Source organism: Paenibacillus sp. MT86 (genome assembly GCF_058792535.1).
Genome location: NZ_CM179499.1, coordinates 5673139 through 5788481, shown reverse-complemented (window position 1 = coordinate 5788481; position 115343 = coordinate 5673139). Strand labels below are relative to the sequence as shown.

The window sequence follows — 115343 nt, the reverse complement described above, 5'->3', positions numbered from 1 at the left end:
ATCACGAACCAACACCTCCTAACAATTGTTGGTTCGTTTTCGTTGTATTCATGCAAGGTTTCCTCCTTGCTTTTTTCTTTTTATATAGTATTCACAAAAATGAAAAGACCACTCTAACAAACTACAAACTGTTAGGGTGTTTTTTTATATCCTTTTGAAAGGAGTGATAGCATGGCAGAAATTAATGCTAATGGTTATCAGTCGATTCGTGACTTCATCCAAGCAAACTGGAAGCACATTGAATTGCGTGACGATACAGGGACAGCAGTTCTTCGTATTAGCACATCTGATAGTCGAGTGACTTGGACACATTCCGAAGGGTCACAAATGCTTGAATTAACGATTGTTGTTAAAGGAGCAGATGCAGGAATCACATTACCGCAGACATTCGCTTCATCGGCAATTTACGATGTTGCAAGTGGTGGAAGTCCTTATTCAGTAGAACCTTTTTCATCTTTCACAATGGAAGGAACAGGTGACGAACTGACAGTGAAGCACCAGATTCAAGTTCCGAAAGTTATTTAAGGGGATGATGTAAATGTTGGGAACTGGAACACCATTAGACCCTTTTCAAATAACAAATAGAGCAGAGTTGGAGAGCATCGTTGATAACTACTCTGCACATTACAAGTTAATGAATGATATTGACTTAGCAGGAACGAACTGGACACCATTGCCGTATTCCAGTACAGCAAACTTTGTTGGCTTGCTAGATGGCAACTTCAAGAAGATTAGCAATATGAAGATTGTCGGTGCATTGAACGATGCTTACATTGGACTGTTCAAGCGACTTGGCAAGGGTGGAAGCGTCAAAAATCTTGGCTTAGTTAATGTGGACATTAGTTCGCAAGGTCATTACACAGGAGCATTGTCTGGTAATGACTATCAAGGGAACTTTGAGAACTGCTATGTCACAGGGACAGTTAAAGTAACTGGCTCTTACAATTACATTGGTGCATTCGTGGGTCAAGGTAATGAATCCAATTACAAAAACTGTTACACAACTGCGACTGTAATAGGTGGCAAGGGTGGTAACTATGGTGGATTCGTTGGTTACATGCAGAAGGGTAGTTTCATTCGGTGTCTTGCGCTCGGATACTACAATGGAACTGCAAACAACTGGACTTCCAGTGGTGCTTTTTGTGCAAATATCCAATGGGGAAACGCTACTTACCAAGCATATGTTGAAGATGCTCATTACGATTCAACAGTTAATCCAAAAGGGAATCCTGTTGGTGGCATCACAGCAAAGACAACAGCACAGTTGAAGGTGGCAACGCCATACAACGCTAACTGGTCAACGAGTGAATGGTCATTCGTTGCAGGACAATATCCTACATTGGTTGTTCCAGTTCAGTTTGTGACAAAGACAATGACAGTTACTTCTCATGCAGAAGAATTTCTTTCTTCACAAGTGCTAAAGAAAGTTGCGACAAAGATAAGAGTTTCAACAGTCGAAAAACTGGATGCTGATTTGCAAAGGCAGATTAGAGGTTCAAGACAAACTTCAACATTCATGCGTGACATTGTTTCTGGTTCAAGCAGAGCAATACAGGTTGTTAAGGTTGCTAATGAAGTGGTTACTTCTTACATCTTACCAATCACATCTGATGTTGAAACGCTAGTGAAGAAATTCAAAATCGGAAGTGCAACAGTCACTTCTCATATTGAAGGCATTGACAGCAGGACAGAAAGAGAAATTAGAACACTTAGACAAGCAGTATCCTTCATTGATGTGTTGTTTGGAAAGTCGCTCACTCCTTACATTAAACCACAAGTAATTGAAGCGATATTGGTTCACATAGAGAATGGAACATTGTCGCAGTACCTAATGAATCCTTCGACTATTGCAATGCTGAATGATGTGACAGCACAAGATGATTTGCAAAGTAGTTCAAGTACGAATGTTCTTGAAAACCAAACTCTTGGGGAGGTGAGATAGATGGCTCTGATAGGTGACACAGTTCGATTAAGGGTACGATTCAGAACCTTTAATGGCAACGCAGTAGAGCCAACAGATATTAAGTTGCGAATCCTAGATGGCAATGACTTAACAGTAGTTGAGAGTGTTGATGTTCTTGGTGATGCAAAGGTTGATGTTGGTGTTTATGAGTACGATTATGTTGTGCCACAAGGCGATTCAGAAACATTAGTGTATGAGTTTTCTGGTGTCTACAATAACAAACCAATCCTCTCTAGGGGTAGTTTTGACAGAACATTCATCTAAGGGGTGGGGTGATAGCATGTTCGAGATTCCTTTGGAGATGATTGTTTCACAAGGCATCTTTGCTGTTCTATTCGTTTGGTTGTTACTGACCACTAGGAAAGAAGGCAAGGAAAGAGAAGATAGATTGATGGCTCATGTTGAGAAAACAACCGAAACGCTTGATGTTCTAAGCACTCGGATGGAAAAGGTCAGTGTTAAGGTTGACCACATTGACACTCGACTTAATGTGTTTGAATCCAAAGATAAATAAAGGGAGTTGTTAAATCAATGGAAGATATTAAAGATGAAGTAATCGTTGATGAAGTGGTAGAGGATGTTGTCGATGACAAGCCAGTTGATGAAGTAGTTGAGGAAAAAACATCTTATACAGATGCCCAACTAAATGAGTTAATGAAGCCACTAAAAGATGAAGTTGATAGGTTGAACAAACTTATCGCTGATTCAACTGTTCCGAAAGAAGAAATCGAATATCAGAATCGCATGAAGGAACTCTGGAATAAGGAAGTCGCCGTCGAATTGAAGATGGAAGGACTTTCGGACTTCGCAGAGTTTTTTGTTGTCGAAGAAAATAATCGTGAAGTTCTGGAACAGAAGATTAAGAAGTTCAAAGAAGTGCTTGGTAAGCGTGAATTGAATGATGGCTTTGTTCCAGACAATCACAGAAGCACAGACAAGTATTCACTTGCAGAAAAGAGCAAGGACACTAAAGCCATGATTGGTTCTAAGTTGTCCAAACTTTTCAAATAAAAAATTAAATTATAAGGGGATTGATTGAATATGAATACAACTAATCTGACTACCCAAGAGAACATTTCTCTTGCGAAAGAAATTGCAGTAATTGCTCCTATTGACACACCTTTTGCTACACTGTTGCTTGCTAATGGTAAACAGAAGCCATCTACTGCTAAGATTCACACATGGAGAGAGAAGTCGCTGAACCTTACTGATGACATTTCTGTTGCAGAGGGTTCGGATGCAACAAACTTCGCTAAAGGTGTTCGTGCAGAACTGAACAACGTAATGGAAATCTTCATGAAATCTGCAAAGGTTTCTGGTACTGCACAAGCGTCTGGTGCTGTCGGAGATTTGTTCTCTAGTGAAATCAACGACCGCCTTGCAGAACTGAAAGTGAACATCGAGAAGCGTCTTATCGGTGGTACTAAGGACGATGGTTCTGTAAGCGGAATCCGCAAAATGGATGGTATCTTCTCCTTCGTTGATGCTTCCAACAAAATTGTTGGTACGACAGCAGGAGTTGTTACAGAAGCAGAAGTCAAAGGTCTTGCTCGTAAACTGTGGGAGCAAGGCGTAAGTTCTAGCGATGTTTATGTTCTTGTGAACGCAGACATTAAAGAGCAAATTGACGAAATCTACAAAGACCGCTACAACTACCAAGCAACGACTAACGAGTTTGGTCTGGTTGTTCAAACCATTATCACTAACTATGGCACTTTGCACTTCGTGCTTGACCGCCACATGCCAGTTGATAAGATGGTAGCGTTCGACTTGAATGCTGTATCCGTTGCCTTCCTTCGCCAACCTGCTTTCGAGTTGCTTGGTAAAACAGGCGATGCTGTTGCAGGACAAGTTGTTGCAGAAGCAACTCTCGAAGTTCTTTCCAAGAAAGCAATCGCAGAGTACACGCTGAAAGCATAATAAACAACAGAGAGTGGGTCACAAGCCCACTCTTTTTGTTTTAGATACAAATTCAAAATTGTGAATTTCTGGTCTGATAAACACTATTAACAATGAGAGGGTAAAATGCCCACTCATTTTTTTGTTGTATCTAAATTCACTTTTTGTAATGGGGAGCGAGGGATAAATAAAATGAACGACAAGGATTTGTACATCATCAAACGCAGAAACAGGAAGATACGATTGGTTCAAATTGCGAAGGTAATCAATTGTTCACCTTCATTACTGTCAAAGTATGAGAATGGGTCAGCAGAAATGTCCCAAGATAAATTAAGCAGATACAAGGAATATATAGATTCCACAGATTAAATTAAAACGAGGTGAAAGAAGTGAAAGAAAAGACATAGCAAAACTCCTTTACTACCAATGTGAGTAAAAGGAGAAACGACTAAATAAAACTTGTGTTCTATTTAGTTATTACGAGATGGAAAGTGTAGTAAATTATTGGTACTAGATGAGTGAAGTGACTTTCGCTTTCACGAATCTTATGAGAAAAGATATTAAATTGAAGTTTCCAAAATGGGTTGATGAAGATAATGGAAACGAGTACCAATTGTGCGCCAGTGACGACATTGATTCATGGTTGAGTGTTAAGGTTCTGGAACGTCAGAAAGGGTACAGGGTGAATTACTTCTACTCGTTCGATAAGTTCTATGTGATGGACACAGAGAGCCAGAAACAAGCCATAGGGGTCGATATAGCGTTGATGAAGGGTAAGTGTTGGGACAACCATATCACCATGCTATCAAGCAGAGATAGCATGAATGAACAGTCGGCTAATCTTAATGCAATATTCAAGATTAACAGAGCCAACTACACAGAGAAGTATGCAGGGTCAACCTTGTTACAAATCTGGTCTTATTATGGGATACCGTTACCAGATACAGATGAAGGTAAGATGATTCTGTTGGCGATTGATAGCACATACAAGGGACATTATATCAGCAAGTTCAGAGAAACACAGAATGCCTATCTAAAAATGTTGGGCATGGAAGCACTTATAGAAGTGCAGGAGAAGTACAGCCAGATGGATTTTCAGAAGATAACCAGTAAGTACAGGTTAAATCAAAAGATTCAAGTAAATGAAACAGGGCAACTGGAAACAGACATTGACTTAGATGCAATAGGAGAGATACTTGGCTACGATTTACGGTTGCCAAAGAAAGTATTGTACTTGAAAAAAACCTTCAAGAGTGGTAGAGTTAATATGATAGGCAAAAACTACCCTACGAGCAGAAGGATTCACAAGAACATATTCTCGCTTGCTGTAACTAGCCAGAACAATGTTAGTTATTCAACGCTCTAAGGGGAGAGATTAAGATATGTTTAATGAGAAGGATTACTTCTATTGTTACTCTACAAATCTGTTTAAGTTTCTGAAAGCAGAGAAGGGGATTGCATACATTTGTTGTGGTCTACATGAAAAGACCATGAGAAAATTCTGGCAGTTCGAGAGGAATGAAGCGTTAAGTAAAGCATTGGTTGAGTATAGGCAAGTTGGGGATAAATTGAAAATGGCTTAATAAGATTGCCCTCTTACTAAGCCACCACCCCTGTTAAATTAAACTAGATAAATTAAAGGAGTGTATTATATTGAATACCTACAATGATAATACCACAGAAGTGGTAGATGATGCAATTGGAGAAGTTGAAGTAATTAAAGGGAAAAGAGAAAAGTTTGTAAGAATGCCAATGAAGATGTTTGCTTATGGCACACCTTCATATGTTACTGATGATGAATACGCAGTATATTATGAAGTTGTTTTCCATTGTTGGGGCAGAGATGTTTTTGTTGCTCGATTGAATGTGGAACTGATTCACGCTCGTTTACAGTGGAACAATGGTAAGAATAGAATCATTCAGGCGTTGGCAGGATTACAATCCAAAGGATACATTAACATTGACAGTAATAGCGAGGAAATCAAGGCGACAACATACTTGACTATCCATACGCCAAGAGATAAATCGAAAGTGTTTGAAGAAGTGATTACAGTAGATGGAACACCTTACTCTGGATGGCAGGAAGCAACGGAATCTGTTATGAATATCTGTAAACTGGATGCCATCAAGACAGGTCAAAGGTTGAAAGTTCTTACTTATATCGCATGGAGATACAACATTGACTACAACATTTCTTTTAAGGAATGGGAGAATGTGTTGCAAGTATCTGAACGAACAGCGAAGCGAATCATACCATCACTGAAAGAAGAAGGTTTGATTGATGTTATAAGTGGTAGATACTACACAACCTTAGATGGTCAGGTGCGCCAAGAGATTAACAAATATGGCGTAGCCAAAGAGGTTAAGGAAGATGAGAATGCTTACAAGCCAACAGTAACAGGCAGACAACGTAAATTTATGAAGGTGCTTGAACTGTTGACGATGACAACTGATAAGAGGGTTGTTGAACGCAACAACCTATTGGACTATGGCTCTAAATTAGGCGTTGAAGATATGGTTATCTATCTTACTTCTGATTGCCCAATCGTTAAAGAGTATGGTAAGAAGCGATTTGATTCAATCAGCAGGACAGCAAAAGGTAAATCAATGATTGAAGCATGGGAAACGAAGGCAAGAAAAGAGATTGCCAATGAATCAGAATCTTCTGAACCTAAACCTTCCAAGCCAGTACAACCTAGTTATGAACCAGTTACAGAAGTTGAAGTGAAGGTAAATAAATCTATGGTAGAGATGGATACTTCTTTGTTTGATAGCGATGATGATGACCACACTAAGAGATTCAGACAAGCACAACAGTACAGAGAAGCAGAGGAAGCGAAACGCAAAGCAGATGAAGATGAGCGATTCCGTAGAGAGATGATGGAATTTGATGAATATGAAAGAGAATTTGAAGAAGCAATCTAAAACCAAATAAAGCAGTCATACAGAGGACAGCCATTCGTGGTTGTCCTTTTTGTGTGCCGTAAATTAAAGGAGATGGGATAAATGAATATACACGATGCACTCAAAAGCGTTGCATGGGACAGAGCAGAATACTTTAAGTACAAGTTCCCTGCTGTTCGCTTTGACCAGACCAAAGATGAAAAGACAGTAGAGGATTTCTTGAAAGTGGTTGGTAAAAAGACCATGAATCCTTATTTGCGTTGGGAAAAGACAGAGGAATATAAAGCGTTGGTTGCTCTGATGTTACAAGCCAGAACAGCAGATGACTTGCAGGAGATTTACAGCATTGTCACAGAGAATGCGAAGGCAGGAGATGACAAGGCAGTTAAGTTGTTCATGCAATTGACCAGAGAAATTGATACTTATGCGAAAGTTGCAATCAAGAGCATGACAGCAGAGGAAGAAGATGATGATGACGATGATAATTTGATTTTGAATTGAGGTGATGTTGAATGGCTAAGGTTAGCACAAAGGAAAAACTAAAGATGATTAACGACAGTCCTAAGTTGTGGTTACAGAACTTTGTAAAAATTATGGATAACAATGGGGAAGCAGTACCTTTCAAGGTGAATGAGCAACAGGAGATGTTCGTTAATGAAATGACCAAGTTCAACATCATCTCAAAGGCAAGACAGATTGGATTCTCAACCTTATCACTAGGTTTGTGTCTGTATTACGCTTCCACTAACAGTAATACAAATTACTTGTTGGTTTCATATAAAGCAGAATCTTCTAGTTCCCTGTTTGAGAAGTTGAAGATGATGTATGAATCACTACCACATGATAAGTATTCGTTCCCTAAGATTAAGCGTAGCAATCGTGATGAGTTTCTTCTGGACAATGGTTCAAGGATTCAATGCGCTGTTGCAGGATTGAAGGATATTGGTCGAGGTACAACATACCAATACATTCTCCTGTCAGAATTTGCATTCTACCAGAACCAAGAGAAGGTACTGTTATCAGCAGAGCAAGCACTAGCAAAGAATCAGACAAGCAGAGTAGTAATTGAAACAACTTCCAATGGCTTCAACCATTATCAAGAGGTGTTCATGAATGCTTATAAGAAGAAGTCAAAGTACAAATCATTCTTCTTTCCATTCTATTCAAGTGCATATGAGAAGCAGTTCAAACATGACTACGACCAAGCAGAGCAATGGTATAAGGAAATGAACAGTGGCAGAAGGTTAAGTCCTGCTGACCTAGAGCCAGATGAAAAGATTCTCCATGAGAAAGGTGCAAGTTTGAAGCAGTTGATGTGGCGTAGATGGAAGTTACTTGATATGAGTTTGAATGAGTTCTATCAAGAGTTTCCAAGCAATCCAATGGAGTCATTTATCAGTAGTGGATTCAGCGTCTTTGACCAGTCAAAGGTGTTGGAGCGAATCAATGCTGTTGGTGAGCCATTACCTAAAACTGAATTGAATCACCTTCCAGAACTCCTATTGAAATATGTCAATAGGGGTCTTTTTATATACAAATTACCTGTTAGGGGCGAACGCTATTTTGGTGGTGCGGATACTGCATCTGGTAGTGGTGGTGACAGTTCCACAATAACAATCCTTGATGCTGATGGGGAACAGGTATTGAGTTTCTATCACAACAAAGTGCCTGTATATCTGTTCGCTGAAATCATTGATGCAATTGGCAAGTTCTACAACTATGCCTTCTTTGTATGTGAGCGTAACAGTTATGGCTTGCCTTTGCTTGAACGATTGAGAAAGGAATATGACTATCTGAATCTGTACAAGCACAAGGTATTCAATCAGCAGACAGGCAGGAAGCAAGTGAAAATAGGATGGCAGACAACAGAAGTGACAAAGAACATTCTAATCTCTGACTTCAAAGAGCATTTTGAGGTTGGTAGAGTGCTTATTCACTGTAAAGAAACACTTGCACAGATGCAGATATTCGTTGAGAGCAATGGCAAGACAGGCAATAAGGGTGGCAATGGAAACCATGATGACTTGGTTTTATCGTTCGCCTTCGCAGTACAAGCAATCAAGGCAAATAAATGGTATGTATAAGGAGATGTTGACGAATGGATATTCAAGAATATATTACTCGCACTCATAATGGTGAGAAGTTCTGGTTCAAGGAAGAAGTAGGAATGCCCTTCCATCAAGAGCGAGTGAATGAAGTATTAAGCAAGAAAGATTATTTGTCTGGACAGCATAAGATTCTGACAAGAGGAATGGAGCAATACAATGGTAAGGACTTCGAGCCAAGAAAGATTGTGTTGCAGTATTCCAAGACCATTGTAAACTTCCAGACCAGTTACCTCATGAAGAATCCAGTGTCATTGACTGGTGATGAAGGAACTGTTGCAGAGTTCAAGAAGGTATATCGCAAAGGTAAGTTCAACAAAACTGACTTTGACATTCTTGATTCTTTGGTTAAGTATGGCAATGCCTATGAATATATCTATGTTCAAGATGGCGTGATTAAGAGCAATCTGATTAGACCAGAAGATGCCTATCCAGTATATAACTACAAAGATGAATTGATTGCATTCATTGAGTATTATATCGCTGATTTCTCGGACTACTACACTGTTTACTATACAGATAGAGTAGAAACATGGACTAATGCAGGTTCTGGTGGAGATGACTTCTATTTGCTTGAAGCAAAGAAGAATGTTAGTGGTCTACCAATCTGCTATAAGAATCACAATGAACTGGATACTCGCTTTGGTCGAAGTGACTTGGATGACTTTATTGGCATCCTAGACAGTATGGAAGATATTCTGTCTAAGTTCGCTGATTCGTTCTATAAGCATCACAATCCAATTCCTGTTGCTATTGGTCAACAGTTGAAGGGTGATGGCTTGCCTAATCATGTTGTTGGTGGTGGTCTGGTTCTGGATGATGGTGCTGACTTCAAGATGATTAGTAACTCTTTGGACTATCAGTCCTTTGAAGCCATCTATAAGACGTTGAAGCAAGCATTGCTTGATGTATCTTTTACTCCTGCTGTATCCCTGAATAACACTGACGTTAGTAATCTATCAGAAGTGTCTATGAAGTTACTGTTCCAGTTGGCAGATATTAAAGCAGGGATGAATGAGAAGTTCATTCGTGAAGGTATGGAACAACGGTTCGTTGTCATTGCTGAATTGCTCAGTCGTATGGGTGTTGGCGTTGATGAGGAAGCATTGGATACATTGGATGTAGTGTTCCAGTATAGCCGACCTACTAACGAGAAGGACATTATCGAGAACCTTAAAGCATTGCATGAGATGGGTGCTATCAGCATTGAGAGTATCTTGGAGAACAGTCCATATACCCAAGATGTTGGACAAGAGTTGGAGCGATTGAGAGCCAATGGAGAAAATCCAGTAAAACAAACGAATAACAATGGTGATGTGATTGAAACAAAAGTTGAAGAAACCGTTGTTGATGCTTAATGAGATGCTAATAATTTATAGGTGTTAGTGTATGAAAGGTACGAGTTACCAACGCACATATAAATTATATAGACGCATTTTTAGACCTGTTCTCGGCTCACCAGAGCGCAATACAGCCACTTTATAAACGGCTCTAAGCAGTATAGAGCGCCATGAGAGAATTGCCACAAACCAGTATAAACGGGTATGAATGAGCGCATTTTGTGCCTATGAATTACTGAATGCGCCTATAAATTGAGCGTAATGGGTGCATGTAAAAGGTTGTATAGCCATTATAGTGGGGATAATAGCAGTTTTGGCTCTTGTTCGTGCTTGTGGGCTGGTCTGTATGCAGGATTCCTTATAGAGCGAGGGTATAAAGGATTTTTTATGTTCAAAATGGGTTAAATCCGTTCCCATAATTTCGATTATGTGAAGAATGGACAGAAGGCAAGATAGAATGTCAATGCTATAGACGGTTTACTAGAGTATCCTAATTACTAGGAGGGGTTCAATGATTTAAAACAATAACAGTTTAACGCTTTAATGATAAATACATATGCACAAAATATAGATTTTGCACATATGTATTTATGGCAAGAATCCAGTAATATCAAGGGTTTTTGCTTAACGGCTATAGATGATTGAATATTATACACGCTTTTCATGTATAAACATTAATAGATTCGTAGTTTTGCGAATAATTATACACTGCTATGATATTGTATTTTATTTATATTATTTACAAATGGTTACATTAGATACCCCGAAAGCATTTTGAAGTGCGCTAACATATCTCTTTACACACATGTGAAAAATTTTGCGAAATCTGACCCTTACAATTTTCTCAGTCACCATCACTATTATAAATGAAGGAGTGTTGCCCAATGAACAACTTACAGCGACTAGAATTGGAGATTCAAGGCATTGAACTGTCACACACAGAAATAGAAGTATATCTTGCAGAAAATGGCTTAAAGCACTATGACGAATATAATCCTGAATCCAACAAGTCCAAACGTGCTATCTATTCCACAGCACTAGCCATTTTGGATTCTGTTGCAAATCAGCCAGAATTAATGAAGGACTATAAACAAGATGATATGACCATCACAGCGTTCCATGAGCATCTAATGGCTCGTATTGACCAGTTAGAGAAGAAAGTTCGTCAGATGCCTTCTGACGACACGAACAAGAACAGTAACTTCTTCATGCTGTTCCAATAATTATAACAGGGAACTCGGCTTAGAGCCAAGTTCCCTGTTAATTATATACGCAAATTAGAAAGGGATGTTTATATGAAGGTTAATTTGTTTCAGACAGAAGATAGAGATTTTAAGGTGTTGCTTCAACGCTTCGGCAAAGATGTACTTCTGAACAATGTCAAAACTAAGGTTATTATCACAAACACATCAATCAATGAATTGGATGATAAGTATATTTCTGCTATCACAGAATTGAAGCGTGGCGACCACATTCAATTTGAAGACAAGGACTACTATGTAATCAACCAAGTTAAGACAAGTCGTTATGAATCGTACAAAGCCATCATTCGATGTGCGGAGCATTACATTCGATTCAATCTCTCTGTAAAGAATGGTAGCACTTATTCTTTCTATGACGTTAAAGAAGTTCCTTGCATCATTTCAACATCAACTGATTTTGGTTTGGATGATGGTAGACAATTAATGCTTGCAGAGGGTGAACTGGCAATCTTCATTCAAGATAATCCAACTACTAGAGCAATCTATTCTTCGTTCACAGATAGCACTCGCAAGCATGACGTTGTGATTGACGATAGACAGTATGCCTATCAAGGGTTTGATTTCATCTCAAAAGGTCTGGTTCGTATCAACGTCAAAGTTACTTCCAAAGGTAATAATGAGGATGGTATCAATTGGGGTATCTCAACAACTCATGCTAATTGGAATGGAGTGATTGACAGTTCATTCTATAATTAACGGTTACAAATTGCGAATTGGCTTCAACCATAGATGTTCTACTTTTCAATGATGTTTTTTCACTTTACTTGTATTATGTGATGTTCTTAAAAAACCATTGCAAAAAGACGATAGTATATTTATAGTACATTAGATATAAACATCATAGGAAGGAAGAACTAAAATGAGATTTGTAAAATCATTATTGGTATTCTCACTCTTGGCTATCTTGATTGTTTTTCCAACAAACGTATTTGCGGAAGGTCAGATTACAGTATCGATTGATGACAGAAATCTGACCTTTAATAAGCCGCCAGTGATTGAAAATGGAACTACACTTGTCCCTTTTAGAGCAATATTTGAAGGTTTGGGTTTGAGCGTTGGTTGGAATCCTAAGACGAACACTGTTACAGGACAAAAAGATGGACTAAATATTCAGTTAAAGATTGGTGATAAAAAGTCAACTGTAAATGGAAAAACCATCACATTATCTGTTGCGCCTAAAATAGTTGAGGGAACTGTGTTTGTACCTCTACGATTTGTTACAGAAGCAGGTGGAGCGAAATTAAATGGAATTGACCCAAATATGCATATTGATATTCTTTCGAGTTTATCAGTTCAACTTTATGATGCTATAGGCAACGGGGATTTAGTGAAGTTGAGAGAAGTTCTTGATAAAGGTGCTAATCCAAATGTGAAATGGTTCTCAGGTGTAGTTCCTTTAAGTAGTGCAATTTTTGGTGAAAATATTGGGGCTGTAGAACTTCTGATTTCAAAAGGCGCAGATGTTAAGAATCATCAGGGACTGCTCTCTAGTGCAGTTTATGTGGGGAATCTTGACATAGTAAAGTTATTAGTTGATGCTGGTGCTAATCCTCATTGTAGTGTTGGTGGCTCAACTGCATTAAGTTATGCAAAATATGAAAATCAAACTGATATTGTAACTTACTTTGAATCAATTCCGATAGTTCAAACATGCAATAGTTCTAACTTTGTTCCGACCCAAGATAAAAATTTCAATCTATCATGGGGGATGAGTGAATCACAACTCAAAGCAACTAGGAGCGATAAACCTGCTTTAACAAATAAATTAGATAACGGTAATAATCAACTCATTTACACTCATAAATTTGATTTAGGTGAAAAAGGAAAAGTTCGTTATACTTTTGATTCAAATGGATTGAGTGAGGTTTTGTTTTTAACAGATAGTACTTCTGACTTCGATATACCATATGGCGTGTTTGCAGGTCAAATTATAGATTTAAGTGATGTATACAACAATGGTGAAATGCCGAGCAGTACTACTTGGAAGGTAGATAGCATCACAATTAACGCCTACAAACAGGTCTATGGTAATGATAAAAAGGGAATGAACGAAATGGCTATTAGGTCAAAGGAGTTGACTCTAAATGCCACATTTGAAAGTGCTGACAGCAACATCTTATTGTCCATGTATAACAGTGGTACGTTCGATAAACCAAGTTATGTTACAAGTGTAAGATATGTAAAGAAGTGATAAGTCAGTCCCTTTAATGTTAAGAACTATCCTAACTCATTAATTATGACTTAGGGTGGTTCTTTTTATGTATATAGTTCAGTAACACACTATCTTCATAATTTTCCGTGACCACTTTACATAGTATGAGAGCCACTATATAATTTAGACAAGTGTTCTGAAAAGTAAGTGGTCAACCTTAAATAAAACCTTATAAATCAATGCGGTAGTGGTGGAATGGCAGACACGCTATCTTGAGGGGGTAGTGGGTGTATACCCGTGGAGGTTCGAGTCCTCTCTACCGCATACTTCATAAAGAAGCTGTTTATCAAGTGGAATTCCCTTTGATAAGCGGCTTTTTTTGTTATGTTCTTCGCGTGCCGGGATCATGCTGCAGCTATGGTGAAATGCCTTATTTATCGTTTCAAATTGCCCTGAAAGTTTAAAGAGTACATGTAGAGACATAATAGGGCATGAAGGAGATGAACGAGCATGAAACCATTATACACAGCAGATGTTAAAGTCGTCGGAGGGCGGGAAGGCTCCGTTGAATCTACCGATGGCGTTCTCAACCACAAATTAAGCATGCCGAAAGAGCTCGGAGGTCCGGGCGGAGCCGGAACCAATCCGGAGCAGCTGTTCGCGGCCGGTTATGGCGCCTGCTATGAAAGCGCCCTGGCCAACATCGCCCGCAAGGAGGGCGTCGAGCTGAAGGATGTCGTGATCCACTCCCAGGTGTCGATCGGAAAAGACGAAGGCGCTGACGGCTTTAAGCTGGCCGTGAAGCTGAAGATCGAAATGCCCGGCATCGAACGAAGCCAGGCGGAGGATCTCGCGAAGAAAGCGCACGCGTTTTGCCCGTATTCCAAAGCAACCCGGGGCAACATCGACGTGGAGTTAAGCGTAAGCTGACGATGGAGGATTCGGATGGCTCTCTAAAATGGGGGTCATCCTTTTTTGTCGGCTAAAGTCGCTCGATATGAAACTTTTTACATGATACGCCGTACTTCAGTTAAAGCTATGCATTGAAAGGGGCGCTTGGAATGCGAATAGAACAAATGATAGAGGAACGGTTTGTATGCAGCAAATGCGGAGGGAACCACTGCCAGACGAAAGAGGTCTCGATGTCCGGGGCAGGCTTGAGCAAAATGTTTGATATTCAGCACAATCATTTCCTATTTGTTTCCTGCACGAACTGCGGATATGTGGAAGTCTTCAACCCGGATATATTGGAAGGTAAAAAGAGGGGGCAGCTGGGCTCGATCCTGGATGTGTTCTTCGGTTGACATCACCCCTAAAATTCTTTAATATGACTAAGTACCAGAAAGTACAAACCAGTCATAAGGAATTTAAATAAAATAAACGGGTGATGAACATGCCATACAGACCGCAGATTGCAAATGTGACCACAGCTGGAAGCAATGAAAAGGAAGGGCTTTACGAATTCATTATCCACACGGCTGACGGAACGGATATTCGCGTATTCTATAACCGCTTCCCGGAATGGAAACTGACTGCGCTTAGCCGACTTGGGAAAGTACCTTGCCCGGTTTGTCGTAAGGATTTCATATGCAAATGCATGGAGAAATTCTCGAACGAATTCGACCAGCAGATGAGAGACGGCGAGTGGCTGAACAAAGCTGCTGAGTAATAAACCAATAAGCGTACTTGATCAAGCGTAGGAGAGGGCTCCTGCGTTTTTTCTTTTTTTATGGCGTGAAGGGAGCGAAGAAAATATGAAGGATCGTGCAACCGAAAATCATGAGGAATATGCAATTGTGCTGATTGATGGCGTGTGCCATATGTGCCAGGGGCTGACCCAATTCATTATCAAGCGAGATCCCGCGGGTGCTTTCCGGTTCGCTTCGCTGCAATCCGAGATCGGTCAGGAGCTGTTGAGGCAGGTAGGGCTCGATGGAGATTCGCCGGAGACGATGGTGCTGATTGAACAGGGGAGATATTACACCAGATCGACGGGAGCTCTTCGGATTGCGCGGCGTCTTCGTTTTCCTTGGCCGCTGTCGTATGTCCTGATCCTGATACCCCCTTTCTTACGGAACCTGGTGTACCGCTGGGTGGCGAAGAACCGTTACCGGTGGTTCGGGCAATCCAGTGAGTGCATGGTGCCGACGCCGGACATTCGGCGCCGGTTTTTATCCTGATTCCGCTTGTTTTAATGATGATGCTCTGCCGTGCCTTCTTGGAATGTCGGAGTTCCCGCCTCCAGGTAGGCAAGCTCGGCCTCGGACAGTTTGCCGACGGCGAACGGTTTCTGGGGAATGATGATGGAGCCGTTGTTGCCGCTGTGCAGCTTGATGAAATACAGCCCCTCTTTATCGAAGGTTTTGGTCACCGTATACACGCCATCTCCCACCTCGACCGCATCCGTCATGGGATCCCGAAGGGAACCGTCATGACTCCACAGCTCGTAGTGGACAAAATCCGCACCGGGCACTCTTTTGCCGTCTTGGGTAAGGATAATCTCGATGGTCTCCGGCTGTTGGACGGATAATACATCCGGAATGTTCACCTCGGCCATCAGCGGAATTTCTTTTACATACCGGTCGGCTGCCTCGGGACTGGCCGAACAAGCGCTCAGCAGCAGAACCGATAGCAGTACGGTTATAATAATACGGCCTTTCACGATCATGAAACCGCCACCCCTTATTTTTGATTAAGTCCTAAGCGAATCAGGCGTTCAGGAAAGCCTTGATCGCCGGTATCTTCCGCACGATGACAGAATCGATGATCCACACGATGATGAGAGACAAGCCCACAAGCGGGAACAGAATCCCCAAAGAGATAAGCACCAGCAGGAACAGCCTCATGTTCTTGGCGCCCGTCTCGGGCGCTTTCGGAGCCCCCAGTCCGTGATCCGGTTTTCGTTTCCACCACAAGTACAAACCGCTTACCGCAATAAGAATGATGCCTAGGCATATCAGCAAACTGAAAATCTGGTTGACGATGCCGAATTGGGTTCCTTTATGCAGCGTAATGCCCAGGGCAACGGCTTTGCCGACGAATCCGTAATGATCATAGCGATAATCCGCCAACACCGCGCCGCTGTACTGGTCGATATGCAGGGTGGCTTCGTCCTGCGCTTTCGGCGGATAGGCCGACAACGTATACACGCCGTCCGCTTGCTGCGGGATGCTGATGGTGTAACTCGGATGCATCCCCTCGCTTCGGGCCACATACATGACATCTTCAATCGGAAGCGGCATAAAGTCGGAGATGGTGGAGTTGGGAACCTCCAGATTTTCGGCCGCCCAAGGGACCTCTGCGACTTCCTTCGTCCGTACCACATGGGAGGACGGCGCACTGCCCGACCAGATGGAAGGAGGATAGCCGGCACCGGTATTGGTTGCCATGGTTTGGAAATTGCTGCCCCACAGGCCTGACCAGGGTAATCCGGTCATGACGAGAAACAGCATGCCAGCCGCGATCCAGAATGCGGGAACGGCGTGCAGGTCCCGGCGAAGAATCTGCTTGCCCTTGCCAAGCCTCGGATACAGGATCCCTGCGAGGCTTCTTTTCCTTTTGCTTTTGTTTTTATTTTTCGGGAACCATAAAAACAAACCGGTGATGATGAGCACGATCGCCCAGCAGGCGGCAAGCTCCACGATCCGGTCCCCGATCGTCCCGACCATCAGCTCGCCGTGGAACTCCTCGATTTTGTCCATGATCCGGTCTTTGTCTTTCAGCTCGCCCATCTTTTCTCCCGTATAGGGGTCCATGAAGACGGTCATGGATTCGCTGCCCGAGGTCAGACTGATTTCCGTGGAGCGGGAGTCCGACTCGCCGGGGCGGTATTTCGTGATGGTAGCGTCAGGGTAGAGTTCCTTCACTTGTCCGACCAGCTTGCTGGGCGTTACCCGTTCGGCTTGTGGGGTTACCGTGTAGAAGTCCCGATATAACGCTTGTTCAATCTGGGGCTTAAATAAGTAAACGGAGCCGGTTACAGCCAGGATGATCAGAAAAGGAGCGAACATGATGCCGGCATAGAAATGCCATCTCCAGACGGTTTTGTATAATGCGGCAGAGCTTGGATTTGCTGATTGATTTTCATTGGGTTTGGCTGCCGGCGTTTTCTTTTTCCCCATGGCTTCGTGGCTCCTTTTCAAATACGGCTAAAATTTATATAAGATGAACAATGCGATCATTTCATATATGCAAACAGGTTTATAGCTACTTCAGCGGGGCCCGGAAACCGGCTTGCTCGGCTTCTTCCTCGCTGCAGAACCACTGCTCCTGCTTCGTGCGCTCATAGTACGGGGATTCGGGCGTATGATAGATTTTCTCGCCTTTGGAGTTGATGTTGCCTTTAATGTCGCAGGCTTGCTTGGACGGTTGGGGTTTCTCGGTAGGCGCTTGGGTTGCTGTGGTGTCATGGTTGTTGCTCTTATTCGTATCGTCCTGTTCCTCGGGATGGAATCCGTCTTCCTGGGCGTAGTTCTCTACGCTCCATATGCCGAGCCCCTTGTCCCGGCTGATCCGCTGCAAATCATCGAATTTGTCCACATAGCGCGTGTTGGGCGGATAGATGTAGGCGACGCGGGCCAGACCTTCTTCAAGCAGCGATTCCTGGACCATTTTCCCGTCGGCATACACGTAAGCGAGCAGCCTGGAATATTTATCCCGGTTCGGACCGATATCGAACTCCAATTCAAGCCGATCGGCTTGTTCCACGAGCTCCTTCGTAAAAGCCTTGGCCTCGGGCCCGAACGGCTGGACGCCCAGTTTCGGATGGCTTGTCTCGGGCGTGTCGACCAGCAGCATGCGAACATTCTCTTTTTTGCCCTCGAACATGACGCTGATGGTGTCGCCGTCAACGGCTTTGACCAATTCCACGGCAACCCGCGGCAGGTTCAGATCATCGGTGGGATAGGTCGTCTGCTTGGCATTCGTTTTGCCGGCGTCTGTCTTGGCTTCGGATGTACGGGTCGCTGGGGTTTCTTCGTTCGACGTCGCAGGGGACATCAGCGGCTGGCTGCAGCCGGATAATAACAGCAGGGCGGTTAGAAAAGCGGCTAGTATACGTTTGTTCATGGGTGTCACTCTCCAAGCTTGGAAGTATTGGTTTAGATGGTTTAGGAGTTTATATATGTTAATTCTATATAAGAAGTTTCTATATAGAGAACACTCGTTCTAAGCCTATATAGTAGGACATTTATCCTTGTTTTGACAATAGTGATTAAGGGCTATCTCTACATAAAAAATAAAATCTTGCCGTTATCCTGCAACTGTGATATTCTAATGTCAAATTATAACAGACAACGGAAGCACCGTTCATTGTCCGCGATTTTCGCGGCTTTGACGGTGCTTTTTTTGCGTTGTTACAGAAGAGAGGGATTGGCATGATGATACCGGCCCGACTAGTGCTGGCAGTGCAGGATTCCCGGTATGTCGAACCGCTGCTGAATTATGTGCATGGAAGCTCCTACGGATCGGCCCTGCAGGTGACCGCATTCACCCGCGTAGAATCATTCCTTCATTATATGGACTCGGGGGAGAAGCCGAATTTGGTCGTGGGGGATGCGGATATGCTGGAGAACTGGCTCAGCCAGAGGGAGGCATCGGTTCCATGGCTGCTCCTAAGCGAAGGCCATTCAGCGCTTTCTCTTATGGAGGGCTGCGACAGCACCCCCAAATACCAGCCGCTGCCTCAGCTGCTGGACATCATGGTAACCCGTTGCAGGCGAAGCGGGGGAACGCTGGAGAAATTGAATTCGGGATCAACACCGGTGATCGGCATCGTCTCTTCCCTGGGCGGGAGCGGGAAATCAACGATCGCCATGAACATGGCGAAGCAGCTTGGCGTGCTCGGTTTGAGAGTTTTCTATCTCAATTTGGAGAGCGTGAACAGCAGTGCGTTGTTTCCGTCCGGATCCGTCGGCATGGAGGGGAGCTTTTCGCGATTACTGTATGACGTTAAGGCCTCCCAAGAATCGGCTTCCGAGACGGAGCTGTCGATAGCTCCCTATATCATCAGGCATCATGGCTTGAAGTGCGATTCCTTTGAGCCCAGCTTCAACGTTAAGGAAATATCGGAAATGACCGTGGACGATACATCCCTGCTGTTGACCTCCCTGATATCTTGCCATCATTACGATGCCATTGTGGTGGATACCGAGGGGGACTCGGGGGAACGATTGCAGGCGGTTCTCGAACAGGCCGGACTGCTGATCTGGGTGCTGTTGGATGATTTGATCAGCATGCATAAGAGCGGCGTATGGCTGGATCAATTGGAGCTTAAGAGCCCCGCCCTGTTCGGAAGCGTGAGGAAACGGAGCCGCTTCATCGTCAACCGGTACACGGGTCAGCTTGTTAACGGGCTTCCCCGCAAGGATATGAGCATAGACGGCGTGCTGCCTTATATACCTTCATGGAAGCAGCTCCATCGGGAAGATCTGCTGTTGTCCTCGCCGATCTATCAAAGGGAGGTATTGAAGCTCTGCCAGCAGCTGCTGGAGGGCTCGGGTATCATGCCGGTTCATGCGGGCGGTGGGAAGTGATGATGGAGGATCCGTTTAAATCGGTTCGGGATCAGGTTCGGTCCGAGCTTGATATGAGTGCGAGCGTTAACAATTCGGAATTGATGGCCCGCATCGAGGAAATGGTGTGGAGAAGACGCGAGCTCATGGAGTTGACCGCAGCCGAGAAGCGGAGGCTGGTGCGGAGGGTATTCGATTCTTTTCGCGGGCTGGATGTGCTTCAGCCTCTGGTGGACGACCCCCGTATTACGGAAATTATGATAAACAGCCACCAGGATATATTCATCGAGCAGGACGGCGAGGTCAAGAAGCTGCCGCTCCAATTCGAGTCCCAGAGCCGGCTGGAGGATATCATTCAGAGCATTGTGGGTACGGTAAACCGGGTGGTGAATGAATCGACGCCCATCGTTGACGCGAGATTGAAGGACGGCTCCCGGGTGAATATCGTGCTCCCGCCCATCGCGCTGAAAGGGCCGACCATGACGATCCGCAAGTTTCCGGAATCGCCGATGACGATGGATGATTTGGTTGGAAGGGGAGCGCTGACGGAGGAGGCGGCAGAGCAGCTTCGGATATTGGTCAAGGGCAAGTATAACATTTTTATAGGCGGCGGGACGGGGTCGGGGAAGACGACTTTCCTGAATGCGCTGTCGCAATATATTCCGCCTGATGAACGTGTCATTACGATCGAGGACTCGGCGGAGCTGAAGATCGTGACGGTCCCGAACCTCGTGTCGCTGGAGACCCGGAATGCCAACACGGAAGGCCGGGGGGAGATCGCGATGCGTGATCTGATCCGTTCCTCGCTGCGGATGCGTCCCAATCGGATCGTGGTGGGCGAGGTGCGGGGCAGCGAGGCGCTGGATATGCTGCAGGCCATGAATACAGGGCATGACGGAAGTTTGTCGACGGGGCACGCCAACAGCACGCAGGACATGATCAGCCGTTTGGAGACGATGGTACTGAGCGGTGCGGATCTTCCGATCAGCGTAGTCCGCCAGCAGATTAGCTCGGCGATTGATATATTTGTGCATTTATCCCGGTTAAGGGATCGATCGCGACGCGTAACGGAGATTAGCGAAGTGATTGGAATGAGCGACGGCGAGGTGGGGCTGAACCCGCTGTACCGGTTCCGTGAAACGGGCGAATCGGGCGGCCGGGTGATTGGGCGCCTGGAGCCTTGCGGCAATCCGCTTCAATCGGCGGACAAGCTTCATATGGCCGGGATTACGGCTTGGCCGCTGCAGAAGATGATGGAGGTGACATAAATGAAACGCTCCGGCAGTTCTGCCTGGATGCCCAAAGAGGGCCAAGGCGGCCGAATGATCAAGAGGAGCAAAATCGCCGCTAAACCCGAGCATGCAGCCGCGGCTCGAACCCACGCCCTTCCGGATTACAGTGTCTATCATCTCTCGATGAGTCACAGAACGGCATGTGTGATCCTTGGCGGCCTTTTGTTTTGCTTCATCGGTTATCTGTTTTATCACAATCTGATATTGTCGCTGCTGCTGGGAGCGGGAGGGCTGATGATCCCTAAATTATGGCGGCGGTTTATGCTGGAACGCAGACGCAGGACGCTGAATCTTCACTTCAAGCAAGCTCTCTATTCCTTGTCCTCGTCCCTGTCGGCCGGCCGCTCCGTGGAGAACGGGTTCAGGGATGCCGTTCAGGACTTGCTGCTGCTGGATCCCGGAGGCAGCAGCGATCTGATCTTCGAACTCAAGGTCATTGTGTCCCGTTTGGAGTACGGCGAGCCTATCGAAGTGGCACTGCAGGATTTTGCAAGAAGGGCGGGGATGGAGGATCTAACGAATTTTGCCGATGTCTTCTCGACTTGCAAACGCACAGGCGGCGATTTGGTCGAAGTCGTGCGCAGAACCTCCTCCGTCATCGGGGAGAAGCTGGATATCCAGCAGGAGATATCCGTGATGATTGCACAGAAGCGGTTCGAATCCAAGGCGCTTCTTGCCGCCCCGTTCCTCCTGCTGCTGTTCATGAATATGACATCCCCCGATTATATGGAGCCCATGTACAGCGGATCGGGGATCATGATCTCTACTCTTGCACTTGCGGCTTTAGGAGGCTGTTTCTTATGGATCACCAAAATGATGGATATCAAGGTGTAAGGAGGTGAGGCGGGGATGCTGACATGGATGTCCGGCGCGCTGACGGTTCTGCTTGTGGGTGGTTGGGTGGTGCTGAATCGAACGTGCGGCGAACGATACCATCGTCTTGGCAGATTGTCCATGGATGGGCTCAGGCTGCAGCGGTTAGCGCCGCCTGTGTTGTTCCTGCTGGAGCGGGGGAAGGTTCCGATGCGCTTCCCGATTGTATTCTACCGGATGCAGGGCTCCGTTCAGAAGATCCATGGTCTGCGGCACAGCGCGGAAATGACGTTGTTATTTATGGCCGAGGCCCTTGCGTATACATGGCTTATTTTGATCGGCGGCTGCTTGTGGTCGTTGCTGTCTGGGGAAGTAACCGGACTTCTGGCTGGATTCGGATTGGGGGCATTGCTGCCCGTCGCTTTGGTGAAGGATCTCCATAAAAAGGTCACGCTGCGTGAGCAGGATATCGTGATGGAGCTGCCGGAGCTTCTGAACAAGATTGTGCTGCTTGTCGGCGCCGGCGAGACGGTGCAGCGGGCGATCATTCATTGCGTGGAACGGAACAAGGACGAGAGCCATCCCCTGTATGCTGAGCTGAAGAGAATGGTGCTTGAATGGGAGGGAGGCCATCCGTTCCAGCAAGCCTTCGAGCAGTTCAATAAACGGTGCGGCGTTCAGGAAGTATCGATATTTACAACAACCGTCCTGCTTAATTTTCGGCGCGGCGGGAACGACTTTATCCTGGCACTTCGGGATTTGTCCCGCGTGCTGTGGGAGAAGCGCAAGGCCATTGCAAGAACAAGGGGCGAGCAGGCCTCCTCGAAGCTGGTGCTGCCAATGGTGGTCATCTTCATGATCGTGATTGTTTTGCTCGGAGCGCCTGCATTTATGATGATGAACATGTAGAAGGGACCGGTGTACGAAATATGATGTTAAACATGGCGAAGAATGGTATGAAAGCTTTTTGGAAGGATGAGAAAGGGATCGGAACGCTTGAGATGATCCTGATCCTCGTCGTTATTTTGATTATCGCGCTTATATTTAAAGATCAGATTACGGCCTTGGTGAACAACTTGTTTAAAAACGTGAACAACAAGAGCAAAGAGTTCCTTGAATAATAGGCTCCAGAAAAGATGGAAGGACGATACGGGGAGCTTCACGGTTGAAGCCTCCCTGGTTCTTCCCATCTTGCTGATGGTGACGGTTTTGCTTCTGTTCCTATGCTTGTATATCTATCAGCAGTCCATGCTGGTTCAGGCATCGGCCGCGGCTTCCGAAAGGACCGCGTATATCTGGGATAACAGCCATAAGATCGCTGCCTCGGGATCCGTGGAACAGGGACGCCATGATGCGTTATATTGGCGGTTAACCGACGATAACGTTGTCGGGACCTTATTCGGTTTGGCGGGGGGAGACAGTACGAGGTCGATTACACTGCCGCAAGGGGAGGCTGAGAGCGCAGGGAAATTGCCCGAGCTTAAGATGTCCAAGGGCGGCACGGCCGTGCCTTCCAGCATCGCTGGAGAGATTCGTTATACGAATCAGCTGCTCATACGAAAAGTAACGACGTCGTTAAACGAGCAGGTCTCTCTGACGCCAATCAGCCGAATGCTGGACGATGGCGGCCAGATCGAGGTCAACTCACAATCGATTGTGGTTGATCCCGTTGAATTTATCCGCACGGTGGATTTGATGCGATATTACGGATCGAAGTTTCAAGGCGGGAGAAACGGAACGGATAAGGCAGCCGCAGGGGAAGTTCTACAAAAGTTCGGAGGTTCGCGATAGTCATGACGAAGCATGGGAAAGCGCGGTCTAGTTGGAGAAGGAGAGAGGTGGGCCGATCGTCCGATGGATCTGTATCTGTTTTTTTGATTATCGCCCTGGCAGCCGTATTTATGTTTGTAGCCATATTCATTGATTTCTCGCGTATCGCGGCCATGAAGGTGCAAAGCGAGAGGCTGACAAGAGCAGCCGTACGCTCCGTGATGTCATCCTACGATCCGCAGCTGCAGAAGGAATACGGACTGTATGCCCATGGGGGCACCAGCGGGGATCTCATTATGGGCAACGTGCTGAATGACAGCTTGAACCCGGGAGACCGCAGCGATGCGTTCCGGTTAATGGCGATGGAACTCGATAGCTCGGGGCTTGAATTGCAGCGTCCATTGGGCACTTATGAGATCTTCAACCGGCAGATCATCGAGGACATGAAGTATAAAGCGCCGATCGATTTCACTTTGGAATTAGTGGGCAAGTTCAAGCCTTTATCGCAGTCCATGAAGGAAGCTTCCAATACGGTCGATGTGCTTAAGAAGCTGCGCAGGCTGTATGACAAGCGGGAAGCTGCGCTGGATGAGATGCTGGCAAAGCAGCGCAAGGCAGGAGAGCATGCGATCCGGCTATCGAAGCTGGTCATGGATCCGCCTGGACAACCGATCAACGATACTTCGCTCGGGGGCAGCATCCAAACCGCCGCCGACGGGGCATCGCAGTATGAGGATTATAAAGATAAACAACAGGAGGACGCGGACAGGCCCCCCAAAGAGAAACAGTATACGCTTCTGCTCATGGCTTACCGGAGCGGAATGTCTTCCATCGGCTCGCAGATATCGAGAGAGGCCGGACGGTTTCAGCGCGAGAATGACAAGCTCCTAGCGGACGCGCAGCAATTATGGGAGGAAGCCAGGAGTTTGAACGAGGAGATGAAGCAGGTCATCAAGGAATCCGAGAACCGTTCATCTAATGCGGGGTATGACCAAGTGACGAATGACATAACGCCGGGGTCAGCCGATTCCTCCGGGTCGGAAGCGGAGATGATCCAATCCATTCGGAAGCAAGCGGACAAATTAATTCATGGCGATGACTTCTTAAACGGCTTTCGGCAAGAAATTGACAACCAGGAGCGTCGTTATCAACAGGTTGTCCGAGCTGTGGCCGCGCTACAGTCTTCATTGGGCGGGGAAGGGATGAAGGGAGCCGTGATCGGAGCTAGCCGCGAATTGCAGAATTACATTTCTAATTATGGGGTAGCAGGCAGCGGAAATATCATGGATCGGCAGCAGGCGGCTTTGGAGCAGTTTCGCACATCGGATAAGGAACGGAAGGCGATGGAGAAGCTGGCCAATCAGAAGCTGAAGCAGGCATCCAAAGCCATCGAGGCGATCAACGGGCTGAATGGGCAGAATCAAGCCATTATGGATGAGTTTCGTGAACTCCAGCAGTACTATGACGAAAGCCTTCAATTTAATGCGGAAGCGGACAGCATGAGTAAGGGAAAGCCGCTGGACGACGATCCGTATGATGCCGGCAAACAAGCAATGGATAATATGGACGGTATGTTTGGATTTATGGGGAACGTGCTTGGCGGTGTTAGGGATGAATTGTTTCAGAATGAGTACGCCGTTCATTATTATCAGCATTTCGATGTCGGGAACTTATCCGGAATCGTTGACGGGTCCAGCACGGGAGAGGAGATAGTGCAGGAGTTCGCTATCGGGAATCAGGAAGTGGAATATATTCTGTACGGATTCCACAACCCCGCCGGGAATATTTCGGCGGCTTATGCAGAAATCTTCGCTTCCAGGCTCGCGATTCGGACGATGGAAGGATTCGTCGTCAACAGCAAATTAGGAAATCCGTTGGCGGTTTTGGCGGCAGCCATCCTGTATGGGATCGAGAAGGCTATCGAGGATATGATCCAGCTGTGTCAGAAGGGAAGCGTTCAGCTTTCCAAGTATGTACCCGTTGAGCTTACCTACAGGGATCATTTACGAATATTTTTGTTTATTCACAGCAATAACGAGAAGAAGTTATCACGCATGCTGGCGCTGATACGATTAAACACCGGCATCAATCCTGCGGAGCGATTTACTTACGCTTCAGGGGAAGTTAGGACGGCCATGCGTTTATGGTTTCTTCCGGGAGTGACGAAGTCGATCGGCGTTGCATTCGGAAGCGACGGGGATGAAGTTCAAGGAAGTCGGTACTTGGTCAAGCGCAAGGCGGATTTTTCCTATTAGGATTAGGGGTTACTTGAATGAAATGTTTATCGGTATTACGAAAGCCTTTGCGTAAGAGCAAAGCGTCGGCGGAGCAAGGAAGCATGGTCGTGGAAGCTGCGCTTGTGCTGCCGATGTTTATGTTTTTTGTCATTTTTCTCATATATATTGTGCAGATGACGTTGATATCGACGGCGCTCCAAAGCACCGTTTCCGATACCGTCAAAACCGTAGCGGCCCATATGTATCCTGTTTCTCTAGCCGTGCAGGCGAATGCAGGGGGTAACGGAACAAGCGAAGGCACGCCCAGCACGTCCCATTGGGAAATACCCAAATTGTCGCTGTCCGATTGGGTATCGAATTATAGCGACTCGCTTCCTTCTCCTGCTAAGGAGTGGATCACGGAAGCCGTCGCTTCAGGTGAGGAGCCTCTGCAGCAGCTTAAGAACCAAACCGTGGAAGCCGTACTCGACCCCGTGGTTAAGCCGATGATGAAGCCGTTCATGCCTGACCGCCTTCTGGATTATGACCGAATCCATGTGTCGAATGTTCACATACCCAATTTGAAGAGCGGCACGAGTCCTTATTTTGGCATTGAGGTGAATTATGCCCTTCCAATCCGGGTTCCTTTCTTGAACAAACGCATCGTGCTGCAAGCGAAGGCCAAGGAGAGGCTGTGGATTGGAGACACCGGAGAAGGCGGGGGCGATTCGGGGAACGGGGACGGCTCAGAGAACGGAGCCATTGAGCTGTTGGAGAAGCCGAATCCGGCCGTCGCAAGCAAGCAGGCTAAAGTAAAGGTGAAAGTAGAGCCAGGGGCCAGCGCTCAATTATCAGTCTATTACAAGAGCGGTCAGAGCACGGCTAAATATTTGGGTTGGAAGACCGCGGATGATAACGGCTATATCGAATGGGAATGGAACGTGGGGTTTAATACAACGCCGGGGACTTGGCTGTTCGTGGTTGAGACGGCCGACGGGCAGCGGATCGAGGTGCCGTTTACGGTGGTAGCGCGGTCGGGCTCATGAGAGGTTCAAGAGCAAGGTTATGAAATATAGGGTTCTAAAGTAATATCCAATAAAAGTCTTTCCAATAAAAGCAATTCGTTGTGCGTCAATAGTTAAAGTTCTATTCAGACTATTCCTTTGAATAGTCGCGCAGGGGAGGTTGATGGGTGTGGCCGTTGCCTTTGGTATTTGTGCCGTTTATCTGATTGCGGCCTTTATTACAGACCTTCGTTCCATGAAGATACCGAATGCCCTAACCGTATCGGCTATGCTGTCCGGTCCGATCTTTCATGGCGCTCTGGACGGATGGGAAGGCCTGCTCTTTTCTTTGAAGGGTCTTGGAGCAGGGTTTCTCATCTTGTTGATCATGTATTTTATAGGGGCTGTAGGAGCGGGCGACGTTAAGCTGTTCGGTGGGATCGGCGCCTGGACCGGCTTGTGGTTTACCTTGCAGGGCATTATGTATTCTGTCCTTTTTGCCGGTGCCATCGGTTTGCTCATTCTGCTCTGGCGGCGGGAGACGATGAAGAGAGTTCGCCATGTCGTTGGCAGCATCGCCGGAGTTTTTGTCATGAAGAGCTGGTTGCCGTGGCGCAACAGCCAGGAGGAGCACTTGCGATTTCCCTTTATGATGGCTGTCCTTCCTGGCATGATCAGCACGTATCTAGTACTGCACATGTAGGAGGCGGCGCTTATGTTCGGATTAAAGGCGGATTTTATGCAGAACGGCGGAACGATCATGGTGCTGGACCGGAATGAAGGGATCCAGTCAGCAGAACTGAATCATGTGCAGCTGGGCATGATCCGTTCTTCGAGAATCCCGCACTTTTTGAAGCTGCATATGAAAGAAGTCGATTACAAAGTAACCTTGGAATATGATATCACCGGCAAAAAGATGCTGTCTCAGGCATTGAAGAGCGAGCGCATGACGTTGACCGAGTACTATGGGCTGCTGCTGCAGATCGCTACCGCATTGGAGGACAGCAGGCTGTATATGCTTCAACCCGAGAATTACATACTTCATGAGGATTTTCTGTTTGTTGAAGGCTCCCTGCATCTTGGCACATTATATTTAACCTATGTTCCCCTTGCCGTTAATGAGACAAGCAGTAACCGTCTCCCTGTAACGCTTAAGGAACTTATGACAAGGCTTCTCTTATCGGTCTCGGAGCTGAAAGGAGGAGGGATACAAGCATTGATGACCTTCTGCAGTGAACAGAGCTTCAGTTTGCCGGGACTTAAGCGGCTTGTCATTGAACTGCTTGCAGGAGAAGATGGTGAAAGCGATCAAGCAGGAACGCAAGCGAAGATGGCAGTGCCTGCACATGTGAATGAAAGATTGCCCTATACCGATAATCCCTCAAACAGCAGCGTCTCCAGGCCTGCCTTCTCATTTGCAGAGCCGGCTCACAGCCGGAGTGCGGCATTGCAGACGGAGAATGACGGCAACACGGATAAACAGAGTTTAATTCGAAGCCTGACGGAACGTACCAACGAGATGTTTGGGAAAAGCGGCCGAAACGAAGAAGGTAATTCTCACGCCGGTCGCACCCCATCAGGTCTTCCTGCGTGGTCATCTGGCACAGACGATTCAAGTCTTGATGAAGCGGAGCATGGCAGGTCTTCGCCGGTTCGGACTTATATTTTGCTAGGATGTTTGCTCGCCGCAGCGGGAGCTTGGAGAATGTTGTACATGAATCAACCGGGTCCGCTGATGTTGGGGCTATCGGTAGGGATTACGATTCTGCTTGCCGTGATCGCTTGGCTCGGCTACACGGGCAAACTCCGGCTGCTCTCACGGAGAGCGGAGGATTGGTCCGGTTCATTGCCCGTGTTTGAATCCACAGAGCTGAGTCCGCAAGAGCATGCCAAGTGGAAGTCCGTCCCGCGTTTTGAGGCAGATCCCTTATCAGGTCTTCTTACGGGAAGACAGGCAGCGGACTCAGGGAAAGCGGCAGAAGCAGAGCTTGGTGAGGGGAATGAGCATTGGAGATGGCAGGTTCCTAAATCTCCATTTAACCTTGAGCGGGATCAGCCTTCAGCGGGCTCTTCCGTACAGTCTTTGCGGGACCAGGCTCTTTCACGTTCGCCTAACGCAGGGGCAGGAGATTCTTATAGGGAAGAAGGGGATTATTATGCCCAGCTGTCCCAACGGACGGAGGTGCTTTCGTCCTCTGGTGGTGGGGGAGCTACCGTGCTGTTAAGTCCAGAGACCGCCGTTCGTCCGCCCGGACACCATTCGGCCAGGGACTATCTGGAGCTTACCGAACCGAATGCAGCCGTCCCGAAGCGAATCGAATTGCATCAGCCCCATTTCATCATCGGCCGCTCTCCCGACGTCGCCCAATTCGTAGCTGAAGGTGTGGGGACTTCACGGGCACATGTCGAGCTCTCTCGCGAAAGCGGTGGATACGTCCTGAAGGATCTGGGTTCCAGAAACGGAACGATGTTGAAGGGAGAATCCATGGTGCCTTATAAAGAATACCCTTTGACGGAAGGGGATGCCTTTATTATTGCCGGATGGACGTTTACCCTGCGCAGGGAGGTATATTAATACGGGATTATTATAGTAGAAGTAAGATTTGCGAAGCCATTATTCTATGAAGTTTAGAGGGAATTCGGATTATTGCAGAAAACCAAAGGTGTACCCTAATTTTTAGAGGGGCCTTTGGTTTTTTATTTTTACTAGATCTATAAAAAACATCTGGTATGATGATTATGGTAAAATGTACCGATTAACTATACATGACTAGCTTTGTATATGTTAACGATTAAATGAAAAACATCTTGTGTTTTTTGATTCATGTGTATAAGGAGGACTTTGAGGTGTCTGAAGATCTAAATAGAGAAATATTGAGAGAGCTAAAAGAAATCAATAATAAACTAGACATCTTGAACTCGTCAAAAGGAATATCAGGGACTCTGAAAGTTATTGCCCTGATATTCGGGTTTTTAGTGATAGGACCTTTGCTTGTAGGGATAATGGTGTATCTATTTAATTTAACTGGCTAGGATCTCCTCTATATTCAGGGCGTAGGGATTTCAGCGAGATAATAATACTTTAATGAGAGGACAAGAGGATTTTGCATAGGAAAATTAAAAGCAACTTTTTTTACCTGGCTGCAGGAATATATCTAGGTATTGCAATAGTAGCATTTATTCCATGGATTCAGATTGACGCAAAAATTACAGCATATACAAGTATCATCGCATTATTTATAACAATCTATGACTCTTCTAAGGTTGGCCTAAAAATAGCTGCTACAGAAGGGGATTCACGCAAGCAAAGAACCCAGTATGTTTTTATGTTAGTTATGAAAGCATTCATGATAATTTCGCCATTTGCCCTCTTGTACTGGATTAATTATGAGGACGATGAAGCAGTCATAACGAGAATAAGCAATTACGTGACTTTTGCTGCGATTGGGGTTGTATTTTTTACTAGAGGCATGGAATTAAAAAATCAAGTGAACGATAACTCAAATTAAATCCAGTATTGCAATTCTTTTATTAATCATTAAAAGGAGCAAACATGAAAAAGGACGACTTTGGAAACCGAATGAAGGGTTACGAAAACATTTTTAGACAAACGCTTCCTCAGAGACTTCCAGTGATTATTCGTATAGATGGTTCACATTTCCATACATTTACTCGTGGAATGATAAAACCGTTTGATGAGGTATTAATTCAGGCTTTTTGGGAGACGTGTAAATACTTAGCGCAAAATATTATGGGTTGTAAGTTGATCTACCATCAAAGTGATGAAATATCTATTCTGCTGACCAATTATGATAAGTTAACAACGCAGTCCTGGTTTGAAAATAATCTACAAAAAATGGTTTCAGTGTCTGCTTCAATGGCTACTGCAAAGTTCAATGAGGTTATACAAAAAGCCTTTCCCGACAAGCCGCTCGCCACATTTGATAGCAGAGCTTGGGTACTGCCTCATGATGAGGTAGCGAACTATTTTCTTTGGAGACAGCAGGACGCAACCAAAAACAGCATTTCGATGGTTGCTCAGGCAAGCTTTCCACATAAGGAGTTACAGGGATTAGATGGAAAGAAACTTCAGGACAAGTTATTTCTCGAAAAAGGTGTAAATTGGAATGATCTGCCTATTTGGCAAAAACGCGGAGCGTGCATTACAAAGCAGTACTATAAAAAAGGAGAGGCGCTTCGGAGCAAGTGGGATGTTGATTTTAATACACCGATTTTTAGTCAGAATAGAGAGTACATAAATCAGTACGTTTATTTATCAAAGGATGAAAAATAATGGAGTGTGTCATTTTCATTGGGATTCAAGCTTCTGGAAAATCAACATTTTATAAAGAAAAGTTTTTCAAAACTCATATGAGAATAAACCTTGATATGTTGCGGACAAGGCATCGTGAGAATGTTTTTCTTGAAGCATCAATCAGTACTAGTCTGCCGTTTGTAATTGATAATACGAATCCAACAATGGATGAACGAAAAAAATATATCGAATTAGGTAAAAAACATAGGTATAAGATCGTGGGTTATTACTTTGAACCGAATTATGATTTATCTTATGCACGTAACGAACAGAGACAAGGAAAAGATAAGATTCCTGAGGTTGGAATCAAAAGTACACTTAAGATGTTGCAAACTCCTTACCATGATGAGGGTTTTGATGAATTGTATTTGGTGCGGTCACTTAATGAAGGATTTGAAGAAATGAAAATGAAATGAGTCTTTCAACTTTTTGAATATATCCCCGATAGATAAAGGTTTATTACATAGGATTTAATTTCTGGAGATGAAGGAGAATGATCAATGTGATAAAAAAAGCCTTATTATGGTCACCCTTGTTTGTGGTGTTATGGTTACTGCTTCCGAGCCCATCCCATGCCGCCACTTCATTTGTAAAAGCAAACGTGGAATATGGGCCATTCAAATCGCCCTTCTCTTTGAAAGACCCGATAATGATGAAGGAGGGGAGAGTGTTGTTTCCTCTGCGGGAGGTCGGCGATATATTGGGTTTGAAGGTACATTGGAATCAAGGACAGCAAAGGGCGAGTCTGTATGGCGTAAAGCTTGAAATGACCCTGCAGCCAGGATCCGATGCTGCTTACGTGAACAATGAAAAGAAAAAACTCCAGACTTCTGCGGAAATCATCAACGGAAAGCTGTACATTCCTCTTCGGTTTGTTGCCGAGACCGCGAGTGAGGAAGTGAGGTGGAAATCCGATACGAAGACGTTGTCTGTTGGCAGCAGTTACGCTATGGGGACAGATAAGGGCATTACATTTTGGCTTAACCGGAAGAATGGTGAATTCTATCAAGCCATCGGAAACAGGACGCCGTCGCTCATTGGAAAATTGGACATCCTGGTAGAGGAGCTGAGACATCTCCAAGTGGAAAGACTGTCCGACAACAGTTCGTACGTGCGACTATATGAAGCAGTAGGGATGTCCGCATTAGGTAAGAGATCCGGCCAGGTTTTTGTGAAGGACGGACATATCATAAAGGAATCGCACTTTGGATTCATGGGATATTATCCGGATACCAACACGTATAGCCTGTACGATCTGCAAGGAAAAGTATTGTTCACGGATGGCAAGCATGCAGAGTTTCTGAATCATGAAGGAGAAGTGGTGGCTTCATTCGATCTAAGGGAGCTTACTGGAAAAAAAGACGAGGTCTATATGATCGAATACGTTACGGATTCGTACATGATCTTGCGGGAATATGGTACGCAGCATCTGATACTCTATCATCGAATGCGTGAAATCACCGCCTATGTTCATGAGATGCTATCGCTACCTCTATCAGAGAAAAAATTCCTCGAGGAAGTTGCCTTGGACAGAAATAATGAACCGGACCGTGAGCTTATCATTCGCTTCAATAAACAAGAGGAGAATACGCTTTTGTTCCTATATAAGAGCAAAACAACAGGCCAAGTTGATTTGTATTCCTTCAATTTAGCAGACTTAAAAAACGAATCCCCCTAATCCTCTATAAGAGGACTTGGGGGAAATGACCAAACGGCTTGGCCGTTCATTTATGACGAGTACCGTCATTCCGTATTAGGGTGTTCATTACTTATTGATCAAATGCTGATAAGGCTTGTAGTCGATTTCCTTCTTCTGGAGGAAGTTCATCAGGAATTTGTAATCCCGCTTCGGCGTAGCCACGATGTAACCTTTGATGCAGTGATCCCGGGTGACTTCGGTTGCGCCGGATTCGACGGCGATTTTGCCGATTTCGGCTGCAATGGAGTGTTTGGCGATATCCCGGAACGGTCCTGGAACAGGCTGCACCAGCTCGTCCAGAAATGCTTTGGATTCATCCGTCCAGAGCGGGCGGCTTCGCTCTACCCAGTAATTTTGCCAATCGAGCTTCGATTTGCCGTCGGCCTTGGGAAGCACTTTCAGAAACTTGCGGAACATGAAAAATCCGCCGATGCCCATCAGCCCGAGCATGACCCATCCCCAGAAGGCAATGGAGTTCATGAACCATGACGGCGGCGCACTGGACGACAAATAGCCCATGACGGCCCCTGTGCTCTTCATCTGTATATCACCTCAATGATTATTGTCACATGACACTTTCATGAGAATTATAACGCATTTCTAGATTTATTTCGATATACAAGCTAAAATAGGTGTAATTGTGTGTTAAAAAAGGGGGATGCAGCATGTTGAAAATTGGTTCCCACGTGTCGTTTTCGGACAAGGGATTGCTGACTGCGACGGCTGAAGCCACGTCTTACGGCTCAAGCTCGTTCATGATATATACCGGCGCGCCGCAAAATACGCGCCGCAAGCCGATCGACTCCATGTTTATCGAAGAAGGCAAAGCCGCCATGAAGGAAAGCGGGATTGAAGAAATCGTGGTCCACGCGCCGTACATTATCAACCTCGGATCGTACAAGCCGAATACGTTTGAGCTGGCGGTGAGCTTTCTGCAGGAGGAGATTCGCCGCACGCATGCGGTCGGCGTGAAGAACATCGTTCTCCATCCCGGCGCATATACCGACAAGGATGCGGAATACGGCATCGACCGAATTGCGGAAGGTCTTAATGAAGTGCTAGGCGGTACGGATGAGACCGAAGTGAAGATTGCGCTTGAGACGATGGCCGGCAAAGGTACTGAAATGGGACGCAGCTTTGAAGAAATTGCTTCCATTATTGATAAGGTGAAGTACAACGACCGATTAGCCATTTGCCTGGACACCTGCCATATTCATGACGCGGGATATGACATCGTGAATGATCTGGACGGCGTGCTGGAGCAGTTCGACAAGCTGATCGGGCTCGACCGTTTAACGGTCGTCCACGTGAACGACAGCAAGAACCCGCGCGGAGCGGGCAAAGACCGTCATACGCCGATTGGAACCGGATGGATCGGGTATGAAGCCATTCAGAGAGTGGTTCATCACGAGAAGCTCCAGGGCAGACCGTTCATTCTCGAAACGCCGTGGATCGGTAAAGATCCAAAAACCCAGCGTCCGATGTACGAGATCGAGATTGCGCTTCTGCGCGGGGATGTAGAAGGCCGTTTCGGTCCAGCCTTCACGCAGCAAGTGGAAGAGCTGGGTGCTTTCTTTGCCAAGGAAGGCATCGAGTCCCGTTCATTTGTACTGGATATCTGGACGCTGCTGAAGAATGATGCCAAAGCCAAAAAGGCCGATCCGCGCGAACCGATGGAGCGCCTGTACGATATGGTCATGGCGGCCGGCCTGCTGTCCGACCTGTCGGAGGAGCAGATCAATCAGCGCCTGATCGCTTGGTTGTCTGGTGTTTCCCTGACATCCTAAGCTTCATTAGAAATGGCACATTAGTAAGAAACTGAGGCATTCTCAAGAAAACGTCCGCATGCTGCGGATTGTTTTTCTTGAGAGGTGCCGTTCATGTTCATTGCAGATTTAAAAGGAGGATCACCGAGTCTCATGGAAATTCACATCAAGAAGGATCTGCCGTCTGCGGCAGGTCAGTACCCTAATCGTGCCCGCATGCTGATCTCCTGTCCGGATGGACCGGGAATCGTGGCAGCAGTATCCCAGTTCCTGTATCAGCATGGCGCGAATATCGTTCAGTCTGACCAATATACGATGGACCCGGTCGGCGGCATGTTTTTTATGCGGGTTGAGTTCGATCTGGAGGACTTGAACACGAAGCTTCCCCAGCTGGAGGAATCCTTCCGGGAAGTAGCCGATCAATTCCGCATGGAGTGGAATATCTACCATGCCGCCCGCAAGAAACGCCTGGCGATTTTTGTTTCGAAAGAGGATCACTGCCTTGTAGAGTTGTTGTGGCAATGGCAGGCTGGCGACCTGGATGCGGATATCGCATTGGTGGTCAGCAACCATCTGGATATGAAGGAATACGTGGAATCCTTCGGTATCCCGTATCACCACATTCCGGTTACGGCGGATACGAAGCCTCAAGCGGAGCAGCGTCAGTTGGACGTGATCGGCGATGATATCGACGTGATCATCCTTGCGCGTTACATGCAGATTATTTCGCCAACCTTTATCGATCATTACCGGAACCGGATTATCAATATCCACCATTCCTTCCTCCCGGCCTTCGTCGGCGGCAAGCCTTATGCGCAAGCATATAACCGCGGCGTCAAGATTATCGGGGCAACCGCCCACTACGTAACGGAAGAGCTGGATGGCGGACCGATTATCGAGCAGGACGTGCAGCGCGTAAGCCACCGTGACGACGTCAATGAGCTGAAGCGCATCGGACGTACCATTGAACGCGTGGTACTGGCAAGAGCCGTCAAATGGCATGTCGAGGATCGGATTCTGGTCCATAACAATAAAACGGTTGTATTCAGCTAGTCCCGGACATTCCGACGATTCATCATAGAGAGTATAATGGAGCAGCCTGACACTTTAACGCTGCAATGGATTACCCCTTGATCCCGCTCCTCTTCTTGGAGCGGGATTTTATTTTATATTTGACTTAAGCAATAACACGAATTTCTTGCCAAAAGCTGAAAAAATGGTTCCTTGGAGCTTTTTATGGAAGTAAACGTCAAACTTTTTATAAATTCGACTCGTCAATATAGTTGAGCTTGTGAAGAGAGTCTTTACATACATCTTCTAAAACCTATGCATCGTTTGTCTTTGAACAGCAATTTATATTTGGAGAGGGGAATCATCAGTTGTCGTTTTATACAAAGAAAACGTGGATGCTGCTGCCGATGGTGGCGCTGCTGATTGTGGCAACGTTATCTCTGTCGATTCCGGCAGGAAACGTCTACGCCGACGGAGCGAAGATTGGCATTCAATCCGAAATGGGCTACCAAGGCAAAATCAAACATGAGAAATGGAACCCGCTCAAACTCACCCTAACGAGCGACCGGGATATATCCGGCGATGTGGTCGTGCAGATTCAGAACTACAACGGCTTCGGGTATCAGACTTCTTATGTTCAGCAGGTGGACCTGCCGAAGGATACGCCGAAGGAAGTCGTGATCGGCATTCCGGGAGCCGTACTGAATAAAGACAATAACCAAATCCTTTTCTATGAAGGTTCTTATACGAAGGGGAAGCAGGTACCGTTTGCCACAGGCAAAAATTACGTGCAGGCTTCTCCGTATCAAGGCGCGCTCATGGCCGTCTTGTCCGATGATCCGGACACGATGAATTTCATGAACGTCCTGAACGGCAAAGGCAGCAGCGTGAACGTGTTCCCGCTTAAAGACGCTAACGTTCCTACGGATGCGATGCTGCTGAACGGGCTGGACGTCATCGTAATGAACAATTATGCATCCGATACGCTGTCTGAGCCTCAACAAAAGGCGATTACGGATTGGGTCAATGGCGGCGGCACCCTGGTTCTGGCCGGGGGCGCGGGGTATGCCAAAACGGCGGCGCCGTTTGCCGACATATCGCCGGTCGCTGCGAATGGCACCGCGACCGTGAACTCGCTGGATGAACTGGAGAAGCTTGGCGGGAAACCGCTGAAACTGGATGGGCCATTTACCATTTCTACGGCGAAAGCCGTGGAAGGCGCCCAAATCGGGATTGCCGCGGACGGACAACCTTTGTTTGCCTCGAAGGCTTACGGCCAGGGGAGCGTTCAATATGCCGCTTACGATCTGGCGATGGAGCCGGTGAGCTCTTGGGCAGGCCATCCGGACGCGTGGGCATCGGTACTGCGAAATAACCTGCCGATGATGAATTCGCAGAATGGCATGTATTACAATTCGCTCATGGACAATTTGAATTATGTTCTGGAGTATTTCCCGTCGCTGAAGATGCCTTCCTTCACGCTGCTGCTGTGGATGCTCATTATTTATGCGGTCGTCGTCGCACCGCTGCTCTACTATATATTGAAGAAGGCGGACAAGCGGGAATGGGCGTGGTTCTTGATTCCGATCATTGCCGTCATCGCGAGCGCTTCCGTCTATGCGGTCGGCTCGTCGGACAAGACGCGCGAGCTCGCGCATACCATCAATCTGATTGAACTAAATGGCCAGGGAGATGCGGTGAAATCGACCGCTTCCGCATTCTTCACGCCTCGAAGCGGGAACTATGCCTTGGAATTTGGGGAGAATACGTATTTGAAAACGGGGCAGTCCCGGAACTCGTTTGGAGGAACCGCCGAGAACAAAAGTTTTGTCCGGGTAGGGCAGGAGTCCACGACGCTGGAGCTTCGGGACATGTCCCAATGGTCGTTGGCCAAGGTATGGGTGGACCATCAGGGTACGGAGGAGATGGGACGTCTTGCCATGGATTTAAAGCTGGATGCCAAAGGGGGATTAAACGGCAAGATCACCAATGACACCATTAACGATTTAACCGAGGTGGTGCTGGTTGTCGGAGGCAGTGCCTATAAGCTGGGAGATATCAAGAAGGGCGAGGCGGCTGCCATTCCTCAGGATCCGAAACAAATCATCAAATTTACGGGCGGTGACTTGTCCGGGATGCTGTACCCATACTCGCAGAATGATCCGAAACAGCGGGAGCGCGACATTTTGTCCAACTACGGATACTCGAAGGGAATGGTCAACAAGGATGCTTACATTCTGGGATGGAGCAAAGACCATTTGACGAATTATACGCTGAAAGGCGCCGAGGTGGACAGTGATCAGCTCAATTTCTGGATACAGCCGGTGGAAATGGATTGGGGACTGAACGGGGAAATCAACATTCCTTACGGCTTCCTGTCTCCGGAGATATCGCAGGTGAATTCGCCGATGTTCGGGGTTTATCCGCACGGGGTTGAAATGGGACAAGGCAATCTGATCGCCGAATTCCCGCTCATATCCGAAGGCCAAGTGAAGTATTCCGAATTGTCCATCAAAGGCACCAAATTCAACAACAACGTCACGATGGAGATCTGGAACTCGAAGAAGAGCGAATGGGAGCCTGTTACAGACGCGAACAATGTGCATACCATTAACCAGAATCCGGAGCAGTATATCGTGGGGAATCGCATCCGATTCATGATCACCGCCAAGGATCAGACCAACTTTATGATGCCGGAGCTGTCTGTGAAAGGGGAGGCCACTCAATGATCGAGATTAGAAATCTGAGCAAAAGATACGGAGCGTTCCATGCGCTGAAAGATATCAGTCTTCATATCGAAAAAGGGACGGTATTCGGATTTGTCGGTCCGAACGGAGCAGGCAAATCCACGACGATGTCCATATTGGCTACCCTGATGCTTCCTACCTCGGGCGTTGCCAAAGTCGGCGGCTATGACGTGACCCAGCATCCCAAGGAGGTCCGCAAGCGGATCGGTTATATGCCCGATTTCTTCGGCGTGTACGATCAGCTGAAGTCTACAGAATATCTGCATTTCTACGGGGCAAGTTACGGCATCCCGCGCGCCGAGCGGGAGCAGCTTATTCCGCAGCTGCTGGAGCTTGTCAACCTGAGCGACAAGGCGGATACGTACGTTGACAGTCTCTCGCGGGGGATGAAGCAGCGTTTATGCCTGGCCCGGTGCCTGGTGCATGATCCGGAGGTATTGATCCTGGATGAGCCGGCCTCGGGGCTGGATCCGCGGGCGCGGATCGAGATGCGCGAAATATTGAAGGAACTGAAGCTCATGGGCAAGACCATCATCATTTCATCGCATATTTTGCCTGAGCTGGCCGAGATGGTGGATGAGATTGGGGTAATTGAGCACGGCGAGATGGTTGCCCAAGGCAAGGTGGCCGATATTCAGAGCCGTCTTCGCGTGAAAAAAGTCATTCATATCCGCACGCTGGAGCGTGAAGAGGAGCTGGCCGAGAAACTGCGTGACGAACCGTTCGTCACGTCGGTATTAACGGATAACACCGGCGTCCATGTTCATTACGGCGGGGATGACGCGCAGCAAAGCGCCCTGCTTCGGCAGGTGGTTTCCTGGGAAATTCCGATTGTCTCGTTTCAGGAAGCGCAGAGCAATCTGGAGGATGTATTCCTCGAAATTACCAAAGGAGGGCCCCGCGAATGAATTGGAGCAGAAAGCTGATCAATCCGGTCATCGACAAGGAATTCCGGCTGCGGATGCGTTCTACGCGTTCCATGCTGTCGGTGTTGTTTTATGTATTGGCGCTAGGCGCCATAGCCATGGGCTTCATTTATCTCTTCTTATATTTGGGACAGCAGGGGCCTCAGCGATTCGATCCGCAGATGAGCCAGATGATGTTCTATGTCCTGAGTTTTGCCCAGCTTGTCCTGATCGCGTTCATGGCCCCCGCGCTTACGGCGGGCGTCATCAGCAGCGAGCGGGAGAAGCAAACGCTGAGCATGCTGCTGACGACGCAGCAGAGCTCGGCTACGATCGTGCTGAGCAAACTGGTATCGGCACTCAGCTTCATGACGCTGATCGTGCTGGCTACGCTGCCGATCTACAGCATTGTGTTCCTGTACGGCGGGATTTCGCCGAAGCAGCTCGTTTCCGTGTTTGCCTTTTATTTATTCGTGATGCTGCTGCTCGGTTCGCTCGGCGTGATGTTCTCCACGTTATTCAAAAGAACCATCGTTGCAATAATCGTCACTTACGGGGCCGGACTGATCATATTCCTTGTTACCGGCCTGCTGTACCTGTTCTTCATGGGAATCGAACAGCGGAATATGTATCAAAGCGGGCAGCCGATCGTACCGGGCAGCTATTCTTGGGTCGGTTATGTGCTGGGCCTGAACCCGGCCGGGGCGATGATGAGTTTGTTCAACCCGTCTTTTTCGGAGGACGCGTTCTTGCTGCGCGGAGGAAGCCTGAACAGCAAAGCCCCGATCGAATTGTGGCTGGAATTTTTCATCGTCTATTCGGTGGTGATCGTTCTTGCCCTGTGGGTTGCCGTACGGAATATCCGTCCTGTCGCAAGGCGCAAACGCAAGGATAAGAACGAAACCCAGCTGCCGAAGGAGGCGGAAACGGCGGGGAACGAAGCGTAACATCATGCAAGGAGTACGGTAAGGAGGGAGAGCAATGGACAACATCATGCGTTTTATCGAAGCCGCAAGACGGCGGCTGCAGCGGTTCCGCGTCATCACGTATGCATTATACGGGCTTATGGCAGGATTGGCCGTGCTGCTGCTGCTCCTGGTCCTTGGGAGATTCGTGCCTATAGCCTGGCTTCCAGTCGCATCCGTGGCCGTTCCCGTGGGGGCGGGGTTCATAGGCTTGTTATGGGGATGGCTGCACCGGGTGCCGATCGAAGAAGCGGCTTCAGCGATGGACCATGTTCCGGACGGAGCGGAGCGAAGCGATATGATGGTGACGGCGCTGTCGTTCAAGGAGGAAGAATCGTTGGCCGCCAAGTGGCAGCGCGAGCAGGCGGAGCGTTACGGTGCGCGTTTTGCGGAACGGTTGCCGGAGCGCCTGCCTTCCCCTAACCGAAAAAAACAGCTTCTAATCTGCGGTGCCTCGCTTGCTGCCGTACTCATCCTGGTGTTCGTTCCGAACCCGATGGATAAGAAGGTGGAAGCTGCCAAAGAGGCGCAGAGCTGGATGAAGGAGCAGGCAGCCAAAACCGAACAGCTGGCGGAGGAGCTCCAGAAGGAAACGCTGGATCATGCCGATCGAAAAAAGCTCCAGGAAAAGCTGGATGCCCTGAAAAAAGCGCTGGAGCAGGAGAAGCATCCTGAGCAAGCGCTGGAGAAGCTGGAAGAAGCCATGAAAGAGCTGGAGAAACTGGCGAAACAGCAGGAGGAAAAAGCGAAGGCGCTGTCGGAGCTGGCTAAGCAAATGCAGCAGGAGAAGGCGCTGTCCCAGGTGGGGAAAAAGCTTGCCGAGGGCATGGCCGATGAGCTGAAGCAGGAAATGAAGAAACTCACCGAGCAGGTGAAGAAGATGTCCCAGGAAGAGAAGAACGAGCTGTCCGATGCTTTGAAAAAGCTGGCTGAGGAAGCTGCCAAGCAGATGGAAGACGGGAAGCTGGAGCAGGAACTCAAAAAAGCGGCCGATGCGCTGAAGGAGGGCAAGCTGCCGAAGGAGCTGGAAGAAGCGCTCCAGCAGCTGGCCGAGGAGCTGGCGAAAGCAGCGCAAGCCAAAGCCGCGTCGGACAGCCAGTCGCAGTCCGCGTCCTCGCTGGCGTCCTCCCTTGCTTCGCAAGGATTGAGCTTGGCCGATCAGATGGCGGCTGCAGGGATGTCGGTATCCGATGCCTGGAGTAACGGCGGCAGTGCCGAGGCCTTGGCTCAGGCCGGCTCCGGTGCAGGCTCGGGCGAACAAGGAGAGGGCTCGGAGGGAGCCCCAGGTGAAGGCGGCTCCGGTACAGGCCAAGGTCAAGGCTCCGGCACAGGCAGCGGTTCCGGATCGGGAAGCGGCTCGGGCTCAGGAGCAGGCTCCGGCTCGGGCGGCAGCGGCGGATCGGGAAGCGGCACAGGCAGCGGAGCCGGTCTTGGCTCAGGCGGCCGTGAGCTCGTGACCATCCCTAGGGACTATAAGGGCAGCGGCAATGTGCAGAACGATTCCGGCGAGATCAAGGGCAGCGGCGGAGATATACAGAAGGGCGGCGTATCGCCGACGGTTCCGGGCATGTCCAGGCCTTATGAGGAAGTGTACCGCGATTATGAGACCGAAGCGCGCAAAACGTTAGACCGCAATCAGCTGCCGGACCAGATGCAAGGGTTGGTTGAGGAATATTTCATACAGATCAATCCGAACCCGTAAGGGATCGAAGAGCCGAGCGCCGAAGCTAGAATGAGAACTTGAACTTTACCAAGAAGATGGAGGTTTCGTCCATGTCGGATATTGCAGTGAGACCACAGGAATGGATGGAGAAAATATCAGGCCTGCGCGAACATATCGGCAAGGTGATTGTCGGACAGCAGGATGTTGTGGAGCAGATGCTTTGGTGTATCTTTGCGGGGGGCCATGCCCTCCTGGAAGGGATTCCGGGTCTCGGCAAAACGATGCTCGTCCGCACCGTGTCGGAGGCGTTGGACCTGTCCTTTTCCCGCATACAGTTTACGCCGGATTTGATGCCGAGCGATATAACGGGCACCAATATCCTGTCGTTCGGGCAGCATGGGGACACCGGGATGACCTTTCAAAAGGGTCCGCTGTTCAGCAGCATCGTGCTGGCCGATGAGATTAACCGCGCCACGCCCAAAACCCAGAGCGCCTTGCTCGAGGCGATGCAGGAGAAGACCGTCACCGTGGGGGGCGTAACCCATCAGCTGCCAAAACCTTTTTTCGTTCTGGCCACGCAAAATCCCTTGGAGAACGAGGGGACGTATCCATTGCCGGAGGCCCAGCTTGACCGCTTTCTGCTGAAGATCGAAGTATCGTATCCCAGCGCGGACGAATTGAAGGAAATCGTAAAGCGGACGACGTCCTCACACGAATTCCAGGTGGAACGGCAAATGACCGGGGACGAGCTGCTGGAAATCCAGCGCGGGGCGAAGGAAGTGTTGGTTGCCGAAGAGATTCTGGATTATGCGGTTCGTCTGCTGATGATGACGCATCCGGAGGAGGCGGCCGCACCGGAGGCTGTACGTAAATACGTCCAGTTCGGTTCCGGACCGCGCGGCATTCAGTCCATCATTTCGGTAAGCAAAGTCCGGGCCTTGTGCAGCGGGCGGATGCATGTATCCACGGGCGATATTCGCGCCGTGGCTTTATCAGCGCTGCGACACCGCTTGTTCCTGAATTTCGAGGGGCAGGCGCTCGGCATTACCACGGACCATGTCATTCGGGAGGTTCTGCAAGCGCTGGAGGCATCCGCGTGAGCGGGGGTGCGCACCTGCTTCCTCCGGAATGGCTTCCCCGTCTGGAGCGCTTGAGCCTGGATGCCAAACGCCGGGTCGCCGGAACGCTGCAGGGAAAGAGGCGATCCCGCCGGCTCGGCTCGTCCCTCGAATTCGCCGATTACCGCGTGTATTCGCCCGGGGATGATGTCCGCAGGTTTGACTGGGGCGTCTATTCCCGTACGGGAAAAGCTTTCGTTCGTCAATTCATGGACGAGCAGGAGCTGACCGTGAGCCTATTCGTGGATTGCTCCGCATCGATGGGGGCCGTCATGTCACCGCCTACGGAACCAAGCACCGCCGATCCGGCGGGAACGAAGGGCAGCCCTAAATGGCTGCTAGCGCGTCAACTCGCCGCAAGCATCGGCTACATGGCGTTGTCGTCTTACGACAGGCTGCAGGTTGCCTGTTACAGCCGTTCGATTAACGCCCATCTTCCGATAATGAGAGGAAAGGGCTCGGCTCATCGCCTGTTTTCGTTCCTGCAAGGGGCAGAAACGGGAGGCGAGGGCAGCTTGGGCGCAGCGCTTGCGGTTCCTGGCGCACTACCCCGGCAGCCGGGAATGACCTGGGTGTTCTCCGATTTTTGGCTGGAGGGCGGCGAGGAGGAATTGTTCAGATCGCTTTCCCTGTTGTCCGGTACCGGACAGGAAGTGGTGCTGGTGCATGTATTGTCGCGGGAGGAGCTGGAGCCTAAATTATCCGGCGATCTGCGGCTGGTGGACAGCGAAACGATGAGCGGCAAGGAAGTGGCGCTGACGGGCAAAGTGCTGGATGCTTACAAAGAGGAGCTGGAGCGATACCGGACGATGCTGTCCCGCGTTTGCGCGGAACGGGGCATGTCTTACGTGCTCATTCCGGCGGATATGCCGCTCACGGACGCGATGTTCGGGGTGCTTGCGGGAGCTGGTCTGGTTACTGGATAGAGCGGGACCTCATATAGAGGTGCTGTCCATGCATCTGCAGCATTCCTCATGCTTTCGGAGGTTTGGCGACAGGAAACAGAGATGATACACAAGCGATTGCTTAACCGGCTTCACCAGGACCTGTCTGCGATCTCAAGAAACGAACAAGTTGAAATCTTGCTCGAAAAATAGGAAGAGATGGATAGGCCTTCATCCGATGCTCGGGGAAAGTACAGGCATGTCTCGTTAGTCAGGGTCCATGGGAGTAAGGAGGGGACACGTTGGGGATTCAATCTTGGCTGAGTCTATGGTTCGGTTTAACGCTGCCGGCCATCGTGCTCATGTATATGTTCAAGCGGAAATATGTGGATACAACCGTTCCCAGCCACTTGCTGTGGGAGCGGGTGCTCCGGAACCTGGAGGCCAACAGGCCGTGGCAGAAGCTGCAGAATCGGCTTCTGCTGTGGCTCCAGCTGCTTGCTGCGGCATTGATGGTCTTCGCACTGATGCAGCCCTTTATGCAGGTGTCCGGCGGAGGCAGCGCCCATGTGGTCATCGTTGCCGATACCTCGGGCAGCATGAGCGCGCAGATGCAGCCGTCCGCTGAAGGCGGAGCCGCAACCAGGCTGGAATGGATGCAGCAACGAATTAAGGAATATGTGAAGGACCGGGGGCGACGGAGCGAGATCACCCTGCTGTCCGTAGGAGCAAGTCCCATGACGCTTGTATCCCATGAAAGCGACCGCGCCGCCATCGATAAGGCCGTGGATGGTTTACATCCCTATTACGGACAGGCGTCCTACAGGGAAACCTTATCGCTCGCTTCGGCGCTGACGCGGGAAGAGCATGATGCAGAGGTCGTTATTTTTACGGACAGCTACTGGAAGCCGGACACTTCCCCCATAGCGTTTCAGGTTCCGGTTTCCGTTGAGAAGGTGCAGGGCGAGCTCCCGCATAACGTGTCCATTGATCAATTCGGCATTTCACCTAGAGATAATGCGGATTCATCTTATGCGGCAGTCGCCGTCCTCAGCACGAATGCCGAGGCATCTGTATCGGCCGAAGTGAATCTTTACGGAGATGAAGAGCTGCTGACCAGCAGAATGCTTGTATTGGAGCCGGGGAAGAGATTAACCGAATCCTTTACAAATCTGCCTTTTGCTGAAGTGTACCGACTTGAGTTATCTCAGGATGACGGGTATACGGCAGACAATCATTCCTTTGCGTTCGGTTTGGGGCACGGATCTTCGCGCGTCCTGCTGCTGACTTCAGGCAATCTGTTCTTGGAGAAGGCGCTTCAGCTGAGCGGTGCCGAAGTCACCCGGGTAGCTTTGGACGAGTCCAAAGCTAAGACCGCCGAGGACAACGGCAGTGCGGATAAGGAGGCGGGTAAGGGCAGCGCAGCTGCGGATGTGCCGCCCGCGCCCGAAGGCGAATTTGATCTGCTTGTCATCGACGGGAACGTGCCGGAAGGGTTCCGGCAAGGGAAGTGGGCGGATCTGATGGCCAAGACTCCGTTATGGACGATTGGCGGAGAAGGTGCCAAAGTCGGCAACCAAGGAGGACGCTCCGTACTTGCCAAGCATCCGGTGACTGCCTATGTCACCTTGTCCGGGGTCTATTTCGGTACGCTGGTGGATCAGGCCCCTGCTTGGGGGGAGCCCGTCATCAAGCTGGGGGATCAACCGATCGTCTATGCGGGGAGCGAAAACGGACGGCCTCGATTATCCTTCAATTTCCTGCTTCAGGATAGCGACCTTCCGTTATCGCCGGAATTTCCGGTCATGGTCAGCAATGCGCTGGAGTGGATGACCTCAAGCAAGGGAAGCGGGCTTGGCCGATATATGGCCGGCGCGCAAGCGGATATCCCGATTGCAGCGGATACGGTAGCGGCCAAATGGATCCCCAAGATCGGTCTTGCTCTGGCTGACGGCCTCCCTGCTGCGGATGTCCTGAGGAATGAGCAAGGGATATCGCCGGTACAGCTAGTGCCGGATTATCCGGGGCTGTACGCTTTTGAACAGCAGAATGAAGCGGGCGAGAAGCTTAATTATTGGCTTGCTGTAACTGCAGACCCGTACGAGGCGGATTGGAGCAGCGATCAAGGCCCGGCGGTAAGTCAAGCGGCAACGAACGCGGGTGAGTCTGAAGCGGGAGCTGATTCCGGCACATCCGGGAGTAACGAAACGACGAACCGTGCCGGCTCGTTAATGCCATGGCTGGCCGCTTTGGCACTGGCTGTGATCGCAGCGGAATGGGGGGTGTACCAGCGTGGGCGTTCAATTTAGCCAACCATGGCTGTTGCTGCTGCTGATTCCGGCAGGTTTATTTCTCTACTATGCCTACAAATCGGATTTCCGATTAAGCGGTTTTCGCAAAAAACTGGCGTTATTCTTTAGAACCTGCGTCATTCTGTTATTAATCCTTATGATTTCGGGTTTGCATGGCTTTACCGTTCTCAGGGATAAACAGGTCGTGTATCTGGCTGACCGTTCCGACAGCATGGGGGATTCGGCCCGGATTACGAGCTGGATCAACGATTCCCTTGCGGCAAAAGGCGAAAAGGATGGCACCGCCGTTGTTTCTACGGGTCTTGAAGGCGCCGTGGAACGGCGTCTATCCCCTGCGGAGCATGCGGGCGCTTCCTTGAACGCGCTCCTGGAACAGCGGTTTACCGGGCTGGAATCCGGTCTTCAGCTGGCCGGCAGCCTGTTCGAGGGCAGGAGCGATTCCCGAATCGTGTTGATCTCCGACGGGGAGGAGAATGTGGGCAGCATGGCGGCGGCGGGAAGGCTTCTGAAGGATCGGGGGATAGCCGTTGACGTGCTTCCGACTCCGAAGCAGGCCGTCCAGGATGCTGCCGTGGAGGAGCTGAAGGTTCCGGACAAGCTGTATCAGGCGGAGTCGTTCTATGTGGAGGTCATGGTTCGCAGCACGTTCAAGACCTCCGGCGAACTGCGCATTTACGAGGATAACCGCGAGATCGGCCGGGAACGCGTGGATGTAACACCAGGCGAGAACCGGTACGCCGTGAAGGGCCTGGCCAAGAACCCGGGACTCCACCGTTACCGTGCCGAAATCTTCATGGACGGGGATGAAGCCTCGGCCAATAATGCGGCATTCGATTTTACCCGGGTGGAAGGTCCGCCGAACGTGCTGATCGTGGAGGGAACTCCGGGCACGTCGGGCAATATCACGGCAGCGCTCGAGTCCGGCATGATCGGCACCGAAGTGATTCCGCCGGAGCTGCTCCCGCTGGAAGCGGCCAAGTATGCCGTGTACGACAGCATCATCTTTAATAACGTTTCCGGCAGCGACGTCGGCGGCAAACAGATGGAGCTGATCGAGCAGGCTGTCCGTAGCTTCGGCATCGGGTTCATGATGGCGGGCGGCGAGGACAGCTTCGGGATGGGCGGATATTTTAAAACCCCGATCGAAAAGGCGCTGCCGGTCTCGATGGAGCTGGAAGGCAAGCGGGAGATTCCATCGCTTGGCCTCATACTGGTCATCGACCGTTCGGGCAGCATGGACGGCAACAAGATCGAATTGGCCAAAGAATCGGCCATGCGCACGGTGGAGTTGATGAGAGCCAAGGACACGGTCGGCGTCGTCGCCTTTGACGATCAGCCGTGGTGGGTCGTACCGCCGCAGAAGCTCGGCGATAAGGAAGAGGTGCTCAGCAGCATCCAGTCGATTCCGAGTGCCGGAGGGACCAACATCTATCCTGCCGTTTCCTCGGCGCTGGAGGAAATGCTGAAGATTGACGCCCAGCGCAGGCATATCATTCTCATGACCGACGGTCAGTCCGCGATGAATTCCGGATATCAGGATCTGACCGATACGATGGTGGAGAACAAAATCACGATGTCTTCCGTGGCGGTCGGGATGGATGCGGACACCAACCTGCTTCAATCCTTGGCGGATGCGGCCAAGGGCCGTTATTATTTCGTTGAGGATGAAACCACGCTGCCGGCGGTATTCAGCCGGGAGGCCGTGATGCTGGCCAAATCCTATATCGTGGATAAACCCTTTGTCCCGGCCGTTCAGAACCCGGGCGATTGGGCGAGTTTGTTCCAGCAGGGCGTTCCGGGGCTGTATGGTTATGTCGCGGCAACGCCGAAGTCTTCCGCCCAGACGGTTCTGTCCAGTCCGGAGCCGGACCCGATCCTGTCGCGATGGCAGTACGGATCCGGCCGGACGGTGGCATGGACGAGCGATTTAAGCGGGAAGTGGTCCAAGGAGTGGGTGTCATGGTCCGGGTTCGCCGATACGTTGACCGAAATCGTGAAGTGGACGTTCCCGCAGTTTACGTCGTCGCCCTATGAAGTCACTACCGAGACGGCCGGCAACCAGGTAAAGCTGCAGGTCATCGCCAATGGGGAGAATCCGCCGGAGAAACTGAATGCGGTGATCGGGGATGACGAGGCCGGCGAGCAGACGGTGGAGCTCATTCAGGAGGCGCCCGGCCGTTATACCGGGCTCGTCAACGTCTCCAAGCCGGGAGCCTTCCTCATGTCCCTTGAGGACGCGAGCGGGGAAGAGCCGCTGCAAGCTGCGCCGGGCACCGGCTTCGTTGTGCCGTATTCGCCGGAATACCGGCTATCTTTCGGCAGCGGCGAGGAAGCGATGAAACGGCTGGCCGAAGCGACCGGGGGCCGCGTGTTATCCTGGGATGACCCGGCCGAAGTGTTCGACCGGGAGGCGACCTCGCGGATGCAGCTCCATGATTGGAGCTACCCGCTGCTGGTGGCGGCCCTGCTGCTGTGGGTCGCCGACATCGCCGTACGGCGCCTGGCTCTGCCATGGGGCGCCATCGGCGCTAGGCTGGTCGCCCTGCTCCGCAGGCGGCCGGTACCTGCCGGCGAGGCCGGGCGTGACGCCGGCCTCGAGCGGCTGGCGGCGCGCAAAGCCCGCGCCGCCCAGTTCTACGGCGGCAGCTCCGCGAAGCCGCCGCCGCAGGCCCCGCCCGCGCGCGAACGCAGCGGCGCGGGCCAGGGCGCCGGGGGCGGGAACCCCGCCCCGGCACCTAGCGCAGCTCCGGCAGGGGGCCGAAAGGCCCCGCCGGAGGCGCGCGATTCGCAGCGGGTGAATGCCCCGCTGCGGGAAGAGCGGCCGGCGCAGGCGAAGCCGGCCGCAAGCCAGGGCGCGCGCAAGGGAAGCGCGCCCACGCCACCCCCGCCCCCGCCGCCGAAGGCGCAGGGGGACGGCAGCGGCCGGCCCGGGGAGACCGGGCCGGCTCCGGAAGGAGGCTCCTCCATGGATCGCCTCCTCAAAGCCAAAAAACGCGGCACGCGCTGATGTGCCGCCTCACGCTTCGGCCTAAGCTGTATAATGTGCAGCTTCGGCCGAAGCTTTTTTAATTGTCGAATGAAGTAACTTTTTCCATGCCGCCGATGTCCGTAAAATCGTTTAACGGATGTCGAATCCGGTTATAACCGGACTATTAAGGGAAATAATGCAAGGGGGATGTCGTTCGCCCTGGCGGCTTTTACACAACTTTGACAATTACGTTATGGAAATGAAAGACGTGTGGTGATACAATAAGAGTCAAAATGATATTCTCAACATTCCTAACTGCTCTAATACCATGTGGATTGGGGCTGGAGGGACGTAAGAAGCCTTCATTTTCGAAGCTTACTATGGAAAAGATTTGAGGAGGACGAATCATGACAACTGAACATAACCAAACGATCGACAACCTGTCCATCGCAACGATCCGGACACTGGCGATCGACGCGATCGAAAAAGCCAACTCCGGTCATCCGGGCATGCCGATGGGGTCTGCACCTATGGGCTACCAACTGTTCGCGAAGACGATGAATCATAACCCGGACCAGCCGGCGTGGATTAACCGCGACCGTTTTGTCTTGTCTGCAGGCCATGGCTCCATGCTGCTCTACAGCCTGCTTCACCTGAGCGGGTATGACTTGTCCATTGAGGATCTCAAGCAGTTCCGTCAATGGGGAAGCAAAACCCCGGGTCACCCGGAATTCGGCCACACGGCCGGCGTAGATGCAACGACAGGTCCGCTTGGACAAGGCGTGGCTATGGCTGTAGGTATGGCAATGGCTGAAGCTCATTTGGGCGCGACTTACAATAAAGACGGCTTCAACGTAGTGGATCACTATACGTATGCGATTTGCGGCGACGGTGACATGATGGAGGGCGTGGCTTCCGAGGCAGCTTCCCTGGCAGGTCATTTGAAGCTTGGCAAATTGATCATGTTGTACGATTCCAACGATATCTCCCTTGACGGCGAGCTCAGCCTGGCATTCTCCGAGAACGTAGCGAAGCGCTTTGATGCTTATGGCTGGCAAGTGCTGCGCGTAGAAGACGGTAACGATTTGCCTGCGATCGAGAAAGCGATCGAGGAAGCGAAAGCCGATACGAACCGTCCGACGCTGATCGAAGTGAAGACCGTCATTGGTTACGGCAGCCCGAACAAACAAGGTAAAGGCGGCCATGGCGGTACGCACGGTTCTCCGCTTGGAGCTGATGAAGCGAAGCTGACCAAGGATTTCTATAATTGGGTATATGAAGAGGATTTCTATGTGCCTGAGGAAGTGCGCGAGCATTTCGGCAAAGTGAAAGAGCGCGGAATTGCAGCTTATCAAGCTTGGGTTGATCAATTTGCGAAATACAAAGAAGCTTATCCTGAGCTGGCGGCGCAATTCGAGCGCGGTGAATCCGGCGAATTGGCTGAAGGATGGGACAAAGACCTTCCGAAATACAGCACGGATGACAAAGCGGTTTCCACTCGCGTGGCTTCCGGTAAAGCGCTGAACGGGTTGACTGCAGGCGTACCGCAGCTGCTCGGCGGATCGGCTGACCTGGAAAGCTCCACTATGACACACTTGAACGACCTGGCCTCTTTCACAGCGAACAGCTACGAAGGCCGTAACGTGTATTATGGTGTTCGTGAATTCGCAATGGCCGGTGCCATGAACGGTATCGCTCTCCATGGCGGACTGAAGATTTTCGGCGGTACGTTCTTCGTATTTACGGATTATCTGCGTCCGGCTGTACGTCTGGCTGCGATCATGAAGCTGCCGGTTACGTATGTACTGACTCATGACAGCATCGCTGTCGGTGAAGACGGTCCTACGCATGAACCGATTGAACAATTGGCTTCCCTGCGCATCATTCCAGGCTTGACGGTGATCCGTCCTGCGGATGCCAACGAAACTTCCGCGGCATGGGCTTATGCGGTTGAGAACACAGACCGTCCGGTAGCGTTGGTGCTGACTCGTCAGAATCTTCCGATCCTTGCAGGCACGGCGGATCATGCACGTGAAGGCATCAAACGCGGCGCTTATGTTGTAGCCGACGCGAAGGATGGCAACGTGCAAGCTCAAATCATTGCAACGGGTTCCGAGGTTCAGCTTGCCGTTAAAGCGCAAGCAGCGTTGGCTGAAGAAGGAATCGCCGTACGCGTCATCAGCATGCCGAGCTGGGATCTGTTCGACAGCCAGGATCAGGCATACAAAGATTCCGTGCTGCTTCCTGACGTAAAAGCCCGTCTGGCTATTGAAATGGCACATCCGTTCGGATGGGAGCGTTATGTCGGAGACAAAGGCGACATTCTGGGCATCAACACATTTGGCGCTTCGGCTCCTGGCGACCGCGTCATTGCCGAGTACGGATTTACCGTTGAGAACGTGGTTAGCCGCGTAAAAGGCTTGCTGTAATGCAAGCGGATCTAACTCCATATTGATTTTCCGGCACCCGCATTATGCGGGTGCCGTCCATATATCAAGCCATAACTATGTTGGAGGAGGAGAGTTTGTCCATGTCACAATTTAAGAATGCTACCGTTACAAAGGCAGCCAACGTGTACTATGAGGGAAAGGTAACCAGCCGTACGGTGCTGCTGGAGAATGGCGAGAAGGTAACGCTCGGCATCATGCTTCCGGGAAGCTATGAATTCGGAACGGATGGCCCTGAGATTATGGAAATTTTGTCGGGCGATTTGCGTGTCCTGCTGCCTGGAGAGCAGGAGTGGTTAGAGATTCAAGGGGCTGCAACCTTTAACGTTCCGGGCAATTCAAGCTTTAAGCTGGAAATCCGCACCGTGACGGATTATTGCTGCTCTTATCCAACCATGTAATAGATGAAATGCCGCATGTGATGTCGTGTCCGTAAATACACAACAAAAAGGCTCAAAGCCGTTGGCTTTGAACCCTTATTGTCAATGTCGGATATCAACGCATGCCGTTAACGTTGGTTGCTATAATGGACTTATTCCTCCGGGATCGTCACGATCTCGCCTTTATATCCGGGAGCCCGGTTATCAAGCTCTACGTATCCTTCGCTCCATTCCTGATTACGGTCGAGCAGCCGGTAGCTGGTGACGCCGGAAGGATAACGGAATACGAATCGGGCTACAGTCCAGTTTCTGGCATCCGGCTGCTTACCGATCTCGGCTTGAATCGGGGGCAGGAAGAACAGGTTCTGATTCGCAGCCGCTTTGGCGGAGTAATCCAGCTTGCCCTGCCATTTCAAATATTTGACGCCGCCCTGGATTTCGTAATATTCGGCGATGTCGTTATCGACCAGGAAGAAGCGATTGGATTCGCCTTTTGGAAAATAATAATCCACGCCCTGCATTTCCACAGGGAGCATTTCCAGCTCAGGTTTCTGCAGTTGGGATGAATAAGGCAGCTTGGCAGCAGCATTCCTGGCGGTGGCCAGATCGGAGCTCTTTAAGTCAGCGAGCATAGCGGCATCTGCTTTATTGATATAAGCCGTCTTGAGAGAACCGTTCCAGTTGATGTCGGCATCAAAAGCTTGGGCTACGGCCCTCAGGGGAATCATGGTCTTGCCTTTATGGAGCAGCGGGGCTGCAGGCAGCGTCTTCTGAACTCCGTTCACTTCCATGCGGTTGCTTCCCGCCGTGAGAATCACCGTTCGGTGGTCACCCTGAATCGTCACCTGTTTCTTGCTGTTGTCGTACTTCATGACGTAGTTACCCAGAGGTTTGAGATCGGTTAGGGTAACAAAGGTGGAGCCCTGCTTGACCAGCACTTCGCCGCTCGCGGTAACATTGTTAATCGAAGCGGTAGGTTTGGCTGCGGCAGAAGCCGGTGATGCAGCTGTTACTGAAGATAGTACAGTGGTTAATAGCGCAGTGGCTGTCACTGCTTTTAAACCTGTGGTCCATTTCATGTTGTATATTCCTCCCTTTGCATAGTAGACGAAATGAAATGCAAAAAGTTTCTTCTGGAGGGGGAAATCATGAATTTGACCAAAAAAATGGCTCCTTCCTCCTGGTCCGGATGATCCGAAAACCAGTATGAAAGGAGCCAGTATAAGGCAAAGCATGGCTTAGCTGGTATTACTGCTGCTGTTCGCCGATTTTCTGGCCGATCCAGGCTTCATAACATTTCACGACAGCGGAAAGATCCTCTTCGCCATAACCTTCGCTGGCACCGGCTTGGAACAGGCTCTTGGCCAGATTCAGCATAGGGGAAGGCATTCCGATGCCATCGGTGAGTGAGGAGGCCAGCTTAAGGTCCTTGAGCATGAGCGCAAGCGAGAACTGGTTGCTGAAGTCGCCCTCGATAATTTTGCGTCCCTTCAGCTCTGCCGCTTTGCTGCCGGCTGATCCCAGCTGCACGAGCTCCAGGAAATTGTCAGCGGGAATGCCTGATTTCGCGGCGATGGCAAAGCCTTCGGCAAGCGCCAGATTGTTAATGCCCACGATGGTATTATGCGCAAGCTTCGCGACAGCGCCGCTTCCGTTAGGCCCCATGTGAATGACCTTTTTGCCCAAGGTGTCAAAAACGTCGGCTTGCGCTTCGATGACGGCGGCATCACCGCCAACCATGAAGACCAAGGTGCCATCAATCGCTGCAGGCTTGCTGCCGGTTACCGGGGCATCCAGGAAGGAAGCGCCGAGGCCGGAAACGGCGGAGGCAATTTCCTTAACCAGGCTTTCGGAGATCGTGCTGCAGTCAATGACGGTCATCCCGCTCGTCAGGGAGCCAAGCAGGCCGTTCTCTCCGTAGAATACATCCCGGATGGATTGGTCGTTGCTTACCATCGTAATGACAAGATCTTGCCCTTCGGCCGCTTCCCGAGGCGTCTCCGCGATGGAGGCTCCCTGTTCGGCGAGCGGACGGCATTTCTCGTGGGTGCGGTTATATACCGTCACATCGTAATCCTGCTTCAGCAGATTGGAGGCCATGGGAGCTCCCATGGTGCCCAGTCCGATAAACCCGATTTTTTTCATAGTCTATATCACCTTCGATTATGGATTCCTGATCCACTCTATCTTAGCACGGGTTCCCGAAACGAAGCCAGTCTTTGCAGGGAATGGAAGCGGGAAGGAGTCCCGCGCATGAAGAATAGATGACAGTTGGCCCGTGAAACTTGCGGTCTTTATTAAATTAAAGTATCCTATTTCTAAATTCACAGGAGGTTTAAGGCATGTCTAAAAAAATCAAGTTTGATTACAGTAAAGCACTGACCTTTGTCAATCAGCACGAAGTTGATTATTTCGCTGAGCCGATCCGCACAGCTCATGAACAGTTACATAACGGTACGGGAGCCGGCTCCGATTATTTGGGCTGGATCGACCTGCCGACTCAGTACGATAAAGAGGAATTCTCCCGCATCCAGAAAGCGGCCGCCAAAATCCAAAGCGACTCGGACGTTCTGATCGTAATCGGAATCGGAGGCTCCTACCTGGGAGCGCGCGCGGCCATCGAAATGCTGTCGCATTCGTTCTATAACGAGCTGTCGAAGGACCAGCGCAAGACGCCGGAAATTTACTTTGCGGGCAACAACATCAGCTCCACGTATGTCTCGCATCTGCTTCAATTGATCGAAGGCAAAGACTTCTCCGTCAACGTCATCTCCAAATCGGGCACAACGACGGAGCCGGCTATCGCTTTCCGTATTTTCCGTGCGGAGCTGGAGAAGAAATACGGCAAGGAAGAAGCGCGCAAACGCATTTACGCTACGACGGATCAAGCGAAGGGCGCCCTCAAGAAGCTGGCAACCGAGGAAGGCTACGAGTCCTTTATCATTCCTGACGACGTGGGCGGACGTTATTCCGTGCTGACCGCAGTAGGTCTGCTTCCGATCGCGACGGCAGGCATCAACATCGAAGAGATGATGCAGGGCGCGGCTGACGCCTCCAAAGAGTACAGCAGCCCGAACGTTGCCGAGAACGAAGCTTACCAATACGCAGCGGTTCGCAACGCGCTTTACCGTAAAGGCAAAGGCATCGAGATCCTGGTGAACTACGAGCCTTCCCTGCATTTTGTATCGGAGTGGTGGAAGCAGCTGTACGGAGAGAGCGAAGGGAAGGATTACAAGGGGATCTACCCGGCATCCGTCGATTTCTCTACCGATCTGCACTCCATGGGTCAGTTCATCCAGGAAGGCAGCCGAAACATCTTCGAAACCGTCATTCAGGTGGAGAACGTATCCGAGCATATTACGATCGAATCGGATCCGGACGATCTGGACGGATTGAACTTCCTGACCGGGAAAACATTGGATTTTGTCAACAAAAAGGCGTTCCAAGGCACGATGCTGGCCCATACAGACGGACAAGTTCCGAATTTGATTGTGACAATTCCAGATTTCACTCCCTATTCGTTCGGATATCTGGTATACTTTTTCGAAAAGGCCTGCGGTATCAGCGGCTATCTGTTGGGTGTCAACCCGTTTGACCAACCGGGCGTAGAGGCGTACAAGAAAAATATGTTCGCGCTGCTCGGCAAACCTGGGTACGAGAAAGAGAAGGCCGAATTGGAAGCTAGACTTTCCGAATAACCCGACACTTTCATTGGATTAGACGTAAGACGCTGAAGGAAGCAGTCCGCTGGCATATCATTGCCGTGGACTGCTTTCTTGGCAATATAGAGGTGGTTGTTGTTTCATGCTGGATCGTTACAAAACGGTACGTCAGGCGGGCTCCAAGGAGATCGTCATCAAGAAATCGCGTTTCATCGGGCATGTGATGCCGGTAGAGACCGAAGAGGAAGCCGTCGCTTTTATTGAAGAGATCAAGAAAAAACATTGGAATGCTACGCACAATTGTTCCGCTTACATGATTGGCGAGCGGGATGAGATTCAGAAGCAATCGGATGACGGGGAACCGAGCGGAACGGCCGGCAAGCCGATTCTCGAGGTGATCCGCAATCAGGGGCGGAAGAATGTAGCTATCGTGGTCACGCGTTATTTTGGCGGCATTATGCTGGGTGCGGGCGGATTAATCCGGGCGTACACCGACGGAGCCGTGGCTGCGATCGAGTCAGGCGAACCGATTACAAGGGTTCTTCACCGGGAGATTTTCGTGGAGCTGGATTATACCTGGCTGGGTAAGGTGGAGAACGAGCTTCGTAACCGGAACGTACGCATGGGAGAGACAAACTTTGCCGACACGGTGACTTTGACCTGCTTGCCGCTCGATGGTGATGCGGAGAGCTTTATGACTTGGATGGTGGATTTGACACAGGGGCAGTCCTTGATCACGGAGGGAGAGCGGCTTTATTTTATTGAAGGGGAATAAAATAATATGGCAAGAAGAGCAGTCGAACGCGAGTTGTCGAGAGAGCGGATACTGGAAGCAGCCAGGCATTTGTTCATAACCAAAGGATACAGGGCCATTTCGATGCGAAGCATCGGGCAGCATTTGGGTTATAGCCACGGCTCCTTGTATTATCACTTTAAGGAAAAGGCGGAGCTATTCTACGCCATTGTCATGAAGGACTTTAATGATCTAAATGATTTGCTGTTGGAGGTCTCGGTAAAGCCTCCCTGTGACGGGGTATCGAAGCTGGAGCAGCTGATGCTGGAATTCGTTCGTTTCGGTCTGGATAATCCTTACCAGTACGAAATCATGTTCATGATTCGGGACGAAGAGCTGCTATCCTACTGTCGCTCTGAGCAGGGACGCTGTTTTGAAATGTTTGCTATGCTGGTCCGTCAGTATTTGCTGGAGGAGAATTACAGCGAGGAAGAACGGCGAACCGTTCCGCTGACTTTGTTTTTGTCGCTGCATGGATTTATATCGTATTATATTCAGGACAGAATCGGTTTTGATGAGATTAAACCAGCCGCTCTTACCCATATCAAAGTGTTATGCCGGAGTCTGTACAGCAGGGTCTGATGTTTACATGCTGCCAAGACGCGCAGCTTGGCACTTCAATCCGTTACAACGGCCTAGCGTTGAAACGTCAATCACCTAATGAACCATAAAACAGACAGGTCCGCGCTCCCTTGCATGCACCTGTCTGCTTTTTGTGCTTTCATTTCATTCGCTTGACTGTCGGCATCCGTTGCCGGTTTTATCCTTCCATGATCTTCACATGATATTGTCGCTGCCTCGGTCCGTCGAATTCGCAGAAGTAAATCCCCTGCCAACGTCCAAGAAGCAGGTGCCCGTTCTGAATGATCACGGTCTGCGAAGGGCCGCAGGTGATCGATTTAAGGTGGGAGGCCGTGTTGCCCTCCGCATGGCGATACTTGGGATGATTCCATGGATAGACCTCATCCAAAGACATCAGCACGTCCCGTTTCACATCGGGATCGGCGTTTTCGTTGATGGCGATTCCCGCCGTCGTATGCGGACAATAAATCAGGACCGTTCCTTGCTGGACTCCGCTTTGTTTCACGAAAGAGTGGATCTCCCTTGTAATATCCCTCATCTCATCGCGTCCTTGCGTAGCCAATTCACCGGTATACAGCATCTCAATAACCTCCTCAACTTTTTCCATTTCTTTTATTTTACCCGATAAAGTGCAAAAGATGGATTGACGATCGGATTCAGCTTTTGGTAAAGTATGTGTAAAGTAAAACCAAGTATACAAATAGGAAATATAAAGATGGTTTGTGGAGGAGTCGACCGGAATGCCATCCGGAGGCGGGAGGGATACGAGATGACAACATGGATTCGTCATAAAGGTTGGACTTGGGGTTTTAGAAGCACCGTACTGCTTTATTTTCTTGCCTTGATCGTACTGCCGATCTTTGGGGTGTATGTGCAATCATTCTCTGCGGGATGGGGCCATTTTGCGGAAAGCGTAATGGATCCGATCGCCTGGAAGGCCGTGCTGCTTACCATTAAACTGGGCCTAATCTCTACTTTCATCAACGTGCTTATCGGAACGATGATTGCTTGGGTGTTCATACGGTATCGATTTCCGGGAAGGACGCTGCTGAACAGTCTGGTGGATCTGCCTTTTGCGCTGCCGACGGCCGTTGGCGGCTTGATGATTTTGCTGCTGCTTGGGCCGGGGAGCTTGCTTGGAGGCCTGGCGGAGAAGCTCGGCTTTGAAATCGTGTTCCATCAGCCGGCGATCGTGGTCGCCATGCTGTTTGTCACGTTCCCGTTTGTAATCCGGGCGGTTCAGCCGCTGCTGGAAGAGCTGGATCCGCTGGAGGAAGAGGCGGCATATACGATGGGCGCTTCCAGAACGAGAACCTTTTTTAAAGTCATCCTGCCGTCGATGCTGCCGGGAATCATCAGCGGAGGGATGCTGGCCTTCTCTAGGGCATTGGCTGAATTCGGCGCCGTCGTCCTGGTTGCCGGCAACATTCCGGGCAGGACGCTGATCGCATCGGTATTTATTTTTGGCGAGGTGGAGAGCGATAATCCGGCCGGAGCGGCTGCCGTATCGATTCTGCTTCTTACGCTCTCCTTCATGATCCTCTGGGTGATCAATGCCGTGCAGCAGAGGGGGAGACGAGCTTGAAACGATTATGGATCGGACTTACGTATGCCGTATTTATCATCCTGCTGATCATTCCCCTGTCCCGAATTGCGATCGGTGCGTTCGATAAGGGGCTGGACGGGTTTGCGGAGGGGCTGCTCAGGCCGGAAGCCCTGCATGCCCTGATGATGACGGGTCTGATTGTGGTATTCGTTACTTTTTTGAATGCGTTGTTTGGCATCATGATGGCGCTGTATCTGGTGCGGGCAAATTGGCTCAGCCGAAAGCTCAAGGGCATTCTGAACAGCATTGTCGACCTGCCTTACGCTGTTTCGCCGGTCATCGGCGGTTTGATGATTGTGCTGCTGCTGGGACCCGACAGCATCATCGGCGGTTTTTTTGAAGGGATCGGGTTTAAGGTGGTGTATGCGTTCCCCGGCATGGTGATTGCGACGCTCTTCGTCACGTTCCCGCTGATGGTTCGCGAGGTCATGCCCGTCCTGCAGGAGATCGGAAACGATCAGGAGCAGGCGGCCGCGACGCTTGGGGCTTACGGGTGGACCACGTTCGTGAAAGTAACGTGGCCTTCCATCCGGTGGGCCGTCGTATACGGCCTGGTGCTCACGGTAGCCCGTTCATTGGGCGAGTTCGGCGCCGTGCTGGTGGTCTCCGGCAACATCATGAACAAAACCCAGACGGCCACGACGCTTGTGTATCAGGACGTGGAGAATTTCAACGTGGCTGCGGCGAATGGAGTGGCGCTGGTACTGGCCGCCTTCTCCGTAGGTCTCTTGCTGCTGATGGAATGGGCCAAAAAAAGAAAGGATGTGCATTGATATGCATGTGGAAGTTCGCGATCTGAACAAGCATTTCGGTACGTTTCACGCCGTCAAGAATGTCAGCTTCGAGATTGAAAAGGGACATCTGATCGGGCTTCTGGGGCCCAGCGGAGGCGGTAAAACCTCCATCCTGCGCATGCTGGCCGGGCTTGAGAATCCGGATTCCGGACAAATCTCCTTTCATGGCCAAGTGGTCAATGACCTGCCGCCGCAGGAGCGCGGCATCGGCTTTGTGTTCCAGAACTATGCCTTGTTTAAGCATATGACCGTGTTTGACAACATCGCTTTCGGCTTGAAGGTGAAGAAGGCCGCCAAGGCCAAAATCAAAGACCGGGTGATGGAGCTGGTGGAACTGACGGGCTTGAAAGGCTTCGAGAGCCGTTATCCGCACCAGTTATCGGGCGGACAGCGCCAGCGCGTAGCCTTTGCCAGAGCGCTTGCGCCCGAGCCGCAGCTGCTCTTATTGGATGAACCGTTCGCCGCCATCGATGCGAAGATCCGCCAAGAGCTGCGCTCCTGGCTTCGCGAGCTGATCGAGCGGGTCGGCATCACGTCGATTTTTGTTACGCATGACCAGGATGAGGCGATTGAAGTCGCGGACGAAATCATGATCATTAATCAGGGGCGCGTCGAGCAGAAGGGAACGCCGTGGGATATTTACAAGGAGCCGAAGACGCCGTTTGTCGCTTCCTTCATAGGCGAGTCCACCGTGATTTCAAGCGCTGCCGAGCTGAAGGGATTTGAGGCAGCGGCTAACAAGAATGCGACGCGCGCATTAATTCGCCCGGAATATATCGAGATTGGAAGCGAGCATGATTTCAGCGTACTGTCCGCCACGGAGACGGGGATCGTCCGCCATCTGCATTTCCGCGGCAGCGAGTGGCTGGTGGAGGTGGAGGTCAAGGGCCATAAACTGATCACCTACCGGTCGCTGGAGAAGGAAACGCTGCAGCCGGGCCAAGAGGTCCGCGTCCTCGTTCACCGGGCATACCTCTTTAACGACGAGCACAGCTGGATCGAGGAAAATCGCCTGAAGGTCGATCCGATGCCGATTATGATCTGATGATTCTAAATAACGAAGGGAAGTGGATTCATGCGGATCTTGAATATGAAACGAACCTCATTCCTGCAAGTGGGCATGGCGCTTCTCTTCAGTTTGCTTATCGCAGGATGTGCCGATGATCAGCCCGTCAATGAAGATGCGATGTCGCAGCCGGGCGAGCGAACGATCGTGCTGGGCGCGTACAGCGTAGCCAGGGATGCCTTGTCCGAGATTATCCCCGCTTTTCAAGCCGAGTGGAAGGCACAGACGGGAGAAACCATTCGTTTTCAGGAATCCTACGAGGCCTCCGGAACACAGGCGCGCGCCATTACGGGCGGGTTTGAGGCTGACGTCACGCTGCTTGCCATGGAAGGGGATGTCGATAAACTCGTCAGGGCAGGGCTCGTCGACAAGGAGTGGAAATCCCAGCCTTATAACGGCATGGTGACACGCTCGATTGTCGTTCTCGGTACCCGCGCAGGTAATCCGAAAGGGATACGGGATTTCGACGATCTGACCCGTTCGGACGTCAAGGTGCTGTATCCGAATCCAAAGACTTCGGGCGGAGCGCAGTGGGACATCAACGCGATATACGGTGCCGGCCTGAAACAATCGGAAGAGAATGGAACGCGTGATCCTGCCGAAGCGAAAGCCTTCCTTGAAGCGGTTCACCGCAATGTGGAGTCGCTCGATAAAAGCGGGCGGGCTTCGATGGCGGCTTTTGAATATGGGGTCGGGGATGTGATCGTTACGTATGAGAACGAGCTGCTAGCCCGGATTGCCCAAGGCGTCCAGTATGACATTGTTGTACCGCAGCATACGATGCTGATCGAGAATCCAGCCGCAGTCGTGGAGCGGTTTGCGAAGAAACACGGCACTGAGGATGTATCGGCGGCTTTTGTGGAGTACTTGCGTACGCCGGAGGCGCAGAACATCTTCGTGAAGCATGGCTTCCGTCCCGTCGAGGAATCGGTGCATGAACAGACGAAGGAGCGGTTTGCCAACCCGCCGGGGCTGTTCGACATCGAGTATCTGGGCGGATGGGACCAGGTGCGCGAGACGCTGTATTCGAAGCGAGGGGTTTGGTATCAGGTGCTGGCAGGGCTGTGATGTTCGGTGGTATATGGAGCGATTGATAGGTTCATGAGGGTTCGTCGCGTGCTGAGTTGCGTTTCATACATGGCCCGTCGGCGACAAAAAAGAGATAAAGCGAGCCGTTCAGGATATCCTGAACGGCTCGCTTATTTGTACATACAGAACATTAGCATTCGTCTGAATGACGCCTCCTATTTTGCAAATATGCCACGTATACGGATTATTCCGTACCATCTTGCTCTATAAGGTTGCTTTGCGCGCTTCCCATTCTTCTCGCAGAATGCCCATGCGAATGGAGTCGTAATAGACGCCGTCGTAATACCGGCACTTTCGCATACGGCCTTCGAGCTTCATACCCACCTTTTCCGCACAGCGCATCATTCGCGGATTGCCGGACCAGGTCGTAATGCCGACACGGGCGATGGTGAGGTTTTGGAACAGGCAATCCACCCACAACGACAGTGCTTCCGTACCGTACCCGCCGCTCCAACGGCCCGGGTCATAAATCAGGATGCCGGCTTCCAGCCAGCGCGAGGCCTCATGCTCCCAATAGAACGTGACGATGCCAATCGTTGTGCCCTCGACTTCGATGAGCAGATCGCTCGGAAATTGATCGGTTTCGAAGTCGGCATTCCACTGCGTTTCAAAAATTTCGTAGGAAATCTGCTTGAGCGGGAAATAAGGGGCGTCGTATTTTTTCCATTCCGGGTTCTTCGTGCCATAGATCAGATTATATAGAACAGGGGTATCCTCGGGTTTCCTGGATCGCAGCGTCACTTTGCTGCCTTCAAGACGAATTTTTTGCATATGTAGAAATTCCTTTCGCTCTGCATGTCTTTTTAGGTAAGTTGCTGGAACTATCTATTCATTGTAGCGGTGATGAAGTGGATTGCCAACTGAATTTGGATAAATGATCCTTTATATGAAACATTAGGAGTGTCGATTCCGTCAATAGCAGATAGATCAAAAATCTGGCATTGAAGGGGGACAAGGTAATGCGGAAAAAAAAGATACTCACAGGCCTATGCTTGCTTGTTGGGCTTACCGCCTGTGCTCAGGACAGCGGGATCCAGCCAGGGGAATCGCAGGGCATTGCGCATAAGCAGACCCAAGTGAAGGAATTGTCGGCGCAGGAACGCAAAGAGGTATTAGGCAAGGTCGATGCCGGCATGGTGAAAGCACAGAATGATTTTGGTTTACGGTTGCACCAGGCGTTATCGGATAACCCTGAGTACACGAGCGATAACCTGATTATTTCTCCATACAGCATCACGCAGGCCTTGGCACTGGCTTATAACGGGACTGCGGGCGATACGGCTGCCGAGATGGCCGATATGCTGGGCTGGAGGGGCATGAATGATGCAGGCATCAATGAAGGCAACCGCCAGCTGCGCTCCTTGCTGGAGAATGGAGGCGGCGTCGTGCTGAACGTGGCCAATTCCGTTTGGCACCGGCCAGGCCTTAAACTGAAGGAGGCTTATGCAGAAGCCGTAAAGGACAGTTACGGCGCGGAGGTCAGGGAGACGGACCTTCAGCAGGAGGACGCGATGCATGCAATTAACCAATGGGTGAAAGACAAAACCAGCGGCATGATCCCTAAGATATATCATGAGCCGCCAGGCGGCGTTGCGGTCCTGATCAATGCCATATATTTCAACGGCGGGTGGACGGATGAATTTGATCCGGCAAATACCGTGGATGAAGAATTTACGCTATCTGACGGCACCATTCAACAAGTCCCTATGATGAAGAGGGAAGATAGATACAGCTATAAAGAAGGAGAGTCCTGGCAGGCCATCCGCATTCCATATGGAGATGGCCGCATGCACATGCTGGTCATCCTGCCGAAGGAATCCTCCACGATCGATAAGCTGCATCGGCAGCTGTGGAAGGATGCGTCCGTCTGGAAAGGCGATTACTCGTTCGAAACGGTTCAGCTCAGTCTGCCCAAGTTTAAGGCGGAGCAGAGCTTCGAGCTTCCGGATGCCCTTAAGAGCCTTGGCATGGTCAAGGCATTCGACGCCGCCGAGGCTGATTTTAGCAAAATGGCCGAACAAGGAGATGGATTTTGGATTGATCATGTCACACACCAGACGATTGTCGATGTCAGCGAAAAAGGGACAAAGGCCGCAGCTGTTACAGCGGTGGGAATAACGGAAAGCGCCGAACCTACCGAGCCGATCGCCATGAAGATCAACCGCCCTTTTTTCTTTGCCATTGAAGATCGGGACACGGGTGCATGGTTATTTATGGGGTCTGTTTTGAAACCGTAGCATATACTATACCAACATGCGCCTGCCATAATTTTCACCCAAAAATAGGCAGCTTTGTTATAATGGTCGAATAAGACTAAAATGTATAACAAAGGGAGAATAGGATGTGCCTATGACCATACCGAAGCCGAATTTATTCATAGGTTCTTCCAGAGAGGCCATCAAGTATGCAAGGGCGATCCACGAACAGCTCAAACGCTCCGCCCAAGTGACGCCTTGGTACGGGGGTACGTTCGGGGCGAATATGTATACGATGGAAGCTTTGGAGAAGCAGCTGGCGTCCAGTGATTTTGGTGTGTTCGTCTTTTCTCCGGATGATGTGGCGCTCATTCGAGGCAAACATGTATTTGTTACCCGCGACAACACGTTGTTTGAGATGGGGCTGTACTGGGGAAGGCTCGGGCGGCGAAGGGTATACTGCATCATTCCGGATCAGGTAGAGGCAGACAGCAGTTCCGTTCAAGACGTGATCGTTAAGGATTATCACCTACTCTCCGACCTGCAGGGCATTACGCTGCTCGAATACGAGCTTCGAAGCGACGATGATTACAAATCTGCCGTCGATGTCGCCTGCGGACATATTCTGAGCGCGATCGAAACCGAAGGATTCTATAACAACCCGAGCACATTGATTGAACAGAAGGATGCGGAGCTGAGACGCAAGCAAAGCGTGCTGCATTTTTTCTGGGAATATAACCGAAACGTGCATGTGAGCGATGAAGCGGAAAAATATCATGCACTGAGTGAAGCCGTCCGAAACTCCTTGCTCCCGCCGGCCGCAGGGGATTTCCGGGTGACCGGCGCAGCCTTTTGGGGACGAAGGGATGAAGGCATTGCCCAAATTGGGGGTAATGTAGGTAAAGGACGGTATTTCTCGTTCGATGGGAAAAAGGATCATTCGCCAAGCAACCAGTCGATTTACGTGATTGATGTCTATAATAGTGGAAAATGGGCATTTTATCACGAAGAGGAAGTTGCGCAGGTGTATGTGTTCTGCTATCCTTTAGGTGTAAATCATGTATTGTCCGTGCATTTTACGGGACATGAGATTCTTACGGATGAAGATCTCGCGGAGGTTGTGGAACAGAATCGTGAGCTGCTTCGTACCATCAGGCATTTAGTTGGAGGGGATTCGTCGTGAGCAGGAATGAGAAGAAGAGAACGTCAGGTCATCCGCAGGGGTCCGCCAATGGCAGCAGCTGGGTGGTTCGGGGGCCCGTACCGATGATGAGTACGCTGAAATCCCGGAAGCGCTCGGTCAGACGCTCAAGCAAGAGCAGTGTATATGTCGGTCCTTCCGTGGAAGGTGTGGATAAGAAGTACGTCAAGGTCATCAGCGGAGCCGTTGACGATAATAAGCCCTCGTTTGCTTAATGAATTGCTATCATAGCCATATCGATCGTATGACATAAATGACGAAAGACCGTCCGGGATGAGCCCGGCGGTCTTTGTTTTTTTCTTCGTGCGCTAATACAATAAAGGGACAAGGTTTGCTTAACCGTGAAGGAATCAATACATAAAAATGGGGGATACGTGTGAGCGGAGATACATTAACTTTTCTGGGAACCGGGGATGCGATGGGCGTCCCGCGGGTATATTGCGATTGCGGGGTATGCACGGAAGCGAGGAGTACGGGCGTGAACCGGCGATTGCGCTCCTCGGCGATGGTGGAGTGCGGCGAAACGTCCTTTATGATCGACTGCGGTCCGGATTGGCGCGGCATGATGGAGGGGCTCGGAATTCGGAAAATGAGCGATATGCTGATTACGCACGCCCACTTTGATCATATCGGAGGCCTTCCGGAATGGAGCGATGCCTGCAGATGGCAGAGGGAAAAAGGCCGGCTATACGCCCCAGCCGAGGTGCTGGACCAGATTGTCCGCCAGTATCCGTGGCTTCCGCGGCAGATGGAGATGACGCCAGTCGATGATGGATTTACATTGGCTGGCTGGGAGATTTCGTGCTGGAAAGTAAACCATGGCAAAAACGGGTACTCCTACGCCTACCGGTTCCAGAAGGACGGGTACACCTGGGTGTACAATTCGGATTCGATTGATCTCAGCCCGAAGGAAAAGGAGCCGCTGAAAGGCGTGGATCTCCTGGTTCTGGGAACCAGCTTTGTTCATGAAACCGCCCAATTCGAGACCCGCTCCGTCTATGACATGAAGGAAGCGGCAGAGCTGCTCGCCGAGGTGAAACCTCGCCAAACGGTGTATACCCATATGTCGCATGACGTCGACGTTCGGAAAGAGCTGCCTCTGCCGGAGGGAGTACGTGTGGCGGTGGCGGGGATGACGGTGAGATTAAATAAATGAAAATATGGAGTAGTTAGTCCAACCATGTGTGCGGACCAACGGCCCCCGTGCGGAGACTTATAACGTGAAGATGCGGCAGGATGGCCGCTTTAAGCCGCTTGCTGGGATATCTCTCACACAGATCCGGCCATACCGTATCGTTCAGGATACAGCAGCTTGAAGCCGGCGTGTTGATACAGCTTGATTCCGGGAACGTCCGTGATGACGGTGACCTCGGCTCCGCTTGGCGCTATTTTTTTCAGGCGGGCGAGCAGTTCGGACACGATCGTTTCTTCAAGCCCTTGATCCCGATAGGATGCCGCGGCCATAACATCTACCAGTTGAAAATACAAAGCGCCGTCGCCGATCACCCTTCCCATACCGATCAGCCGGTCATTGCCGTCCCGGACAAGGACGGAGAGCAGGCTGCGGTTGAGAGCCGTCTCTGCGATCGATTCCTCGACCTCAGGCAGCCCTGCATCGAATCGGAGATCGATATATTCCTTAAGCTGTGGAACTTCCTCGGTTATGTGCATATTCATCATTGATCAGCCTCCCGCTGTTAAGAATACGTTCAACTTGCCTCTACACCAACCAATATACTACATTGATGCAAGTGGGAAGCTGCCGGGCGGCGAATTCGCCAGCACTCTTGTTGATGCTGCACAAACCTTATCAGAGCACTTTAATGTTTTAATTTAAGGTTTGCCAATGGCCCGCGATTCTGGTAAAGTAGGTTCTCAATCGTGGTCGGGGAGGGGACGGCATGCATTACTACAAGCCGAAAGACATCGCCAAGGAGCTGCATATCAGTACGAGTGCTTTAAGGCATTACGAATCTTGGGGAGTGGTGCCCTCACCTGAGCGGAACGAGAAGGGGTACCGTCTATACACGAAGATGCATCTCGCCTACTTCCGGTGTCTGCGGGCCATGTTCCCCGGGTTCGGTTATGCCGTAACCTATGATGTGATTCGCCATATCCAGAAGAGGGAGATGGATGAAGCCCTCTGGCTCGTGAACGGGGAGCAGGTCAAACTGCAGCAGGAAAAGACCATTGCGGACGAAACGCTTGCCCTGCTTGAGAATCCCGGGCTTGACAGCATCAGGGATAAAAAGCTGAAGGCGCATATGACAATCGGCGAAGCTGCCGAATTGACCAACGTGGAGTCGTCCGCCATTCGTCACTGGGAGAAGGAAGGCTTGATCACTCCCGATCGCAACCCCGAGAATGGATATCGGCTGTACAGTCCTTCGCATGTCCGGCAGATTTTGCTGATTCGCTCGCTGAGGCGGACCGTATATTACCTGGAGAGCATCAAGGAGATTATTCAGGCCGTGGAGCATCAGAGCATTGAGCAGGCCAAAAAATTGGTCCGCGAAGCGTTGTCGGTCATTCATCAACGAAATCTGCAGCAATTCAACGGCATTCATAAGCTGATGGAGCTGTGCATGGAGGTAGGCTTGCTGGAGTTCGACGATGCGGTTCTTCTGAAGCCGATTCTAACATTTAACCCGGATCGGGAATGATCGACAGGCCGCGGCGGCCTTGCGCTTCCCAAGGAAACGGTTTGGGCGCCGCATTGGCCCGGTTTATGGACAGGAACAAGCCCCCATGGATATCATGGAGGCTTGTTTGCGCAGCTAGTTATTTTTCGTATTAACCTTGGTTGAGCACGAATTTATCAATGACATGCTTCACGCCGTCTTCGTTATTCCCCAGCGTAACGTAATCGGCAATCGCCTTAAGCGGCTCAATCGAATTGCCCATAGCGACGCCAAGTCCGGCTGCCTCCAGCATTTCGTGGTCGTTCCAGGAGTCGCCGACAGCGATGGTTTCCTTGAGGTCGCAGCCAAAATGATCGGCCAGGAAGGTCAGCGCATGTCCCTTCGTGCCTTCCTTATGCATGAACTCCAGAAAATGCGGCTTGGATTTGGTAATATGCACTTCATCGCCGAGCAGCTCGCGGAATATAGGGATCAGTTCATCGAGATAGTCGGGATCGTCAATAATGAGCATTTTCGGTGTCGGTTTCCGAACCATCGTCATAAAATCAGGCTCGATGTAATAAGGCGTCCGGTTCAGGGCGCAGTAATCGATCAGCTTCTGATTCTCTTCGCGGGCATACAGCTTGTCATCGATGTAGGTTTGCAGATGCAGATTGTGCTCCACGCAGTATTCAAACAGCTTTACGGCAGCGTCGACGGGAACGAAGCGTTCGTAGAGAACCTTTTCGTCGAGCAGGTTTTTGATCAAGGCACCTTGGTAGGTGATGATGGGAACGTTGAGTCCGGTTTGACGGGCAATCGCCTGGGCTGACGCATAGGCACGTCCGGTTGCCAGCGTCACGACGACGCCGTGGGCGACTGCTTGCTCAAGCGCCTGCTGGACGCCTGGGGTTACTTCCTTATCGTCATTGATCAGGGTGTCGTCAATGTCGATGGCCATCAATTTGTAAGTTGTCATGGGTATCTCTCCTTTTTGATTCTGTCTCTGTCTTTAACTCTATTGTACCTTCTGTGGCGCAGACTTCAATTCCGCAATCACCATTCCCGCCAAAATGCACAGGCAACCGATGCCGCCGAAAAGCGTAAGCCGTTCTCCGGCAAACAGAATTCCCGTCAGTGCCGCGAATACGGGCTCCGTTGCATAGATGATGGCTACCCTGGACGGCGTCGTGTATTTTTGGCAGACGGTTTGGATCCAGAAGGCGAATGCGCTGGTAGGGCCGATGGATACAGCGAGCGCCCACAGCACGTTCGGCTCGGTCAGCTTCTCCATCAGATCCGCTGCATGGCCCACATGTTCGGTTAAAGCGGAAGCTATCAGGCTGAATACCCCAACGACGGCCATCTGGAGCGCTGCCAGCAGCAGGGAGGGATATCGGCCGGCATAAACGCCCGTATAACCGATATGGAGCGCAAAACCGATGGCGCAAACGAATACGAGCACATCGCCCTTGTTCAGGCTCATGCCGGATCCGGCGAAGGTGAGCAGGTACAGGCCCGCTGCAGCAAGCAAGGCGCTGATCCAAGTGAATCTGGAGATGGAGTGTTTTAACAGCGCGTACGATATGAAAGGCACCAGCACGACGGACAAGCCGGTAATGAAACCTGCATTGGACGTGGTCGTGTACAGAAGGCCCGCCGTTTGAAAGGCATAGCCGATAAACAAAAAAAGACCGAGCAGGCAAGCATGCAGCAGCATCCTGCCGGATATTAGCTTCCACTGATTCCGGTAAAAGAGGGTGATGATCAATGCGAGGAGCAGGGCCGCTCCCAGAAAGCGGGCCGAATTAAAGGCCATAGGCGGGAGGACGCGCACCGCATACTGAACGATGAGGAACGTGGAGCCCCACATCATGGCCACCAGAAGCAGGCTGATGTCGGCGATACGTGAGCGATTCACTAGGTAGTCATCCTTTCCGATGATGCGAAACTCAAATTGCAGCTTCCCGTACTTTCGTCCCCGGGCGTAAGGCATGGGCAAGTGATCAAATTGTATCCCATATGAGCGGATCGGACAACCATTTTTAAGCCTGCAAAAGTGGAAGGGGTAGACAAAAAGAGGATGATTTTGCTATACTAATGAACCGAACGTATATTCTCATGACCCTGGGCTATCGGACGTGGAGATCGGCAAGATGATCCATCGATTCCATAGTCAGCATTGAGCTTAGAAAGGAAGAATGTCATCATGATGGGCAGAGCTCATTTGATTATCAGCACAGGGGTCACGTTATCCGTCATGGGCATGAGCGGAGTGCCTGTCACGCTGCCTGCCGCGGCAGTGGCTTTGGTCAGCTCGCTGCTTCCCGACATCGACGAGCCCAACTCCCTGCTGGTGCGCAAGGCGATTCCTTCCGGGCTGCTGCGAATTCTACAGCTGGCGATGATTGGCGCCGCCATATTCGTCGTATTCTACGGCAAGGAGTATGCGCCTTGGAATATCGCCCTGGCCGGGCTGATCGGGGTTGTTTCGTACCTGCCGAGCCGGACGCTGCGCCATGTCGTCATGTTCCTGATCGGCTTGGGACTGATTTCCTTCGGGCAGGGCTTCAGCCCATGGAATACGATCGCAGGCAGCGTGCTGATTGCAGGCTCCTTGGTGACCCATCGGGGGTTAACCCATACCGTCTATGCCGCAGCAGGATGGACGGGCCTGCTGTATTTTGCGTCACAGGGCAAGATCGGCGGGGAAAGCCTATGGTTTGCCGGCGGTTTATCCTACTCGATTCATTTGCTCGCAGATGCGCTGACCAACCGCGGAATCCGTCCGCTTCCTCCGTTCAAATGGAGAATCAAGCTGAAGATCATGAGCACCGGAAGCAAATGGGGACGCACGGTAGAGAATGCCTGCATTGTGCTGACGCTGGCCCTTGTTTGGTACGTGTTTATGGCTTCTTAAATCCGGGATATGCAGTTTTACAATGAAAAAGCCTCCCGCCCTTATGCAATGCATACGGGGCGAGAGGCTTATTTAGATTTCAGCCGGATCTATTCCTCAAGAAAGATGAGGCCGATCAGATCGTCGAGCTCGAGGTTGCCGAAGTAATGCTTGACGTCGATGCCGGATAGCGCGGTGCGCACCGCCGTTTCTTCGTACCGTTTGCCGCGAAGCAGATTCTCGATATCCGCAACATCGCCGACGCCGAAGAAATCGCCGTAAATTTTAATCTCTCCGATATGCCCTTCACGGATATCCATGCGGATATCGATGATGCCCACCGGGAACTTCCTCGCATGCTTTACGTTGCTCTCAGGGGACAGCCCGTAGTTCCAATCCCAATTCTGGTAGCGTTCCTTCGAAATCTGGTTGATGATCTCCCAATCCTTCTCCTGAAGCACGTATTGCGGTACTTGATCCGGTTCCATCCCGAAGATCGAGCGAAGCAGCTCCGCGCGGAACTGTTCAATGGTCATGCCGGTGCCAAGCAGCTCCTTGATGTTCGCTACGCGGCTGCGCACGGACTTGGTGCTCTTGGATTTGAACTTTTCCGGATTGGCATTCAGCGAGGCCTGCACGTCATCCAGATTCAGATCGAACATGAGCGTGCCGTGGCTGAACATGCGTCCCCGCGTCGAGAACTGAGCGTTCCCCGAAATTTTCTTCTCGCCGACCTGCAGGTCATTCCGGCCGCTGAGCTCGGCTGGCACGCCCATCTTTTGCAGGAAGTCGATGACCGGCTGCGTGAACTTCAGGAAGTTGTGGAACGACTGGCCGTCGTCCTTCGTAATGAAGCTGAAATTCAGATTGCCGAGATCGTGGTACACGGCTCCGCCGCCGGACAGCCGGCGCACAACCTGGATGTTGTTGTCGCGAACGTATTCCTGGTTGATCTCTTCGATCGTATTCTGATGCTTTCCGATGATGATGGAAGGCTTGTTAATATAAAAGAGAAGGTAGCTCTCGTCCATGGACAAGTGCTTAAGCGCATATTCTTCAATCGCTAGGTTGATGGATGGGTCGTGAATCCCCTGATTATCGATAAATAGCATAGCATCCTCCGTCGTCACAATTCAAAATGTGGTGCTTCCAGACTATTGTAAACCAATTTGAAGGCAGAGACAAAGCATTCCATGTTGACGAGTCAGGGACGGTAGCGACATAATGATGGCATTACATAACGGCAGGGCTTGCAAGAGCCATGGGCATGGAACGGGAGGAGCCCTTATGAGCGATAATAACCAACCTTTGATCGAGGTGTACGGACACGGCGGGGACGTGGAGACGGCGGCGGCTGCATATGGAAGGGCAGCCTCGGCTTTTCTGGATTACAGCGCGAATATTAACCCGCTAGGACCGCCCCAAGGGGTCATGGCAGCGTTAGAGGAAGGGATGAGCGCGGTGATTCGTTATCCGGATCCGGGGCACCGCGAATTCAAGAGGCTGCTTGCAGAGGAATTGGACACCGATGCCCGGTGCATTCTTGTCGGAAATGGAGCTGCAGAATGCATGGCATTGCTGCTGCTGGGCCTGCAGCCCCGAACGGTCGGCGTGGTCGATCCTTGTTTTTCCGAATACCGGGAGTTGTCCTTGAAATTTGGTTCGGACATCCGTTCCGTGTGCGGGGAGCCGGAGCGGGATTGGCGTGCGGACAAGGCGGATTTGATGGAGCTGATCGCCTGCACGGATCTTGTATTTGTGGGACAGCCGAACAATCCGAACGGGGTTCAGTACAGCCTGGAGGATATTCGCGAGCTGGCGGCATGCGCTGAGCAAGAAGGGACCTGGCTGGTGCTGGATGAGGCCTTCATCGATTTCATTCCGCCGGAGGACAGACAGACATTGATGCCGGAACTGCAGGACTATCCGCGGACGATCATTGTCCGGTCGATGACCAAGTTTTATGCGATACCGGGCCTGCGGCTCGGGTTTACGGTTGCCCACCCCGACGTGATACGCGCCATGGCAGGCAAGCAGGTGACGTGGAGCGTCAATGGACTGGCGCTGCTTGCGGGAGAGGCTTGTCTTGGCAGCGGCAGGGAATATGAACTGGACACGCTGCAATTGATTCGCGTGGAACGCGAGAAGCTGATACATGGTTTACGAGCGCTGGGGCTTGACGTTACGCCGGGGGAGGCCAATTTTCTGCTGATGGAGCTTCCGCGGCCTTGGAATGCAGGGACGTTCCAGCAGGAAATGGGCAGGCGGGGCGTGCTCGTCCGCAGCTGCGCCATGTACCCGGGCCTCGGTGAGCGCCACATCCGGTTAGCCGTTAAGGATGCCGGATCTAACGACAGACTGCTGGCGATAACCGCGGAGGTCCTTGGAAATCCTTCTGCTGACGCGACTTAGGGATTTCTAGCAGCAGATCCATATGAAGAACGCTACAGGTACAGTTGGTTCAGATATTTAAAGAGCAGGGAGAGAAAAAAACATGGCAGTACCTTTTCTGAAAGGCAGCAATCGTCCATATAACTCGGATGCATGGCCGGGAGCCATCGTGTCCTTGGATTCGGAGCAGCAGCATCCGCATATTCGGATCTCGCTTCCGAGTCCGGCTGCGTCCATAAGCAGCGCCATATACGGCGGCGGTTTTCTGCACTTGGACCATATCGTGAACCGTTATGTCGACAAGCATTACGATTGCAGCGATCCGATAAACGATATGGTTAACTTTATGGCTGGGCACGGCTATCCGGCCAATTCCACGGCAGGATTGATGACGGCTGTAAAACTGAAATATGCCTCCATTCGGGAGGCTCGGGGCGAGCAAGCTTCCGTTCTATGCTGTACTACCGCGGGCGTGGGCAATGCTGCCCGCGCCGGGTCGAGACGCACGACCTTCGCGGCTTACCAGCCGGGCACGATTAATGTCGTGCTGGTGGTGGACGGAAGGCTGACGCCGGCTTGCATGGTGAACGCCATGCTGACGGCAGCGGAAGCGAAAGCCGCGGCGCTGCATGACCTGGGGGTGAAGGATCATGAAACCGGAGCCGCCGCCACGGGGACGACGACGGATGCGATGGTCCTTGCGGTCAGCGGCAATACAGCCTATGGCGTGAACCATCATTATGCCGGAACCGCGACCGATCTGGGCGGCATGATCGGACGTCTTGTCTACGACAGCGTCACGGAGAGCATCGCCGCCGAAAGAGAGGATCGGATATGACCGTCGTATGGGTCATATGGGCGGCGGTCGCGCTGGACCTGCTGATCGGAGATCCAAGATGGCTGCCGCATCCTGTTATCGGCATGGGGAAGACGATCCGCCGGGTCGAAGGTTGGATTCGTCAGCGGACGACTTCCGCTCAGGGACTGAAGCGGGCGGGGATATTGCTGCCGGTGATCGTGGCCGGCGGCTCCTTCGTGCTGGCATGGCTGCTGCTGGAGCTGTGCCAAGCGATTCATCCTTGGCTTGCCTGGGGTGCGGAGATCGTTCTCATTGCGACTACGATTGCGATCAAGGGGCTGCGCGAGGCAGGATTGGAGGTCTACGGCCATCTTCGTTCCGGGAATATCGCCGAGGCCAGGCAAGCGCTCAGCATGGTGGTCGGGAGGGACACCGCTCATCTGGATGAGCGGGAAATTGTGCGGGGGACGGTGGAGACGGTTGCGGAAAATATCGTGGACGCGGTCATCGCTCCGCTGTTTTTTGCCCTGATCGGAGGGGCGCCGCTTGCGTTGGCCTACCGCGCCGTGAATACGCTGGATTCCATGGTCGGTTATAAAAACGAGAAGTACCTGCATTTAGGCTGGGCCTCCGCCCGGCTCGACGATCTCGCCAATTGGATACCGGCACGCCTGACCGCCGGGCTGTTGACCATCGCGGCGGCGATGTTCTCGCTGCAGTGGAAACAAGCGATCAAGATGGTTAAACGAGATGCGCGTAAGCATCCCAGTCCGAACAGCGGCTTCCCGGAATCGGCCGTTGCCGGTGCCCTGGGGATTCGCCTGGGAGGCGAAAATTCGTACCAAGGCGTGATCTCGTTCCGGGCTTACATGGGGGACCCCGACCGACCGCTCGAAGCGGAGGATATCCGGGTGACAAACCGTCTGCTTGTGGGCGTATCGGTTTTGTTTACGATGCTGGGTACCGCGGTGCTCGGACTTGCTGCCGCGGCAGGAGGAAGCCTATGGATATGAGGATCATCCTGCATCTGGTCCGCCACGGCCGCACGTTGTGGAACGAGGAGCGCCGTTATCTCGGCCATGAGGATCAGGGAATTCTGGCCGAGGGAAGGGAACAGCTCCTCCCGCTACGGGAGGAGCTTCGTTGCAGGCATTTTGTCCGGATCTATTGCAGCGATCTCCTTCGCTGCCGGCAGACGCTCGATGTGATCTTATCGGATTCAAAAAGGGGTGCTGTTCCTGATGATGACGCATTGGGCCGGTTTATACCGGGCGTACGATATGACCCGCGGCTGCGCGAGCTGGATTTCGGGGATTGGGAAGGAAAGACCTACGAGGATTTGAAGACGGATTCCCTCTACCGGCGCTGGATCGATAACCCTGCGGAAGTTACGCCGCCCAGCGGGGAGAGCTGGGAAGCTTTCGGTTCCCGCGTCCAGGCCTTTTTGTCGGGATTGCATTTGGATGTGAAGGAAATATTGCATATGGAGGAAGCTTCGGATACCCTTGCGCAGGCAGAGGCAGAGGCAGAGGCAGAGGCAGAGGCAGAGGCAGAGGCAGAGGCAGAGGCAGAGGCAGAGGCAGAGGCAGAGGCAGAGGCAGAGGCCAGGCGTGGTGATGATGGCCGAGGAACGCTCGCTGAAGGAGTTGACGTGCTTGTGGTCACCCACGGCGGCGTTATTCGGGAGATGGCAGCGGCTACCGTGCCGGATACGGAATTCTGGGCGACGTCGGTTATGCCGGGCGAGGTTCTCAAGCTGCAGCTGACATGGGACGGAGCGAGCTGGCAGGGCGTACGGTTAAGCGAATAAAACGAAAACGTATGATTTCGGTCGGAATAGGCGATAACGGGCTAAATCGGTGTCATGACGCAATCGAAACGCCCGAAACTTTCAGTTGTAAGGGGATGGTTTATCGCCTATAATCTTGTGCAGAGAAACCATGCTTGGCCTATCATCCATAAATTCATATGATTTGCGAGGGTCCCGGACAGAGGGCGTTATTGTTTTCTGCCGGGTTAATAGGGAAGCCGGTGCAAGTCCGGCACGGTCCCGCCACTGTGAAGCAGGGACTTTTCCATATGCCACTGAGCCTTTAGTGCTTGGGAAGGCGGAGAAGTCGTTACAACCTGCAAGTCAGGAGACCTGCCCTCAGCGAATGAAAGACGGTCCTTCGAGGAGAGGATTACGTTTACCGGACGCATGGAGCCATGCGGACGGAAGTTTAAGGCGCCATCGTTGAACGGTTATCCCGGCGTCCTTATGATACAAACGTAATCCCTGAGTCCTTGTCATCGAGGAGTCGGGGATTTTTGCTTCTTAGGGTATGAAGATTGAACGTTTCTTACCAGTTAAGGATCGGTCGAAGGAATTTAGACACGCCTGCGCCAGGTTCTCAATTATGTTTAGGGGGATTCCAAGAGATGAAAGCATTAAACAAAACATGGTCCGTACTTCTGGTAGCCATACTGATGGCCCTGGCCTTGATCGGCTGCGGCGGCGAAGAAGCAGCACCGAAGGATGCGACGCCGCCGGCACAGCAGCAAGAGCAGAATAACGAAGCGCCGGCGGATTCGGCGGAAGAGCTTAAGACCACGTATCCGCTGACCGTCAAGGATTCAACGGGCGTTGAAATGACGTTTGAGAAAGCGCCGACCAAGATTGCGTCCCTGACTCCGTCCGAGACGGAAAAACTGTTTGCATTGGGACTGGATGAGGAGATCGTTGGCGTATCCGATAACGACGATTACCCCGAAGCGGCCAAATCCAAGCCTAAACTGGGCGGGTTCCAGGTGAACGAAGAGGCGATCATCGCAGCCGACGCCGATGTGGTATTCGCCGCTTCGATGAATGCCCAGAATGCCGAGAAATTGCGCGAGCTTGGCGTTACCCTGTTCGTCAACGATCCGAAAACCATCGATGCGGTGATGGAGAACATCGAGCTGATCGGGCAAATTATGGACCGTCAAGCCGAGGCGAAAGCGGTCGTCGATCAGATGAAGCAGGAATTGGCTTCCGTTACGGAAGCCGTGAAATCCGTGAAGGATGAAGACAAGAAGAAAGTGTACGTGGAGTTCTCTCCGGGATGGACCGTCGGCAAAGGCGAGTTCATGGATGAGATCATTACCGCAGCTGGCGGCGTCAATGCAGCAGGCGATGCGGAAGGCTGGTTCGAAATCAGCGAGGAGAACATCATCGCCGCGAACCCGGACGTTATTCTGTACACGGACGATGTGGTGGACGAAGCCACCAAGAAAACATTGGATCAGCTGATCAAGGAGCGCGGCGGCTGGGATCAGATCGAGGCCATCAAGAACGATCAGGTCATTTCCGTGGATGCCAATCTGCTCAGCCGTCCGGGCCCGCGCGTGACGCAAGGACTGATGGAAGTGGCGAAGGCCGTTTATCCGGAATTGATGAATCCATGAGTAAAAAACTTGCAGGATTCGGTGCGGCCGGCCTGATCCTTTTACTGCTGACCTTGGTTGTCAGTCTCGGAATCGGCTCCGTTCACCTGCCTGTGAGAGAGATTGGAGCGATGCTGCTGCACCGGCTGCCGGGAATCGGCGATTCCATCGTTCCAAGCTGGGAAGCTTCCTCCGAGCAAATCCTGATGAAGGTGAGATTGCCGCGGATCCTGCTCGGGATGCTTGTTGGAGCCTCCCTGGCGGTGGCCGGAGCCGCCTTTCAAGGCGTGCTTCGCAATCCGCTGGCGGATCCGTTTACGCTCGGTGTGTCCTCGGGTGCTGCGCTTGGCGCGGCATCCCTGATTTTTTTCGGAATGGAATATTCCTTTGCCGGAGGTTATACACTGCCGGTTGTAGCGTTTCTGACCGGAGCAGGCACCCTATGGGCCGTTTTGCTGCTGGCAAGGGATCAAGGAAAACTGCCGATCCACGGGCTCATCCTGTCCGGGGTGGTGATGCAGTCGTTTCTGGGCGCCGTCGTTTCGTTTCTGACGGTGATGTCCAAAGATACGGTGAACCAAATCCTGTACTGGACGATGGGAAGCCTGAGCATGCGCGGATGGTCGTATACGGCCATCCTTTTCCCGTATTTTGCAGCGGGTTTCGTATATCTATGGAGCAGGTCGCGGGCGCTTAACATTTTGTCGCTCGGGGAACGGCAGGCCGCTCATATGGGATTGAATGTCGATCGTCTGAAGACCAGCGTGCTGATCGTCGCTACCCTGCTTGCCGCGGCAGCCGTATCGGTTTCCGGCGTGATCGGGTTCGTCGGGCTTGTAGTGCCGCATATGATTCGGCTGATCACCGGCTCCGATTACCGCGTGATTGTTCCCCTGTCGGCGCTGGGCGGCGCGATTTTCATGGTTTGGTGCGATACGGCAGCACGCTCCGTCTTGGCGCCGACGGAAATCCCGCTCGGGGTGGTCACGGCATTCATAGGCGCTCCGTTCTTTGCTTATCTGCTGTACCGGAACAAAAAACGGCGCAGGGAGGGGTTATCATGATTACGGCCCAAGGGCTTGGCAAAGCCTATGGCAAGGCGTCGATTCTATCCGGGGTGGACCTTCACATTGCCGAAGGGGAATGGTGGGGGATCATCGGACCGAACGGCAGCGGCAAGTCCACCCTCATGCAGCTGTTATCCGGCGTGGAGAGTCCTACGGAAGGAAGCGTGACGCTTCTGGGCAAGGAGCTTGGACGCTATAACCGGAAGGCACTGGCCCGAATCGTGGCGGTGCTGCAGCAGGAGGGACTCGACCCTACCGATTTTACCGTCCGGGACGTGCTGGAGATGGGACGATTCCCGTTCTTGAACTGGCTTGGCCGTGAGGATAAGGATGCGGCCCCGCTTATCGAGGCCGTTATTCGAAAGCTGGATCTGAACGGCCTGGAGGAGCGCCGGCTTACCGAGTTAAGCGGAGGACAGCGCCAGCGTGTCGCTTTGGGCAAGGTGATGGTCCAGGAGCCTTCGCTGCTGATGCTGGACGAACCGACGACCTATCTGGATATCCGCTATCAGCTTCAGTTCATGGATATGGTGGCGGAGTGGCGGAACTCGTCCGGCATAACGGTGATCAGCGTACTGCATGACCTCAATCTGGCGGCTCAATTCTGCGATAAACTGCTGGTTCTGGATCAGGGACGGATCGCAGGGGCGGGCAAGCCGGAGGACGTGCTGACGGCAGCGTATATCCGACGGATTTTCCGGGTGGAGCCCTCCATCGTGACCCATCCCGAGAATGGGGCTCCGCAGGTGCTGTTAACGGCGAACAGCACCTGGTCCTAAAGCGGTGTTGCCGCAGGTTCAGCCGCGTTGTAAGATTTAGGAGCAAGAGGAAGGAGGCCGTTTCATTGACGGATACACTCACAAGTCGATTGAAGGGAATTACCGCTAACATTAAACCGCTGGATGCCGAAGCGCAGGCGGAAACCGCCGCCTATTTGGATACGTTGACGAAACCTCCGGGCAGTTTGGGCAAGCTGGAGTCGCTGGCGATCCAATTAGCGGGAATCACGGGGAAAATGAAGCCCTCGTTTACCAAAACATCCGTGGTTGTCATGGCTGGTGATCATGGGGTGTGTGATGAAGGAATCAGCGCATTTCCGGCCGAGGTGACGCCCCAAATGGTGATGAACTTCCTGAATGGAGGGGCGGCCGTTAACGTGCTGGCCCGTCAAGCGGGGGCAGACGTTCATTGCGTGGATATCGGCGTAGCGACCGAGCTGACCCATGAGAGGCTCCTGTCCCGGAACATTGGCAGAGGAACCGCCAATATGGCCAAAGGACCCGCAATGACAAGGGAAGAAGCGCTGCAATCCGTAGTGACCGGAGCTGAGGTGGCGGCAGAGCTGGTTAAACAAGGCACGCAGATGTTCGTAACCGGAGAGATGGGCATCGGGAACACGACGCCAAGCGCGGCTATTTTCTCGGTTCTGTCCGGCAAGCAGCCATCCGAGGTTGTGGGACGAGGAACCGGCGTGACGGATGAACGGCTGAACCATAAGATTCGGGTTGTGGAACGGGCGATACAAGTCAATGCGCCTCATGCCGCCGACCCGCTCGACGTGCTGGCCAAAGTCGGGGGCTTCGAAATCGGCGGATTGGCCGGATTGATTCTGGGGGCGGCTGCTCATGGATGTCCTGTCATCATTGACGGATTCATATCCAGTGCCGCGGCGTTGGTTGCCAAATCGATCTGCCCGGATGCCCTTCCTTATATGATTGCTTCCCATGTTTCGCATGAACAGGCGCATGTTCTTCTGCTGAAAGAGCTGGGACTCCAGCCGATGCTTCAAATGGACATGCGTCTTGGCGAGGGGACGGGCGGTGTGCTGTGCCTTCATCTGGTCGAGGCGGCGTGCAGGATCGTGAACGAGATGGCGACGTTTGAGAGCGCCGGCATCAGCGGAGGAGCCGTATGAGTCATCGTGGAAGCGTGTTGGTTACGGGCGGAGCGAGGAGCGGGAAGAGCTCGTTCGCGGAGAAGTTGTGCATGAAGCGCGCCGATTCCGGTACATATATAGCGACTGCGCAAGCCTATGACGATGAGATGCGGGAACGGATCCGTATTCATCAAGACCGCAGGCAGGATACAGCCTATGGTTGGCAGACGGTGGAGGAGCCTGTCGCTCTGCCCGAATTGCTCGAAACGCTCGGCCAGTCTGCCTCGGACGCCCCTGCGGTGGTAGTGGATTGCCTGACGCTGTGGCTTACGAACGTGCTGCTGCAGGCCGAACCTGAAGGCACGGCCGTCATGGAAGAGCGGCTGGGGCTTCAAATCGGCAGGCTGGCAAGAGCGGTTCAGGTATACCCGGGCATGGTTATATTGGTAACAAACGAAGTGGGTTCAGGGATTGTGCCCGAATATCCGCTGGGCCGGATTTATCGCGACTGGGCAGGGATCATGAATCAACGACTGGCCCAGGTCTGTGACGAGGTATTTCTGGTGACCGCGGGAATTCCAATGGAAATCAAGAGCAGGGAGTATCGGATATGAGCAAGATGATCGAAGCGGCTGCGGCCGCTTTTCAATTTTTATCGAGGCTTCCCGTGCGGAGGGAAATTCCCTTTACACCCGAAGTTCAACAGCGGAGCGTCGTTTTTTATCCTTTCGTAGGGGCAGTCATAGGTGCTATCGTTGCCGTATTGGGACTGGGCTTAAGCTTTGTGCTGCCTTCCTTTCCTGCTGCCGTCATCCTGCTGGCTGCATGGGTAGCGTTAACCGGAGGGCTTCATCTCGATGGCTGGATGGACAGCGCGGATGCGCTGCTGAGCCATCGGTCGCGCGAACGAATGCTTGAAATTATGAAGGATAGCCGGGTAGGCGCGATGGGGGTCATGGCCTGCATGCTGCTGCTCCTTCTGAAAGCTTCCTTAATCATGTCCGTTTGGGATTTGTCTGAGGGGGTATGGAAGCAAGAAGCGTGGCTGCTGGTGCTCGCTCCGGTCTGGAGCCGCTGGTTTATGGTCCACGCCATGTATCGATGGCCGATGGCACGGGGAAGCGAGGGGCTGGCAGCTTTGTTTCACGGACTGTCCGTTAGAAGGAGGTCGCTGGCAGGCATAGTCGCGATCCTGTTAACGCTGGTCGTCATAGGCCTTCTCTGGTGCACGACAAGCACACTGGATCTTGCGGCGATCGGAATCGGAGGAATCCTCGTCATCCCGTTGGCAGCCTGGGCCGTTGGAAGTTTGACGGCCGAACGGATGAGTCGAAGACTCGGGGGATTGACGGGAGATACCTATGGGGCGTTGAATGAATGGATTGAAACGATTGTGTTAATTTTGGTAGTTCTCCTTTTGAAGTTTACATGATATGATAGTAGAGCAATGCGGTGGTATTCCGATCAACATAGTCGACATAATTCACGTCAACAGAAAAATAACGTTTTTGACAGGAATTTTCTCAAACGGGTAATGATATGTTTAGAGTGGGCTATGAAATGGATATGAATACATACTAGCGCACTTATGACATGAGGATGACGCAGTATATCCTTATTTATAGAATGGGAGGAATCATTAGGATGGAAACGCTTTGGGTTATCATCAATGTCCTTGTTCTGATTCTGCTGGTCGGTATTTTGTACTGGATGCAGAGAAAGCATTACTCGTTTACCAAACGCGTGTTTGCCGGACTTGGACTGGGTGTGTTGTTCGGAGTGGCACTGCAGCTCATCTACACTTCGACCTCCGATGTGGTGGTGAAATCCACCGATTGGTTTAATCTGGTTGGCTACGGTTATGTCAGACTGCTGCAGATGATGGTCATTCCGCTGATCATGGTGTCGATCATATCGGCCATCATGAAGCTGAAGGGCGGAAAGAACCTGGGCAAAATGAGCGGAATGATCATTACGGTGCTGCTTCTGACGACGGCGGTAGCCGCCGCTGTCGGAATTACGACAGCGCTGGCGTTCGATTTGTCCGCCGTCAATATTCAGGGCGGCGCTGCCGAGGAGCAGCAGGGCGCGCTGCTGCAAGAACGGCTCGGGGATGTCGAGGGCCGTACGCTGCCGCAGCAGATTCTGGATTTCATTCCGAGCAATCCGTTTGCCGACATGACGGGAGCACGAAGAACTTCGACGATTGCGGTCGTCATATTCTCGGCATTCATCGGGATCGCCGTGCTCGGGTTGGACCGTAAAAACAAGGAGCAGGCGGAGACCTTCCGCAACATGATCTCCGCCGTATACGGCGTGGTCATGCGTATCGTGACGCTGGTGCTTCGTCTGACGCCTTACGGGATTCTGGCGCTGATGGCCAAAACGATCGCCACGACCGATCTTGCGGTGATCATGAATCTGATCGATTTCGTTCTGGCTTCATACGTGGCCTTGATCGCCATGTTCATTATCCATCTGGTGCTGCTGGCGATATTCGGGTTCAATCCGTTCAAGTACGTCAAGAAGGTATTCCCGACGCTGACCTTTGCCTTTACATCGCGTTCCAGCGCGGCTACGATCCCGCTTAACGTGCAGACCCAGAACAAAAAGCTGGGCGTCTCGGAAGGCATCGCGAACCTTTCGGCATCGTTTGGCGCCACGATCGGGCAGAACGGCTGCGCGGGCATTTATCCTGCCATGCTGGCCGTCATGATTGCCCCGACGGCCGGCGTGGATCCGACGTCGTGGTCGTTCATCCTGACCTTGATCGTGGTCGTTATGATCAGTTCCTTCGGCGTGGCGGGTGTCGGAGGCGGAGCTACCTTCGCATCGCTCATCGTGCTCTCCACGATGAACCTGCCGGTTGCCTTAGCAGGCCTGTTGATTTCCGTCGAGCCGCTGATCGATATGGGACGGACGGCACTGAACGTGAATGACTCCATGACGGCCGGCGTGATTACCGGGAAAGTCATGAATGAAGTGGATAAAGACGTGTATAACGACGACAATATTGAACTGGATATGGTTCAGGCATAATGAACGCATCCAGGGGAGCCACCTTGCAGGAGTGTTTCTGCCTGCAAGATGGCTCTTCTGCCTGAATAGAGAAAGCCCGAATACCGTAAGCGAAACGGTGATTCGGGCTTTTTTTCATGCTGAACATGCTTTATCCGATGACGGTCAGTTCTTTCGGGAAGGAGGTCAGCACCTCGACGCCATCGCCGGTCACGATGACATCGTCCTCGATTCGAACGCCGCCGACGCCCTGCAGGTAAATGCCGGGCTCGATGGTGAAGACCGCCCCAGGCTGCAATATGTCCTGATTCAACCCGTGAACGGACGGATATTCGTGGACATCCATGCCAAGCCCGTGACCCAGGCGATGTACGAAGGCATGGCCGTAACCTGCGCCGTCAATCACATTGCGTGCCGCTTGGTCGATCGAGCCATAGGTCACGCCGGGTTTGACGGCCTGAATCCCGGCCAGATTCGCAGCAAGAACCGTCTCATAGATGTTAACGGCTTCCGGCTTCAGATCGCCTACCGCAAAGGTACGGGTAATATCCGACGCATAACCGCCGGCGTATACTCCCAAATCGAACATGAGCAGATCCCCGGCTTCGATTCGGCGCGCACCGGGAACGCCATGAGGCAGGGCGGTGTTGGGGCCGGATAATACCATCGTGGCGAAGGACGGAGCGTCCGCGCCAAGCTTTTTCATCAAGTATTCCAGTTCCGCGACAAGCTCCAGCTCGCTGACGCCAATTTTTACCCGGGCCAGGCCTTGCGTCAGAACATCTTCGACCAGCCTCACCGCATTTTTGATGATCTTCACTTCCTCGGCAGACTTTCGAATCCGAAGATCCCGGAGCGCAAGGCCGACATCTTCGATGCGGTCCGCGTTCACATGCTGCCGCAGCTGTTCATAGCGGGAAACGGTCAGTTGATCCTTCTCCAGCGCCAGCGTTCCGGCTGCTCCTTGAATCTGTTCCTTAAGCAAAAGGTAAGGGTTATCGGTATCCTGATGCGTGACAATGTTCTTCACGGTTGAAGCGGCCTCGGCCGCGTTCGCGTCCAATGCCGGCACGATCAGCACCGGATCATTGGCGGAGGAGAGGAGCAGGCCGAGAAAGCGCTCATGGGGATCGCTCGCAAAGCCGGTCAAATAATAAACATGCTTGGGGTCTGTCACCAGGACATGATCCCAGCCCTGATCCTTCATGGATAACAGCAAACTTTGCAGTCGTTCGTTCATCCTGTTCATTCCTTTCTTTACTCAAAACGTTCATCATGCCGTTAATGTAAGGGTATCGCGTTCCATCGCGTAAGTAAAGTTTTCCACGTGAATGAATCGCGGCTTGAGAAAATAGAAGCGTTTTTCCGTTACCTCTTGTACAATAGATCTCGTAATAAAGACATCTATTCGGAGGTAGAACATCGTGACGCATCCATACCGTATCGATTATGCCGTCAAAGAGGATTTGCCGGCCATTGTGGGCATTTACAATTCAACGATTTCAAGCAGAAAAGTAACGGCCGATCTGGAGCCGGTCACGGTGGAGAGCCGCATACGCTGGTTTGAAGAGCATAGCAACGATTTTCGCCCTCTTTGGGTCATGCGATCTGATGACGGGCTGGTTGCGTGGATGAGCTTTCAATCCTTCTATGGCCGTCCCGCCTATAACGGGACAGCTGAAATCAGTATCTACGTTAACGAGAAATATCGCGGCGTTGGTGCCGGCAGCCTATTGATCCAGAAGGCCATCGAGGAGTGCCCGCGTCTACGCGTCAGCAACCTCGTCGGATTCGTATTCGGTCATAATGAACCAAGCCTCAAGCTGTTGAAGAAGTTCGGCTTCGACCAGTGGGGGCTTCTCCCAGCGGTTGCGGAGCTTGACGGAGTCAAGCGGGATCTGGTTATTGTAGGACGTGCGATTTAAGTACCGATACGTGAAGGATAAATTTCAGGTCCATAAGAGAAGTTATCGCAGCGCGAAGATGAAGATACGTGCAAACCATTCATGGTATTCTGCATTCCAAACCCTAACGGATATCCAGTACACTTGGGGAAAACAAGGGACGAAAAGGGTGTGAAGGATGTGAAGGCAGAGATTCGCATATATCAAGCAGAGCTGAAGGATCTGGACAAAGCGGCTTCGATGTTGAATCAGTATCGGCAATTTTATGAGCGGGAAGATGATCTGGACGGGGCCCGGCAATATATCAGGGAAAGGCTGACCCATGGCGATTCCGTCATATATTTAGCGGACTGCACCCGAGGGGAAACCCTGGCCACGCCAGGCTTTCTACAGTTATATCCATCCTTCTCGTCGCTATCCATGTCCAGGTTGTGGATTCTGAATGATCTGTACGTGGATTCCGAATATCGCGGGCTTGGCATTGGAAGGGAACTGCTTCATCAAGCCCGTACGCACGCCGTTCAGACCAAGGCCGAAGGCTTGACACTCTCGACGCAGCTTCACAACACCGCCGCTCAACGCCTGTATGAATCCGCAGGATATAAGCGGGACGATGAATTTGTGCATTATCATTTGGGTTTATCCTGACGCAGAAGGGCATCCATAACAAACAAAGACGATACCCCTAAGGAGTTATCGTCTTTGTTCTTTATTGATAAATCGAGCGTATTTTTCGAAAAACCTCAACCCGGGCAATTTTCAGCTCCCACATTTGGTCCAGCAGCTTCCGCTGTATATCTTTATCGTCTGTTGCTTTCAATTCATGATACAGGGCAGACATCCGTTCATTGATTTGATCCACGCATTGCCACAGCTCCTGTTCCGTGCATTCCTCCGACTTCGCTTGTTCCTCGCCCAGCGATTCCTGCATGTGGTGAAGCGTACGAATGATGTCTGCTTGCCACTTCCGATCTTCCAAGCGAATCGCCAAATTGAGAAGATCCAGATAATCATCAAGGGACAGAGTTGTCGGTTCTTTATCGCCATGTTCCATGCTGAATGCCCCCTTAGCAAACGTATAAACCTGTTTATACCAAGTATTATACTTGGAATTGTGAGTTTTTCAAGTGAAAAAATAAGAGAATATTGTCATAAACATGCTTTCGATTGTTGCAACCATGCGCAGGAATCAATATAGTTTACATAGGACCGTATTTTTCCAATCCAAGGAGTTATATGAATGAAGGTAATTCTCGTAGATGACGAACCGTTGGCCTTGAAGTATTTAGAACGTCAGCTGTTAAAACTGGATACCATGCCTATAGATGTAATCGGTACGTATACGAATCCTTTTGAGGGGCGAAAGGAAATTCTTGCAAGGGACGTGGATATCGTGTTTTTGGATATCAGCTTGCCGGAATTGAACGGGATCGAGCTGGCGGAGCAGCTGCTGGAGCAGAAGCCCCATCTCTGCATTGTATTTGTGACGGGATATCACGAATATGCAGTTACCGCATTTGAATTGAATGCCGTCGATTATATCGTCAAACCGGTCCAGATCGATCGAGTAGCCAAAACGATGGAGCGGTTGCGAAGTCGCATTGCGTCCAGACCGGAAGAGGTCCTGAACCCCAATCATAAAATTCGGATGACGATGTTCCGCCAGGTTATGATCGAACAGCCGAACGAGCAGGGGCAATTCGCCATGCTTCATTGGCGGACAACCCGGGCCCAGGAAATATTCATTTACTTGCTGCAGCATCGGGGGCAGCTGGTGCGCAAGTCGGCACTGATCGATATGCTATGGCCCGAGTTCGACATGGATATGGCCTATCCCCAGCTGTATACCGCCATTTATCATATCCGAAAAACATTGGAGCCTTATGATACCCGATTTCAAATCACCAACACGACGGAAGGCTATGTGCTGAATGTGGAAGACGTCCAGCTGGACATCGAGGAGTGGGAGAACTGGTTCATGGCGAACCCCTCGGTGTCGGCCGATTCGATAGACGGCCATCTTGAAATGATGAAGCTGTATACGGGCGATTATCTGCAGGAATATGATTATTGGTGGGCGGAAGGCGAGCGTCAAAGACTGAAGGAGCTGTGGCTCAGCGTATCGTTATCCATGGCGGAATGGTATGTGGATCAGGAACGCTTCGAAGAGGCCGTACTGTGCTTCGCCTCGATCCAGAGGCTGCATCCCTTGGAAGAGAAGGCCTATTTTTCATTGATGAAAATATACGGCTTGCAGGGGAACCCGGCCCAGGTACACCGTCAATTCAGCCTGCTGCGTCAAGTGCTGGAGGATGAGATGGGTGAGGAGCCAAGCCCTTACATCAAGAAATGGTATGACGAGTGGAGCGATGGAATCCAAATCACCCATATACAATAAATGACCTAGTCAAGCAATCATAAGATAGGAATCACCGGCCGCTATGACCGGTGATTTTTTTGTATGCGTCAACCGAAGGTCTGTTCTTGTTGGTTCCTGTTCAGAAATTGTAGAGGACCGCCTCTTATACTGTAGAGTGTGAACCATAAGAATCGGGAGGTACAATATTCGGTTATGAAATTCATTCGGAAATTTAAGGAATCTTCGCTGCATAAAGCCATGGGGCTGGAGCTTGGTACGTTTCGGGAGATCGAGCTGGATGCAACTAAGGATGTCCAGCATTGCCGAGGCTTCTATGTTTACTTCAACGGCAAGCGGATTGGCATCGTTGCTACGGACGAGGGACCGGTATTTCTGTGTGATCAGGAGAAGTTTTTGCTGGATGAGCGTACCGTTCATTTTTTGCTGCAAAAAAATGCCGAGTTTAATACGTTTATCTTCATGTGGAATGGAGGCGTGAAGCTTCAGATTCCATATTTGCGGTCGTTAATCGAATATAACGGAAGATGGGTGGATGATTCGATATTCGACTTTTTTTCGTGGATTTATGAAGCTTCCGGGAGAAAAAGATTCTACTCCTACTATACGGTGAAGCATGTATCCGCTGACGAATTATGCCCGCATCAGCCTCTTCAGCGTTCGGGCAAAACGCTTTCGATTGTTTAGGCGGCCAGACGAACCCGTGGTTTCATGTGAACTTTAGGGAATGGGACAGACAATTGCATCGCAACGATGTAAAATAATGGACAGTTATGTAGTGTTATTGATTCTTACAATACGTTATATAAAGGACTGTTAATATTGTCGATCTATTCCAATATCAAATCGAAGCCCGTCTCCGGCAGAAGGTTGCTGGGGATTACTTTTCTGTTTATCGTGATTTTACTTTCCGTGCGCTTGGTCTGGTTCAACACCATTACGGTACCCGAGGAACGTCCGTTCCGGCAAGGCGTGCTGGATCTTCGGGCTTGGCCGGCGGATGACCGGAGCAGGGTCGCCCTGAACGGGGAGTGGGCCTTTTATCCGAATCAATGGAAGGGCCCGGATGGAGCGTCCCAAGGAGAGCCGGCTGCCGCCGACCCGCGCTGGATACAGGTTCCGGGGCCATGGGAGGGCGTGAACGAGAACGGAAACCAAATCGGCTACGGGACTTACCGCCTCAAGCTGCTCGTACCGGATCGGAACAAAACTTACAGCATCTGGATCAGCGATATCCGTACAGCCTATCGTTTGTATGTAAACGGGGAATTATTGCACGAATCAGGACATCCGTCCGATCTGCCAGAGACCCACGTGGCCAGAATCGTCCCCCATATGGAGCTCATCCCCCCGACTGGCGGTGATGAGCTGGATATCATCGTGGAAGTGAGCAACTATCAGTATGCCGATTCAGGCGGGATCCGGCTGCCGATCCAATTCGGAACGGCGGAAGCGGTGATGAGGGGAAAGGCCTTCTCCGAGAACATGCAGCTGCTGGTGTGCATCGTGCTATTGCTCCATGTCATCTATGTTTTTATTTTGTACTTGATCGGCTATCGAAGCAGAGGGCTTTTTTATTTTGCCGGGCTTATTCTGTTTACGCTGCTGGCTACGCTGAGCGACGATGATAAGCTTCTGTTGGTGTGGCTGCCCGGCATCCCTTTCGAATGGGCGGTGAAGCTTAAGGTTATTGCTTATGTCGCGATATCTTTATGCTTGATTCTGTGCACCAAGCATTTGCTAAAGCCGAGGATCAAGGAGGGCTTTTACCGAGCTTACACGTTGTTTGTGGTTTCGTATGCCGCAGTCTATTTGCTGCTTCCGTTTCATCTGATGGTCCATCTCTCTAAATATTTGTCGGTGGTATTGATAAGCGCCGTGCTGTTCGTGCCTTCGCTGGCCAGAAAGGCGGTCAGCGAGCGGAAGGAAGCTGCGATCTTCATCCTGCTGTCGGCGGTTGCGGTTTCCTGCAACATTATGATAAGCGGAATTTTAAGATTCCGGTATTTTAAGGAACTGCCTTTTTACCCGATCGACCTGATCGTTGCGTTTCTCGGGTTTGCTTCCTTCTGGTTTATCCGGTTTACCAGAAACAGCGTCATGCTTAGGGAACAGGCCGAGCAGCTGCAGCGAGCGGACAAGATGAAGGATGAGTTTCTGGCGAATACGTCCCATGAGCTGCGAAATCCGCTGCACGGCATCATCAACATGGCGCAGTCGCTGCTGGAACGCAAAGGGAGCGTATTGGAGCAAGAGGATCGCAATCAGCTGGAGCTGATCACCGGCATCGGCAGACGGATGTCACTGCTCCTGGACGACTTGTTGGATGTTTCGTTATTGAAGGACAACCGCGTTCGGTTGAATGTGCAGAGCGTTCACCTCGGTTCGGCTGTTCAAGGCGTGCTGGACATGCTCCGTCCGATGGCGGAAGGCAAGCGAATCGAGCTCGTATGCGAGATCGCGGAGGATGGCCCCAAGGTATGGGCAGATGAAAGCCGCTTGGTTCAAATCATGTTCAATCTGATTCACAACGCCATCAAATATACGGAGGCGGGGCGTATCACGGTGGCTGCCGAGGTCATTGAAGGAAGGGCTTATGTCCACGTTCGCGACACGGGGATCGGTATGGACGAAAAGACGTTAAGCCGAATATTCCTCCCCTACGAGCAGGGAGATTCCGGTTTTGCCGCTTCGGGAGGCGGTTTGGGGCTTGGACTGGGCATCAGCAAGCAGCTGGTTGAGCTCCATGGAGGGGATATTTCCGTAACATCCGCTCCGAGTCAGGGGAGCGACTTTACGTTCACGCTGAAAGTGGACGATATGATGAAGCAGGAGAACGCGGATAAACAGGAGTTTATCGCGGATTCCCCGGCTTCAAATCCAGAGAAAGAGAAGGAGACGCAATCGAATATGTCAGATATGCACGAACAGGATGACGCCGAATCGGAGGCTCTGGCGCTTGCCCGTCCAAGCGACGGCAGGCTGCTTATCGTTGACGACGATCCGGTTAACCTGAAGGTCATCCATCATTTGCTTGCAGACGAGGGGTATCGGATCGTGACCGTTACCCGCGCCGAGGAAGCTCTTCAGCTGTTGGAGCAGGGAGAATGGGATCTTATCATTTCCGACGTGATGATGCCCCAGATGTCGGGGTATGAACTGTCCAGGACGATTCGGCAGAGGTATATGCTATCGGAGCTTCCCATCCTGCTGCTGACCGCCAGAAACCGGCCGGAGGACATACATATGGGGTTCATCTCGGGAGCTAACGATTACTTGATAAAACCGGTGGATCACCTGGAATTAAAAACGAGGGTACGCGCCTTGCTGGAGCTGAAGCAGTCCATTAAGGAGAGGCTGCATATGGAAGCGGCTTGGCTCCAGGCCCAAATCCAGCCGCATTTCCTGCACAACACCTTAAATTCGATCGCTTCGCTAAGCGAGGTGGATCCTTCCCGGATGATTGCGCTCATCGCAGAATTCAGCCATTATCTGAGAGCCAGCTATGATATCAGCAACCTGGACCGTTTCATACCGTTGGAGCAGGAGCTTGGCTTGGTTCGCTCTTACCTGTATATCGAGGGGGAGCGGTTCGGGGAACGGCTGCGTGTCCGTTGGCATATCTCCAACGAGGTTGCCGTGCAGCAATGGAAGCTTCCTCCCTTGACGATGCAGACCATCGTGGAGAATGCGGTCGTTCACGGGGTATTGGCACGGACCCAGGGAGGGACCGTAACCATCCGCATCGTACGAGAGGCTGAATCTGCCAAGGTGATCATCGCGGATGACGGCGCGGGGATGGATCCCGAGAAGCTCCGGAGGATGCTGGGAAGCGGACATCGCGCCACCAAGGGAGTCGGGCTTATGAACACGGACCGCCGTTTGAAGCAGATTTATGGGCAGGGCCTCATGATCGACAGCTCAAGGGACAGAGGAACCACGGTGTCATTTGTCATCAAGAAGATGGCATAATCAAAGCCTGAGCCTATTAGACCTATAGTCTTTGAATCTTGGACGAATGCCGCAGGTTTAGGTTAGGATGTAGAGATGATGATATTTTACTTCGTATAAGGGTGGACTTCATGATCTCTTCTTTTTTGGCTACGATTTACAGCGTATTCCTTCCGATATCGCTGCCCGTCATCGGCGGAGCGCTGCTTAAGCGATTTAAAGGAATTGAAACCAAGGGGCTCTCGGCCCTGTCTTTATATGTGCTGAGCCCGGCACTGATCTTCGAGACGCTGGAAAAGGCTTCGATCACCTCGAACGAGGTGACGGTGACGGTTGCCTTTTGCCTGTTGAACGTGATCATCCTCTGGGCGCTCAGCGCCTTTGCAGGTAAAATGCTGGGCTTGTCCCAGACGGAGAAATCGGGCCTCGCCTTGACCACCATTTTTACCAACAGCGTGAATTACGGGCTTCCCCTCGTGCTGCTTGCATTCGGGCAGGCAGGGCTGGATAAGGCTTCCGTGTATGTCATCGTGCAGATCATCATCATGAATACATTAGGCGTGTATTTGGCAGCGCGGTCTCATTTTTCGGCCGTAAAAGCGATCAAGACCGTATTTACACTTCCTTCGGTTTACGCCGCGGCGCTTGCCGTACTCTTCCGGTTGACGGATTTCCAGCTCCCCGAAGGGTTGAATACCGGCGTTTCCATGCTGTCCGCCGCCTATGCCCCGCTGGCTCTTGTCATACTGGGAGCCCAGATGGTTGGGGTTCGGGAGGGTGGAGCGTCGCTCGCCGTCTCAAAGCGCGGATTCTGGTCGGGCATGGCGATGCGAATGCTGGTGGGCCCGTTGGTGGCTTGGGGATTGCTCGCGATGTTATCCATTGAGGGTACCTTGTTTGCAGTCATTCTGATACTGTCGGCGATGCCTGCAGCCGTGAATGCGGTCATCCTTGCCGAAGAGTACGATGCCGCGCCCAAGCTTGTATCCAGGTGTATTCTGTGGACTACGCTGGCTTCTTTTATCGTTCTGCCTGCCATGATTGGCTTTCTTTAAGATTTCTCGCCTCCGGAAGATTGGTTCAACTCTTGGACTAGCGTGTAAAGAGTAGTAAGCGTCAAGAGATAACCATCATCTGCGAATCCGAATCGGATGGAGGTGGAAACTATGAGCAGACCGCGTGACCGAGACGTGGAGATCGAGACCCGCAATATCGAGGAGCGTAACGACTCCAGCAGGGTAGCTTCTACGTTGATCAAGTATGTTGCTTATCTGATCATCTTTTTTGGTTTCTTGTACTTCCTGATCAAATACGTATTCCCGATGTTCTAAGTTCAGGCCGGGTTACGTCGGTGAGAAAGCCTCTCCTTAGCCACAAGCGGGATGGAGGCTTTTTTTCATGAAGCTAGGGAAGGATCGCAATGTGCCGTAATGGATGAGCAAGTTTTTCCTATCATTCCATGGACACGGCGGGAGCGTTGACTTTGGAGTCTAATGTAACTATGATGGTTACATGCTAGTCATCTGAAGATTTGGACCGTCAGGAGGGATCGCATGAACATAAGCAGCCGATTTGCAGTGGCCATTCATATTCTTTCCGTGCTGGAGATGAATAAGGCTGGCGTCAGCACTTCAGATTATATTGCGGAGAGTGTGAACACGAATCCGGTGGTCATCCGGCGGATTGTCGGCATGCTCAGCAAAGCGGGCCTGGTCGAGGTGAAACCCGGCGTAGCGGGAGCGAAGCTGGCTAAGCCTCCGTCCGGGATTACGCTGCTGGATATTTATCATGCCGTTCATGTCGTGCAGGAGGGTTCCCTGTTCGGTATTCACGAGAATTCGGACGCGAAATGTCCTGTTGGCAAACATATTCAAACGGCGATCGTTCCGGTGTTCTCGGCCGCCCAGAAGGCCATGGAGGATACGCTGCATGAGGTGAATTTGGAGCAAATCGTCCGGAAAATCCATGCATCTGCTAACGGAACATCCAGCGAATAGATGATATATGATACATGATACGCTCAATCCTTGCAGGATGGGCGTTTTCTTTTGGGCCTGGTTGGTGTGCCTTTGTTCATATGTTAATTACTGGGTTTGACAACGGGATGGTCCTGTAACTATAATGATTACAAGTAAGATGTAACTGTTTCGATTACAAGTTAAGCCTGTCGCAGACCTGAATATATTTTTTGAAAAAATCAAACAACAACATTCAAGGAGTGAGAATATGACAGCCATTATACATCCATCCACAAAGCTCGGACCCGTCTCTCTTCGGATTAGCAATCTGGCACAATCGGTACGCTTTTACACGGAAGTCGTTGGATTAAAAATGCTGCGCCAGCATGGCCGGGTGGCCGAATTGACGGCGGACGGCAAGCAGCCGCTGCTGATCATTGAGGAGGTTTCGGACCTGACAAGGCCGCAGACCCGGACGGCAGGCCTGTACCACTTTGCGATCCTGGTACCGGATCGGGAATCGCTCGGGCTCGCGCTTGCCAATCTGATCGCCCATAACATGCCGGTCGGCCAAGGCGATCATCTGGTCAGCGAAGCGCTGTACATTAATGATCCGGACGGAAACGGCATCGAGATTTATGCCGACCGGCCACGGGATACCTGGAAGCGCGATGCCAAAGGGGAATATGTGATGGCCACCGACCCGGTCGATGTTGAAGGACTGCTGGCTCTCTCCAAAGAGAAGGAATGGCTTGGACTTCCGGAAGGGACCGTCATCGGGCACGTGCATTTCCATGTGTCCAACCTGCAGGATGCCCGCGCATTTTATTGCGATGTGCTGGGTTTTGAGCTGACCGCCCATTATGGGGGAGCAGCGTTGTTTATATCCGCAGGAGGGTACCATCACCATATCGGGCTCAATGTTTGGGCGGGACTCGGGGTACCGAATACGTCTCCGAACGCTGCGGGAATGGAGAATTATACGATCGAGCTTCCGAGCCATGAGGCGCTTGAGGCGGTAACCGGCCGCATTCGCGAAGCGGGGCTGCACCTGGAACAGCGGGACGGCGTCTGGGCCGTTCAAGATCCTTCGGACATCTGGATCCGGTTGGTTGTTGCTTAATATCATACGAACGAAGAAGCCTGTCCGCTATATTAGCGGCAGGCTTTTTTTAATGAAACATCACCGTTAGGATGATCAGCTAGACAGAAAGCAGGCAAGCTAGATCCGGTTTAATTCAACCAGCGTACGGAGCATGAACTCCGTGATATTCGGAATGTCTCCCATCTGATCTTCGTTGATTTTGCGGGGAAAGCGAAGCTCGATCGTGTTATGGATGGGGACCGCATCGTCGCCGTAGGTGTAGCGTATCGTCTGCACCGGCGGGAGCTCGGGATTCCATATCTCCTTAACAATCTTCGCGATAACCGGGCACGAGTAGGCAGGATCGGCAATGTTTTTATGAAAGCGGAGCTTCAGCACGCAGCCCGGCTGCTCTTCCGGAATTTCCAAAATCTCGGCCGCCAAATCCCGCAGCCCGGTCTCCAGGCAAATTTCGGCTGAAGCCGCGGATTGCTGAACCAGCTCGAACCGGAGGCTAAAACTTCTGGACAAGGTCGCCATATCCAGAAGGTCCTTCCGATCGGAAACGCGGATGATTTCATCGAGATTGTCGAGGTCATAAACCGCATTCTCGATGCCAACCTTTAGATTTTCGAATATAGTCGGGTCAAACATGGAGGCACATCCTTTGATGAACATAATGTCGTAATAGACGATCGTGGATACTATATCACAGCCGCCAGGCGAAGGGGAATGGCTCGTCTGATAAGCCGGAGACCTGCGTCAGGATTGACCGATAGATCAAAGTCATGGTAGGATGAAATCCAATCAACAGTAAAAATTAATTTACCGGTAAAATGTATGGAGGTGTTAAAATGAAAATGACTGGTGTCTATAAAATTCAAACCCATGAGCAGCTCAAAGCGATCGCGGATCCTCTCCGCACCAAAATGCTGATGAATCTGGTGAAGGATGCCTACACCGGACAGCAGCTGGCCGAGATGCTCGGCATCACGCGGAACAATATTTACTTTCATCTCAAGGAGCTGGAGAAGCATGGCATCATCCATGTGGTCAGGAAGGAAGAGAAGAACGGTATCGTGCAGAAATACTATCGCGCCGTTGCAAGCCGCTTCATCCCGGAGGATCATTTGCTGCCAAGCCTGGATTTGGTGGAAACCTCAAGACAGGTATTCATGGAGACGCTTGATGTAACGCGGGACAAAATCGAGACCGCCCCGGCTTCTTCTTTTGCACTGGACAGTACGAGTGAGCACCACAGGAAAAATCTTGCGGGAACCTACCGCTTTCGTGCAACGCAGGAAAGCTTCCATGCTTTTGTGGAAGAATTCAAGGGGCTTCTGGATAAACACTTCACGATGGAAGGTGCCGAATCCGGCAGAAGCTCGCTTTCCGAGGAGGAGAAGAGCTATTATATGTCGTTGATAGCATTCCAAGATGATCATGAGAATATCACCATTCGATAATCCTGGACGGGGGATACATACATATGGACAATAATCAATATACCATCGTGAACGATGATGCGTGGTTTACGGTATCGCAGCTGGATGAAGGCACGTTTGCCATCAGTGAGTACGGGCATTGGGAGAAGGTGCATTCGTTTCTGTTGATAGGGGACGAGCGTGCCGCATTGATCGATACGGGCCTTGGCATCGACGACATGAGGCGGATAACGGATCAGCTGACGGATTTGCCTATCATGGTACTGACCACGCATGTTCACGCAGATCATATCGGCAGTCACGGGCAGTACGGGGAGATTTATGTGCATGAGGCCGAAGAGGATTGGCTGGTCAGCGGCATTAAAAAGCTTTCGATTGAGCAAATCCGCAAGGATATATCACGCGATATTACGAGACCCGTACCGGATTCCTTCGATCCGGCAGCGTACACCCCTTATCGGGGGCAGCCGACCGGCCTGCTTCGGGATGGGGACGTCATCGAGCTTGGCGGGCGAAGCCTGGTCATCTACCATACGCCGGGCCATTCGCCCGGACATATTGCGGTATTTGAACCCAACCGCGGGTACTTGTTCACTGGCGATTTGCTGTATGATGAGACGCCGGTATATGCCTTCTACCCGACGACGAGTCCCGGGGATCTCGTTAACTCGCTGGAGCGGATCGCGAATATCGAAGGCGTAAATCGGATCTTCGGTTCTCATAATACGCTTGGATTGGACCCGGCATGGCTGGACTTAGTAAAAGAAGCCGTGCAGGAGCTCCGGGAAAAAGATCTTGTCCGATTTGGAACGGGCATTCACCGGTTCAACGGATTTTCGGTTCAATTCTAATATCGTCATGAAGCAAAGCCGCCTCCGGATCAGCAATCGGCATCCGGAAGGCGGCTTTTTAGGCTAGCGATTGTTTTTAGGGAATTAAGCTATTTCCACATGATGATGAGCGTCCATGCCTGATAGGACAAGTTCATCCGGGCTCTATCCGATATCGCACCGGGTTTCTTATGCTCCTCCAGCTGAGAAACGAATGTATTTAAAAATTGGAGCGCCTGTTCCCTGGAGCCCTTGCTTATGTGATGCTCTGCCTGCTTCAAGGCATTGCTCAACCGGGACAGCAGCGGGTTAGCCAGTTCCCCTGCGCGGGCATACTCGCTCACCAATTGATCCAGCACGTTCAGCATGCCCGGGGATTGATAAACGGGGATAGGAACCTCCGAGAAATCCGTATCGGATGCGAAATAAAAGCTGGTGTAAGAGGGCTGGTTATACGTTGTATTTTGTCTGGCAACCTCGACCCGATACTGCGGATCATGCATGAGCGTATAGAGCTTACGGTCGGTGACCTCGGTGCTCAGGTAAATCCGGAGGGCCGAGCTGTCCGTGGTCCGGACCACCAGTTCCTCTCTCCAATCCCCGAAGAGATCGGCGACGAGGGCAGGATTTCCCTTCGTCCCGTTATTGGTGCGCGTGCCTTCTGCAGTTAGCAGCGTCCCGCTGCGCCAGCTTTCGATGACCGGTGTCTGATCCAAGTTACCATTCACGATCTGGGTGGTCATATCCGCAGACCATTTGATGTTCATGTTCGTGCCCGGCATGGTCGAAGAGAGCTGTTCTCCATCTGCAGACCACGTGCCGACGGCCCATGTTTCGAGTCCCCGCTGATCGGGATCGATATCGCCGATCATGCCGCGTCCGGTGTCTTTTCCGGTATAGCCGCCGTAGAGGAGCCCGCCTGTTGCCGCATCACGGAGGGAATAGCCGTAAGGGGCGTCGGCACCGCCTTCATGAACCATGAAGATCTCAAGACCCGGCCGATCCGGATCGATGTCGGTGACGTGCATGGCGTCCCCATGACCAAGGCGTGCCATCGCTCCCGGATCCGCGCTTTGAGGAGGGAGCACATCCATGGAGCTGTACAGCAGCGTACCGTCATGGTCAATCGTTGCCGAACCGTAGACGATTTCCTGTTTGCCGTCGCCGTCGACGTCAGCCGCGCTTAACGAGTGGGCCCCTTGCGTCGTTAACGTACCGAATGCGGCATCGCTCCCGTCCCGGCCATGCGGACTGTCGTTAAACGGATTGGTCATCGGGGTCCAGCCGCTGTCCACAGCCCAATGCTCGCTTAAGTGCCGGCCATCCCACTTGTAGGATACGAGTGTGGATCGGGTGTAATAACCGCGGGCGAATACGGCATAGGGCTGTTCCCCGTCAAGGTAAGCAACGGCGGCAAGGAAGCGATCCACGCGATTGCCGGGTTCGATCCGGGCCAGGGCATAATCGCCCCACATGAGACCGTCGTCATGCCTGCCGGGTTTATACCGGATCGTCTCGAGCTCTTTGCCGGACGCGCCTTCAAATACGCTGAGATATTCCGGACCATCCAAGATGAACCCTTCGAATGCCCGGAGATTGTTGCGGGCGCTTCGCTGCGGCGCATAGGTGTCCATGAAGTGATCGACCAGGCTTTCGGCATCGGTACGGGATAACGGATAATGGTACTTCTTATCGATGCCGAAGCTTTCTTCGAGCGTGGCCGGCCAGCGGCCGCTTACGACCTCTTCATGCTGATGCCAGTTCATGAACAGGTTTACCATGTGCTCGTAGTAGCCGGTTTTGCTCAGCCGGTAATCGTCCTGATTGGAATATCCGGCCTTCCTATCCTCGGGCAGCAGCGTGATGTATCTCTGGGAGATCATGTTGCCGGCTGGATCATAGCGAAGAATCTTGGTGCCCGGTGCCGTTTTGAGCATCATTTCCGCTTTGCCGTCCCCGTCAAAGTCATACACCATGAACTGCGTATAGTGGGCGCCGGAACGGATGTTGACGCCGAGGTCGATCCGGTACAGCAGGATGCCCTCCAGTGTATAACAGTCAATGTACGTGTTGCCGGTATACCCGATTTGGGAAACGTCCTTGGAGTTGGAAGGGTCCCATTTGACAAAAAGCTCGTACTGCCCATCGCCGTCCACATCGCCGACGCTGGCGTCATTGGCAGAGTAAGTATAAGGCTCCCCAGCCGGGGTGACTCCGCCATCCGGCTTGTTTAGCTTCAGATCGTAATAGGGGGAGGACCAGGGAGTGGAGGTGAGGCTCTGGTCGACCTCTTTTCCATTCACGACGGCAGATACGTAATAGGAGGATGATGACGTGCCCGATCGGTCCAGGTAATTGGTGCTGTTCTCGACGACGGCAATCAGGTTGCCGTCCCGATAGACATGAAAGGTCGGACCGGTCGGACCGGTAAGCCCTTGGTCGTCATAACCGGTTACTTCTCCGGCAAGCAATCGCCAGCTCAGAAAGTTGCCCTCTGAAGTGGAGGCCGATACGATCCCCCTATCCAAATACTCCAGCTGAATCCGGCTGGTTTTTGTGGCACCTTGCTGCGTGCTGCTTGCCGCTTGATGCGAGGGCGCCGCTAACGACTCGATGCTCCCCGTGATGATCATGGGGAGGGTAAGAGCCGCTGCCAACAGCTTGCGATGCAAGCGGAGTTTACTTCCATGCTTCATGTTCAGCCACCTTTCTCCTTATGGTTCGGATGCTGGTGCGCAGCATTCCGTATGCGCTTTCACAAATGGTAGAGCGGCTCCTCCTTTCTGGTTGGAATGGGGTAATAAGTAAATCACTTTCATTGTATGGAACCTGGGAGAATGACAACATACAAAAAACAGGCCATTTGATTTAAAAAACAGAGTGAATTCTAATTCCGAAAGTCGATTTCTAGGGTGAAGCCATAGAAGCAGCAAACAGGCCGGGCTCCTGGGAGCCCGGCCTGTTTGCTTGCTCGCATGAAGGACATGCAAGAAAAGAATAGCCGCCGCAGGGTAGCAAGCCATTCAGTAACTCCGGTCCATGTTCTTGCCGTAATAAATCTCGTCCATCTCCAGTTTGATGCGTTCGGTGATTTCCTGCTGCTCGGCCTCGGACAGCTTATCCTTCGTGTAACCGAACAGATAGTTGTCCAGGTCGAACTGCTTCAGCTTGCACTTGGTATGAAAGATGTTCTCCTGGTATACGTTGACGTCGATCATATCGAACAGCTCCTTGGCTTCGTCCGGAATATAGTTCTGGATGGAGCTGATCTCATGGTCGATAAACAGCTTGTGTCCGTGAATATCCCTCGTGAATCCCCGGATTTTATAGTCTATCGTCATAATATCCGTATCGAAGGAGTGGATCAGGTAGTTCAGGGCTTTGAGCGGTGAGATTTCCCCGCAGGTCGACACGTCGATATCGGCCCGGAAGGTGCTGATGCCCTCGTCCGGATGGAATTCCGGATACGTATGGACGGTAATATGGCTCTTGTCGAGCTGGAGCACCACGTTATCCGGCAGCGGACCCGGCGATTCGTCATAGGATTCCTCCGGCACCTCCACGACGGGGCCCTCGGAGACTAGCACCGTCACGCTGGCTCCCTGCGGGATATAATCCTGCTTGGCAATGTTCAGGACATGCGCGCCGATGATTTCGGCCACATGGCTCAATATTTTTGTCAGCCGATCCGCGTTGTACTGCTCATCAATATATTCAAGGTACGCTTCCCGTTCCTCCCGGGTCTTCGTATAGCAGACGTCATACATATTAAAGCTGAGCGATTTCGTCAAGTTGTTGAACCCATGGAGGGTCACGCGTTGTTCTGGTGTCATATCCATATGAAATTTCCCCTTGTGTAGTTAATATATCAGTTCGAGTACCTATTATTTCCGAAACCGTCGATTCCTAATCTGCCCATGCTCCGCCTTTGAAGCAGCATTACTATGTTCTTACCCGGATCGGGTTCAACGTTAACAGAGGCGGAGGAATGCCAGAGGGAAGCAGCGGCGGCTCCCAAACTCCAAAAAGACCACACCGGATTTCTCCGGCTGGCCTTATCTATCAGAACGACACCTGCTGCATGCAGCTTTATCCCTCTGGCGTTTATATGGATTCACTTCATATGCTTTTAACTTTGATGCTGCCAAACGGATGGATTACTCCGTAAATTCCAGCAGCTCGATCACATTGCCAAACGGGTCGCGGATGGCGCTGTACAGCCCGGGAGGGCACGGCTTGGGCGTATCGAAGATGACGTCGACGCCCTTCGATTTGTAGTTCGCAATGGCTTCGTTTACATCCGGGGTCTCGATTCCGATGATCACCTGTGCCTCATGCGGGTATTCCGTATTCGTTGGACGGTCGCATTTCTGCAGAACGAGGGACATGCCCTCATGCTTCAAGCTGACGATCTGATCATCATAAACCCTGGAGACTTCGAATCCGAGAACATCGCAGTAAAACTGTTTGGCTTGCTGTATATCGCTTACATTGATCGATAGAACGCATAGGTTTGGCATATGCTCGCACTCCTCCGCTCATGGTTTGTTTTACTTGCAGCACAGAATCCCGTTCCCGGATTCGATATTGGATTTCAAGCTGGCCAGCATCCCCTTCCACGCATCGATATGCCACTCCCGGGCTTGCCGGGACGCTTCGGAATCCTTCCAGCCTGTATGCTCCAGGGTTATTCTCGTGCCGTCCGCCTCAGGGGAAAAGGCAACCTTAACCGCTGTCAGCTCGCCTTGATTCATCGTTTCCGCGAAGGGATCGGGTCCTTTCCACTCAAAGACAAGCACGCGTGGCTCGTCATACCGCAAAATGGTACACCCGGCGGTGCACATCGATTCGCGATCGGCGGGGTTAAAATACAGCTCGAATTTTCCGCCCGCTCTCGGCTCGATTTCCGCAGCCGGCGCAAACCACTCGGTTATCCTTGCGGACTCGGTCCATGCTCGCCACAGGAGCTGCACATCGGCCTGAATCACGGTTTCTTGAATAATGGTCATGTATATTCCTCCATCATATAGCGCTGATTGTTCCAGACAACTCTTCTTGCAGTTCCATTATAAATGGACAAGTACATCGAAAATTCTTCTACCTTGCGCTGTTATTCCGATCCTTCTCAAACAAGAGCAGCGGCAGGTTAACCACAATCGGCGGGTCATGGGGCAGAGGCTCCCGTAAGGCAATCTTCACGTCAAGATCGGTTCCCCTGTCGATATGGACAGGCTCCTCCAGTTTGCCGCGCAGGGATTTGCCCAGCAGAAAATAATCCTTTGGATTGAGGCTCCAGGGGATGCCCGCGGCCAGCACGTAATACGTGCCGGCCGGCATGCCGGTTAAGGTGCAGGTCCGATTCTTGAGGTTGACGGCCGTACCGGTTACGGGCTTCTGATCGGGCACGGGTCTTGGGAACAGACCGACATAAATCATGCCGCGGAACGCCTCGGGAGCTTCGATCCGGCAGCGAATCCGGGGCAAAGCCTGCGATTCTTCCCCTGCCCAGGCTAACGGCTTATGCTCATATTGATTCACATAACGATGAAGGGACTCGGTGGTGGAGCGGAACCTCTTCGGAGACAGGCCGACAAGCTGCTTAAAACGGGTGTTGAATGTGCCCGGACTTACCAAACCGATGTTCATTCCGATTTTCACAAGCAGGGAGGGGCTTTGAAGGAGCTCGGTTTTGCCCGATTCGACCCGGAGGGCGGACAGGTACTGCCTGACGGAAATGCCGGTTACCCGTTTGAATATCCTGGAGAAATGGTAGGGGCTGTACCCCGCGAGATCGGCGAGCAGCTCGGTTGTCATCGGCTCGTCCAGATGCTCCTTCATATATTGAATGGTTTGCCGCACGGCTTCGGCATGTTCATCGTTCATTAGGGATCACCAACTTCGTTTTAATGGCTCTGCATGATAGGAGACGTATTTCCACATTTATGAAATTCTGCTCGTCGAATGCAATTTCCTTCCCCGATTCGGTTGCCCATTCATGGAAAGGCCGTTAAACTTAAAGGATGAGGGCTTTCTAAAACGGAAAACCAAGGTGAAATAAGGAGTTTATATCCATGAATGTGGAAACAAATGATAGAGAATCGATGAATATGGACACAGCGCGGGAATACCTGCAAAAATATTACGGCTATTCCGATTTTCGGGACGGACAGAAGAAAATCGTCGCGAGCCTGCTAACCGGCCAGGATACGCTCGGGATTATGCCGACGGGCGGGGGCAAATCCATCTGTTATCAGATCCCGGCACTCCTCAGCCCGGGCCTGACGTTGGTCGTATCGCCTCTGATCTCCCTGATGAAGGATCAGGTGGATGCACTTACGACGGCGGGCGTGGCGGCGGCATATATCAACAGCACGCTCAGCGGCAAGGAAGTGAACGAGCGCATACGCGCGGCCAAGCGCGGTGACTTGAAGCTGTTATATGTCGCCCCGGAACGGCTTGAGCTGGACTGGTTCCGTGAGGAGATGGCAGGCCTCGACATTTCGATCGTTGCTGTCGACGAAGCGCACTGCGTATCCCAGTGGGGTCATGATTTTCGGACCAGCTATCTTTCCGTCGCTCCTTTCGTAAAAGGGCTGCCGAACCGCCCGATTGTCGCGGCCTTTACGGCGACGGCTACGCCGGAGGTTATGGAGGACATGCAGCGACTGCTTCGACTGGAGCAGCCGCAGGTGTTCGTGACGGGACTTGGGCGGGACAATCTGGAAATGTCGGTGCTTCGCGGGGAAAACAAGCGGGAGTTCGTGCTGGATTATGCGGCCTCGCATACCCACCAGCCGGGCATCATCTATGCTGCCACCCGGAAAGAGGTGGATGATTTATGCCAGCGCCTGCAGGCGAAGGGGCTACTTGCCGGACGTTATCATGCCGGCATGAGCGATGCGGAGCGAGCGGACAGCCAGGAGGCCTTCCTGTATGACGATATTCGCGTCATAGTTGCAACGAACGCGTTCGGCATGGGGATCGATAAATCCAACGTTCGGTACGTCATCCACTACAATATGCCGAAAAATATGGAGTCTTACGTCCAGGAAGCCGGCCGTGCCGGGCGGGACGGAGAGCCCAGCCAGTGCATCCTGCTGTTCAGCGCCCAGGATATCATGACGCAGAAATTTCTGATCGAACAGAACCCCCAGGAGGGCGAGCGGAAGCAGAACGACTACCGAAAGCTGCAGCAGATGATCGATTACTGCTACACCACAAGGTGTCTGCGCAGCGCGATGCTGGATTATTTCGGGGAAGAACACGAAGACAAGCCCTGCGGTACGTGCAGCTCCTGCACGGACGACCGGGAGCTGGTGGATATCACGGTGGATGCCCAGAAAATCTTCTCCTGCATTCACCGGATGCGCGAGCGCTTTGGCGTGTCGATGGTCGCCTCCGTGCTGAAGGGCTCGCGGGCGAAAAAGGTGCTGGAATACGGCTTTGACCGGCTTCCAACCTATGGCGTCATGTCGAACCGGACGGAGAAGGAAATATCCGAGACGATCAATGTGCTCATCTCGGAAGGGTTCCTGGCGCTGACCGAAGGCCAATATCCCGTTGTGAAACTTCAAAGCGAGGCGGCCGACGTGTTAAAGGGCCAGCGCGAAGTGATGCAGCGCGTTCCGCGGCCTTCCAAGGCTGCAGGCAGCCAACGCAGCGGCAGCCGCCGCGACTACTCGCCGTCTGCCGTTAACGAGACGGTGTTCGAGCAGCTGCGTTTGATTCGGCGCGAGCTGGCAAGCAAGGAGCATGTGCCGTCCTACATCATTTTTAACGATGCAACGCTGCGCGAGATGAGCGTGGTCTGCCCGCAGAGCGAGGATGAGATGCTGAACGTCAAAGGGGTCGGCGAAGTGAAATTCCGTAAATACGGACGTCCGTTCCTGGAATTCTTCCTGAATGGTCAGAGCGCGTCGAATGACGGGGACGATTTGTATGACTATGAAGAATAGTCTTGCATGACAGGCGGAAATCATGGCTTTTTCTCCGTTTCATCACTCAGGATAAACCGTTCGGTGAATAAATTAACATTATGTAGAAGGAAAGTGGACCCTACCATGAAAGTCATACTATCAACCTTGAATGCCAAGTACATTCACACCTCCTTGGCCATTCGCTGCCTGAAGGCATACAGCGAGAAGGATTTCGATATCGAATTGACGGAGTACACGATTAAGGACCCCGTGATGAATATCGTCTCCGACCTGTTCCAGCGCAAGCCGGATGTGATCGGATTCTCCTGTTATATATGGAATATTGAAGAAACGATTAAAGTGATCGATATCGTGAAGAAGATTATGCCGGAGGTCACGATCATACTGGGTGGACCTGAAGTATCCTACGATACGGAGTATTGGATGAAACGGCTGCACAATGTCGATTTTATCGTCATGGGCGAGGGCGAGGAGACCTTCCATCACTTGCTGCAAACGATCGAAGGGGACAGGAAATTCCATTTCGTGTATGGCGTGGCATACCGCAAGCAGGACGAAATTATCGTGAACCCGGGAAGACCGAAAAGTATCCTGGCCGAGCTGCCTTCCCCGCATCGTTTTCCGGAGGATATTCCGCATCTCGGGAAGCGGGTCGTCTATTTTGAGACCAGCCGGGGCTGTCCCTTCAGCTGCCAGTTCTGCCTGTCGAGCATTGAGGTGGGAGTTCGCTACTACGATATTGAACGGACCAAGGCGGATATCCTCTACCTGATCGAGAACGGAGCGAAATTGATCAAGTTCGTAGACCGCACCTTTAATATTAAGCGCGATTACGCGCTTGAGATGTTTGAGTTCCTGATTGAAAATCATGGCGGCTGCGTGTTCCAGTTTGAGATTACGGCGGATATCATGCGTCCCGAGGTGCTGGAATATTTGGCGAACCATGCGCCTCCCGGCATTTTCCGGTTTGAAATCGGCGTGCAGTCCACGAATGATCCGACCAACGAGCTGGTGAAGCGCCGCCAGAATTTCACCAAGCTGTCACGCACGGTGACGATGATCAAGGAGAGCCGCAAGATCGACCAGCATTTGGATTTGATCGCAGGGCTTCCGGAGGAGGATTACAATACGTTCCGCAAAACGTTCAACGACGTGTTTGCCCTTGGACCGGAGGAGCTGCAGTTAGGCTTCCTGAAGATGCTGCGGGGAACCGGGCTGCGGATCGATGCGGACAAGTATAACTACACCTACATGGACCATGCTCCGTATGAGATCCTTGGCAGCGACGTGCTTCCGTTCTCGGATATCGTCCGTTTGAAGAGACTGGAGGATGTGCTGGAGAAGTATTGGAATGCACACCGAATGGACCACACCCTCAATTATTTGATGAAGCATGAGTTTACGTCGCCGTTTGATTTCTTCCAAGAATTTGGCGACTACTGGGAAGGACAGGGCTGGCAAAAAATCGGCCATCAGCTCGAGGACCTGTTTACGCGGTTAACGGCCTTCCTGGAGTTTCGGAACACGCCGAACATGAACGTGGTCTCCGGTCTGATGAAGTTTGATTATTTCCTGGGCCATAAATACAAGCCGCGCAAAATATGGTGGGATCATGCCCAAGACAAAGCGCAGTGGAACGCCAATGTTCGTAAAATCGTGGAAGACCCCGCGGCACTATCCGCCGATTTCGCCGATCTTGGGATCACGGAGCGTGATCTTCAGAAGCATGCGATGATCGAGGTGCTGCCATTCAACCTCGACGATGCCATTCAAGGTGGTACGGGCTATCCGGACCATGCGGTACGCGCAACGATGCTGCTGGTATTGTACCAGCAGAACGAAACAGGGCAGCCCCAGTACTACACGATGCCTTTGGAGTTGGCGACGCAGGCATAATAGGGGAAACGAGGGACAAGCCTTTTCCCAGATTGGTTGTGACACGGACTGGTTGTTTTGGCGTAATTGCTTAATTTCCGCTGCCAGGAACCGGCGGCCCCGCTCTTTAGCGACCCTTTTGCGATCATAACGAGCCCTATCTAAAGGCGTTTCAGGAATAAAACAGCCCTGGCATCGGTATTCTAATTGGCATCAACCGATGAGGAGGGGATGTTATGAACGACAATCGGAAGGGGCAAGAACAGCTTTCGTCTGACGAGCCGACCATCGCACCGGGCATGGAAACCAATGACGATCTGCGCGAAGAGGCTACCGAGGACGAGGTAGCGCAAGGAGAGTACACCCAGGTCACGCAATTGATCATCGATCGCACGCCGAGCGATGATGAGTAAGGTGCTTCGATTGAGCCTTAACGCTGCCAATTTCAAAGGTTCTGTAGACACTAACGAACTGCTTAGCAGCATAATAAAAGGGATGCCCTGGATTTCAAAAACCCGGGGCATCCCTTTTATGTGTCTTGGCATCACGCTTTGTTACATCACTCGTATCGATTCTTGCGGTACGTTGTCCGAGCCGGATGTGTGCCGTTCGAGCCAGTCGAGCACATCGGCTGCCACTTCGGCACGGTTGGTCTCGTGCAGCATTTCGTGGCGGCCGCCCGGATACAAACGGTATTCGAGGTCCTGGACGCCATGCTTCCGATACAATTCGATCAACCGCCGAACGCCTTTGCCGCGGTGTCCGACCGGATCATCCTCGCCCGAGAAAATATAGACAGGCTTATCCTTCGGAAGACATTTCATCAATTGAGGCTGGTGGATCTGTGACAGCAGCTTGAAGAAATCGCGAAAGAAGCGGGCGGTGCACACCTTGCCGCAGTATGGGTCGTTGATATACTTATCCACTTCGGCTTCATCCCGGGATAGCCAATCGAACGGCGTGCGAATAGGACCGAATCCTTTGTTGTAAGGACCGAACACCAGGGCGTTCAGCATCAGGCTCCGGTGCGTGTTTCCTTGCAGGCGCATTTGCGCGGCCGCCAAGCTCATGCCGAACGTCAGTAGTCCCTGGGGACCGTTGGTGCCTGACAGGATGAATCCGTCGAATAATTCACCGTCCGAACAGATGATTTTTTGCGTCAAAAAGGATCCCATGCTGTGCCCCATCAAATAATGCGGAACGCTCGTATGGCGCTTCTTGAGCTCGGAAGCAAGAAGAAGCTGGTCTTCAATCATTCCTTCAAAGCCGTCTTCCCCGGCATCGCCGAGATGCGTAAGCCCGGCCGTTAGCCCATGGCCTCGATGGTCGTTGCAGTATACGGCATAGCCGTGCTCCGTGAGCAATTCGGCAAGCTCCCCGTAGCGCTTGCCGGTTTCGCACATGCCATGCGCGATTTGCACAATGGCACGAATGGGATCATCCGGGCCGGGCAGCCATTCATATACAAAAACATGCATACCCTGCGTATTCAGCATCGTAAACGTGTCGGTTTGCATCATTAGGGCTGGCACCTCCGCAAGAACGAATGGTTTATATCATTTATTTATACCCTGTTTAAGGCAAATATGAACGCAGAACCGTGGATTGCCCGTCCAATGTATAGGCCCCCAGATTCGCAGGCAGCAGGAAGCACTGTCCTGACGTGTAATCGATGGAGCCGTTATCCCAGCTGAGGGTTCCTTGGCCGTCGCATACAACGACGATCGTGAAGCTTTCCGCGGAAGTGGACAAGGACCATGCTCCGCTCACGACGCCTTTTTCCACGACGAAATACGGGGATTTGGCAAGCTCAAGCCATTCTCCCGGCACCGTTCCTTCCGTGCTCATGGTGGTTGCTCCCGATCCTTCATAGGCCGTCACATTCAAGGAGTCTTCGATATGGAGCTCGCGCGGCTTACCGTCAAGACCCGGTCGATTATAATCGAAAATCCGGTAGGTCGTATCCGAGTTTTGCTGGATTTCCGCCACCACAACGCCCGCGCAGAGCGCATGCACGGTTCCCGCAGGTATGTAGAACGTATCTCCGGCCTTTACGGACACTTCTTGAAGCTGGTCCATAACGGTGCCGTTTTCCATGGCTTCCTTCAAGGTTTCCCGGTTCACGCCTTCTTTCAGGCCGTATATGATTTTGGCGTCCGGCTTAGCATCCAGCACATACCACATTTCGGTCTTGCCAAGCTCTCCCTTCGGAAGCCCTTCGTAGTCATCGGTCGGATGGACCTGAACGGAGAGGTTGTCATTGCAGTCAAGCAGCTTGATCAGGAGCGGAAAACGTCCGTTAACCTCGGAGAATCCTTTGCTTCCGAACCATTCCCGCCCGAATTGCTCCCGGACCTCATCCAGGCCGCGTCCGGCAAGCTCGCCGTTCACGATGCTGGTCGTGCCGTTCGGATGGTCGGCGATCATCCAGCCTTCCCCGATATGTCCTTCAGGAATATCCAAGCCGAACTGCTCTAGTGCCCGGCCTCCCCACACGCGTTCTTTAAATTCAGGCTGGAACAACAATGGATATGGTTTTGTCATTGTAATCATCTACCTTTCATCATGTTTGGAATATTCTATGGATGTGAAGTGCGGTACCTCTCCTAGAACTTATATCATATCGGCTTCTTTCGTTCCAGTGCAATGAGATATGGCGCTTCGGAGCGCTGAAGGCCGCGATACAAAATCGTTTGCACTTTGTGCTGGGGCAATTCCCCCGCCCAAGCCTGGACCGCGTCCGCCTCGGCATCGCCGCCTTTGTGGCCTGGATACAGCACGATGGTGATAATGCCCCCGGGGCGGAGCAGCTCGATCGCAGCCTCCAGGGCCGTGAGCGTACTGGCGGTCTCCGTCATGATCCGTTTATCCGATGAATCCGCCGGAAGGTAGCCGAGATTGAACATGATCGCACCCATGCGGCCGTGCTCAATCTCAGGTACGCACTCCCTCATAAGCGAATGGCTCTGAAGAACAAGGCTAACCTCCGCAAGGGTGCCGGGCGGCTCCTTGTCCAGCCTTTCCCGAGTCAGCTGCAGCGCCTGCTCTTGAATATCGAAGGCATACACTTTGCCCTTTGAGCCTGTGCATTTGGCTAAATAGAGCGTATCGGCTCCGGTTCCGGCGGTTGCATCCAGCGCGATGTCTCCGGGACGGAGCCTTTCGGACACCAGTTTGTGGGCAAAACTTAAAACCGAGAGGAAGCCCATCAGGATACCCCCCACAATTTACCCTGCCACGTATCCCGGCGCTTGAGCTCGGCGTCGATGCCGTTAAGCACTTCCCATTTTTTGAGACTCCACGTCGGTCCGATCAAGAGATCCCGGGGAGCATCTCCGGTAAGGCGATGGACGATCATTTCCGGAGGTAAAAACTCCAGGCTATCCACGATAAGGCTGATGTATTCGTCCTGCTCCAGGAATCGCAACAGCCCGGCTTCGTATTGTTTCACCATCGGCGTCTTGCGCATAAGGTGCAGCAGATGGATTTTGATTCCCTGCACATCCATCTTGGAGACCGCCCGGCCGGTGGCAAGCATCATGTCATGATCCTCTTGCGGAAGCCCGTAAATAATATGTGTGCAGACCCGGATATTATGTTTGCGCAGCTTCTCGACGGCTTCCAAATAACATTCGGTATCATGGGCCCGGTTGATCAGCTCCGAAGTGGAATCATGGATCGTTTGCAGACCCATTTCCACCCACAGATAGGTTCGCTCGTTCAGCTCCGCCAAGTATTCCACGACATCGTCAGGCAGGCAATCGGGACGTGTGGCGATCGACAAACCGACAACCCCCGGCTGCTGCAGAATGACTTCATAATATTCGCGAAGTTCTTCGACCGGAGCATACGTGTTGGTATAGGCTTGGAAATAGCCGATATATTTGGCGTTCGGCCATTTCTGGTGCTGCCGGTCACGGATGGTGTTGAACTGGGTAACGAGATTATCCCGCCGCCTTCCCGCGAAATCGCCGGAGCCGCGGGCGCTGCAAAAGGTGCATCCGCCCTTGGCAATCGTGCCGTCACGGTTCGGACACGTAAAGCCGGCATCCAGCATAACCTTGAATACCTTCTCCTGGAACTGGCCGCGCATCTCGTAATTCCATGTATGAAAACGTTTGTCGCCCCATAAGGTCGGGGCGGGTATAAGTGGTGTGCTCATGTTTGCTCCTTTATAGACGCTTAAGTTGAATTGAGACAGGTTCAGCCAAGGCCCTGGCAACCCATAATTTACTGGCCTTTTACTTAAATGAAACAGCTACGTCCATTGTAACAAAAAATAAAGGATTGCGTTATATACAGGTCTTCAAGCCTAATTAAGACGTTGTTACTTGAATGGATTGCATATAATTGGTATATTTAAAATAGAAAAATAAAAAGATGATTCAAGCAATTTTGGCATGGGTATATAACGGATAGGATTCATATTTGTGTGACGTCATGGATACAATAATACCGTGAGGTGATTACGAATGAATTCATCGACAGTAAAGAATGACAGTAAAGACAAAATCGCTGTGGAGCTTACCCCGAATGAAGCCCTAGCCCTTACCGGCGTGGAGTTTAACTCCGACCAGGGAGTCAAGGCTTCGGCACGTCGCAAGATTCGGGCCGCCTTTGAGAAGACGTTTGATTTTACGTCGGAAGAAAGGTAGACTATTCACAGTTTAACTATCGCGGAACCCCAATTCCAAATATAAGAAAAAGGAACCTAAAGCCTCTGCGTTGAGCAGAGCGTAGGTTCCTTTTTCTATGGGGCTCTTTACTTTTGGGATCAACTTCGTCACAATAAATGCAGTATCGGGATATCATTCTAAATTTACTTGGAAAGTTTCGGAGGTATGACATGCGTTTACGCGGAAGAAAAGGTATACGGGAAAATCTGGAGCAGCAGGAAGACCTGGTCGTTTTGGACCCCGGTCAATATAGAGGGAAGTGGGCTTCGTTATTTGGCAACGACCTTCCGATCCATGTCGAATTCGGCATGGGCAAGGGCCAATTTATAAGCCAGATGAGTTACAAGCATCAGCAAGCGAATTTCATCGGCGTCGACATGTACGACGAGCTGATTCGCCGCGCAAGCGAGAAGGGGCGCAATGTCTGGGCCCAGGAGGGAGTCGATACCCCGCCGAATCTGAAGCTGGCGCTGTTTAATATCGAGAATGTCGAAGAGGTTTTTGAGCCCGGCGAGATTGAACGGTTATATTTGAACTTCAGCGATCCGTGGCCAAAAACAAAGCATGCACGCCGTCGTCTGACGCATCCGCGCTTTCTGGACAAGTATTCCCGGATCCTGAACGAGCGGGGGGAGATCCATTTTAAGACCGATTCGGTCACGCTCTTCGAATTCTCCCTGAATGCTTTTGCCGATTATGGTCTGCAAATGACGAACATTTCGCTGGATCTGCATCGCGACGGGCTGAACGAAGAGCATGTCATGACAGAATACGAAACGAAATTCGTCGGCCAAGGCATGCAAATTCATCGCTGCGAGGCGATCGTAGGCAAGGAAGCCCTTGCTTCATACCATCAGAATCGCCTTGAAAAATACGGAAAATAACATCTACACGTGATAGTTTCTCTCCGTGATAGCGTTTACAACTATTATAATAGAAGAAAATCTATCCATTCGGGTGATTTGCTCGCGATAAAACGCAGCAAAAAAGGTGTGCTCCTTATTCAGGAGTACACCTTTTCGTTTTCCAGCATGTCGATGATGCTGCGGGCGCTTTGCATGGGATGAAAGCGTTCGATGTCCTGCAAGTTTTGCGCCCGTTGTTCTTGGATCAGGTCGTATTGATGAAGCAGCTTGTTCATCCATTTGCCCAGAACCTCCAGGGAATGGATGGGCTCTCCCAATCCCTGCGCCGTGAAGTACTGGCAGTTTTCTTCTTCCTGTCCCGGAAGGGGCTGATGGAACAGCATCGGAATTCCTTTGGCCAGGCCTTCGGTGCATGTCATGCCGCCGGGCTTCGTAACGAGCAGATCCGACACCTCCATCAGCTTGTCGATCTCCCGCGTAAAGCCCAATATCCGGATGTTCGGATGCTGGAACCTGGAATTGCTCTCCATCTCCTCGCGGCCCTTGTCATTATTGCCGAGGCAAAATATGATCTGGACTTCTTCTCGCCATCGGGTCAGAAATTCATGCACAACTTCGTCATTCATGATGCCCCAGCCTCCGCCCATCACCAGCACGGTAGGCATATCGGACAGGTTAAACCGCGCCCGGATTTCCTCCTTGCTCGGATGCGTCCAGAAGTCGGGATGGATCGGAATGCCGGTGACCTGAATTTTGGCTTGGGAAACCCCGCGATTGAGCAGCTTTCGCTTCACTTCCGGCGTGGACACGAAATATCGGTCGACCTCAGGGCTGATCCATGTATCGTGAGCATCATAATCGGTTATAACGGTACACAGGGGCACGTTCGTGCCCAGCCGTTTCAAACGCGAGATGACCGCACTTGGTATGAAATGGGTGCACACAATGATGTCGGGTCGGAGCTGCCTGACCACGTTCTTGGTGCTTGTATAGAACATTCGGTGAAGCGCTAAAGCGGTAAAACGGTTAAAGGATTTTTGATGGCGGTACATGTACCCGACCAATCTTGGGCGAGTCGTAATGGTCTTTCTGTAGGCCGAAATGATCAGTGGAGCGATTTTAGGGTTCAAGAAGCTCCCGAGCTCGAGAACTTTGGTCTGTACGCTAGGGGACAACTGGCGCAGGCTGCTGGAGAGTGCATGAGCGGCCTGTGTATGGCCTGCGCCGAACCCTTCAGATAACAGCAAGACTCTTTTTTTAGCCACTACTTTTCACCCGTTCTGCAGCGTTATTCTTTAACTTTAACATATCGATTTTGGGAAGAGAAATCAACCACTTCCCCCTTGCAGGTAAGGGACTTTGGTCCCGGGAACGGCCAATTGGTTCGGCAAGCTTCTCGCTGGACCCTTGCTACTTAAGGAGTTAGCCAGCAGCGCGCATTTTGTAGAAAATCAAGGTCCGTGGTCTTTTGACTTGAGTAGGAGATGCCGCTACAATGATTCAAACGGACGTCAAAAAGTTTATTAGAGAAAGAGCACTGAAAAAACGAAAACTTTTTGGTTGTCTGTTGCGTTTATTTATTGGCGGACAAGTCGAAAAAGAAAAAATGGGCAGCCAAGAGAAATAAAAAGCAAGAAAACGGATGAAAATAAGAACTAAAGCCGTTTGAAACGAAGCTTGCTGGCAAACTGGAATGCAAGCTGAGCTCTTTTACGAAGTTTTTCCGTAAATTAGAGCATTCCACGGTTTTGACAAAAGATTCAAAAGTGTGGAAAATCGTGTATGACGTGCGAAGTTGCCCCGCGGCACCGAGGCTACTAGAAGGACAGACACAAGTCACAGGGTCATAGCAACAACAAAAATGCGAAGAACTTAGAGAGAAAAAAACAAACATTCTCGGGTTATAAAAAGGGGGTAACGGAGAATCATGACAGACGCCATCTTTATCGCGCTCCAACTATTCTTGGCCGCGGTGGGTGTGTACCAGTTCGTATTCTCTTTGTTTGGTCTGGTCAAAAGAAAAAAGAAACAACAGTTTGAACCCAATAAATCATTTGCAGTGTTAGTTGCTGCGCATAACGAAGAGCAGGTTGTCGGGGCATTAATGGAGAACCTGAAACAGCTAAATTATCCGAAACATCTGTACGACGTATTTGTCATTTGCGACAACTGTACAGACCGTACAGCAGAAATCGTCCGTGCCCACGGGATGAACGCCTGCGTGCGCACGAATCAGAATCTTCGAGGCAAAGGCTATGCCATCGAATGGATGCTGAAAGAGCTCTGGGCGATGCCGCGCCAGTATGACGCGGTCGTTATGTTTGATGCGGATAATCTGGCGGATCCGAATTTCTTGAATGAAATGAACAACGATCTTTGCTCTGGAGCAAGAGTTATCCAGGGATATATCGATACCAAGAACCCAGAGGATTCTTGGATCACCGCCTCTTACGGGGTTTCCTACTGGTATATCAACCGCTTGTGGCAGCTGTCCCGCAGCAATCTGAACATGGCCAACTTCCTCGGCGGAACGGGAATGTGCTTCGAGACCAATCTCTTGAAGGAGATCGGCTGGGGCGCTACCAGTCTGGTGGAGGACTTGGAGTTCACCATGCGCAGCGTCATGCGCGGCGTGTATCCGAAGTTCAATTACGACGCGAAGGTATTCGACGAAAAGCCGCTTACGTTTAAGGCTTCCGCCAGACAACGTCTGCGCTGGATGCAGGGTCACTTTACGGTTGCCCGCCGTTATTTCTTCCCGCTGTTGTGGCGTGCCATTAAGGAGCGCAGCCTTGTGAAGCTGGACTTGGCCCTTTACGGAGTCAACGTCTACATCGTGCTGCTGACTTTCTTGTTGACGGCCATCATCTGGGTTGACAGCTCGTTCTTCAATGGTCCGAACATCGCGAACCTGTACGGTTATTTACCGCTGTGGCTGAGCTTTACGGCGATTGCGGCGAATGT

113 protein-coding genes, 1 tRNA gene and 1 riboswitch (1 of these 115 running past the window's edge) are annotated in these 115343 nt (G+C 51.3%); of the genes, 89 read left to right on the top strand and 25 right to left on the bottom strand.

The features are described 5' to 3' along the window. Positions 1 to 171 precede the first annotated feature (171 nt). The 20 genes from AC3RCL_RS26180 to AC3RCL_RS26085 all read left to right on the top strand — a co-directional run bounded on the left by AC3RCL_RS26180 (position 172) and on the right by AC3RCL_RS26085 (position 15805). Complete coding sequence (locus AC3RCL_RS26180; RefSeq protein WP_492532926.1) at positions 172 to 525, top strand: hypothetical protein; 354 nt, start codon at positions 172 to 174, stop codon at positions 523 to 525. A gap of 13 nt (positions 526 to 538) precedes the next feature. Continuing rightward, positions 539 to 1942: a hypothetical protein gene (locus AC3RCL_RS26175; RefSeq protein WP_492532924.1), complete on the top strand. Its 1404-nt coding sequence runs from the start codon at positions 539 to 541 to the stop codon at positions 1940 to 1942. Beyond that, entirely contained in the window at positions 1943 to 2227 is a 285-nt protein-coding gene (locus AC3RCL_RS26170; RefSeq protein WP_492532922.1) for a hypothetical protein, read from the top strand. It begins immediately after the preceding gene. A 16-nt stretch (positions 2228 to 2243) separates the two neighbouring features. Next, complete coding sequence (locus AC3RCL_RS26165; RefSeq protein ID WP_492532921.1) at positions 2244 to 2477, top strand: BhlA/UviB family holin-like peptide; 234 nt, start codon at positions 2244 to 2246, stop codon at positions 2475 to 2477. A gap of 17 nt (positions 2478 to 2494) precedes the next feature. Next, on the top strand, positions 2495 to 2974 hold the full coding sequence (locus AC3RCL_RS26160) for a hypothetical protein (protein WP_492532919.1): 480 nt from the start codon (positions 2495 to 2497) through the stop codon (positions 2972 to 2974). Positions 2975 to 3004: 30 nt separating this feature from the next. Next, complete coding sequence (locus AC3RCL_RS26155; protein ID WP_492532917.1) at positions 3005 to 3883, top strand: SU10 major capsid protein; 879 nt, start codon at positions 3005 to 3007, stop codon at positions 3881 to 3883. A 105-nt stretch (positions 3884 to 3988) separates the two neighbouring features. Next, positions 3989 to 4231 carry a helix-turn-helix domain-containing protein gene (locus AC3RCL_RS26150; protein WP_492532915.1) on the top strand — a complete coding sequence of 81 codons (243 nt, stop codon included), beginning with the start codon at positions 3989 to 3991 and terminating at the stop codon, positions 4229 to 4231. 196 nt (positions 4232 to 4427) lie between these two features. Further along, positions 4428 to 5228, top strand: a complete 801-nt coding sequence (locus AC3RCL_RS26145; protein WP_492532913.1) for a hypothetical protein — start codon at positions 4428 to 4430, stop codon at positions 5226 to 5228. Between the two features lie 287 nt (positions 5229 to 5515). Next, positions 5516 to 6787 (top strand): hypothetical protein, encoded by a 1272-nt coding sequence (locus AC3RCL_RS26140; RefSeq protein ID WP_492532911.1) that lies wholly within the window; start codon positions 5516 to 5518, stop codon positions 6785 to 6787. An 81-nt stretch (positions 6788 to 6868) separates the two neighbouring features. Then, positions 6869 to 7267 (top strand): hypothetical protein, encoded by a 399-nt coding sequence (locus AC3RCL_RS26135; protein WP_492532909.1) that lies wholly within the window; start codon positions 6869 to 6871, stop codon positions 7265 to 7267. 11 nt (positions 7268 to 7278) lie between these two features. Further along, a complete protein-coding gene (locus AC3RCL_RS26130) occupies positions 7279 to 8850 on the top strand; it encodes a terminase large subunit domain-containing protein (RefSeq protein ID WP_492532907.1) in 1572 nt (523 codons plus the stop codon). Positions 8851 to 8864: 14 nt separating this feature from the next. Next, positions 8865 to 10229: a phage portal protein gene (locus tag AC3RCL_RS26125; RefSeq protein ID WP_492532905.1), complete on the top strand. Its 1365-nt coding sequence runs from the start codon at positions 8865 to 8867 to the stop codon at positions 10227 to 10229. An 866-nt stretch (positions 10230 to 11095) separates the two neighbouring features. Continuing rightward, on the top strand, positions 11096 to 11434 hold the full coding sequence (locus tag AC3RCL_RS26120; RefSeq protein WP_492532903.1) for a hypothetical protein: 339 nt from the start codon (positions 11096 to 11098) through the stop codon (positions 11432 to 11434). A 72-nt stretch (positions 11435 to 11506) separates the two neighbouring features. Then, the gene (locus tag AC3RCL_RS26115; RefSeq protein WP_492532901.1) at positions 11507 to 12169 is read left to right on the top strand and encodes a hypothetical protein; all 663 of its coding nucleotides are present in this window, start codon (positions 11507 to 11509) and stop codon (positions 12167 to 12169) included. 163 nt (positions 12170 to 12332) lie between these two features. Then, positions 12333 to 13664 (top strand): stalk domain-containing protein, encoded by a 1332-nt coding sequence (locus AC3RCL_RS26110; RefSeq protein ID WP_492532899.1) that lies wholly within the window; start codon positions 12333 to 12335, stop codon positions 13662 to 13664. Positions 13665 to 13866: 202 nt separating this feature from the next. Continuing rightward, positions 13867 to 13949, top strand: a tRNA-Leu gene (locus tag AC3RCL_RS26105). Between the two features lie 186 nt (positions 13950 to 14135). Further along, complete coding sequence (locus AC3RCL_RS26100) at positions 14136 to 14555, top strand: organic hydroperoxide resistance protein (protein WP_015737236.1); 420 nt, start codon at positions 14136 to 14138, stop codon at positions 14553 to 14555. Positions 14556 to 14686: 131 nt separating this feature from the next. Then, positions 14687 to 14929: a zinc ribbon domain-containing protein gene (locus AC3RCL_RS26095; RefSeq protein ID WP_006212369.1), complete on the top strand. Its 243-nt coding sequence runs from the start codon at positions 14687 to 14689 to the stop codon at positions 14927 to 14929. Positions 14930 to 15018: 89 nt separating this feature from the next. Further along, positions 15019 to 15294 carry a hypothetical protein gene (locus AC3RCL_RS26090; protein WP_009594434.1) on the top strand — a complete coding sequence of 92 codons (276 nt, stop codon included), beginning with the start codon at positions 15019 to 15021 and terminating at the stop codon, positions 15292 to 15294. Between the two features lie 85 nt (positions 15295 to 15379). Next, the gene (locus AC3RCL_RS26085) at positions 15380 to 15805 is read left to right on the top strand and encodes a thiol-disulfide oxidoreductase DCC family protein (RefSeq protein WP_492532895.1); all 426 of its coding nucleotides are present in this window, start codon (positions 15380 to 15382) and stop codon (positions 15803 to 15805) included. 11 nt (positions 15806 to 15816) lie between these two features. Here the strand turns inward: AC3RCL_RS26085 and AC3RCL_RS26080 are convergent, their stop codons facing one another. The 3 genes from AC3RCL_RS26080 to AC3RCL_RS26070 form a co-directional block, all read right to left on the bottom strand. Continuing rightward, positions 15817 to 16293, bottom strand: a complete 477-nt coding sequence (locus tag AC3RCL_RS26080) for a FixH family protein (RefSeq protein WP_492532893.1) — start codon at positions 16291 to 16293, stop codon at positions 15817 to 15819. A gap of 40 nt (positions 16294 to 16333) precedes the next feature. Further along, positions 16334 to 17746, bottom strand: coding sequence for a PepSY-associated TM helix domain-containing protein (locus AC3RCL_RS26075; RefSeq protein WP_492532891.1), 1413 nt, complete (start codon positions 17744 to 17746; stop codon positions 16334 to 16336). 85 nt (positions 17747 to 17831) lie between these two features. After that, entirely contained in the window at positions 17832 to 18692 is an 861-nt protein-coding gene (locus AC3RCL_RS26070; protein ID WP_492532889.1) for a thermonuclease family protein, read from the bottom strand. Between the two features lie 308 nt (positions 18693 to 19000). On the opposite strand from AC3RCL_RS26070, the gene AC3RCL_RS26065 reads away from it, so the two are divergent. From AC3RCL_RS26065 to AC3RCL_RS25995, 15 genes are all read left to right on the top strand, one after another. Continuing rightward, positions 19001 to 20158, top strand: coding sequence for a P-loop NTPase family protein (locus AC3RCL_RS26065; protein WP_492532887.1), 1158 nt, complete (start codon positions 19001 to 19003; stop codon positions 20156 to 20158). Next, positions 20158 to 21405 carry a TadA family conjugal transfer-associated ATPase gene (locus AC3RCL_RS26060; RefSeq protein ID WP_492532885.1) on the top strand — a complete coding sequence of 416 codons (1248 nt, stop codon included), beginning with the start codon at positions 20158 to 20160 and terminating at the stop codon, positions 21403 to 21405. Before AC3RCL_RS26065 ends, AC3RCL_RS26060 begins: the two co-directional genes overlap by 1 nt. Beyond that, positions 21406 to 22263 (top strand): type II secretion system F family protein, encoded by an 858-nt coding sequence (locus tag AC3RCL_RS26055; protein WP_492532883.1) that lies wholly within the window; start codon positions 21406 to 21408, stop codon positions 22261 to 22263. It abuts the gene before it with no gap. A 15-nt stretch (positions 22264 to 22278) separates the two neighbouring features. Then, a complete protein-coding gene (locus AC3RCL_RS26050; RefSeq protein ID WP_492532881.1) occupies positions 22279 to 23151 on the top strand; it encodes a type II secretion system F family protein in 873 nt (290 codons plus the stop codon). Between the two features lie 20 nt (positions 23152 to 23171). Beyond that, a complete protein-coding gene (locus AC3RCL_RS26045; protein WP_015737227.1) occupies positions 23172 to 23363 on the top strand; it encodes a Flp1 family type IVb pilin in 192 nt (63 codons plus the stop codon). Beyond that, the gene (locus tag AC3RCL_RS26040; protein ID WP_492532879.1) at positions 23356 to 24033 is read left to right on the top strand and encodes a TadE family protein; all 678 of its coding nucleotides are present in this window, start codon (positions 23356 to 23358) and stop codon (positions 24031 to 24033) included. Before AC3RCL_RS26045 ends, AC3RCL_RS26040 begins: the two co-directional genes overlap by 8 nt. Positions 24034 to 24080: 47 nt before the next feature. Further along, positions 24081 to 26267 (top strand): hypothetical protein, encoded by a 2187-nt coding sequence (locus AC3RCL_RS26035; RefSeq protein WP_492532877.1) that lies wholly within the window; start codon positions 24081 to 24083, stop codon positions 26265 to 26267. Positions 26268 to 26350: 83 nt separating this feature from the next. Further along, entirely contained in the window at positions 26351 to 27274 is a 924-nt protein-coding gene (locus tag AC3RCL_RS26030; protein ID WP_492536475.1) for a TadE/TadG family type IV pilus assembly protein, read from the top strand. 148 nt (positions 27275 to 27422) lie between these two features. Continuing rightward, positions 27423 to 27935, top strand: a complete 513-nt coding sequence (locus AC3RCL_RS26025; protein WP_096776492.1) for an A24 family peptidase — start codon at positions 27423 to 27425, stop codon at positions 27933 to 27935. A gap of 12 nt (positions 27936 to 27947) precedes the next feature. Continuing rightward, positions 27948 to 29807, top strand: a complete 1860-nt coding sequence (locus tag AC3RCL_RS26020) for a DUF6382 domain-containing protein (RefSeq protein WP_492532874.1) — start codon at positions 27948 to 27950, stop codon at positions 29805 to 29807. Positions 29808 to 30079: 272 nt separating this feature from the next. Further along, complete coding sequence (locus AC3RCL_RS26015) at positions 30080 to 30265, top strand: type I addiction module toxin, Fst family (protein WP_492532872.1); 186 nt, start codon at positions 30080 to 30082, stop codon at positions 30263 to 30265. 71 nt (positions 30266 to 30336) lie between these two features. Further along, positions 30337 to 30741, top strand: coding sequence for a hypothetical protein (locus AC3RCL_RS26010; protein WP_277746832.1), 405 nt, complete (start codon positions 30337 to 30339; stop codon positions 30739 to 30741). Positions 30742 to 30785: 44 nt separating this feature from the next. Further along, positions 30786 to 31526, top strand: coding sequence for a tRNA(His) guanylyltransferase Thg1 family protein (locus tag AC3RCL_RS26005; RefSeq protein WP_192570706.1), 741 nt, complete (start codon positions 30786 to 30788; stop codon positions 31524 to 31526). Next, positions 31526 to 31963, top strand: a complete 438-nt coding sequence (locus AC3RCL_RS26000; RefSeq protein ID WP_492532870.1) for an AAA family ATPase — start codon at positions 31526 to 31528, stop codon at positions 31961 to 31963. The genes AC3RCL_RS26005 and AC3RCL_RS26000 overlap by 1 nt, the downstream gene beginning before the upstream one ends. Before the next feature lie 251 nt (positions 31964 to 32214). Then, a complete protein-coding gene (locus AC3RCL_RS25995) occupies positions 32215 to 33225 on the top strand; it encodes a copper amine oxidase N-terminal domain-containing protein (protein WP_492532868.1) in 1011 nt (336 codons plus the stop codon). A gap of 87 nt (positions 33226 to 33312) precedes the next feature. Here the strand turns inward: AC3RCL_RS25995 and AC3RCL_RS25990 are convergent, their stop codons facing one another. Then, on the bottom strand, positions 33313 to 33786 hold the full coding sequence (locus tag AC3RCL_RS25990) for a DUF2621 domain-containing protein (RefSeq protein ID WP_009594427.1): 474 nt from the start codon (positions 33784 to 33786) through the stop codon (positions 33313 to 33315). A 125-nt stretch (positions 33787 to 33911) separates the two neighbouring features. On the opposite strand from AC3RCL_RS25990, the gene AC3RCL_RS25985 reads away from it, so the two are divergent. From AC3RCL_RS25985 to ppnP, 12 genes are all read left to right on the top strand, one after another. Next, positions 33912 to 35033: a deoxyribonuclease IV gene (locus AC3RCL_RS25985; RefSeq protein WP_492532865.1), complete on the top strand. Its 1122-nt coding sequence runs from the start codon at positions 33912 to 33914 to the stop codon at positions 35031 to 35033. Positions 35034 to 35165: 132 nt separating this feature from the next. Next, the gene (purU, locus tag AC3RCL_RS25980) at positions 35166 to 36065 is read left to right on the top strand and encodes a formyltetrahydrofolate deformylase (RefSeq protein ID WP_492532863.1); all 900 of its coding nucleotides are present in this window, start codon (positions 35166 to 35168) and stop codon (positions 36063 to 36065) included. A gap of 326 nt (positions 36066 to 36391) precedes the next feature. After that, the gene (locus AC3RCL_RS25975; RefSeq protein ID WP_096776482.1) at positions 36392 to 38752 is read left to right on the top strand and encodes a DUF8725 domain-containing protein; all 2361 of its coding nucleotides are present in this window, start codon (positions 36392 to 36394) and stop codon (positions 38750 to 38752) included. After that, the gene (locus tag AC3RCL_RS25970; RefSeq protein WP_015737216.1) at positions 38749 to 39678 is read left to right on the top strand and encodes an ABC transporter ATP-binding protein; all 930 of its coding nucleotides are present in this window, start codon (positions 38749 to 38751) and stop codon (positions 39676 to 39678) included. Before AC3RCL_RS25975 ends, AC3RCL_RS25970 begins: the two co-directional genes overlap by 4 nt. Next, a complete protein-coding gene (locus AC3RCL_RS25965) occupies positions 39675 to 40622 on the top strand; it encodes an ABC transporter permease (RefSeq protein ID WP_492532861.1) in 948 nt (315 codons plus the stop codon). Before AC3RCL_RS25970 ends, AC3RCL_RS25965 begins: the two co-directional genes overlap by 4 nt. 34 nt (positions 40623 to 40656) lie before the next feature. After that, a complete protein-coding gene (locus tag AC3RCL_RS25960; protein ID WP_492532859.1) occupies positions 40657 to 42342 on the top strand; it encodes a DUF8809 domain-containing protein in 1686 nt (561 codons plus the stop codon). Between the two features lie 71 nt (positions 42343 to 42413). Continuing rightward, positions 42414 to 43403 (top strand): AAA family ATPase, encoded by a 990-nt coding sequence (locus AC3RCL_RS25955; protein ID WP_090909010.1) that lies wholly within the window; start codon positions 42414 to 42416, stop codon positions 43401 to 43403. Then, entirely contained in the window at positions 43400 to 44347 is a 948-nt protein-coding gene (locus AC3RCL_RS25950; RefSeq protein WP_492532856.1) for a DUF58 domain-containing protein, read from the top strand. Before AC3RCL_RS25955 ends, AC3RCL_RS25950 begins: the two co-directional genes overlap by 4 nt. 260 nt (positions 44348 to 44607) lie before the next feature. Then, positions 44608 to 46614, top strand: coding sequence for a vWA domain-containing protein (locus tag AC3RCL_RS25945; RefSeq protein WP_492532854.1), 2007 nt, complete (start codon positions 44608 to 44610; stop codon positions 46612 to 46614). After that, entirely contained in the window at positions 46598 to 49624 is a 3027-nt protein-coding gene (locus tag AC3RCL_RS25940) for a VWA domain-containing protein (protein WP_492532852.1), read from the top strand. The genes AC3RCL_RS25945 and AC3RCL_RS25940 overlap by 17 nt, the downstream gene beginning before the upstream one ends. Before the next feature lie 368 nt (positions 49625 to 49992). After that, positions 49993 to 52014 carry a transketolase gene (gene tkt, locus AC3RCL_RS25935; RefSeq protein ID WP_426201635.1) on the top strand — a complete coding sequence of 674 codons (2022 nt, stop codon included), beginning with the start codon at positions 49993 to 49995 and terminating at the stop codon, positions 52012 to 52014. Positions 52015 to 52115: 101 nt separating this feature from the next. Beyond that, positions 52116 to 52433 (top strand): pyrimidine/purine nucleoside phosphorylase, encoded by a 318-nt coding sequence (gene ppnP / locus AC3RCL_RS25930; RefSeq protein ID WP_194544389.1) that lies wholly within the window; start codon positions 52116 to 52118, stop codon positions 52431 to 52433. Between the two features lie 131 nt (positions 52434 to 52564). Here the strand turns inward: ppnP and AC3RCL_RS25925 are convergent, their stop codons facing one another. Both AC3RCL_RS25925 and AC3RCL_RS25920 read right to left on the bottom strand, forming a co-directional pair. Next, the gene (locus AC3RCL_RS25925; protein ID WP_220684014.1) at positions 52565 to 53491 is read right to left on the bottom strand and encodes a copper amine oxidase N-terminal domain-containing protein; all 927 of its coding nucleotides are present in this window, start codon (positions 53489 to 53491) and stop codon (positions 52565 to 52567) included. A 169-nt stretch (positions 53492 to 53660) separates the two neighbouring features. After that, on the bottom strand, positions 53661 to 54557 hold the full coding sequence (locus AC3RCL_RS25920; RefSeq protein WP_492532849.1) for an NAD(P)-dependent oxidoreductase: 897 nt from the start codon (positions 54555 to 54557) through the stop codon (positions 53661 to 53663). 197 nt (positions 54558 to 54754) lie between these two features. Here AC3RCL_RS25920 and AC3RCL_RS25915 point away from each other — a divergent pair, with 197 nt between their 5' ends. The 3 genes from AC3RCL_RS25915 (at position 54755) to AC3RCL_RS25905 (ending at position 57449) form a co-directional block, all read left to right on the top strand. Beyond that, positions 54755 to 56110: a glucose-6-phosphate isomerase gene (locus AC3RCL_RS25915; RefSeq protein WP_009589268.1), complete on the top strand. Its 1356-nt coding sequence runs from the start codon at positions 54755 to 54757 to the stop codon at positions 56108 to 56110. Between the two features lie 106 nt (positions 56111 to 56216). After that, positions 56217 to 56849: a YigZ family protein gene (locus AC3RCL_RS25910; RefSeq protein WP_009589243.1), complete on the top strand. Its 633-nt coding sequence runs from the start codon at positions 56217 to 56219 to the stop codon at positions 56847 to 56849. Positions 56850 to 56855: 6 nt separating this feature from the next. Next, positions 56856 to 57449, top strand: a complete 594-nt coding sequence (locus AC3RCL_RS25905) for a TetR/AcrR family transcriptional regulator (RefSeq protein ID WP_015737204.1) — start codon at positions 56856 to 56858, stop codon at positions 57447 to 57449. A 178-nt stretch (positions 57450 to 57627) separates the two neighbouring features. On the opposite strand, the gene AC3RCL_RS25900 is transcribed toward AC3RCL_RS25905, so the two are convergent. Next, positions 57628 to 58029 (bottom strand): secondary thiamine-phosphate synthase enzyme YjbQ, encoded by a 402-nt coding sequence (locus AC3RCL_RS25900; RefSeq protein ID WP_015737203.1) that lies wholly within the window; start codon positions 58027 to 58029, stop codon positions 57628 to 57630. A 189-nt stretch (positions 58030 to 58218) separates the two neighbouring features. On the opposite strand from AC3RCL_RS25900, the gene cysT reads away from it, so the two are divergent. The 4 genes from cysT to AC3RCL_RS25880 are packed head-to-tail and all read left to right on the top strand — an operon-like array spanning position 58219 to position 61983. Further along, positions 58219 to 59034, top strand: a complete 816-nt coding sequence (gene cysT, locus AC3RCL_RS25895) for a sulfate ABC transporter permease subunit CysT (protein WP_492532845.1) — start codon at positions 58219 to 58221, stop codon at positions 59032 to 59034. Continuing rightward, entirely contained in the window at positions 59031 to 59828 is a 798-nt protein-coding gene (locus AC3RCL_RS25890; protein ID WP_096776470.1) for a sulfate ABC transporter permease subunit, read from the top strand. The genes cysT and AC3RCL_RS25890 overlap by 4 nt, the downstream gene beginning before the upstream one ends. 1 nt (position 59829) lies before the next feature. Beyond that, entirely contained in the window at positions 59830 to 60894 is a 1065-nt protein-coding gene (locus AC3RCL_RS25885) for a sulfate/molybdate ABC transporter ATP-binding protein (protein WP_015737200.1), read from the top strand. 30 nt (positions 60895 to 60924) lie between these two features. Further along, positions 60925 to 61983, top strand: a complete 1059-nt coding sequence (locus AC3RCL_RS25880) for a sulfate ABC transporter substrate-binding protein (RefSeq protein ID WP_492532842.1) — start codon at positions 60925 to 60927, stop codon at positions 61981 to 61983. Between the two features lie 225 nt (positions 61984 to 62208). On the opposite strand, the gene AC3RCL_RS25875 is transcribed toward AC3RCL_RS25880, so the two are convergent. Beyond that, positions 62209 to 62775 (bottom strand): GNAT family N-acetyltransferase, encoded by a 567-nt coding sequence (locus tag AC3RCL_RS25875; protein WP_492532840.1) that lies wholly within the window; start codon positions 62773 to 62775, stop codon positions 62209 to 62211. Positions 62776 to 62963: 188 nt separating this feature from the next. On the opposite strand from AC3RCL_RS25875, the gene AC3RCL_RS25870 reads away from it, so the two are divergent. From AC3RCL_RS25870 to AC3RCL_RS25855, 4 genes are all read left to right on the top strand, one after another. Continuing rightward, positions 62964 to 64241, top strand: a complete 1278-nt coding sequence (locus tag AC3RCL_RS25870) for a serpin family protein (protein WP_492532838.1) — start codon at positions 62964 to 62966, stop codon at positions 64239 to 64241. A gap of 112 nt (positions 64242 to 64353) precedes the next feature. Further along, positions 64354 to 65382, top strand: a complete 1029-nt coding sequence (locus tag AC3RCL_RS25865) for a TIR domain-containing protein (protein WP_492536473.1) — start codon at positions 64354 to 64356, stop codon at positions 65380 to 65382. Continuing rightward, positions 65379 to 65615, top strand: a complete 237-nt coding sequence (locus tag AC3RCL_RS25860) for a hypothetical protein (protein WP_009589256.1) — start codon at positions 65379 to 65381, stop codon at positions 65613 to 65615. Before AC3RCL_RS25865 ends, AC3RCL_RS25860 begins: the two co-directional genes overlap by 4 nt. Positions 65616 to 65776: 161 nt before the next feature. Then, positions 65777 to 66556, top strand: coding sequence for an MBL fold metallo-hydrolase (locus tag AC3RCL_RS25855; protein ID WP_492532836.1), 780 nt, complete (start codon positions 65777 to 65779; stop codon positions 66554 to 66556). A 113-nt stretch (positions 66557 to 66669) separates the two neighbouring features. Here AC3RCL_RS25855 and AC3RCL_RS25850 read toward each other — a convergent pair whose 3' ends face one another. Beyond that, the gene (locus AC3RCL_RS25850) at positions 66670 to 67080 is read right to left on the bottom strand and encodes a GNAT family N-acetyltransferase (protein WP_192570721.1); all 411 of its coding nucleotides are present in this window, start codon (positions 67078 to 67080) and stop codon (positions 66670 to 66672) included. Between the two features lie 221 nt (positions 67081 to 67301). Here AC3RCL_RS25850 and AC3RCL_RS25845 point away from each other — a divergent pair, with 221 nt between their 5' ends. Further along, on the top strand, positions 67302 to 68063 hold the full coding sequence (locus AC3RCL_RS25845) for a TioE family transcriptional regulator (protein WP_492532834.1): 762 nt from the start codon (positions 67302 to 67304) through the stop codon (positions 68061 to 68063). Positions 68064 to 68193: 130 nt separating this feature from the next. Here the strand turns inward: AC3RCL_RS25845 and AC3RCL_RS25840 are convergent, their stop codons facing one another. Together AC3RCL_RS25840 and AC3RCL_RS25835 are read right to left on the bottom strand one after the other, a co-directional pair. Continuing rightward, complete coding sequence (locus tag AC3RCL_RS25840; RefSeq protein ID WP_009589265.1) at positions 68194 to 69000, bottom strand: Cof-type HAD-IIB family hydrolase; 807 nt, start codon at positions 68998 to 69000, stop codon at positions 68194 to 68196. 39 nt (positions 69001 to 69039) lie between these two features. Beyond that, entirely contained in the window at positions 69040 to 69942 is a 903-nt protein-coding gene (locus tag AC3RCL_RS25835; protein ID WP_096776702.1) for a DMT family transporter, read from the bottom strand. A 288-nt stretch (positions 69943 to 70230) separates the two neighbouring features. Here AC3RCL_RS25835 and AC3RCL_RS25830 point away from each other — a divergent pair, with 288 nt between their 5' ends. Beyond that, complete coding sequence (locus AC3RCL_RS25830; protein WP_015737190.1) at positions 70231 to 70941, top strand: metal-dependent hydrolase; 711 nt, start codon at positions 70231 to 70233, stop codon at positions 70939 to 70941. Positions 70942 to 71030: 89 nt separating this feature from the next. On the opposite strand, the gene lplA is transcribed toward AC3RCL_RS25830, so the two are convergent. Continuing rightward, positions 71031 to 72032 carry a lipoate--protein ligase gene (lplA, locus tag AC3RCL_RS25825; RefSeq protein ID WP_492532831.1) on the bottom strand — a complete coding sequence of 334 codons (1002 nt, stop codon included), beginning with the start codon at positions 72030 to 72032 and terminating at the stop codon, positions 71031 to 71033. 175 nt (positions 72033 to 72207) lie between these two features. Between lplA and cobD the strand changes: the two genes are divergently transcribed. The 11 genes from cobD to AC3RCL_RS25770 all read left to right on the top strand — a co-directional run bounded on the left by cobD (position 72208) and on the right by AC3RCL_RS25770 (position 83497). Then, positions 72208 to 73332 (top strand): threonine-phosphate decarboxylase CobD, encoded by a 1125-nt coding sequence (gene cobD / locus AC3RCL_RS25820; protein WP_492532829.1) that lies wholly within the window; start codon positions 72208 to 72210, stop codon positions 73330 to 73332. 82 nt (positions 73333 to 73414) lie between these two features. Continuing rightward, positions 73415 to 74149 (top strand): adenosylcobinamide amidohydrolase, encoded by a 735-nt coding sequence (locus tag AC3RCL_RS25815; RefSeq protein ID WP_492532827.1) that lies wholly within the window; start codon positions 73415 to 73417, stop codon positions 74147 to 74149. Beyond that, positions 74146 to 75123, top strand: coding sequence for an adenosylcobinamide-phosphate synthase CbiB (cbiB, locus tag AC3RCL_RS25810; RefSeq protein WP_492532825.1), 978 nt, complete (start codon positions 74146 to 74148; stop codon positions 75121 to 75123). Before AC3RCL_RS25815 ends, cbiB begins: the two co-directional genes overlap by 4 nt. Beyond that, positions 75114 to 75920, top strand: a complete 807-nt coding sequence (locus AC3RCL_RS25805; protein ID WP_492532823.1) for a histidine phosphatase family protein — start codon at positions 75114 to 75116, stop codon at positions 75918 to 75920. The genes cbiB and AC3RCL_RS25805 overlap by 10 nt, the downstream gene beginning before the upstream one ends. 152 nt (positions 75921 to 76072) lie before the next feature. Beyond that, a riboswitch (cobalamin riboswitch) is annotated at positions 76073 to 76275 on the top strand. A gap of 256 nt (positions 76276 to 76531) precedes the next feature. Continuing rightward, positions 76532 to 77536: an ABC transporter substrate-binding protein gene (locus AC3RCL_RS25800; RefSeq protein ID WP_492532821.1), complete on the top strand. Its 1005-nt coding sequence runs from the start codon at positions 76532 to 76534 to the stop codon at positions 77534 to 77536. Then, the gene (locus AC3RCL_RS25795) at positions 77533 to 78579 is read left to right on the top strand and encodes a FecCD family ABC transporter permease (RefSeq protein ID WP_492532819.1); all 1047 of its coding nucleotides are present in this window, start codon (positions 77533 to 77535) and stop codon (positions 78577 to 78579) included. Before AC3RCL_RS25800 ends, AC3RCL_RS25795 begins: the two co-directional genes overlap by 4 nt. Then, a complete protein-coding gene (locus tag AC3RCL_RS25790; RefSeq protein ID WP_096776457.1) occupies positions 78576 to 79361 on the top strand; it encodes an ABC transporter ATP-binding protein in 786 nt (261 codons plus the stop codon). The genes AC3RCL_RS25795 and AC3RCL_RS25790 overlap by 4 nt, the downstream gene beginning before the upstream one ends. 65 nt (positions 79362 to 79426) lie before the next feature. Further along, a complete protein-coding gene (cobT, locus tag AC3RCL_RS25785) occupies positions 79427 to 80497 on the top strand; it encodes a nicotinate-nucleotide--dimethylbenzimidazole phosphoribosyltransferase (protein ID WP_096776456.1) in 1071 nt (356 codons plus the stop codon). Beyond that, positions 80494 to 81072 carry a bifunctional adenosylcobinamide kinase/adenosylcobinamide-phosphate guanylyltransferase gene (gene cobU, locus AC3RCL_RS25780; protein ID WP_192570729.1) on the top strand — a complete coding sequence of 193 codons (579 nt, stop codon included), beginning with the start codon at positions 80494 to 80496 and terminating at the stop codon, positions 81070 to 81072. The genes cobT and cobU overlap by 4 nt, the downstream gene beginning before the upstream one ends. Next, positions 81069 to 81890, top strand: a complete 822-nt coding sequence (gene cobS / locus AC3RCL_RS25775; protein ID WP_192570730.1) for an adenosylcobinamide-GDP ribazoletransferase — start codon at positions 81069 to 81071, stop codon at positions 81888 to 81890. Before cobU ends, cobS begins: the two co-directional genes overlap by 4 nt. A 212-nt stretch (positions 81891 to 82102) precedes the next feature. Then, positions 82103 to 83497, top strand: a complete 1395-nt coding sequence (locus AC3RCL_RS25770; RefSeq protein WP_096776453.1) for an L-cystine transporter — start codon at positions 82103 to 82105, stop codon at positions 83495 to 83497. 130 nt (positions 83498 to 83627) lie between these two features. On the opposite strand, the gene AC3RCL_RS25765 is transcribed toward AC3RCL_RS25770, so the two are convergent. Next, positions 83628 to 84716, bottom strand: a complete 1089-nt coding sequence (locus AC3RCL_RS25765; RefSeq protein WP_492532816.1) for a M24 family metallopeptidase — start codon at positions 84714 to 84716, stop codon at positions 83628 to 83630. Positions 84717 to 84900: 184 nt separating this feature from the next. Between AC3RCL_RS25765 and AC3RCL_RS25760 the strand changes: the two genes are divergently transcribed. Further along, on the top strand, positions 84901 to 85401 hold the full coding sequence (locus AC3RCL_RS25760; protein ID WP_492532814.1) for a GNAT family N-acetyltransferase: 501 nt from the start codon (positions 84901 to 84903) through the stop codon (positions 85399 to 85401). A 150-nt stretch (positions 85402 to 85551) separates the two neighbouring features. Further along, positions 85552 to 86028, top strand: a complete 477-nt coding sequence (locus tag AC3RCL_RS25755; RefSeq protein WP_492536471.1) for a GNAT family N-acetyltransferase — start codon at positions 85552 to 85554, stop codon at positions 86026 to 86028. 61 nt (positions 86029 to 86089) lie between these two features. On the opposite strand, the gene AC3RCL_RS25750 is transcribed toward AC3RCL_RS25755, so the two are convergent. Then, positions 86090 to 86434 (bottom strand): hypothetical protein, encoded by a 345-nt coding sequence (locus AC3RCL_RS25750; protein WP_492532812.1) that lies wholly within the window; start codon positions 86432 to 86434, stop codon positions 86090 to 86092. 186 nt (positions 86435 to 86620) lie between these two features. Here AC3RCL_RS25750 and AC3RCL_RS25745 point away from each other — a divergent pair, with 186 nt between their 5' ends. The 7 genes from AC3RCL_RS25745 to AC3RCL_RS25715 all read left to right on the top strand — a co-directional run bounded on the left by AC3RCL_RS25745 (position 86621) and on the right by AC3RCL_RS25715 (position 94789). Then, positions 86621 to 87778, top strand: a complete 1158-nt coding sequence (locus AC3RCL_RS25745) for a response regulator (protein ID WP_492532810.1) — start codon at positions 86621 to 86623, stop codon at positions 87776 to 87778. 174 nt (positions 87779 to 87952) lie between these two features. Next, positions 87953 to 88444, top strand: coding sequence for a hypothetical protein (locus tag AC3RCL_RS25740; protein WP_015737173.1), 492 nt, complete (start codon positions 87953 to 87955; stop codon positions 88442 to 88444). Positions 88445 to 88579: 135 nt separating this feature from the next. Continuing rightward, positions 88580 to 91729 carry an ATP-binding protein gene (locus AC3RCL_RS25735; RefSeq protein WP_492532807.1) on the top strand — a complete coding sequence of 1050 codons (3150 nt, stop codon included), beginning with the start codon at positions 88580 to 88582 and terminating at the stop codon, positions 91727 to 91729. A 110-nt stretch (positions 91730 to 91839) separates the two neighbouring features. Beyond that, positions 91840 to 92763 (top strand): AEC family transporter, encoded by a 924-nt coding sequence (locus AC3RCL_RS25730; RefSeq protein WP_213579640.1) that lies wholly within the window; start codon positions 91840 to 91842, stop codon positions 92761 to 92763. A 111-nt stretch (positions 92764 to 92874) separates the two neighbouring features. Continuing rightward, positions 92875 to 93039, top strand: coding sequence for a hypothetical protein (locus AC3RCL_RS25725; protein ID WP_009589346.1), 165 nt, complete (start codon positions 92875 to 92877; stop codon positions 93037 to 93039). A gap of 222 nt (positions 93040 to 93261) precedes the next feature. Then, a complete protein-coding gene (locus AC3RCL_RS25720; RefSeq protein ID WP_096776447.1) occupies positions 93262 to 93705 on the top strand; it encodes an Rrf2 family transcriptional regulator in 444 nt (147 codons plus the stop codon). A 229-nt stretch (positions 93706 to 93934) separates the two neighbouring features. After that, positions 93935 to 94789 (top strand): VOC family protein, encoded by an 855-nt coding sequence (locus AC3RCL_RS25715; protein WP_492532804.1) that lies wholly within the window; start codon positions 93935 to 93937, stop codon positions 94787 to 94789. A gap of 99 nt (positions 94790 to 94888) precedes the next feature. Here the strand turns inward: AC3RCL_RS25715 and AC3RCL_RS25710 are convergent, their stop codons facing one another. Further along, positions 94889 to 95404: a hypothetical protein gene (locus tag AC3RCL_RS25710; RefSeq protein ID WP_213579638.1), complete on the bottom strand. Its 516-nt coding sequence runs from the start codon at positions 95402 to 95404 to the stop codon at positions 94889 to 94891. A gap of 206 nt (positions 95405 to 95610) precedes the next feature. Here AC3RCL_RS25710 and AC3RCL_RS25705 point away from each other — a divergent pair, with 206 nt between their 5' ends. Further along, the gene (locus AC3RCL_RS25705; protein WP_096776701.1) at positions 95611 to 96216 is read left to right on the top strand and encodes an ArsR/SmtB family transcription factor; all 606 of its coding nucleotides are present in this window, start codon (positions 95611 to 95613) and stop codon (positions 96214 to 96216) included. Positions 96217 to 96239: 23 nt separating this feature from the next. Next, positions 96240 to 97046, top strand: a complete 807-nt coding sequence (locus tag AC3RCL_RS25700; protein ID WP_492532802.1) for an MBL fold metallo-hydrolase — start codon at positions 96240 to 96242, stop codon at positions 97044 to 97046. Positions 97047 to 97135: 89 nt separating this feature from the next. Here the strand turns inward: AC3RCL_RS25700 and AC3RCL_RS25695 are convergent, their stop codons facing one another. The 5 genes from AC3RCL_RS25695 to AC3RCL_RS25675 all read right to left on the bottom strand — a co-directional run bounded on the left by AC3RCL_RS25695 (position 97136) and on the right by AC3RCL_RS25675 (position 102908). Beyond that, positions 97136 to 99721 (bottom strand): rhamnogalacturonan lyase, encoded by a 2586-nt coding sequence (locus AC3RCL_RS25695; protein ID WP_492532800.1) that lies wholly within the window; start codon positions 99719 to 99721, stop codon positions 97136 to 97138. A gap of 327 nt (positions 99722 to 100048) precedes the next feature. Continuing rightward, positions 100049 to 100864, bottom strand: coding sequence for an adenosylmethionine decarboxylase (gene speD / locus AC3RCL_RS25690; protein ID WP_009589344.1), 816 nt, complete (start codon positions 100862 to 100864; stop codon positions 100049 to 100051). Positions 100865 to 101182: 318 nt separating this feature from the next. After that, a complete protein-coding gene (locus tag AC3RCL_RS25685; protein WP_492532798.1) occupies positions 101183 to 101545 on the bottom strand; it encodes a VOC family protein in 363 nt (120 codons plus the stop codon). Positions 101546 to 101575: 30 nt separating this feature from the next. After that, the gene (locus AC3RCL_RS25680; RefSeq protein WP_096776442.1) at positions 101576 to 102034 is read right to left on the bottom strand and encodes an SRPBCC family protein; all 459 of its coding nucleotides are present in this window, start codon (positions 102032 to 102034) and stop codon (positions 101576 to 101578) included. 88 nt (positions 102035 to 102122) lie between these two features. Then, entirely contained in the window at positions 102123 to 102908 is a 786-nt protein-coding gene (locus AC3RCL_RS25675) for an AraC family transcriptional regulator (RefSeq protein ID WP_015737161.1), read from the bottom strand. A gap of 188 nt (positions 102909 to 103096) precedes the next feature. Between AC3RCL_RS25675 and recQ the strand changes: the two genes are divergently transcribed. The 3 genes from recQ to AC3RCL_RS25660 all read left to right on the top strand — a co-directional run bounded on the left by recQ (position 103097) and on the right by AC3RCL_RS25660 (position 107250). Then, positions 103097 to 104980: a DNA helicase RecQ gene (recQ, locus tag AC3RCL_RS25670; protein ID WP_492532795.1), complete on the top strand. Its 1884-nt coding sequence runs from the start codon at positions 103097 to 103099 to the stop codon at positions 104978 to 104980. 105 nt (positions 104981 to 105085) lie between these two features. Continuing rightward, a complete protein-coding gene (locus AC3RCL_RS25665) occupies positions 105086 to 106858 on the top strand; it encodes a B12-binding domain-containing radical SAM protein (protein ID WP_192570740.1) in 1773 nt (590 codons plus the stop codon). A gap of 215 nt (positions 106859 to 107073) precedes the next feature. Continuing rightward, a complete protein-coding gene (locus AC3RCL_RS25660) occupies positions 107074 to 107250 on the top strand; it encodes a hypothetical protein (protein ID WP_015737159.1) in 177 nt (58 codons plus the stop codon). Positions 107251 to 107391: 141 nt separating this feature from the next. Here AC3RCL_RS25660 and AC3RCL_RS25655 read toward each other — a convergent pair whose 3' ends face one another. From AC3RCL_RS25655 to mnmL, 4 genes are all read right to left on the bottom strand, one after another. After that, positions 107392 to 108357: an alpha/beta hydrolase gene (locus AC3RCL_RS25655; protein WP_492532792.1), complete on the bottom strand. Its 966-nt coding sequence runs from the start codon at positions 108355 to 108357 to the stop codon at positions 107392 to 107394. Positions 108358 to 108412: 55 nt separating this feature from the next. Further along, on the bottom strand, positions 108413 to 109381 hold the full coding sequence (locus AC3RCL_RS25650; RefSeq protein ID WP_192570743.1) for a type I phosphomannose isomerase catalytic subunit: 969 nt from the start codon (positions 109379 to 109381) through the stop codon (positions 108413 to 108415). 74 nt (positions 109382 to 109455) lie between these two features. Further along, positions 109456 to 110046 carry a tRNA 5-(aminomethyl)-2-thiouridylate-methyltransferase MnmM gene (gene mnmM, locus AC3RCL_RS25645; protein WP_145040510.1) on the bottom strand — a complete coding sequence of 197 codons (591 nt, stop codon included), beginning with the start codon at positions 110044 to 110046 and terminating at the stop codon, positions 109456 to 109458. After that, positions 110046 to 110999 carry a tRNA modification radical SAM protein MnmL/YtqA gene (gene mnmL, locus AC3RCL_RS25640; protein ID WP_492532789.1) on the bottom strand — a complete coding sequence of 318 codons (954 nt, stop codon included), beginning with the start codon at positions 110997 to 110999 and terminating at the stop codon, positions 110046 to 110048. Before mnmL ends, mnmM begins: the two co-directional genes overlap by 1 nt. A 310-nt stretch (positions 111000 to 111309) precedes the next feature. Here mnmL and AC3RCL_RS25635 point away from each other — a divergent pair, with 310 nt between their 5' ends. Together AC3RCL_RS25635 and trmB are read left to right on the top strand one after the other, a co-directional pair. Further along, positions 111310 to 111492, top strand: coding sequence for a hypothetical protein (locus AC3RCL_RS25635; RefSeq protein WP_015737155.1), 183 nt, complete (start codon positions 111310 to 111312; stop codon positions 111490 to 111492). Between the two features lie 191 nt (positions 111493 to 111683). Next, positions 111684 to 112397 (top strand): tRNA (guanosine(46)-N7)-methyltransferase TrmB, encoded by a 714-nt coding sequence (gene trmB, locus AC3RCL_RS25630; protein ID WP_492532787.1) that lies wholly within the window; start codon positions 111684 to 111686, stop codon positions 112395 to 112397. A gap of 119 nt (positions 112398 to 112516) precedes the next feature. On the opposite strand, the gene AC3RCL_RS25625 is transcribed toward trmB, so the two are convergent. Further along, positions 112517 to 113644 (bottom strand): UDP-N-acetylglucosamine--LPS N-acetylglucosamine transferase, encoded by a 1128-nt coding sequence (locus tag AC3RCL_RS25625; RefSeq protein ID WP_015737154.1) that lies wholly within the window; start codon positions 113642 to 113644, stop codon positions 112517 to 112519. Between the two features lie 230 nt (positions 113645 to 113874). On the opposite strand from AC3RCL_RS25625, the gene AC3RCL_RS25620 reads away from it, so the two are divergent. Continuing rightward, positions 113875 to 114006 (top strand): hypothetical protein, encoded by a 132-nt coding sequence (locus tag AC3RCL_RS25620; RefSeq protein WP_492532785.1) that lies wholly within the window; start codon positions 113875 to 113877, stop codon positions 114004 to 114006. A gap of 300 nt (positions 114007 to 114306) precedes the next feature. Beyond that, positions 114307 to 115343, top strand: partial view of a glycosyltransferase family 2 protein gene (locus tag AC3RCL_RS25615; protein ID WP_009589322.1) — the 5' portion only. Its footprint extends 202 nt past the window's final position; 1037 of the gene's 1239 nt are visible here — the first part of the coding sequence; it begins with the start codon at positions 114307 to 114309; the stop codon falls past the right edge of the window.

Bases quoted from the DNA above. Each gene is read 5' to 3' on its own strand.
- AC3RCL_RS25635 (WP_015737155.1), top strand. From the start codon at position 111,310: ATGAATTCATCGACAGTAAAGAATGACAGTAAAGACAAAATCGCTGTG.
- AC3RCL_RS25800 (WP_492532821.1), top strand. From the start codon at position 76,532: ATGAAAGCATTAAACAAAACATGGTCCGTACTTCTGGTAGCCATACTG.
- AC3RCL_RS26155 (WP_492532917.1), top strand. From the start codon at position 3,005: ATGAATACAACTAATCTGACTACCCAAGAGAACATTTCTCTTGCGAAA.
- AC3RCL_RS25885 (WP_015737200.1), top strand. From the start codon at position 59,830: ATGCATGTGGAAGTTCGCGATCTGAACAAGCATTTCGGTACGTTTCAC.
- AC3RCL_RS26095 (WP_006212369.1), top strand. From the start codon at position 14,687: ATGCGAATAGAACAAATGATAGAGGAACGGTTTGTATGCAGCAAATGC.
- AC3RCL_RS26060 (WP_492532885.1), top strand. From the start codon at position 20,158: ATGATGGAGGATCCGTTTAAATCGGTTCGGGATCAGGTTCGGTCCGAG.
- AC3RCL_RS25650 (WP_192570743.1), bottom strand. From the start codon at position 109,381: ATGACAAAACCATATCCATTGTTGTTCCAGCCTGAATTTAAAGAACGC.
- AC3RCL_RS25960 (WP_492532859.1), top strand. From the start codon at position 40,657: ATGGACAACATCATGCGTTTTATCGAAGCCGCAAGACGGCGGCTGCAG.
- AC3RCL_RS25915 (WP_009589268.1), top strand. From the start codon at position 54,755: ATGTCTAAAAAAATCAAGTTTGATTACAGTAAAGCACTGACCTTTGTC.
- AC3RCL_RS25675 (WP_015737161.1), bottom strand. From the start codon at position 102,908: ATGAACGATGAACATGCCGAAGCCGTGCGGCAAACCATTCAATATATG.
- AC3RCL_RS25700 (WP_492532802.1), top strand. From the start codon at position 96,240: ATGGACAATAATCAATATACCATCGTGAACGATGATGCGTGGTTTACG.
- AC3RCL_RS25870 (WP_492532838.1), top strand. From the start codon at position 62,964: ATGCGGAAAAAAAAGATACTCACAGGCCTATGCTTGCTTGTTGGGCTT.
- AC3RCL_RS25875 (WP_492532840.1), bottom strand. From the start codon at position 62,775: ATGCAAAAAATTCGTCTTGAAGGCAGCAAAGTGACGCTGCGATCCAGG.
- cobU (WP_192570729.1), top strand. From the start codon at position 80,494: ATGAGTCATCGTGGAAGCGTGTTGGTTACGGGCGGAGCGAGGAGCGGG.
- AC3RCL_RS25805 (WP_492532823.1), top strand. From the start codon at position 75,114: ATGGATATGAGGATCATCCTGCATCTGGTCCGCCACGGCCGCACGTTG.
- AC3RCL_RS25955 (WP_090909010.1), top strand. From the start codon at position 42,414: ATGTCGGATATTGCAGTGAGACCACAGGAATGGATGGAGAAAATATCA.
- AC3RCL_RS25720 (WP_096776447.1), top strand. From the start codon at position 93,262: ATGAACATAAGCAGCCGATTTGCAGTGGCCATTCATATTCTTTCCGTG.
- AC3RCL_RS26115 (WP_492532901.1), top strand. From the start codon at position 11,507: ATGAAGGTTAATTTGTTTCAGACAGAAGATAGAGATTTTAAGGTGTTG.
- mnmM (WP_145040510.1), bottom strand. From the start codon at position 110,046: ATGGGCTTCCTCTCGGTTTTAAGTTTTGCCCACAAACTGGTGTCCGAA.
- AC3RCL_RS25725 (WP_009589346.1), top strand. From the start codon at position 92,875: ATGAGCAGACCGCGTGACCGAGACGTGGAGATCGAGACCCGCAATATC.
- ppnP (WP_194544389.1), top strand. From the start codon at position 52,116: ATGTCACAATTTAAGAATGCTACCGTTACAAAGGCAGCCAACGTGTAC.
- AC3RCL_RS25770 (WP_096776453.1), top strand. From the start codon at position 82,103: ATGGAAACGCTTTGGGTTATCATCAATGTCCTTGTTCTGATTCTGCTG.
- AC3RCL_RS25990 (WP_009594427.1), bottom strand. From the start codon at position 33,786: ATGAAGAGCACAGGGGCCGTCATGGGCTATTTGTCGTCCAGTGCGCCG.
- AC3RCL_RS26100 (WP_015737236.1), top strand. From the start codon at position 14,136: ATGAAACCATTATACACAGCAGATGTTAAAGTCGTCGGAGGGCGGGAA.
- AC3RCL_RS25660 (WP_015737159.1), top strand. From the start codon at position 107,074: ATGAACGACAATCGGAAGGGGCAAGAACAGCTTTCGTCTGACGAGCCG.
- AC3RCL_RS26175 (WP_492532924.1), top strand. From the start codon at position 539: ATGTTGGGAACTGGAACACCATTAGACCCTTTTCAAATAACAAATAGA.
- AC3RCL_RS26085 (WP_492532895.1), top strand. From the start codon at position 15,380: ATGAAGGATCGTGCAACCGAAAATCATGAGGAATATGCAATTGTGCTG.
- AC3RCL_RS25715 (WP_492532804.1), top strand. From the start codon at position 93,935: ATGACAGCCATTATACATCCATCCACAAAGCTCGGACCCGTCTCTCTT.
- AC3RCL_RS25840 (WP_009589265.1), bottom strand. From the start codon at position 69,000: ATGACAACTTACAAATTGATGGCCATCGACATTGACGACACCCTGATC.
- AC3RCL_RS26045 (WP_015737227.1), top strand. From the start codon at position 23,172: ATGATGTTAAACATGGCGAAGAATGGTATGAAAGCTTTTTGGAAGGAT.
- AC3RCL_RS26050 (WP_492532881.1), top strand. From the start codon at position 22,279: ATGCTGACATGGATGTCCGGCGCGCTGACGGTTCTGCTTGTGGGTGGT.
- AC3RCL_RS26090 (WP_009594434.1), top strand. From the start codon at position 15,019: ATGCCATACAGACCGCAGATTGCAAATGTGACCACAGCTGGAAGCAAT.
- AC3RCL_RS26070 (WP_492532889.1), bottom strand. From the start codon at position 18,692: ATGAACAAACGTATACTAGCCGCTTTTCTAACCGCCCTGCTGTTATTA.
- AC3RCL_RS25765 (WP_492532816.1), bottom strand. From the start codon at position 84,716: ATGAACGAACGACTGCAAAGTTTGCTGTTATCCATGAAGGATCAGGGC.
- speD (WP_009589344.1), bottom strand. From the start codon at position 100,864: ATGGATATGACACCAGAACAACGCGTGACCCTCCATGGGTTCAACAAC.
- AC3RCL_RS25845 (WP_492532834.1), top strand. From the start codon at position 67,302: ATGCATTACTACAAGCCGAAAGACATCGCCAAGGAGCTGCATATCAGT.
- AC3RCL_RS26020 (WP_492532874.1), top strand. From the start codon at position 27,948: ATGTTCGGATTAAAGGCGGATTTTATGCAGAACGGCGGAACGATCATG.
- AC3RCL_RS25905 (WP_015737204.1), top strand. From the start codon at position 56,856: ATGGCAAGAAGAGCAGTCGAACGCGAGTTGTCGAGAGAGCGGATACTG.
- cobD (WP_492532829.1), top strand. From the start codon at position 72,208: ATGAGCGATAATAACCAACCTTTGATCGAGGTGTACGGACACGGCGGG.
- AC3RCL_RS26080 (WP_492532893.1), bottom strand. From the start codon at position 16,293: ATGATCGTGAAAGGCCGTATTATTATAACCGTACTGCTATCGGTTCTG.
- AC3RCL_RS25880 (WP_492532842.1), top strand. From the start codon at position 60,925: ATGCGGATCTTGAATATGAAACGAACCTCATTCCTGCAAGTGGGCATG.
- AC3RCL_RS26055 (WP_492532883.1), top strand. From the start codon at position 21,406: ATGAAACGCTCCGGCAGTTCTGCCTGGATGCCCAAAGAGGGCCAAGGC.
- AC3RCL_RS25695 (WP_492532800.1), bottom strand. From the start codon at position 99,721: ATGAAGCATGGAAGTAAACTCCGCTTGCATCGCAAGCTGTTGGCAGCG.
- AC3RCL_RS26005 (WP_192570706.1), top strand. From the start codon at position 30,786: ATGAAAAAGGACGACTTTGGAAACCGAATGAAGGGTTACGAAAACATT.
- AC3RCL_RS25710 (WP_213579638.1), bottom strand. From the start codon at position 95,404: ATGTTTGACCCGACTATATTCGAAAATCTAAAGGTTGGCATCGAGAAT.
- AC3RCL_RS26030 (WP_492536475.1), top strand. From the start codon at position 26,351: ATGGTCGTGGAAGCTGCGCTTGTGCTGCCGATGTTTATGTTTTTTGTC.
- AC3RCL_RS25705 (WP_096776701.1), top strand. From the start codon at position 95,611: ATGACTGGTGTCTATAAAATTCAAACCCATGAGCAGCTCAAAGCGATC.
- AC3RCL_RS26160 (WP_492532919.1), top strand. From the start codon at position 2,495: ATGGAAGATATTAAAGATGAAGTAATCGTTGATGAAGTGGTAGAGGAT.
- AC3RCL_RS26180 (WP_492532926.1), top strand. From the start codon at position 172: ATGGCAGAAATTAATGCTAATGGTTATCAGTCGATTCGTGACTTCATC.
- AC3RCL_RS25850 (WP_192570721.1), bottom strand. From the start codon at position 67,080: ATGATGAATATGCACATAACCGAGGAAGTTCCACAGCTTAAGGAATAT.
- AC3RCL_RS25925 (WP_220684014.1), bottom strand. From the start codon at position 53,491: ATGAAATGGACCACAGGTTTAAAAGCAGTGACAGCCACTGCGCTATTA.
- AC3RCL_RS25865 (WP_492536473.1), top strand. From the start codon at position 64,354: ATGACCATACCGAAGCCGAATTTATTCATAGGTTCTTCCAGAGAGGCC.
- AC3RCL_RS25730 (WP_213579640.1), top strand. From the start codon at position 91,840: ATGATCTCTTCTTTTTTGGCTACGATTTACAGCGTATTCCTTCCGATA.
- AC3RCL_RS26000 (WP_492532870.1), top strand. From the start codon at position 31,526: ATGGAGTGTGTCATTTTCATTGGGATTCAAGCTTCTGGAAAATCAACA.
- AC3RCL_RS25745 (WP_492532810.1), top strand. From the start codon at position 86,621: ATGAAGGTAATTCTCGTAGATGACGAACCGTTGGCCTTGAAGTATTTA.
- AC3RCL_RS25815 (WP_492532827.1), top strand. From the start codon at position 73,415: ATGGCAGTACCTTTTCTGAAAGGCAGCAATCGTCCATATAACTCGGAT.
- AC3RCL_RS26130 (WP_492532907.1), top strand. From the start codon at position 7,279: ATGGCTAAGGTTAGCACAAAGGAAAAACTAAAGATGATTAACGACAGT.
- cysT (WP_492532845.1), top strand. From the start codon at position 58,219: ATGACAACATGGATTCGTCATAAAGGTTGGACTTGGGGTTTTAGAAGC.
- AC3RCL_RS26120 (WP_492532903.1), top strand. From the start codon at position 11,096: ATGAACAACTTACAGCGACTAGAATTGGAGATTCAAGGCATTGAACTG.
- AC3RCL_RS25655 (WP_492532792.1), bottom strand. From the start codon at position 108,357: ATGATGCAAACCGACACGTTTACGATGCTGAATACGCAGGGTATGCAT.
- mnmL (WP_492532789.1), bottom strand. From the start codon at position 110,999: ATGAGCACACCACTTATACCCGCCCCGACCTTATGGGGCGACAAACGT.
- AC3RCL_RS25985 (WP_492532865.1), top strand. From the start codon at position 33,912: ATGTTGAAAATTGGTTCCCACGTGTCGTTTTCGGACAAGGGATTGCTG.
- cobS (WP_192570730.1), top strand. From the start codon at position 81,069: ATGAGCAAGATGATCGAAGCGGCTGCGGCCGCTTTTCAATTTTTATCG.
- trmB (WP_492532787.1), top strand. From the start codon at position 111,684: ATGCGTTTACGCGGAAGAAAAGGTATACGGGAAAATCTGGAGCAGCAG.
- purU (WP_492532863.1), top strand. From the start codon at position 35,166: ATGGAAATTCACATCAAGAAGGATCTGCCGTCTGCGGCAGGTCAGTAC.
- tkt (WP_426201635.1), top strand. From the start codon at position 49,993: ATGACAACTGAACATAACCAAACGATCGACAACCTGTCCATCGCAACG.
- AC3RCL_RS26110 (WP_492532899.1), top strand. From the start codon at position 12,333: ATGAGATTTGTAAAATCATTATTGGTATTCTCACTCTTGGCTATCTTG.
- AC3RCL_RS25620 (WP_492532785.1), top strand. From the start codon at position 113,875: ATGATTCAAACGGACGTCAAAAAGTTTATTAGAGAAAGAGCACTGAAA.
- recQ (WP_492532795.1), top strand. From the start codon at position 103,097: ATGAATGTGGAAACAAATGATAGAGAATCGATGAATATGGACACAGCG.
- AC3RCL_RS25970 (WP_015737216.1), top strand. From the start codon at position 38,749: ATGATCGAGATTAGAAATCTGAGCAAAAGATACGGAGCGTTCCATGCG.
- AC3RCL_RS26165 (WP_492532921.1), top strand. From the start codon at position 2,244: ATGTTCGAGATTCCTTTGGAGATGATTGTTTCACAAGGCATCTTTGCT.
- AC3RCL_RS25830 (WP_015737190.1), top strand. From the start codon at position 70,231: ATGATGGGCAGAGCTCATTTGATTATCAGCACAGGGGTCACGTTATCC.
- AC3RCL_RS25965 (WP_492532861.1), top strand. From the start codon at position 39,675: ATGAATTGGAGCAGAAAGCTGATCAATCCGGTCATCGACAAGGAATTC.
- AC3RCL_RS25920 (WP_492532849.1), bottom strand. From the start codon at position 54,557: ATGAAAAAAATCGGGTTTATCGGACTGGGCACCATGGGAGCTCCCATG.
- AC3RCL_RS25910 (WP_009589243.1), top strand. From the start codon at position 56,217: ATGCTGGATCGTTACAAAACGGTACGTCAGGCGGGCTCCAAGGAGATC.
- AC3RCL_RS25795 (WP_492532819.1), top strand. From the start codon at position 77,533: ATGAGTAAAAAACTTGCAGGATTCGGTGCGGCCGGCCTGATCCTTTTA.
- AC3RCL_RS25740 (WP_015737173.1), top strand. From the start codon at position 87,953: ATGAAATTCATTCGGAAATTTAAGGAATCTTCGCTGCATAAAGCCATG.
- AC3RCL_RS25680 (WP_096776442.1), bottom strand. From the start codon at position 102,034: ATGACCATTATTCAAGAAACCGTGATTCAGGCCGATGTGCAGCTCCTG.
- AC3RCL_RS25665 (WP_192570740.1), top strand. From the start codon at position 105,086: ATGAAAGTCATACTATCAACCTTGAATGCCAAGTACATTCACACCTCC.
- lplA (WP_492532831.1), bottom strand. From the start codon at position 72,032: ATGCTATTTATCGATAATCAGGGGATTCACGACCCATCCATCAACCTA.
- cbiB (WP_492532825.1), top strand. From the start codon at position 74,146: ATGACCGTCGTATGGGTCATATGGGCGGCGGTCGCGCTGGACCTGCTG.
- AC3RCL_RS25685 (WP_492532798.1), bottom strand. From the start codon at position 101,545: ATGCCAAACCTATGCGTTCTATCGATCAATGTAAGCGATATACAGCAA.
- AC3RCL_RS26135 (WP_492532909.1), top strand. From the start codon at position 6,869: ATGAATATACACGATGCACTCAAAAGCGTTGCATGGGACAGAGCAGAA.
- AC3RCL_RS26170 (WP_492532922.1), top strand. From the start codon at position 1,943: ATGGCTCTGATAGGTGACACAGTTCGATTAAGGGTACGATTCAGAACC.
- AC3RCL_RS25900 (WP_015737203.1), bottom strand. From the start codon at position 58,029: ATGCTGTATACCGGTGAATTGGCTACGCAAGGACGCGATGAGATGAGG.
- AC3RCL_RS26065 (WP_492532887.1), top strand. From the start codon at position 19,001: ATGATGATACCGGCCCGACTAGTGCTGGCAGTGCAGGATTCCCGGTAT.
- AC3RCL_RS26075 (WP_492532891.1), bottom strand. From the start codon at position 17,746: ATGGGGAAAAAGAAAACGCCGGCAGCCAAACCCAATGAAAATCAATCA.
- AC3RCL_RS26125 (WP_492532905.1), top strand. From the start codon at position 8,865: ATGGATATTCAAGAATATATTACTCGCACTCATAATGGTGAGAAGTTC.
- AC3RCL_RS26150 (WP_492532915.1), top strand. From the start codon at position 3,989: ATGCCCACTCATTTTTTTGTTGTATCTAAATTCACTTTTTGTAATGGG.
- AC3RCL_RS25750 (WP_492532812.1), bottom strand. From the start codon at position 86,434: ATGGAACATGGCGATAAAGAACCGACAACTCTGTCCCTTGATGATTAT.
- AC3RCL_RS25790 (WP_096776457.1), top strand. From the start codon at position 78,576: ATGATTACGGCCCAAGGGCTTGGCAAAGCCTATGGCAAGGCGTCGATT.